Annotated in this window: 91 protein-coding genes and 1 pseudogene (1 of these 92 running past the window's edge); 55 read left to right on the top strand and 37 right to left on the bottom strand. The window is 62.9% G+C overall.

The window, feature by feature from the left end:
* Nucleotides 1-263: 263 nt before the first annotated feature.
* Nucleotides 264-806 carry a sigma-70 family RNA polymerase sigma factor gene (locus GQ59_RS11235; protein WP_037081202.1) on the top strand — a complete coding sequence of 181 codons (543 nt, stop codon included), beginning with the start codon at nt 264-266 and terminating at the stop codon, nt 804-806.
* Nucleotides 803-1,519 carry an anti-sigma factor gene (locus GQ59_RS11240; RefSeq protein ID WP_037081204.1) on the top strand — a complete coding sequence of 239 codons (717 nt, stop codon included), beginning with the start codon at nt 803-805 and terminating at the stop codon, nt 1,517-1,519. The genes GQ59_RS11235 and GQ59_RS11240 overlap by 4 nt, the downstream gene beginning before the upstream one ends.
* Before the next feature lie 16 nt (nt 1,520-1,535).
* Here the strand turns inward: GQ59_RS11240 and GQ59_RS11245 are convergent, their stop codons facing one another.
* From GQ59_RS11245 to GQ59_RS11315, 15 genes are all read right to left on the bottom strand, one after another.
* The gene (locus GQ59_RS11245; RefSeq protein ID WP_037081796.1) at nt 1,536-2,924 is read right to left on the bottom strand and encodes a M20 family metallopeptidase; all 1,389 of its coding nucleotides are present in this window, start codon (nt 2,922-2,924) and stop codon (nt 1,536-1,538) included.
* A gap of 18 nt (nt 2,925-2,942) precedes the next feature.
* Nucleotides 2,943-3,950 (bottom strand): ABC transporter ATP-binding protein, encoded by a 1,008-nt coding sequence (locus tag GQ59_RS11250; RefSeq protein WP_037081206.1) that lies wholly within the window; start codon nt 3,948-3,950, stop codon nt 2,943-2,945.
* Complete coding sequence (locus GQ59_RS11255) at nt 3,947-4,936, bottom strand: ABC transporter ATP-binding protein (RefSeq protein ID WP_037081208.1); 990 nt, start codon at nt 4,934-4,936, stop codon at nt 3,947-3,949. The genes GQ59_RS11250 and GQ59_RS11255 overlap by 4 nt, the downstream gene beginning before the upstream one ends.
* Complete coding sequence (locus GQ59_RS11260; RefSeq protein WP_051903910.1) at nt 4,933-5,877, bottom strand: ABC transporter permease; 945 nt, start codon at nt 5,875-5,877, stop codon at nt 4,933-4,935. Before GQ59_RS11260 ends, GQ59_RS11255 begins: the two co-directional genes overlap by 4 nt.
* Nucleotides 5,874-6,845: an ABC transporter permease gene (locus GQ59_RS11265; RefSeq protein ID WP_037081209.1), complete on the bottom strand. Its 972-nt coding sequence runs from the start codon at nt 6,843-6,845 to the stop codon at nt 5,874-5,876. The genes GQ59_RS11260 and GQ59_RS11265 overlap by 4 nt, the downstream gene beginning before the upstream one ends.
* Before the next feature lie 10 nt (nt 6,846-6,855).
* Nucleotides 6,856-8,010 carry an acetylornithine deacetylase gene (argE, locus tag GQ59_RS11270; RefSeq protein WP_051903911.1) on the bottom strand — a complete coding sequence of 385 codons (1,155 nt, stop codon included), beginning with the start codon at nt 8,008-8,010 and terminating at the stop codon, nt 6,856-6,858.
* Nucleotides 8,010-9,614, bottom strand: a complete 1,605-nt coding sequence (locus GQ59_RS11275) for an ABC transporter substrate-binding protein (RefSeq protein WP_037081211.1) — start codon at nt 9,612-9,614, stop codon at nt 8,010-8,012. Before GQ59_RS11275 ends, argE begins: the two co-directional genes overlap by 1 nt.
* Before the next feature lie 321 nt (nt 9,615-9,935).
* Nucleotides 9,936-11,897: a 3-hydroxyacyl-CoA dehydrogenase NAD-binding domain-containing protein gene (locus tag GQ59_RS11280; RefSeq protein WP_037081213.1), complete on the bottom strand. Its 1,962-nt coding sequence runs from the start codon at nt 11,895-11,897 to the stop codon at nt 9,936-9,938.
* Between the two features lie 7 nt (nt 11,898-11,904).
* A complete protein-coding gene (locus GQ59_RS11285; RefSeq protein WP_037081215.1) occupies nt 11,905-12,300 on the bottom strand; it encodes a RidA family protein in 396 nt (131 codons plus the stop codon).
* Nucleotides 12,278-12,709, bottom strand: a complete 432-nt coding sequence (locus GQ59_RS11290) for an acyl-CoA thioesterase (RefSeq protein WP_037081216.1) — start codon at nt 12,707-12,709, stop codon at nt 12,278-12,280. Before GQ59_RS11290 ends, GQ59_RS11285 begins: the two co-directional genes overlap by 23 nt.
* An 8-nt stretch (nt 12,710-12,717) precedes the next feature.
* Nucleotides 12,718-13,893, bottom strand: a complete 1,176-nt coding sequence (locus GQ59_RS11295; protein WP_037081217.1) for an acyl-CoA dehydrogenase family protein — start codon at nt 13,891-13,893, stop codon at nt 12,718-12,720.
* Nucleotides 13,893-14,735, bottom strand: coding sequence for an enoyl-CoA hydratase family protein (locus GQ59_RS11300; protein ID WP_037081219.1), 843 nt, complete (start codon nt 14,733-14,735; stop codon nt 13,893-13,895). Before GQ59_RS11300 ends, GQ59_RS11295 begins: the two co-directional genes overlap by 1 nt.
* A gap of 59 nt (nt 14,736-14,794) precedes the next feature.
* Complete coding sequence (locus tag GQ59_RS11305; RefSeq protein WP_037081221.1) at nt 14,795-15,241, bottom strand: cupin domain-containing protein; 447 nt, start codon at nt 15,239-15,241, stop codon at nt 14,795-14,797.
* 42 nt (nt 15,242-15,283) lie between these two features.
* A complete protein-coding gene (locus GQ59_RS11310; protein ID WP_037081223.1) occupies nt 15,284-16,096 on the bottom strand; it encodes an SDR family NAD(P)-dependent oxidoreductase in 813 nt (270 codons plus the stop codon).
* Nucleotides 16,097-16,106: 10 nt separating this feature from the next.
* Nucleotides 16,107-18,446 (bottom strand): bifunctional salicylyl-CoA 5-hydroxylase/oxidoreductase, encoded by a 2,340-nt coding sequence (locus tag GQ59_RS11315; protein WP_037081225.1) that lies wholly within the window; start codon nt 18,444-18,446, stop codon nt 16,107-16,109.
* A gap of 297 nt (nt 18,447-18,743) precedes the next feature.
* On the opposite strand from GQ59_RS11315, the gene GQ59_RS11320 reads away from it, so the two are divergent.
* From GQ59_RS11320 to GQ59_RS11335, 4 genes are all read left to right on the top strand, one after another.
* Nucleotides 18,744-20,900: a ferredoxin family protein gene (locus GQ59_RS11320; RefSeq protein ID WP_037081227.1), complete on the top strand. Its 2,157-nt coding sequence runs from the start codon at nt 18,744-18,746 to the stop codon at nt 20,898-20,900.
* A 3-nt stretch (nt 20,901-20,903) separates the two neighbouring features.
* Nucleotides 20,904-22,451 (top strand): indolepyruvate oxidoreductase subunit beta family protein, encoded by a 1,548-nt coding sequence (locus GQ59_RS11325; RefSeq protein WP_051903912.1) that lies wholly within the window; start codon nt 20,904-20,906, stop codon nt 22,449-22,451.
* A 473-nt stretch (nt 22,452-22,924) separates the two neighbouring features.
* Nucleotides 22,925-25,507, top strand: coding sequence for a bifunctional lysylphosphatidylglycerol flippase/synthetase MprF (gene mprF / locus GQ59_RS11330; protein ID WP_037081228.1), 2,583 nt, complete (start codon nt 22,925-22,927; stop codon nt 25,505-25,507).
* The gene (locus tag GQ59_RS11335) at nt 25,504-26,874 is read left to right on the top strand and encodes a virulence factor family protein (RefSeq protein ID WP_037081230.1); all 1,371 of its coding nucleotides are present in this window, start codon (nt 25,504-25,506) and stop codon (nt 26,872-26,874) included. Before mprF ends, GQ59_RS11335 begins: the two co-directional genes overlap by 4 nt.
* 5 nt (nt 26,875-26,879) lie before the next feature.
* On the opposite strand, the gene GQ59_RS11340 is transcribed toward GQ59_RS11335, so the two are convergent.
* From GQ59_RS11340 to GQ59_RS11360, 5 genes are all read right to left on the bottom strand, one after another.
* Nucleotides 26,880-27,389 carry a MarR family winged helix-turn-helix transcriptional regulator gene (locus tag GQ59_RS11340; protein ID WP_037081802.1) on the bottom strand — a complete coding sequence of 170 codons (510 nt, stop codon included), beginning with the start codon at nt 27,387-27,389 and terminating at the stop codon, nt 26,880-26,882.
* A 29-nt stretch (nt 27,390-27,418) separates the two neighbouring features.
* Nucleotides 27,419-29,008 carry a phytoene desaturase family protein gene (locus tag GQ59_RS11345; protein WP_037081232.1) on the bottom strand — a complete coding sequence of 530 codons (1,590 nt, stop codon included), beginning with the start codon at nt 29,006-29,008 and terminating at the stop codon, nt 27,419-27,421.
* Nucleotides 29,009-29,073: 65 nt separating this feature from the next.
* On the bottom strand, nt 29,074-29,856 hold the full coding sequence (locus GQ59_RS11350; RefSeq protein ID WP_037081234.1) for a cyclase family protein: 783 nt from the start codon (nt 29,854-29,856) through the stop codon (nt 29,074-29,076).
* A 467-nt stretch (nt 29,857-30,323) separates the two neighbouring features.
* Nucleotides 30,324-30,998 (bottom strand): amino acid ABC transporter permease, encoded by a 675-nt coding sequence (locus tag GQ59_RS11355; RefSeq protein WP_037081235.1) that lies wholly within the window; start codon nt 30,996-30,998, stop codon nt 30,324-30,326.
* Between the two features lie 76 nt (nt 30,999-31,074).
* Nucleotides 31,075-31,872, bottom strand: coding sequence for an ABC transporter substrate-binding protein (locus GQ59_RS11360; protein WP_037081803.1), 798 nt, complete (start codon nt 31,870-31,872; stop codon nt 31,075-31,077).
* A gap of 372 nt (nt 31,873-32,244) precedes the next feature.
* On the opposite strand from GQ59_RS11360, the gene GQ59_RS11365 reads away from it, so the two are divergent.
* A complete protein-coding gene (locus GQ59_RS11365) occupies nt 32,245-32,949 on the top strand; it encodes a hypothetical protein (protein ID WP_037081236.1) in 705 nt (234 codons plus the stop codon).
* A 16-nt stretch (nt 32,950-32,965) separates the two neighbouring features.
* Here the strand turns inward: GQ59_RS11365 and GQ59_RS11370 are convergent, their stop codons facing one another.
* The 5 genes from GQ59_RS11370 to GQ59_RS11390 all read right to left on the bottom strand — a co-directional run bounded on the left by GQ59_RS11370 (nt 32,966) and on the right by GQ59_RS11390 (nt 39,525).
* Nucleotides 32,966-34,141, bottom strand: coding sequence for an alpha-hydroxy acid oxidase (locus GQ59_RS11370; protein ID WP_084683139.1), 1,176 nt, complete (start codon nt 34,139-34,141; stop codon nt 32,966-32,968).
* Entirely contained in the window at nt 34,141-36,018 is a 1,878-nt protein-coding gene (locus GQ59_RS11375; protein ID WP_037081239.1) for a dipeptide ABC transporter ATP-binding protein, read from the bottom strand. Before GQ59_RS11375 ends, GQ59_RS11370 begins: the two co-directional genes overlap by 1 nt.
* 1 nt (nt 36,019) lies before the next feature.
* Nucleotides 36,020-36,895, bottom strand: coding sequence for an ABC transporter permease (locus GQ59_RS11380; RefSeq protein WP_037081241.1), 876 nt, complete (start codon nt 36,893-36,895; stop codon nt 36,020-36,022).
* Nucleotide 36,896: 1 nt separating this feature from the next.
* Nucleotides 36,897-37,913 carry an ABC transporter permease gene (locus GQ59_RS11385; protein ID WP_037081804.1) on the bottom strand — a complete coding sequence of 339 codons (1,017 nt, stop codon included), beginning with the start codon at nt 37,911-37,913 and terminating at the stop codon, nt 36,897-36,899.
* Between the two features lie 76 nt (nt 37,914-37,989).
* A complete protein-coding gene (locus GQ59_RS11390) occupies nt 37,990-39,525 on the bottom strand; it encodes an ABC transporter substrate-binding protein (protein WP_051903913.1) in 1,536 nt (511 codons plus the stop codon).
* A 401-nt stretch (nt 39,526-39,926) separates the two neighbouring features.
* On the opposite strand from GQ59_RS11390, the gene GQ59_RS11395 reads away from it, so the two are divergent.
* From GQ59_RS11395 to GQ59_RS11420, 6 genes are all read left to right on the top strand, one after another.
* Nucleotides 39,927-40,355 carry a hypothetical protein gene (locus GQ59_RS11395; protein WP_037081242.1) on the top strand — a complete coding sequence of 143 codons (429 nt, stop codon included), beginning with the start codon at nt 39,927-39,929 and terminating at the stop codon, nt 40,353-40,355.
* Between the two features lie 10 nt (nt 40,356-40,365).
* Nucleotides 40,366-41,979: an AMP-binding protein gene (locus tag GQ59_RS11400; RefSeq protein ID WP_037081244.1), complete on the top strand. Its 1,614-nt coding sequence runs from the start codon at nt 40,366-40,368 to the stop codon at nt 41,977-41,979.
* A 71-nt stretch (nt 41,980-42,050) separates the two neighbouring features.
* Entirely contained in the window at nt 42,051-42,476 is a 426-nt protein-coding gene (locus tag GQ59_RS11405; protein WP_037081245.1) for an organic hydroperoxide resistance protein, read from the top strand.
* Nucleotides 42,476-43,654: a thiolase family protein gene (locus tag GQ59_RS11410; protein WP_037081247.1), complete on the top strand. Its 1,179-nt coding sequence runs from the start codon at nt 42,476-42,478 to the stop codon at nt 43,652-43,654. The genes GQ59_RS11405 and GQ59_RS11410 overlap by 1 nt, the downstream gene beginning before the upstream one ends.
* Nucleotides 43,651-44,895 carry an SDR family NAD(P)-dependent oxidoreductase gene (locus GQ59_RS11415; protein WP_037081249.1) on the top strand — a complete coding sequence of 415 codons (1,245 nt, stop codon included), beginning with the start codon at nt 43,651-43,653 and terminating at the stop codon, nt 44,893-44,895. Before GQ59_RS11410 ends, GQ59_RS11415 begins: the two co-directional genes overlap by 4 nt.
* A complete protein-coding gene (locus GQ59_RS11420; RefSeq protein WP_037081251.1) occupies nt 44,892-45,683 on the top strand; it encodes a cyclase family protein in 792 nt (263 codons plus the stop codon). The genes GQ59_RS11415 and GQ59_RS11420 overlap by 4 nt, the downstream gene beginning before the upstream one ends.
* Here the strand turns inward: GQ59_RS11420 and GQ59_RS30540 are convergent.
* On the bottom strand, nt 45,662-46,204 hold the full coding sequence (locus GQ59_RS30540; RefSeq protein ID WP_051903914.1) for a winged helix DNA-binding protein: 543 nt from the start codon (nt 46,202-46,204) through the stop codon (nt 45,662-45,664). The two genes, GQ59_RS11420 and GQ59_RS30540, sit on opposite strands and share 22 nt — an antisense overlap.
* 101 nt (nt 46,205-46,305) lie before the next feature.
* Here GQ59_RS30540 and GQ59_RS11430 point away from each other — a divergent pair, with 101 nt between their 5' ends.
* Entirely contained in the window at nt 46,306-47,112 is an 807-nt protein-coding gene (locus tag GQ59_RS11430; RefSeq protein WP_051903915.1) for an aspartate/glutamate racemase family protein, read from the top strand.
* A gap of 6 nt (nt 47,113-47,118) precedes the next feature.
* Here the strand turns inward: GQ59_RS11430 and GQ59_RS11435 are convergent, their stop codons facing one another.
* Together GQ59_RS11435 and GQ59_RS11440 are read right to left on the bottom strand one after the other, a co-directional pair.
* Nucleotides 47,119-48,045 (bottom strand): NADP-dependent oxidoreductase, encoded by a 927-nt coding sequence (locus GQ59_RS11435; protein ID WP_037081253.1) that lies wholly within the window; start codon nt 48,043-48,045, stop codon nt 47,119-47,121.
* 29 nt (nt 48,046-48,074) lie between these two features.
* Entirely contained in the window at nt 48,075-48,830 is a 756-nt protein-coding gene (locus GQ59_RS11440) for an HpcH/HpaI aldolase family protein (protein WP_037081255.1), read from the bottom strand.
* Between the two features lie 194 nt (nt 48,831-49,024).
* Between GQ59_RS11440 and GQ59_RS30545 the strand changes: the two genes are divergently transcribed.
* From GQ59_RS30545 to GQ59_RS11455, 3 genes are read left to right on the top strand one after another with little or no spacing between them, the layout of a single operon-like run.
* A complete protein-coding gene (locus GQ59_RS30545) occupies nt 49,025-49,732 on the top strand; it encodes a GntR family transcriptional regulator (RefSeq protein ID WP_051903916.1) in 708 nt (235 codons plus the stop codon).
* Nucleotides 49,729-50,823 carry an LLM class flavin-dependent oxidoreductase gene (locus tag GQ59_RS11450; RefSeq protein WP_037081257.1) on the top strand — a complete coding sequence of 365 codons (1,095 nt, stop codon included), beginning with the start codon at nt 49,729-49,731 and terminating at the stop codon, nt 50,821-50,823. The genes GQ59_RS30545 and GQ59_RS11450 overlap by 4 nt, the downstream gene beginning before the upstream one ends.
* The gene (locus GQ59_RS11455; protein ID WP_051903917.1) at nt 50,820-51,329 is read left to right on the top strand and encodes a flavin reductase; all 510 of its coding nucleotides are present in this window, start codon (nt 50,820-50,822) and stop codon (nt 51,327-51,329) included. The genes GQ59_RS11450 and GQ59_RS11455 overlap by 4 nt, the downstream gene beginning before the upstream one ends.
* Before the next feature lie 43 nt (nt 51,330-51,372).
* Here the strand turns inward: GQ59_RS11455 and GQ59_RS11460 are convergent, their stop codons facing one another.
* Nucleotides 51,373-52,650, bottom strand: a complete 1,278-nt coding sequence (locus GQ59_RS11460) for a cysteine desulfurase-like protein (protein ID WP_037081259.1) — start codon at nt 52,648-52,650, stop codon at nt 51,373-51,375.
* A 222-nt stretch (nt 52,651-52,872) separates the two neighbouring features.
* Between GQ59_RS11460 and GQ59_RS11465 the strand changes: the two genes are divergently transcribed.
* On the top strand, nt 52,873-53,583 hold the full coding sequence (locus tag GQ59_RS11465) for a GntR family transcriptional regulator (RefSeq protein WP_244447951.1): 711 nt from the start codon (nt 52,873-52,875) through the stop codon (nt 53,581-53,583).
* A gap of 42 nt (nt 53,584-53,625) precedes the next feature.
* Here GQ59_RS11465 and GQ59_RS11470 read toward each other — a convergent pair whose 3' ends face one another.
* A complete protein-coding gene (locus GQ59_RS11470; RefSeq protein WP_037081263.1) occupies nt 53,626-54,444 on the bottom strand; it encodes a sugar phosphate isomerase/epimerase family protein in 819 nt (272 codons plus the stop codon).
* Between the two features lie 220 nt (nt 54,445-54,664).
* Between GQ59_RS11470 and GQ59_RS32345 the strand changes: the two genes are divergently transcribed.
* From GQ59_RS32345 to GQ59_RS11555, 18 genes are all read left to right on the top strand, one after another.
* Nucleotides 54,665-54,823, top strand: coding sequence for a hypothetical protein (locus GQ59_RS32345; RefSeq protein WP_156376351.1), 159 nt, complete (start codon nt 54,665-54,667; stop codon nt 54,821-54,823).
* A 23-nt stretch (nt 54,824-54,846) separates the two neighbouring features.
* On the top strand, nt 54,847-56,484 hold the full coding sequence (locus tag GQ59_RS11475) for an ABC transporter substrate-binding protein (protein ID WP_037081265.1): 1,638 nt from the start codon (nt 54,847-54,849) through the stop codon (nt 56,482-56,484).
* Between the two features lie 110 nt (nt 56,485-56,594).
* Complete coding sequence (locus tag GQ59_RS11480; protein ID WP_037081267.1) at nt 56,595-57,608, top strand: ABC transporter ATP-binding protein; 1,014 nt, start codon at nt 56,595-56,597, stop codon at nt 57,606-57,608.
* A complete protein-coding gene (locus GQ59_RS11485) occupies nt 57,605-58,588 on the top strand; it encodes an ABC transporter ATP-binding protein (RefSeq protein ID WP_037081270.1) in 984 nt (327 codons plus the stop codon). The genes GQ59_RS11480 and GQ59_RS11485 overlap by 4 nt, the downstream gene beginning before the upstream one ends.
* 10 nt (nt 58,589-58,598) lie before the next feature.
* Complete coding sequence (locus GQ59_RS11490; protein ID WP_037081271.1) at nt 58,599-59,525, top strand: ABC transporter permease; 927 nt, start codon at nt 58,599-58,601, stop codon at nt 59,523-59,525.
* Nucleotides 59,526-59,537: 12 nt separating this feature from the next.
* On the top strand, nt 59,538-60,419 hold the full coding sequence (locus GQ59_RS11495) for an ABC transporter permease (RefSeq protein ID WP_037081273.1): 882 nt from the start codon (nt 59,538-59,540) through the stop codon (nt 60,417-60,419).
* A 373-nt stretch (nt 60,420-60,792) separates the two neighbouring features.
* Complete coding sequence (locus tag GQ59_RS11500; protein WP_037081275.1) at nt 60,793-61,446, top strand: TerC family protein; 654 nt, start codon at nt 60,793-60,795, stop codon at nt 61,444-61,446.
* Between the two features lie 280 nt (nt 61,447-61,726).
* The gene (locus GQ59_RS11505; RefSeq protein WP_037081277.1) at nt 61,727-62,683 is read left to right on the top strand and encodes a VOC family protein; all 957 of its coding nucleotides are present in this window, start codon (nt 61,727-61,729) and stop codon (nt 62,681-62,683) included.
* Between the two features lie 15 nt (nt 62,684-62,698).
* Nucleotides 62,699-63,427 carry a PIG-L deacetylase family protein gene (locus GQ59_RS11510; RefSeq protein ID WP_037081278.1) on the top strand — a complete coding sequence of 243 codons (729 nt, stop codon included), beginning with the start codon at nt 62,699-62,701 and terminating at the stop codon, nt 63,425-63,427.
* A 16-nt stretch (nt 63,428-63,443) separates the two neighbouring features.
* Complete coding sequence (locus GQ59_RS11515; protein WP_037081279.1) at nt 63,444-64,115, top strand: 4-carboxy-4-hydroxy-2-oxoadipate aldolase/oxaloacetate decarboxylase; 672 nt, start codon at nt 63,444-63,446, stop codon at nt 64,113-64,115.
* A gap of 54 nt (nt 64,116-64,169) precedes the next feature.
* Entirely contained in the window at nt 64,170-65,225 is a 1,056-nt protein-coding gene (locus GQ59_RS11520; protein ID WP_084683126.1) for a 4-oxalomesaconate tautomerase, read from the top strand.
* A 15-nt stretch (nt 65,226-65,240) separates the two neighbouring features.
* Nucleotides 65,241-66,113, top strand: coding sequence for an NAD(P)-dependent oxidoreductase (locus GQ59_RS11525; protein ID WP_037081280.1), 873 nt, complete (start codon nt 65,241-65,243; stop codon nt 66,111-66,113).
* A gap of 179 nt (nt 66,114-66,292) precedes the next feature.
* Nucleotides 66,293-67,027 (top strand): GntR family transcriptional regulator, encoded by a 735-nt coding sequence (locus GQ59_RS11530; protein WP_432762579.1) that lies wholly within the window; start codon nt 66,293-66,295, stop codon nt 67,025-67,027.
* A 159-nt stretch (nt 67,028-67,186) separates the two neighbouring features.
* Complete coding sequence (gene ligM, locus GQ59_RS11535; RefSeq protein WP_037081282.1) at nt 67,187-68,599, top strand: vanillate/3-O-methylgallate O-demethylase; 1,413 nt, start codon at nt 67,187-67,189, stop codon at nt 68,597-68,599.
* A gap of 92 nt (nt 68,600-68,691) precedes the next feature.
* The gene (locus GQ59_RS11540) at nt 68,692-69,615 is read left to right on the top strand and encodes a methylenetetrahydrofolate reductase (RefSeq protein ID WP_037081283.1); all 924 of its coding nucleotides are present in this window, start codon (nt 68,692-68,694) and stop codon (nt 69,613-69,615) included.
* An 81-nt stretch (nt 69,616-69,696) separates the two neighbouring features.
* Entirely contained in the window at nt 69,697-70,947 is a 1,251-nt protein-coding gene (locus GQ59_RS11545) for a LysR substrate-binding domain-containing protein (protein ID WP_051903918.1), read from the top strand.
* 94 nt (nt 70,948-71,041) lie between these two features.
* Nucleotides 71,042-71,821, top strand: coding sequence for an IclR family transcriptional regulator (locus tag GQ59_RS11550; RefSeq protein ID WP_037081284.1), 780 nt, complete (start codon nt 71,042-71,044; stop codon nt 71,819-71,821).
* A gap of 174 nt (nt 71,822-71,995) precedes the next feature.
* Entirely contained in the window at nt 71,996-73,009 is a 1,014-nt protein-coding gene (locus tag GQ59_RS11555; RefSeq protein ID WP_037081285.1) for an amidohydrolase family protein, read from the top strand.
* Nucleotides 73,010-73,064: 55 nt separating this feature from the next.
* Here GQ59_RS11555 and GQ59_RS11560 read toward each other — a convergent pair whose 3' ends face one another.
* Nucleotides 73,065-73,868, bottom strand: a complete 804-nt coding sequence (locus tag GQ59_RS11560) for an MBL fold metallo-hydrolase (RefSeq protein ID WP_037081287.1) — start codon at nt 73,866-73,868, stop codon at nt 73,065-73,067.
* A 197-nt stretch (nt 73,869-74,065) separates the two neighbouring features.
* Here GQ59_RS11560 and GQ59_RS11565 point away from each other — a divergent pair, with 197 nt between their 5' ends.
* From GQ59_RS11565 to pbpC, 12 genes and pseudogenes are all read left to right on the top strand, one after another.
* Nucleotides 74,066-75,145, top strand: a complete 1,080-nt coding sequence (locus GQ59_RS11565; protein WP_037081289.1) for an acyltransferase family protein — start codon at nt 74,066-74,068, stop codon at nt 75,143-75,145.
* Nucleotides 75,146-75,205: 60 nt separating this feature from the next.
* Entirely contained in the window at nt 75,206-75,787 is a 582-nt protein-coding gene (locus tag GQ59_RS11570) for a DUF2239 family protein (protein WP_037081291.1), read from the top strand.
* A 162-nt stretch (nt 75,788-75,949) separates the two neighbouring features.
* Nucleotides 75,950-76,753 carry an SDR family NAD(P)-dependent oxidoreductase gene (locus tag GQ59_RS11575; protein WP_037081298.1) on the top strand — a complete coding sequence of 268 codons (804 nt, stop codon included), beginning with the start codon at nt 75,950-75,952 and terminating at the stop codon, nt 76,751-76,753.
* A gap of 324 nt (nt 76,754-77,077) precedes the next feature.
* Nucleotides 77,078-78,934, top strand: a complete 1,857-nt coding sequence (locus tag GQ59_RS11580) for a TRAP transporter large permease (protein ID WP_037081813.1) — start codon at nt 77,078-77,080, stop codon at nt 78,932-78,934.
* Nucleotides 78,935-78,980: 46 nt separating this feature from the next.
* Nucleotides 78,981-80,000: a TRAP transporter substrate-binding protein gene (locus GQ59_RS11585; RefSeq protein WP_037081300.1), complete on the top strand. Its 1,020-nt coding sequence runs from the start codon at nt 78,981-78,983 to the stop codon at nt 79,998-80,000.
* Nucleotides 80,001-80,035: 35 nt separating this feature from the next.
* Nucleotides 80,036-80,911, top strand: a complete 876-nt coding sequence (locus GQ59_RS11590; protein WP_051903919.1) for an IclR family transcriptional regulator — start codon at nt 80,036-80,038, stop codon at nt 80,909-80,911.
* Between the two features lie 16 nt (nt 80,912-80,927).
* Nucleotides 80,928-82,097, top strand: a complete 1,170-nt coding sequence (locus tag GQ59_RS11595) for an acetyl-CoA acetyltransferase (RefSeq protein WP_037081302.1) — start codon at nt 80,928-80,930, stop codon at nt 82,095-82,097.
* A pseudogene (locus tag GQ59_RS31050) lies at nt 82,094-83,722 on the top strand (acyl-CoA synthetase); the annotation flags it as partial. The gene GQ59_RS11595 and the pseudogene GQ59_RS31050, both read left to right, overlap by 4 nt.
* A 396-nt stretch (nt 83,723-84,118) precedes the next feature.
* Complete coding sequence (locus GQ59_RS33385; protein ID WP_341872388.1) at nt 84,119-84,598, top strand: PCC domain-containing protein; 480 nt, start codon at nt 84,119-84,121, stop codon at nt 84,596-84,598.
* A 2-nt stretch (nt 84,599-84,600) separates the two neighbouring features.
* Complete coding sequence (locus tag GQ59_RS11605) at nt 84,601-85,350, top strand: SDR family NAD(P)-dependent oxidoreductase (RefSeq protein ID WP_037081304.1); 750 nt, start codon at nt 84,601-84,603, stop codon at nt 85,348-85,350.
* 127 nt (nt 85,351-85,477) lie between these two features.
* Complete coding sequence (locus GQ59_RS11610; protein WP_037081306.1) at nt 85,478-90,925, top strand: alpha-2-macroglobulin family protein; 5,448 nt, start codon at nt 85,478-85,480, stop codon at nt 90,923-90,925.
* A gap of 16 nt (nt 90,926-90,941) precedes the next feature.
* Nucleotides 90,942-93,023, top strand: a complete 2,082-nt coding sequence (gene pbpC, locus GQ59_RS11615) for a penicillin-binding protein 1C (RefSeq protein WP_037081307.1) — start codon at nt 90,942-90,944, stop codon at nt 93,021-93,023.
* 969 nt (nt 93,024-93,992) lie between these two features.
* On the opposite strand, the gene GQ59_RS11620 is transcribed toward pbpC, so the two are convergent.
* The 5 genes from GQ59_RS11620 to GQ59_RS11640 form a co-directional block, all read right to left on the bottom strand.
* Entirely contained in the window at nt 93,993-94,847 is an 855-nt protein-coding gene (locus tag GQ59_RS11620) for a dipeptide ABC transporter ATP-binding protein (protein WP_432762580.1), read from the bottom strand.
* The gene (locus GQ59_RS11625; RefSeq protein WP_084683129.1) at nt 94,844-95,701 is read right to left on the bottom strand and encodes an ABC transporter ATP-binding protein; all 858 of its coding nucleotides are present in this window, start codon (nt 95,699-95,701) and stop codon (nt 94,844-94,846) included. Before GQ59_RS11625 ends, GQ59_RS11620 begins: the two co-directional genes overlap by 4 nt.
* Before the next feature lie 2 nt (nt 95,702-95,703).
* Nucleotides 95,704-96,621 (bottom strand): ABC transporter permease subunit, encoded by a 918-nt coding sequence (locus GQ59_RS11630; protein WP_037081308.1) that lies wholly within the window; start codon nt 96,619-96,621, stop codon nt 95,704-95,706.
* A gap of 26 nt (nt 96,622-96,647) precedes the next feature.
* Entirely contained in the window at nt 96,648-97,652 is a 1,005-nt protein-coding gene (locus GQ59_RS11635) for an ABC transporter permease subunit (protein WP_037081309.1), read from the bottom strand.
* Between the two features lie 156 nt (nt 97,653-97,808).
* Nucleotides 97,809-99,404 (bottom strand): ABC transporter substrate-binding protein, encoded by a 1,596-nt coding sequence (locus GQ59_RS11640; RefSeq protein ID WP_037081311.1) that lies wholly within the window; start codon nt 99,402-99,404, stop codon nt 97,809-97,811.
* A gap of 531 nt (nt 99,405-99,935) precedes the next feature.
* Between GQ59_RS11640 and GQ59_RS11645 the strand changes: the two genes are divergently transcribed.
* The 6 genes from GQ59_RS11645 to GQ59_RS32350 all read left to right on the top strand — a co-directional run bounded on the left by GQ59_RS11645 (nt 99,936) and on the right by GQ59_RS32350 (nt 106,664).
* Nucleotides 99,936-101,369, top strand: coding sequence for a M20 family metallopeptidase (locus GQ59_RS11645; protein ID WP_037081313.1), 1,434 nt, complete (start codon nt 99,936-99,938; stop codon nt 101,367-101,369).
* A 133-nt stretch (nt 101,370-101,502) separates the two neighbouring features.
* Nucleotides 101,503-102,858: an aspartate aminotransferase family protein gene (locus tag GQ59_RS11650; protein ID WP_037081315.1), complete on the top strand. Its 1,356-nt coding sequence runs from the start codon at nt 101,503-101,505 to the stop codon at nt 102,856-102,858.
* A gap of 75 nt (nt 102,859-102,933) precedes the next feature.
* A complete protein-coding gene (cls, locus tag GQ59_RS11655; RefSeq protein ID WP_037081317.1) occupies nt 102,934-104,394 on the top strand; it encodes a cardiolipin synthase in 1,461 nt (486 codons plus the stop codon).
* A 63-nt stretch (nt 104,395-104,457) separates the two neighbouring features.
* Nucleotides 104,458-105,288 (top strand): endonuclease/exonuclease/phosphatase family protein, encoded by an 831-nt coding sequence (locus GQ59_RS11660; protein WP_037081319.1) that lies wholly within the window; start codon nt 104,458-104,460, stop codon nt 105,286-105,288.
* Nucleotides 105,289-105,374: 86 nt separating this feature from the next.
* A complete protein-coding gene (locus GQ59_RS11665; RefSeq protein WP_037081321.1) occupies nt 105,375-106,349 on the top strand; it encodes a threonine ammonia-lyase in 975 nt (324 codons plus the stop codon).
* A 177-nt stretch (nt 106,350-106,526) separates the two neighbouring features.
* The gene (locus GQ59_RS32350; RefSeq protein WP_156376352.1) at nt 106,527-106,664 is read left to right on the top strand and encodes a hypothetical protein; all 138 of its coding nucleotides are present in this window, start codon (nt 106,527-106,529) and stop codon (nt 106,662-106,664) included.
* Nucleotides 106,665-106,763: 99 nt separating this feature from the next.
* On the opposite strand, the gene GQ59_RS11670 is transcribed toward GQ59_RS32350, so the two are convergent.
* Nucleotides 106,764-107,927 carry a M20 aminoacylase family protein gene (locus GQ59_RS11670; protein ID WP_037081323.1) on the bottom strand — a complete coding sequence of 388 codons (1,164 nt, stop codon included), beginning with the start codon at nt 107,925-107,927 and terminating at the stop codon, nt 106,764-106,766.
* Between the two features lie 434 nt (nt 107,928-108,361).
* On the opposite strand from GQ59_RS11670, the gene GQ59_RS11675 reads away from it, so the two are divergent.
* A protein-coding gene (locus tag GQ59_RS11675) for a glycoside hydrolase family 94 protein (protein WP_051903920.1) crosses the window boundary here: on the top strand, nt 108,362-115,343 show its 5' portion. It continues 1,523 nt past the right edge of the window; the window shows 6,982 of its 8,505 coding nt (coding positions 1-6,982); its start codon is at nt 108,362-108,364; its stop codon lies off the right edge, out of view.

The following is a 115,343-nucleotide window of genomic DNA, read 5'->3' on the forward strand; positions in this document are numbered from 1 at the left end:
AGGGGTGAAGGCGCTTGTGCCACGAGGGATTAGCGCTTTGCTGATCGCCTTGGCCTTCACCCTTTCCGAAAAGCAGGCAGGCTTTGCCGGTCCTTGACACCGCCCGATGCCCTGGCGAGCAGCGGTGATCCTGACGAGGCAAAGGCATCGCGGGATATCGGCTGCGGCAGATTAAAGATCCTGCTGCGGGTTTTGCGGCGAAGGTGCCTTGTTTTTCGAGGTCGGCGTTCTCTATAAGTGGTGGACGGCGAGGTTCTTTCCGAATGCAAAGCAATGAGATCGCGGCTCTGGTCAATCGCGTGGCGATGGGTGATCGCAAAGCGTTCGCGTCGCTGTATAATGCGACGAGCCCGAAACTATTTTCGATCTGCCTCCGTATCTTGAAAGACAGGGCCGACGCGGAAGAAGCGCTCCAGGAAATCTATGTCAGGGTCTGGCAGCGCTCCAGGACTTTTGCCGTGGATGCCGGTTCGCCCTCCGCCTGGTTGGCGGCGATCGCGCGCAATCATGCGATCGATATCCTCCGGGCCAGGAAGCCTGTCGCCGAAGACCTTGACGATGCATACGACCTTGCCGACGACGGCACGCTCGATCCCGAACAGCAGGCGGCCAATGCGGATGAAGGCCGTCGCATCGACAGGTGCATGCAAGAACTCGACTCCGTGCATGCGCGTGCGGTTCGACGTGCCTATGTGGAAGGTTTGAGTTATCTTGAACTGGCGGAAGAATTGAAGGTGCCGTTGAATACGGTGCGCACGTGGCTGCGCCGGAGCCTTCTGAAATTGAGAGAGTGCATGGAGCGATGACGTCGGGCGAACAAAGTCAGGGCAGGCGACCGCAGGACGAGATCCTGGCCGGCGAATATGTGCTCGGCGTCCTGTCGCTCGAGGCCCGCCGCGCCGTGGAGCAGCGGATCGCCAATGACCGCGCTTTTGCCCGGATCGTCGAGCGGTGGCAGGCGGACCTCGCCTCATTCAACGACGACTATGAGGACGTGGAGCCGAGCCGGGCGATTTTCGGCCGGATCGAAACGCGGCTCTTCGGCCCCGCCCGGGTTGCTCGGCCCTCATGGGGCCTGTGGAATTCCGCGCTCTTCTGGCGGCGGCTCTCATTCGCCACGACGGCGGTTGCTGTGGCTGCCGTTATCTATGCATCGGGCGTGATCCCAGGGCCGCAGGGATCCGCGCCGCTGGTGGCGGAACTCTCCTCGACCGATAGCCAGATCAACCTGCTCGCCTCCTACGATGCCGGAAACGGGCGTTTGCGGATCGTGCCGGTCGCGGCCGGCGGCCGCGAAGAGAAATCGCTGGAGCTCTGGCTGGTGCCTGGAAGCGGCAACCCGCGGTCTCTCGGCGTCTTTGAGCCGGATCAGGCAGGAGAGCTCGTGATACCTGCCGATATGCGTCGCAACATGACCGAGGGCGCGACGCTTGCCGTCAGCCTCGAACCGTTCGGCGGCTCGCCGACCGGTGTGGCGACCGGTCCTGTCGTGGCGAGCGGCGCCGTGCGCAGGCCCTGACGCCGAAAGCGGAAGGTCAGGCCGCGGTCTCGCCGATATCCCAATAGAGCCCCGCCATCATCGCGAGCCCTTCGCGGACGATCGAGATCGGCAAGTGTTCGTTCGGGGCGTGCTGCAGGCAGCCCGGATAGGAATGCGGGATCCAGATGGTCGGGAGGCCGAGCAGATCCGAGAAAATGTTGTTCGGCAGCGAGCCGCCGAGATTGGGCAGGATCGCTAGCGGAGTGCCGAGCGTCTTTTCGATCGAGGCCACGACGCGTCTGACCCATGGATGATCGGGATCGAGGCGGCTGGCGAGGAAGATCGCATCGGTCGGGTCCTTGACCACGACCCGGTCGTAACCGGCATCGATCAGCGCCTTGCGGACGGCCGGGACCACCGCATCCGGATCGACACCGACCGGGAAGCGGAGCTGCATGCGGGCGCGGGCCTTGGGCGGGATGGCGTAGAGCGGCTGGGCAAGGTTGCCGCATTCCATTTCCATCACCTCGAAGGAGCTCCAGGCAAAGACCTTTTCTTCCGGCGTCAGGCCCGGCTCGCCCCACCAGGGCTCGATCGGCGGATCGCCGGCGGCGGGCGTGATGTGGCAATCCTTCAGGGCGGTGCGGACATTTTCCGGGATCGAACCCGGCGTCATCTCGGGCACCTTGATCTGACCCGTGCGGCCGACCAGCGCGGTGATCGCGTGGCAGAGTTCGATGCCGGGATTGGAGAGAATGCCGCCCCAGTTGCCGGAATGCTGAAAACTTTCGCGGGCATTGATTTCCAGGTGGAAGGACATGCCGCCGCGGGCGCCGAGAAAGATGGTCGGCCGGTCGAGAGCGAGGCGAGGGCCGTCTGAGGCGATGAAAACATCTGCCTTCAGCTCGTCCCGATGGGCCGCGCACATTTCCTCCAAGCCCAGCGAGCCGGATTCCTCGCCCATCTCGATCAGGTATTTGAGGTTGAAGCCGAGCGAGCCCTTTGTCGCGAGCAGCGCCTCGACGGCGGCGAGGTTCACGGCGTGCTGGCCCTTGTTGTCAGCCGTGCCGCGGCCGTACCAGGCGCCATTCCTTTCGGTCATCTCGAAGGGCGAGAGGCCTGTCTCCCACTGGCCCTCTAAGCCGGCAACGACATCGCCATGGCCATATTGCAGGACGGTGGTGAAGCTCGGGTCTTCGATGCGTTCGGCAAGCAGAAACGGGCCGGGCGCCGTGTCGTTCTCGTAGATCTTCGTGGTGAAGCCGAGGCGCTCGAAAAAGGGCTGCATGTCTTCGGTGACATAGCGCCAGAGATCCGGCTTGTTGGCGGCGACGCGGCTGGCCGAAGGGATCGCCACGCGCTTGCGCAAGGCTTCCTCGAAGGAGCCGTCATCGAGATAACCGACGGCCTTGTCGATCGTTGCTTGGCGGGAGGCGGTCGTCATCGAGGCATCCTTGGACATTCAGGCGGTCTTGACCTGGGCGGCAGGCGGGAAGACCGATGCGTTGGAGAGGTCGAGATCGAAATGGCAGCGGAACATGCCGTCGGTCTCGGTTGCCTTCTGCGGCGGCACGGTGTTGCGGCAGATATCCTGCGCGAAGGGACAGCGTGTGTGGAAACGGCAGCCGGAGGGCGGGAAGGCCGGGTTCGGCAGCTCGCCGGCGATCGGATGCAGCGACCGATCGCTGGTATCCATGTCCGGTGCGGCGTCGATCAGCAGGCGCGTATAGGGATGGCGTGGCTTGCGGAACAGTTCTTCCGACGTCGCCTCTTCCACGAGTTCGCCGAGATACATGACGCCGATTCGGTCCGCCATGATGCGCACGACCGAAAGATTGTGGGTGATGAACAGGCTGGTGAGATGGAGGTTCTTCTGCAGGTCGCGCAGCAGATTGAGGATCTGCGCCTGCACCGACACGTCGAGTGCCGAGGTCGGTTCGTCGAGGATCAGGAATTCCGGCTCGCCGGCCAGCGCCCGGGCAATGCAGATGCGCTGCCGCTGGCCGCCTGAGAATTCCTGCGGATATTTCTCGGCGTCTGCGGCGGAAAGTCCGACCTGGACCAGCAATTCGTCGACACGGGCGCGGATGGCGGCGCGGCCGTTGCGCAGCTTATGCACCCGGATCGGCTCGGCGATGATGTCCTCGATCGTCCAGCGGCCGTTGAGCGAGGAATAGGGATCCTGGAAGATCATCTGCAGGCGCGGCTTGTTGCCTGATGCGTTCGGCGGGAAACTGATTTCGCCGGATGTCGGCGCCATCAGGCCGGAGACAAGGCGCGCCAGCGTGGACTTGCCGCAGCCGCTTTCGCCGACCAGGCCCATGGTCTCGCCGTAGCGGACGGTGAGGCTGACGTCGCTGACGGCCTTGGTGCCGCCGCTCTCGCTCTTCTTCAGACGCTCGAGAAGGCTCTGGTTGCGGCGATAGACCTTGCTGACATGGTTGAGGATGAGGAAATCGGAAGCGCTCATGCGGTCACCCTTTCCAGCGGATGGAAACAGGAAAAGGCGGAGCTTTTCTCGTGATACAGCGGCGGTATGGTCGCGCGGCAATCGCCTTGCGCGCGGAAACAGCGTGGATTGAAGGCGCAGCCGGGCGGAACCGCACCGAGCCCCGGCATGGCCCCGGGGATCTGGTCGAGCCGCATCTCGCCGGTGGCCGACGGCATCGGCGTCGCGCGGATCAGGCCGCGCGTATAGGGATGTTTCGGCGTGTTGAAGAGCTCGCCGACCGGGCTGATCTCGGCGACGCGGCCGGCATAAAGCACCGCGACGCGATCGGCCATCTTGGCGATGACGCCGAGGTCATGGGTGATCAGCATCATGCTGACATTGCTTTCACGGTGCAGGTCGCGCAGCAGTTCGAGGATATGGGCCTGCACGGAGACGTCGAGGGCCGTGGTCGGCTCGTCGGCGATGACCAGCACGGGGTCGGCGCAGAGCGCAAGAGCGATCACCACGCGCTGGCGCATGCCGCCGGAAAGCTGGTGCGGGAAACGCTTGAACTGGACATCCGGATTGGGCAGGCCGACGCGGTCGAGCCAGTCGAGCGCCCTCTTCCTCGTCTGGCTGCCGCCGAGCTTCAGATGCGCCTGGATGGTGTCGCAGAGCTGCTGGCCGATCGTGATCACCGGGTTGAGGCTGGTCATCGGGTCCTGGAAGACGAAACCGATCCGGCCGCCGCGCACGCTGCGCATCGCTTTCGGGGAAAGCTGGTCGAGCCGGGTGCCGGCAAGGGTGATGGTGCCGCCGGTGCGTTTCAGCGGGGGCACCAGGAGATCGATGATCGCAGCGCCGGTGATCGACTTGCCGGCGCCGGATTCGCCGACGATGCCGAGCACCTCGCCGGGATTGACGAAAAAGGACACCTTGTCGAGCGCGGTGACCAGCCGGCCGTCGCGGTTGATGGTGACGGTGAGATCGCGGACGTCGAGGAGCGGTGCGGTTGCATTGATCATGAGCGGCCCCGCAGGCGCGGATTGTAGACGTCGCGCAGGTGGTCGCCGAGGATATTTACCGAGACGACGAAGAGGACGAGGATCAGGCAGGGCCAGACCGAGATCCACCATTCGCCCGACTGCAGGAAATTGTTGCCGTTGCGGATCAGCGTGCCGAGCGACGGCGAGGTGACTGGAATGCCGATGCCGAGGAAGCTCAAGGTCGCCTCGGTGATGATGGCGATGCCGAGATTGATGGTGGCGATGACCAGAACCGGGGCCATGACGTTCGGCAGGATATGCAGGACGATGATCGCGAGATTGCTGCGACCGGTGATGCGGGCGGCCGAGACATAGTCCTGATCGCGCTCGATCATCACGGAAGAGCGGATGGTGCGGGCATACTGGACCCAGAAGGCGATGCCGATGGACATCACCACGATCGCGATCGCCGTGCCGACGCTGCGCTCGGTGCCGAGTGCTGCACGCGCCGCACCGTCGATGATCATCGCGAGCAGCAGGGCCGGGTAGGCAAGCTGCACGTCCGCGACGCGCATGATGAAGGCATCGACCCGGCCGCCGACGAAACCGGCGATCAGGCCAAGGCTGCCGCCGAGGACGAGGCCGATGGTGACCGACAGGAAGCCGACGATGATCGAGGTGCGCATGCCATAGGCCATGGCGGTGATCAGGTTGCGGCCCTGGTCGTCGGTGCCGAGCGGGAAATCCGGAGAGCCGTCCGCCATCCATGCCGGCGGAATGAAACTGTCCAGCACCGACATTCCGGAGAATTCGAACGGGTTCAGCGAGAACAGCGGCACGACGAAAGCGTAGATCAGCAGTGCGAAGATCACGATTGCGCAGAGCGTTGGGCCGGGTGCTTTGCGGATGGCGCGCAGAAGCTTGGTGCTTCTGCTGCGGCGAATGGGGCCGGCCGCGGGAGTGTTGACGACAGGCGTCATGATTGCCTCCTCAACACGCGGGCGTCGATCAGCGGATAAAGCAGTTCGACGATGAGATTGATGACCATGAAGACCAGGCCGACGAAGATCAGGTAGATGGCGATGACCGGAATGTCGGCACCCTGGATCGATTGCAGGAAGAGCGAGCCGAGGCCCGGCCAGGCGAAAACGTTTTCCGTCACCACCGAAAAGGCGATGATATTGCCGAGCTGGAGGCCGAGCATGGTGATGACCGGCAGCAGCGTGTTCTTGATGGCGTAGACATACCAGATGCGCGCTTCGGACAGACCGCGGGCGCGGGCAAAGCGGATGTGTTCGCTCTGGCCGACTTCCATCAGCTGGGTGCGCAGCATGCGGATAATGAAGGCGACCTGGAAGGTGGAAAGTGTCGCTGCCGGCAGGAAGATCGCCCGCCAGCCGGAGACGGTGAGAAGCCCGGTCTTCCAGAAGCCGAGATCGACCACCGTGCCGCGTCCGAACGAGGGGAGCAGGCCGAGCTGGACCGAAAACACCGCGATCAGCAGGATGCCGACGACGAAATTCGGGAGCGTGATGCCCGCGGTCGAGATCAGCATGATGAAGCGGCCGAACAGCGAGTTCGGGTTGACGCCGCAATAGATGCCGGCCGGCACGCCGACCACGATGGTGATCAGCAGGCTGACGAAGGCGAGCTCTACGGTGGCGGGCAGCCGTTCGGCGATCAGGTTGGCGACCGGATCCTGGGTGCGATAGGAAAAGCCGAAATCGCCCTGCAGCATGTTGCCGATGAAATGCAGGAAGCGCGTCCAGAGCGGCTGATCGAGGCCAAGCTTGGCGATCAGTTCCAGCCGCTCGTTGACGGTCGCGTCGGCGGAGAGGAGGGCCGCCAGCGGGTCGCCGATATTGGCGACCAGCAGGAAGGCGATGAAGCTGATCACCAGCAGGACGATAATCGTCTGCACGATCCGTGACGCGGCATAATTCAGCACGACAAATTCCTTAGCAGCAGCTATCCCCGAGCCGATCGAGGAAGATGGCGCATTTCTCGAGCTCGGAAATCGCAACCGATTCGTCCGGCTGATGGGCGTCGGCGATATCGCCCGGACCGATGACGACCGAGGGGACGCCAGCGATCTGGAAAATGCCCGCTTCCGTGCCATAGGAAACATAGCGGGGTTCGGTGCGGCCGAGAAGCGCCAACAGTTCCGCATCGAGCGTCGGATCGCTATTGGGTTTGAGGCCCGGGATGCTGGCCTGGACGTCGAAGACGATGCCGCAGGACGGATCGATCGCCTTCATGGCCGGCTCGAGCTTTTCGGCGGCAAAACGCTTCATGCGGTCCAGCACGTCATAGGTATTCTGGCCCGGAATAAGGCGCATCTCCCAGAAGAACTCGCAGTTTTCGGAGACGATATTGCCGTGCAGGCCGCCCCTGATGACGGTGACCTGGGTTGTCGAATAGGGCGGGTCGAGTCCTTCGAACCGCGGGCCATTGCGCATGTCCTCGCGGATGCGGTTGATCTCGGCGATCATGTCGCCGGCGACCATGACGGCGTTGACATAGCGGTCCGGCTGCGAGGAGTGTCCCGGCTTGCCCTTGATGCGGCACCAGCCGATCAGGCCGCCCTTGTGGGCCGCGATCATGTCCATGCTGGTCGCTTCGCCGATGACGGCAAGACGCGGCTTCAGGTCGCTCTGGCCGACCCATTCGGCCATCGAGCCGACGCCGGTGCAGCCGACTTCCTCGTCATAGGAAAAGGCGAGGTGGACAGGCTTCTTGAGGTTCTTGGCGGCAATGCCGGGCACGGTCGCCAGACAGCAGGCGAGGAAGCCCTTCATGTCGGTGGCGCCGCGGCCGATCAGGCGGCCGTTCTCTTCCCTCAGCGTCCAGGGATCGCCGGTCCAGGCCTGGCCTTCGGTCGGCACCACGTCCGTGTGGCCGCTGAAGATGATGCCACCGGGCGCTTCCGGGCCGATCGTGATCAGCACGTTTGCCTTGTCGCCTTCGGGGTTTGCAAAGCGCCGGACACGCCCCCCGAAGGGGGCGGTCTGGGCTTCGACATATTCGATCAGATCGAGATTGGAAACGGCGCTGACCGTGGGATAAGACACGAGGTGGCCAAGCTGCCTCGTTATATCGGATGCAATCGTCATTATTTCACCGTGAAATAACGCAGCGGATAGGCAAGGTCGGCCGGCTGGACGACGGTGACATTGTCCTTCACGCCCCAGAGAATGTTCAACTGGTGGAGCGGAATGAAGGCGACATCCGCTTTCATGAGTTTGAAGGCCTGGGTGATATAGCCGGTGCGCTTGGCCTGGTCGGTCTCCTTGCCGATCAGGTCGATCAACTTGTCGACTTCCGGATTGGAATAGCCGCCGATGTTGAAGGCGCCGAGGCCGCTCTTGGGATCGCGGGTGGCTGCGATCGAGGTCAGGAAGATGTGCGCGTCATAGGTGGCCGGCGAATAACCGAGCATCGCCATGCTGGTATTGTATTCCGGTGGATTGACCTGGGTCGCCCATTTGGCGGTCGGCTGGGCGCGCGGATCGACCTTGATATTGATGCGGGCAAGCGAGGCGGCGACCGCAAGGCAGGTCGCCTCGTCGTTCATGAAACGGTCGCTGGTGCAGTCCAGCGTGACGGAGAAACCGTTTTCATAGCCGGCTTCCTTCATCAGCGCCTTGGCCTTGTCGACGTCCGGCTTGACAGGTGCGCCGAGGGCGGCGTCGAAGCCGTTGACTTCCTTGCCGATCGGCAGGCCGACCGGGACCGAGAAATTGCGCATGATGCGCTTCTGGATCGCGCCGGTGTCGATCGCCAGTTCCATCGCCTGGCGGACCTTCAACTCCTTGAAGGGGTTCTTGGTCTTTTCGCTGCCGAAGATCAGGCTGTCGCGGGCGACGTCGGGCTGGATGTAGATGGTGCGAAGGTCGGGACCCGCCTGCATGTGCAGCTTCGGATCGTTCTCGATGCGCTCGGCATCCTGAGGCGGCACGCCGTCGATCATGTCGACTTCGCCGGAGATGAGTGCGGATACGCGCGTGGACGGATTGGGGATCACGAAGAACGTCGCATTGTCGATATTGCCGGTCTTCTTGTCCCACCAGCCGGCGTTCGGTGCAAAGACCGTCTTCACGCCCGGATCCCGCTCCTTGATGACGTAGGGGCCGGTGCCCATGGCATTGCGGTTCGCGAAGGTTTCGGTCGCGTTGTTGGCGGCGCCCGGCTGCACGGTGTTGTTCGCTTCGGCCCATTCCTTGTCCATGATGTACCAGTTGGTGATCTGGTTCGGCAGGATCGGGTTGATGGCGCGGGTCTTGATGCGGATCTTGTGGTCGTCGACCTTCTCGATGGAGGCGATCGAATTGAGGTTCGCCTTGATGCCGCCGGCCTGGCCGCGGGTCAGCGAGAAGACCACGTCATCGGCCGTAAAGGCGTTCCCGTTCGAAAATTTCACGTCCTTGCGGAGGTTGAATTCCCAGGTCGTGCCGTCGATCTGTTTCCAGTCGGTCGCAAGTGCCCCCTCGATCTTCTGCTCTGCGTTACGGCGCACAAGCGGCTCGTAGACATTGGCAAGAACGGCGAAGATCAGCGTATTCGAAACCGCATGTGGATCGAGCGTATAGGCATCGAGCGGGCCGGCGAACTTGAAATCCGCTGCCTGGGCCATGCTGCCAAGCGGAGCGGCAATCGCGGCTGCGGCGATCGTGCCCAGCAGCGTCTTACGTTTGAATGCGGAAAACGAGAAAGACATCATGATCTCCTAAGCGCGACACGAGACAGTCGGAATACGGGACAACGATGCAGCAGATATTTTATAGTTAAAATATCTCGACGGAGCGAGCTCTGGAAGTGTGAGCATGCAGCGTTCCCTGTCGTTGTTGTCGGTGCCTACTTGCGAGGCTTGAGCAAACAATAGGCGATTTAAGGAAACATGCAAGCATGTTTGATCAAATGAGCGTAACTCTTTTGGGTGGACAAATCACGGGCATGCGGACGAGTTTCCGCACCCTATCGCGGATCAAGATATTACAGATATTTCAGGCGGTTAGCTATCAAACGCTACTTGGCGTGCTCAAGCTCTGGCAAACATCGGGCCGCCCCTATGGGCCGGGAAGCCGTAGCCGTTGATCATCACCAGGTCGATATCGCTGGCTCGCGCGGCGATCCCTTCCGTCAGCAATGCCTCGCCTTCCAGAGCCATTGCGGCAAGCATCCTGTCGACAATCTCTCTCTTCGAGAATGCGCGTGGAGTGATGCCCTTTCTGGCTCGCGCGGCTTCTATGATTGCGGTGACCTCCGGGTCGATGGTGCGCTTGCCCTCCGGATAAGCGTACCAGCCGCGACCGGTTTTCTGGCCCAGGCGACCCGCCTCGCAGAGCGTATCGGCAATCTCGACATAACGCATGGAGGGATCGCGGGTGGCTGCCTGCCGCTTGCGGCGGGCCCAGGCGATTTCGAGGCCGGCCATGTCGTAGACGGCGAACAAGCCCATAGGGAAACCGTAGTCTTCCAGCGCAGCGTCGATCTCGTGCGGCAGGGCCCCGTCTTCCAGCAGGAACTCGGCTTCGCGGCGATAGGCAGAAAAGATGCGGTTGCCGATGAAGCCTTCGGTGACGCCGGTGACGACCGGCAGTTTGCGCAGCTTCTTGGCCACCGCCAGCCCCGTCGCCAGCACAGCCGGCGCGGTCCTGGCGCAACGCACGACTTCCAGGAGGCGCATCACATGGGCGGGCGAGAAGAAGTGCAGGCCGAGCACCCGTTCCGGATGGGCGGTTGCAGTGGCGATCTCGTCCGGGTTCAGGTAGCTGGTATTGGTCGCCAGCACGGCATCCGGGCGGATGACCTTGTCGAGACGCTGGAAGAGATCGGTCTTGACGGCGAGATCGTCGAACACGGCTTCGACGACGAGATCGCAAGGCGCGAGATCGACATCTTCCGCGGTCACGGAAAGCCGCGCCTTCTGGGCTTCGAAGCCGGTTTGGTCGAGGCGACCCGAGGCGACGTTGCGTTCCAGCAGGCCGATGATGCGCTCGCGGCCCTTTTCGGCAGCTTCGACAGTCTGGTCGAGGCCGATCACCGAATAACCGGCACCAAGGGCGGCAACGGCGATGCCGCTGCCCATGAGGCCAAGGCCGCAGATGCCGATCGTCCTGACCGGGCGAGGTTCGATCCCTTCCAAGCCTTCGACCTTGGAAGATTCCCGTTCGGCGAAAAAGACATGGCGAAGGGCAGCAGCCTCGCGGCTGTCGCGGAGCGCGAGGAATGTGGCACGTTCGTCCGACAGGCCTTCGGCCAGCGGGCGATTGGACGAGGTGACAAGCCTGACCGCTTCCGCGGGCGCCTTCTGGCCGCGCGCCTTCGCGAGGATCTTGACTGAAGCCTTTTCGATCTCGGCCGGATCGGCTGTGGCGACGTTCAGTTCGCCCGTTCGGCGGAGGGGCTTGCCGGCGAGCGCCAATGCCGCGGATATTGCGGCCTCGACGAGATCGCCCCCGGTTACCTCGTCGATAATCTTGAGCTTCAGGGATTCCTCGGTCTTCACCGAGCGTCCGGAGGTGATCAGGTCGAGTGCCGCCGGGATGCCGACCAGGCGCGGCAGGCGTTGCGTGCCGCCGGCGCCGGGTACAATGCCGAGTTTGACTTCGGGCAAGCCGACCTGTGCTGCCGGAGAAGCCACGCGATGGTGGCAGGCAAGTGCTACTTCGAGACCGCCGCCGAGTGCCGCGCCATTGAGTGCCGCAACGACCGGCTTTGACAGGCCTTCGATCTTGTCGATGACCGCCGGCAGGGTCGGTTCCATGGCGGGCTTGCCGAATTCCTTGATGTCGGCGCCGCCGATGAACGTCTTTCCCGCGCCGGTGACGACGACACCGGTCACATCGTCGGCCGTTTCGGCGTGGGTGAGCGCCTTTTCCAGCCCGCTGCGGACATCGACGGACGTGGCGTTGACCGGCGGATTGTCGATCGTGACGACCAGAACTCCGTTGCGGGTCGCGGCTGAAACCGTGGCGGAAAATTCGGTCGTCTTGCTCATGACTGCCTCAGGCCGGAATGACGGCGGTGGCCTGGATCTCGATCTTGGCGCGGTCTTCCACCAGCGCCACGACCTGCATGGCGGCCATGGCCGGGAAATGCTTGCCGATGATCTCGCGATAGACCTGACCGATGCCCTTGAGGTTGCCGAGATATTCGGCCTTGTCGGTAAAATACCAGGTCATGGTGGTGATGTGCTGCGGGCCGGCGCCGGCCTCGGCCAGCACGGCGACGACGTTCTGCAGCGTCTGCTTGACCTGGCCGACGAAATCGTCGGTTTCGAACTGGCATTGGCCGTTCCAGCCGATCTGCCCGCCGACGAAGATCTGGCGGCCGTTGGCGGCGACGCCGTTGGCGTAACCGATCGGTTTTGCCCAGCCTTCAGGCTGCAGGATGGTGTGCATTGTTCTTCTCCAAATGCTGTGTCAGCGCTAAGCGCATATCGTCGGGCCAGGGTAAGGCCTTGTGGGTTTCGTTCGATGTGGCGACCAGCCGCTGCCTGGCGGTCCAGAGCAGCCGGTCGTCCGCCCGCACCTCGTATTCGAGATCGGCGGAACTGTTGCCGATCCGCATAACCTTGATGGTGAAATCCATCATGTCGCCATGGTAGCCCGGGCTCTTGAACGCGACGTCCAGCGTCACGGTCGGCACGCCGATCTTGCGGCGACTGATCATGTCCGGCCAGGGCGAGCCGATCGCGCCGAAAAATTCCTCGCAGACGCCGACCATGATGCTCAGATATGACGGGAAATAGGCGATGCCGGAGGGATCGCAATCTCCAAAGTTCAGTCGGCGGGACGTCGTGTAAGCCATGGTCGTCTTCAGGCCTTCAACAGTTCGCGGGCGATGATGAGCTTCTGGACCTCGGTCGCGCCCTCATAGATGCGCAGCGCCCGGATCTCCCGGTAGAGGCTCTCGGTGATCTCGCCGCTCTTCACGCCGCGGCCGCCAAAGATCTGCACCGCCCGGTCGATGACGCTTTGGGCGTTCTCCGTCGCGACCATCTTGGCCATCGCGGCCTCCTTGGTGGTCGGCAGGCCCTGCACGTCGCGACGCCACGCGGCCCGGTAGGTGAGAAGCGCGCCGGCGTCGATCTGGGCTGCCATGTCGCCGAAGGCGGCTTGTGTCAGCTGCAGGTCGGACAGGTGATTGCCGAACATCGGCCGCGCCTTGGCATAGGCGAGCGCCTCATCCAGCGCCCGCTTGGCGAAACCGAGAGCCGCTGCTGCGACGGAGGCTCGGAAAATGTCCAGAGTCCGCATGGCGATCTTGAAGCCTTCACCCGGCGCGCCGAGCAGGCGCGAAGCCGGGATGCGGCAATTCTCGAAGCGGATCGTTGCCAGCGGATGCGGGGCTATCACATCGATGCGCTCGGCGATCGAGAAGCCGGGATCGTCGGCGAACACCACGAAGGCGGAGATGCCGCGCGTGCCGGGCGCTTCGCCGGTGCGGACGAAAACGGTGTAGACATCGGCGATGCCGCCGTTGGAGATCCAGGTCTTTTCGCCGTCGAGAACGTAATGGTCGCCGTCCTTCAGGGCCGCGCAGGCCATGGCGGCGACATCCGAGCCGGCTTCCTTCTCCGACAGCGCAAAGGCGGAGATCCATTCGCCCGACTGTGCTTTCGGCAGAACCGTATGGCGAAGCTCTTCAGAACCGGACAGGCCGATGGCGCCGGTGCCGAGGCCCTGCATGGCGAAGGCGAAGTCGGCAAGGCCGTCATGCCAGGCGAGTGTTTCCCGGGTCAGGCAGGCGGCGCGGCTGTCGATCGGCTGGCTGCCGCCGGCACCGGTCGCGGCATCCAGAAGGCCGGCCTGTCCGAGCGTCTTGACGATCGCCCGGCAGGCATTGTCGGTATCGGAATGGTCGATATGGCTCAGCGCGCCGGATGCCGCGAAGGCATCCAGTTTCTCGGCGAGCGCCTTGTGGCTCTTGTCGAAGAACGGCCAGTCGAGGAAATCGCGCGCCGGTCCTTTGAGCGTCGTGGGGTTGGCCATCAGTCGCCCTCGAACACCGGCTTGCGCTTTTCGGCGAAAGCCTCGAAGGCGCGGCGGAAATCCTTGGTCGCCATGCAGATCGCCTGGGCCTGGGCTTCCGATTCGATCATCTCCTCGATGCCCATCGCCCATTCCTGGTTCAGCATGGTCTTGGTCATCGTGTGTGCGAACCACGGACCGTCCGCCAGCGAATGGGCAAGCTTGACGGCCTCCGCCTCGACCGCGTCCTGCGGGTGAAGGGCGTTGAAAAAGCCCCATGCCCGGCCTTCATCGGCGCTCATCGAACGGCCGGTGAAGAGCAGTTCCGCGGCGCGGCCTTGGCCGATGATGCGGGGCAGGATTCCGCAGGCGCCCATGTCTGCTCCGGCAAGGCCGACGCGGGTGAAGAGGAAGGCGGTCTTGGTTTCGGGTGTCGCCAGCCGCATGTCTGAAGCCATGGCGAGGATCGCGCCTGCCCCCATGCAGATGCCGTCGACGGCAGCCACGATCGGCTGCGGGCATTTCTTCATGGCCTTGACGAGATCGCCGGTCATGCGGGTGAAGGCGAGCAGGTCCGGCATCGCCATATGGGTCAGCGGCTCGATGATTTCGAAGACGTCGCCGCCGGACGAGAAATTGCCGCCGGCACCGGTCAGCACGATCGAGCGGATGTCGGAGGCGTAGACGAGATCGCGAAAAAGATCGCGCAGTTCCGCATAGCTTTCGAAGGTCAGCGGGTTCTTGCGCTCCGGACGATTGAGGCGGACCGTCCCGACGCGGCCGTTTTCGCTCACTTCCCAGAGGAAATGTTTCGGCTGGTAGTCGCGAAAACTGTGCTTCATGTCCTTCATCACGTCACTCATGTTCGTCTCCTCTCCTTTTCATCGACCGGTCCCTTTCAGGCGGCATGACCCCTCCCGGGTCAGTCGTTGGCGGAGGGCGGCAGGAAATCCACCTCGTGCGCGGCGGAAACCTTCACGATCTCCTCCACGTCGGTCATTTCGTGCAGCTCTTCGAAAAGCTGCTGGAGCTTGCGGGCCGGCGAGACCCAGAAGAGTGCCCGGCACGGCTTCTCAGACTTGTTGAAGTATCCGTGAGGAATGCCGCGCGGCATGCGCACCAGATCTCCGGCCTTTGCCTTGACCCATTGGCCGTCGAGCTTCAGATCGAGTTCACCCTCCTGCACGAGGATGAATTCGTCCTGGGTCGGGTGGACATGCACGGGCACGAACTGACCCGGCAGACTGTTGGTTTCAAAGGCGAAGGTGTCGTCGCAGACCGCCTTTGGGAAATAGACCTGGCCGAGGATATTCCAGCTGGTGCCGTTATATCCGCTACCATTCTCGGTTATGCCCTTTTCCAGTTCCATCGTGATCTCCCGGTTTCGTTCCCTGGTTCATGTCGAGGCCGACTAGCCTGCCATGACTTCTCCCCCGGCAACCGCGATCGCCTGTCCGTTGATCGCCGCCGCACCGGGCGATGCCAGCCACAGAACCGTGTTCGCGACTTCCTCCGGCTTCACCAGCCGCCCCTGGGGGTTGTTCCTGGTAAATTCCTGTCGCGCCTGTTCTTCCGTCCGTCCCGTCTTGGCGACGATCGTCTCGATGGAGCGGGCGATCAGCGGCGTGTCCGTGAAGCCGGGGCAGACGGCGTTGACGGTGATGCCGGTCCTGGCAAGTTCCAGCGCCAGGGAACGGGTGAGGCCGACGACGCCATGTTTGGCGGCCACGTAGGCAGAGACGTAGGCATAACCGGTGAGCCCCGCGGTCGAGGCGATATTGATGATGCGGGCGCCTGCGCCAAAAGCCCTGAGGTCCGGCAGCAGGGCCTGGGTCACGAGGAATACGCCGGTGAGATCGACCGACATCACGCGGTTCCACATCTCCAGCGAGGTCTTTTCGAAGGGGGCGCTCGGGCCTTCCCCGGCATTGTTGACGAGGATATCGACAGGACCGAACACGGCTCGTGCCGCCTTCAGGCCGGCGCCGATGGCGATCTCGTCGGTGACGTCGAAACCGGCCGCGACGCAGACCTTGTCCCTGCCAAGCGCGGCGGCAAGCTCCTCCAGAGGCTCGGCCCGCCGGCCGGCCAGGGTCACCCGCGCGCCGGCTTCCACCAGTGCCGTCGCGATCGCCGCGCCGATGCCTGAGCCCGCGCCGGTGACGAGGGCGTGACGGCTGGCAAGACGGGCACTGGCAAGATTGGCAGAGGGCGCTTCGGTCATGACGCGATCCTTATTTCGCTGCCGGGCCGACAGCCGGAGGGGCGGCGGCCGCAGCCCGCGCGAGGTTGGTCTCGTACTGCGCCTTGCCGGAATAATACTGTTTTGGCCAGGGAATGTTCGTCAAGCCGATCTTTGCCGCCTCATGCAGAACCCAGGCCGGATCGGCAAGATGCGGGCGGGCGACGGCGCAGAGATCGGCGCGGCCGGCGGCGATGATCGAGTTCGCATGATCGGCCTCCGAAATCGCGCCGACGGCGATGGTCGGAATGCCGATCTCGTTGCGGATCTTGTCGGAGAAGGGCGTCTGGAAGAGGCGGCCATAGACCGGCTTTTCTTCCTTCCACACCTGGCCGGACGAGCAGTCGATCAGGTCGGCACCGGCATCCTTGAACATCCGCGCGTAGATCGCCGCGTCTTCCGGCGTGTTGCCGCCTTCGAACCAGTCATGGCAGGAGAGACGCACGGAGATCGGCTTGTTTTGCGGCCAGACCTCGCGGACCGCCTTGAAGACCTCCAGCGGGTAACGCGCGCGGTTTTCGTGGCTGCCGCCGTATTCGTCGGTGCGGATATTGGTGAGCGGCGAAAGGAAGCTCGACAGAAGATAACCGTGGGCGCAATGCAGCTCCAACCAATCGGCGCCGGCTTCGGCCGCGAACTTTGCGGAGCGCACATGGTCGGCGATGACACGATCCATGTCGGCGCGATCCATAGGCTTCGGAACCTGGCTGGTCTTGAGGTAGGGCAGAGCAGAGGCCGAGATCAGATCCCAGCCGCCTTCTTCGACCGGCTGGTCGATGCCTTCCCAGGCGACCTTGGTCGAGCCCTTGCGGCCCGCATGGCCGAGCTGGATGCCGACCTTGGCGCCTGAATTGTCATGTACGAAGGTGACGAAGCGTTTCCAGGCGGCCGCCTGTTCCTCGTTCCAGAGGCCGAGGCAGCCGGGAGTGATGCGGGCGTCGGGCGAGACGCAGGTCATTTCCGCGAACACGAGGCCGGCGCCTCCGAGCGCGCGAGAGCCGAGGTGGACCAGATGGAAATCGTCCAGCAGCCCGTCCTTGGCGGAGTACATGGCCATCGGCGACATGACGATACGGTTCGGCAGATGGGTTTCGCGCAGCGAATAGGGTGTGAACATCGGCGGCAGGGTGCGGCTGTTGCCGGTCACCTCGATGCCGTTTTTCCTGGCGAACCAGCGCTCATAACCTTCCAGCCACTTGGGATCCCGCAGCCGCAGGTTTTCGTGGCTGATGCGCTGCGAGCGGGTCAGCATCGAATACATGAACTGTTCCGGCTCAAGCGTATCGGCATAACGCTGGCCGACCACCTCGAACCATTCCATGGCGTTGCGGGCGGCATTCTGGATGCGGGCGACGTCGACGCGGCGGATTTCCTCGTAGGTTTCGAGGACTTCCGGGATCTTGTCCTTGGAATGGCCGAGCTTGTTGAACTGGTTGCTGAGCTCGATCGCGTCATCGATGGCGAGCTTGGTGCCGGAACCGATCGCAAAATGGGCGGTATGGGCGGCATCACCCATCAGCACGACATGCGAGTTGCCGTTGAAATGGCTCCACTTGCCGCAGATCAGGCGGTTGAAGTTGAGCCAGGCGCTGCCGCGCAGATGCCGGGCATTGGTCATCAGTTCCGAGCCCTCGAGGACTTCCGAGAACAGGTTCTGGCAGAAATCGATCGAGCCCTGCTGGTCCATCTGGCCAAGGCCGTGCTTTTCGTAAGCCTCTTCCGTCGTTTCGACGATGAAGGTCGAGGTCTTGTCGTCGAACTTGTAGATATGCGCCTGGAACCAGCCGTGATCCGTCTTGCGGAAGTCGAAGGTGAAGGCGTCGAACAGCTTATTGGTGCCGAGCCAGATATAACGGTTCGGGCGCACGACGAGATCCGGTTCGAAGACCTCCGGATAACGGTTACGGATCTTCGAGTTGAAGCCGTCCGACGCAATGATCAGGTCCGCGTCCGGATAATCGATATCGCCACTGGAATCGGTTTCAAAAACAAGCTCGACGCCAAGCGCCTCGCAGCGGCGCTGCAGGATGTTCAAGAGCTTCTTGCGGCCGATGCCGACAAAGCCGTGGCCGGAGGTTCGCTGGCGCGTGCCCTTGAACAGCAGCTCGATGTCGTCCCAGTGATTGAAGGCGTCCTCGATTTCGGCCGCACTTTCCGGGTCCCACGCCTTCATCGACACCATGGTGGCATCGGAGAAGACCACGCCCCAGCCGAACGTGTCGTAAGGCTTGTTGCGTTCGACGACGGAAATGGAATGCTCGGGATGCAGCTTCTTCATCAGGAGCGCGAAATAGAGGCCGGCCGGGCCGCCACCGATACAGACGATGCGCATATCCAAGTCCTCCTAACGTTCAATCGCTCATTATTTTAAGTTTAAACTATATGGCGTTTGATCGACCCGTCAAGCGGATTTGCGGCAACGCCGGCAGTTTTCATCCGGGATCGACCAAATAATATGCATTAGCATATATATTGATGCACGTTGCTTGCTCCTCGGTCCCGCTCGATGTCCAGCTGAAGCGCCGCTTACTGTTCCGCCGGCATTTGTGAATTGACAAATGGCGGGTACCGAAAATATGCTTTTGCAAATGATTACCGATTGAAGCCGACAAGGCGAAGGGGAACTGCCATGGCCGAGCGATCTTTTGCGCGCGAAGTTGAGGATCTCAAGCTTGGAGAAGGCGAGATTTTTCGTGGGGAAGGCATTCTCGCCATTACCAAGGCGCTGCTGCAATCCGGCGTTTCCTATGTCGGCGGTTACCAGGGCTCACCGATCTCGCATCTGATGGACGTACTGGCCGATGCCAAGGACATCATGGAGGATCTCGGGGTTCATTTCGAGACCTCGGCCTCCGAAGCGGCAGCGGCGGCGATGCTGTCTGCCTCGGTGATGTATCCGGTACGCGGTGCCGTGACATGGAAATCCACGGCCGGCACCAATGTCGCGTCGGACGCGCTCTCCAACCTGTCCTCCGGCGGCGTCAATGGCGGCGCGCTGATCATCCTCGGCGAGGATTTCGGCGAAGGTTCTTCGATCATGCAGGAACGCAGCCATGCGTTCGCGATGAAGTCGCAGATGTGGCTTCTCGACCCGCGTCCCAACCTGTCGGCGATGGTTCAGGCCGTGGAGGATGGCTTCCAGCTTTCGGAAGCCTCCAACACCCCTGTCATGCTGGAAGTGCGCATCCGCGCCTGTCACGTGCACGGCCAGTTCGTCGCCAAGGATAACCAGCGGCCAAAGTTCACGCTCCGCGAGGCGCTCGAAAACCCGGTCCGTGACGTCAACCGCATCGTCCTGCCGCCGGCGAATTTCGGGCAGGAGAAGGACAAGCTGGAGCGCCGCTGGCCGGCTGCCGTCAACTTCATCAAGGAGAAGAAGCTCAACGAGTTCTTCGGCCCCGAAGAAGGCGAGATCGGCATCATCACGCTCGGCGGTCTCTATAATGGCGTCATGCGCGGCCTGCAGCAGCTCGGCCTGGCGGATGTCTACGGCAATTCGTCGGTGCCGATCTACGTGATGAACGTCGCCTATCCGACGATCGACGACGAGGTGGTCGATTTCTGTCTCGGCAAGAAAGCCGTGATCATGGTGGAAGAGGGCGCGCCGGAATATGTCGAGCAGACGCTCCATACGCTGATGCGTCGCCGCGATATCCAGACGCGACTGCACGGCAAGGACATCCTGCCGCTCGGCGGCGAATATACCGCGCCCGTGATGATGAAGGGGCTGAAGACCTTCATCGAGATGTACGACCGCCTGCTGCTGGGCAACCAGCCGCCGGTGCCGGATCCGAGCGATGTGCTCAACGATCCAAAAGTGAAGGCTCTGGCCGAAGTCGTGCCGGCGCGTCCGGCCGGTTTCTGTACCGGCTGTCCGGAGCGGCCGATCTTTGCGGCCATGAAACTGGTCGAAAAGGAACTCGGCGAACACCATGTCTCGGCCGATATCGGCTGCCACCTGTTCTCGATCCTGCCGCCCTTCAACATCGGCGGCACGACGATGGGCTACGGTCTTGGTCCCGCTTCTGCTTCCGCCTTCAACGTCGAGGCGGACAAGCGCTCGATCGCCGTCATGGGCGACGGCGGTTTCTGGCACAACGGCCTTGCGACCTCGGTCGGCAATGCGGTGTTCAACAAGCAGGACGGCGTCATCCTCGTCGTCGACAATTTCTATTCTGCGGCGACCGGCGGGCAGGACATCCTGTCGTCACGGGCGATCAACCCGAACCGCAAGACCAACAACTCGATCGTCAACGCGGTGAAGGGTATCGGCGCCACCTGGGTGCGCCAGATCGACCGCACCTACGACGTCGCCAAGATGCGCGATACGCTGAAGGAAGCGCTGACGAGCAAGGAAAAAGGCCCGAAGATCATCGTCGCCTCTTCAGAATGCATGCTGAACAAGCAGCGCCGCGTGAAGCCGCAGTTCAACCAGGCGGTCAAGGACGGCAAGCGCATGGTGAAGGAGCGTTTCGGGGTGGACGAGGACGTCTGCACCGGCGATCACGCCTGCATCCGGCTTTCCGGTTGCCCGTCGCTGTCGGTCAAGCACACGGACGATCCCTTGAAGGACGATCCGGTTGCGGCGATCGACAATAGCTGCGTCGGCTGCGGCAATTGCGGCGAGGTCTCGGAAGCCGCCGTTCTATGTCCTTCGTTCTATCGCGCCGATGTGATCATGAATCCGACCAGCTGGGACAAGTTCCTCTCGAAATTCCGCGCTTCGGTGATCGGCTGGCTGCAGGCCCGCCGTGCCGCCGGCCGCGTCGTTTTCGCGGAGGCTTGATCGATGAACGAGACCGTGAACCTCAAGACGCTCTATGCTTCCGACAAGCCGCTGACGCTGGCGATCATGGCCATGGGCGGCCAGGGAGGCGGCGTTCTGGCCGACTGGATCGTCGGCCTTGCCGAAGAGCAGGGCTGGATGGCGCAGTCAACCTCGGTGCCGGGCGTTGCCCAGCGCACCGGGGCTACGATCTATTATATCGAGATGCTGCCGGCCCGCGACGGCGTGTCGCCGATCTTCTCGCTGATGCCGACGCCGGGCGATGTGGATGTCGTGCTTGCCGCCGAGTTGATGGAAGCAGGCCGCTCCGTGCTGCGCGGCCTGGTGACGCCGGACAAGACCACGCTGATCGCCTCGACGCACCGTTCCTTCGCGGTCGGCGAAAAGGAAAAGCCGGGCGACGGTATCGGCGATCCGACCGTGGTGATCGGCGCAACCGATTTCGCCGCCAGGCGCATCATCGCCTTCGACATGGATACGCTGGCGACCAAAAACGGCAGCGTGATTTCCGCCTCGATGTTCGGCGCTCTTGCGGCGGCCGATGTGCTGCCTTTCCCGAAGGAAGCTTTCGAGGCGACCATTCGCGGCGGCGGCAAGGGTGTCGAGCCGAGCCTGCGTGCCTTCAATGCCGCCTATGAGCGTACCAAGGCTAAGCCGCGGGACGAAGTCACCGCCTCGGCGCCGAAGCGTTTCGACGTCATGCCGGAAACCGCCGGCCATCCCGACCTCGATCGGCTGGTGCATCGTATGCGCGCCGAATTCCCCGAGGTCGCCTGGCCGCTGCTGTTTGCTGGCGTTAAGAAACTCACGGACTTCCAGGATCCGGCCTATGCCGGCGAATATCTCGATCGGGTCGGCAAACTTCATGTGCTCGACCGCGCCAATGGGGGCGAGGATCGCGACTATGCCTTCACCGTCCAGTCCGCGAAATACGTCGCCATCGCCATGGCTTACGACGACGTGATCCGCGTCGCGGATCTCAAGACTCGCGGCACCCGGTTCGACCGCGTCGCCAAGGAAGTCGGCGTGAAGCACGATCAGATCCTCTACATGACCGAATACATGCATCCGCGCATGGAAGAGGTGGTTGGGACCATGCCTAAGCGGCTCGGTCTCTGGGTCGAAAACCGACCGAAGGTTTTCGCCTGGCTCGACCGCCGCATCAACAAGGGCCGCCGGGTGCAGACCGGCACGCTGTTCTGGTTCCTGACGCTCTACACACTGGCCGCCTTGCGCCGCATCCGCCGCGGCACGCTGCGTCACGCACGCGAAACCGAGCATCGCGAAGCCTGGCTCGGCGTGGCGACCTCGCTGCTCCCGCGGAATTATGATCTCGCAGTGGAAGTGATCAACAATCGCCGGCTGGTGAAGGGTTATTCCGATACCCATGCACGCGGGCTCTCGAAGTTCGACCGGGTGATGTCGGCGCTGACGAGCCTCACAGATCGGGAAGACGGCGCGGCCTGGATGAAACGCCTGCGTCAGGCGGCACTCCTGGACGAAAACGGAATTGCGCTGGACGGGGCGCTGAAGACCGTGTCCACGCTTTGAACAGGCTTGGAATGGACATCGGCCGAGCGCGGTCTCGCGGCGGCGCGTCATCTGGCTCCGGACAGCGGTCGTCTGCGCCTGTGTCTACCCTCTGCTTGCGGACGCAAGCGCCGTATTGAGGAGTGCGGCAGCGCAAATCTTGTCAAACATGTCCCCGATCCCCACGCAGCAACATCGCCGCCAGCGTCGACATCCCCACCCCTGCCGGATGACCCCTGGATGCCTTGGATCCTTAATCTGCGTTAAGAACTCTCGTTTTTCAATCGAAAGTTATATATTTGCTTTCAAAATGCACCCACCGGGTGCATTGCTCTGGATCTGTCCCGTTTGTCGGGATCCCTTGGGCGCACGAGTGCGCTCGAGGCGGCTGTGGGTTTTAAGCATACAGACACATTATAGCCGCGATCCCGTTGCTTTTGCTGCGTATCTGACCAAACTCTAGATGCGTAATTTTTCCAGCACCGGCAGCCCACATGGAATCCACGGTTCGTCAGCCAAGTCGCTTTCGAGACATCCTTGAGACGTACCGTCCCTACCTCATCGCCTTGGCGGCGCTGGCGGTTTTCGCCTTCACCACATTTGCCATCTACAACCTCACCAACGAGGTCAGCTACGACGACGTCATCGAGGCGCTCGGCAATACGCGTTGGTCTTCGATCGGGCTTGCGGTTTTCTTCACGGCACTGAGTTTCGCGGCACTGGTCGGATACGACATCAACGCGATCACCTATATCGGCAGGACGCTGCCTTTCGTGCCTGTCGCGATAACAGCCTTCAGCGCCTATGCGGTCGGCAACACGGCCGGTTTCGGAGCCCTCAGCGGCGGGGCGATCCGGTTCCGTGCTTATTCGCGCCTGGGGCTTTCGCCCGACGACATCGGCCGCGTCATCGCATTTGTAACCCTCGCCTTCGGGATCGGGCTTCTGGCGGTCACGGCGCTCGCATCGCTGGTCACGGCACCGAGGATAGGAGCAATCCTCGACATCGACGGCGCCTGGGTTCGCGCCGGCGCAATCGCGATCATCCTCGTGCTCATCGCTCTTCTGGTCCTCGGGCGAGACGGACGGACGGTATCCGTCGGACGATTGAGCATCCGCCTGCCGGATAGCCGTACGTCCTCGCAGCAATTCCTTATCACGGCGCTTGATGTCGCCGCCTCCGCCTCGGTCCTCTACGTGCTTCTGCCGCAGACGGAAATCGGCTGGCCGTCCTTCCTGGCGATCTATGCGACCGCCGTCGGCCTGGGTGTCCTTAGCCATGTGCCGGCCGGTCTCGGCGTCTTCGAGACGGTGATCGTCGCGGCGCTCGGCAATACGGTCAGCCTCGATGAAGTGCTCGGCAGCCTCGTCCTGTACCGCGTCATCTATCATGTCCTGCCGCTGCTCATCGCGACACTGGTGGTGATCGGCGTCGAAATTCGCCAACTTGCCCATCACCCAATCGCATCGACGCTTCGGAAGCTTGAGTTCCGACTGGCGCCGCCGCTCCTGGCCACCTTTTCCATGATCGCCGGCGCAATGCTGATCTTCTCGAGCGTGACGCCGACGCCGGATTCCGACATCAATTTTCTTGGCAACTACCTGCCGCTGCCGGTGTTCGAGGGCGCGCATTTCCTTTCCAGCATCCTCGGCCTCCTGCTCTTCGTCGCGGCGCGCGGCATCGGCCAACGGCTGGACGGGGCGTGGTGGACCGCCATGGTCTGCACCTCTTTGGCGCTGGTTTTGGCCTTCATGCGCGCGCTCGCGCTTTTCGAGGCGACGTTCCTGATCATCCTGCTGGTCAGCCTGTTCCTCAGCGCCAAGCAGTTCAAGCGCCGGGCGTCGCTGTTCGGTCAGGTGCTGACGCCGAGCTGGATCGCCGCCATGTTCATCGTCGTGGCCGCGGCGATCACGGTGCTGCTCTTCGTCTATCGCGAAGTGGACTACAGCCGCGAACTCTGGTGGCAGTTCGAGTTTTCCGAGGAAGCGCCGCGCGGACTGCGCGCGGTCCTTGGCCTTGCGATTTTTGCGGCGACGATCTCGGTGTTCAGCCTGTTGCGGCCGGCGGCCCGACGTTCGGCACTATCCACGGCGGACGATCTCGAGCGGGCGATCCAGCTCGTCATGGCCCAGGACAATGCCGACGCCAACCTCGTCCGGATGGGCGACAAGCGGCTGATGTTCTCCGAGAGCGGCAATGCCTTCATCATGTACGGCATCCAGGGCCGCTCCTGGATCGCGCTTTTCGATCCGGTCGGGCCGCAGGAGGAGACAGCGGATCTCGTCTGGCGTTTCGTCGAGGAAGCCCGTGCTCGAGGCGGCCGCGCCGTGCTCTATCAGATTTCGCCCAGCCTCCTTTCGCATTGCGCCGATGCAGGGCTTCGGGCCTTCAAGCTTGGCGAACTGGCGATCGTCGACCTGTCCAGCTTCGACCTCAAGGGCGGCCGGCTGGCCGGGCTTCGCCAGGCCGTCAACAAAGGTGCGCGCGAGGGGCTGGAGTTTTCGGTCATCGCGCAGCCGGATGTGATGACACATATCGAAGAACTCCGGCGCGTTTCGGATGCCTGGCTCGAAGATCACAACACGCGCGAGAAAACCTTTTCGCTCGGCGCCTTCCGGGATGACTATGTCAGTGCCCAGCCGGTCGCGGTCCTCAAGAAAGAGGGCCGCATCGTCGCCTTCGCGACGCTGTCGCTTACCGACACGAAACACGAAGGCACCGTCGATCTGATGCGCTTCGTGCCGGATGCGCCGAAAGGGTCCATGGATTTCCTGTTCGTGAAGATTATGGAATATCTCCGCGATGCCGGTTATGGACATTTCAATCTCGGCATGGCGCCGCTCTCCGGCATGTCCACACGCGAGGCGGCACTCGCCTGGGACAGGATCGGCAGCGTTGTGTTCGAGCACGGTGAACGGTTCTACAATTTCAAAGGGTTGAAGGCTTTCAAGTCGAAGTTTCATCCCGCCTGGGAGCCCCGTTATCTGGCTGTGGCAGGGGGCGTCAGCCCCGCCATCGTGATGATGGACGCAACGCTCCTGATCGGCGGCGGCTTGAGGGGAGTGGTTGGTAAATGATGTATCTGCGTTTTCTTGTTATCGTGTGTGCGGCGCTGCTGTCCGGTGTCCCGATGGCGGCTGCCCAGGATCAGCAGGATTATCATACGGGCCTTATCCCGCAGCCGCGAATCCTCGTGCCGAACAATGGCGGCGAACTCGAAGGCATCGTCTTCCTGATTTCAGGCGGGCAGGGCTGGGGGGCTCGGGAGGACACGGAGGCGCAGAAGCTGCTCGCTGCCGGTTCAGCCGTGGTCGGCATCGATTTCCCCTCCTATATCAAGTCGCTCGGCGCCGATGACGGCGAATGCATCTATATGGTTTCCGATATCGAGGACGTCTCCCAGCAGGTGCAGCGACGGATCGGCAATCCGCAATACCGCCACCCGATCGTCGCCGGCATCGGGGAAGGCGGCGCGTTGGCGCTGGCTATGATCTCCCAGAGCCCGAACGCGACGATCGAGGAGGCGATTGCCGTCGATCCGCTGGCCGGCATCCCGCTCGCCAAGGAGCTCTGCACGCCGGCATCCAAGCAGAAGGTCGGCGATCGCACGGTCTATGGCTTTGACGACGGCGCGGTACCGGCGGCGGTGACGATCGTTTCCACGCCTTCGGCCGATGCGGCCGGCAAGGCCCATGGACAGCGCCTGAAACAGGATCATCCGGAGGTCGAGCTGATCAATTCCGGTGAGGCGCCGGATGTGGCGCTGTCACAAGTGCTTGCAACCCGTATCGCGGCTGCCGGCCGGACCAACCAGCCGCTCGACCTGCCGCTCAACGTGCTCCAAGCCAAGCCGGCGATGAACACGATGGCGGTGATCTTCTCCGGCGATGGCGGGTGGCGCGACCTCGACAGCGAAGTGGGAGGTTATCTGCAATCCCAGGGCATCCCGACGATAGGACTGGATTCGCTGCGGTATTTCTGGTCCGAACGCAGCCCCCAAGCGACGGCGGACGACCTGGCGAAGATCATCGAATATTATCGCCGGCAATGGGGCGTCCAGAACGTGCTGCTGGTCGGTTATTCGTTCGGCGCCGATGTGCTGCCGGCCACCTACAACCTCCTGCCGGTCGAGGACCGGGCTCGCGTCAAGCAGATCACGCTGCTCGGCCTGTCCCATGAAGTGGACTACGAGATTTCCGTGACCGGCTGGCTTGGCGTCGCAGGCGACGGCAAGGGCGGCGATCCGATGACCGATATAGTCAAGATCGATCCGAAGCTCATTCAATGCGTCTACGGCACCGATGAGGACGACGACCCCTGCCCGACCCTGAAGGACAAGGGTGTCGAAGTCGTGCCGATCGAGGGTGGGCATCATTTCGACGAGAACTACCAGGCGCTGGGCAAGCGCATCCGCGACAGCCTTCAGACACGGCTGACGAAATAGACCGATCAGATCTCGTGCTTGCGGATGTTGAGGAGGATCTTGTGTAGCGTGCCCGTGAAGGCGCGGTATTCCTCCTCGTCGATGCCGTCGAACATCTGCAGCAGTGAATCGTACATGGTCGGCCAGAAGCGCCCAAAGGCGGCGCGGCCTTCCTCTGTGATCGTCACATCGCGAATGCGCATGTCCTCGGCGCGCGGCGTGCGGCGGATGTAACCCTGGTCCTCGAGGGAATCGAGGGTGCGGCTCATGGTCGACTGTTCGATGACCGCGAACACGGAAAGCTCGTTGATGGTGAGCGAAGCAGAGACGCTAAGGACCGCGAGTGTGCGCATCTTGGCGGTCGACAGGTCGTATTCGCGCAGCTCCTCCGCCATGTTGGAGTTCCAGCGCGAGATGATGCGGTTCATCAGGTAGGGTGCGAAGTGATTGAGGCCGATCTCGCCCATGGTCGGGCGATTTTCCTGATCACCCCCCTGATGCCAGCGCAGCACCACGCCTGAAAACCGTTCTGCCATGAAATCCATGTCTCCTAAGCCGCCTCGCTTCAACGCAGCGACGATGCGAGCAGAAAGCCCGAGCCGCCGGCAAGCCCCGGTCCTGGATGGGTCGAGGCGCCGATATGATAAAGGCCCGGCACGTGGGTGCGGTGGTTAACAGACGACTTGAAGGGCCGCCAGAGGAAAAACTGGTCGAGCCCGCAGAAGCCGCCATAGGGATCGCCGCCGACGAGGTTCATGTTCATCGCCTCCAGATCGGCCGGCGAATAGGCCCGGCGGGCGAGCTTGATTTCGGCGAGGTTTTCGATGTGGCGGGAAAGCAGAGCCTCGACGCGGTCGGCATAAAGCTCGCGCAGTTCGTCGGTCCAGCGGCCGTCGGCAGGTGTGGCGATCTCACCCGCCGCATCGCCCTTGATGAAACGCGGCGCTTCGGGAAGCTGCAGCCAGAGTATCGACTTGCCGTCCGGCGCGCGCGAAGGATCGAAGCTGGCCGGCTGGCCGACGCAGACGGTCGGCTCTGCGGGCAGCAGGCCGCGTTCGCATTCGTTGGTGGCGCGCGATACGCCGTCCAGGCCGGGCGTCAGGTGCAGGAGCGCCACCTTGGCGAGATCCGGATCGCCTTTCCAGCGCGGCGGTGCGGAGAGGGCGTAGTGGATCTGCATATTGCCCTTGCCGTAGCGATAGCGGGCGACGCTTTCCCGGATTTCAGCCGGTGCCGGCTGCGGCCAGTCCTTCAGCAGCCGGTCATAGATCTGGTTCGGCGTCGTGGAGCAGGCGACGCCGGCTGTAGCGTTGATCGTCTCGCCGTTTGCAAGCTGCACGCCGGCGGCCTTGTTATCCGGGCCGGGAAGGATACGTTCGACATCCGCCCCGGTACGGATCGCACCGCCCTGATCCGTGATCAGCCGTTCGAAAGCAGCGACGAGGTTGGCTGCGCCACCCTTGACGATCGGGCAACCGGCGAGTTCGATCGCAAAACCGATGACCTTCAGCATTTCGGCCGAATAGGCGCTTTCCGGCGCCAGGCCGCAATGCAGGACCCAGGGCGTCCATAGGGCGTGAGTGGCCTCCGACTTGTAGGTGGTTTCGAGATAACCGCGCGCCGGCGTCAGCGCGTCGCCGAACCAGGCGGCAAGCTGGCGCAGGCCCTTGCCCCATCCCTGTCTGGCAACCGTCTTCAATGTGGTGCCGGACCAGAGCGCGCCGCCCAGCAGAGAAAACAGGAAGGCGGCATCGGCGCCGAGCGCATTCATTTCCTTGTCGAAAGTCTTGCCGTCGCCGGCCGCGAGCGCCTCGAAAGTTGCGATATTTCGCTGGCGATCCTTGGAGAATACGACGGAAGAACCGTCCGGCCGCACCACCCCGGTCGGCAGGTCCGTATGGGCGAATTCCAGGCCTCGGGCTTCGAGATCCTTGCCGAGCGCACCGTAGGCAGGCGAAGTGAGGAACAGCACCATGGTGGTGGCCATCACGTCATGGAGAAAGCCCGGCTCGGTGATCTCTTCCGTGCGCAGGCAGCCGCCGATGCGGTCGCTGCGCTCCAGGATGAGGACCTTCCTGCCCTTCTTGCCGAGCATGGCGGCGGCGACAAGCGCGTTGATGCCGCTGCCGACGATGATGAAGTCGAAATCCGCCATGCCGCCCGTCTTCCTGCTGGATACGGAAAGGGCCGGAACCTTCCGGGTCCGGCCCTTGGATCGGATCAGGCGATCAGAGCCAGCGCACGGACCGGCGAGCCGGTGCCCTTGACGAGCTTCAGCGGTGCGGCGATCAGTACTGCGCCCTTCGGCGGCAGCTGGTCGAGGTTCGACAGCGATGCAAGGCCGTATTTGCCGGCGCCGTGCATGAGGTTATGGGCAGGGAAGGGCGGGTTCATGCCGCCGGCCGAGCCGGCATCGGTGCCGATGGTTTCCTGGCCCCAGCCGATAATGCCTTTCGAAATCAGGTATTGGATCGCTTCGGCGGTCGGGCCGGGAGAATGCGGGCCGTTCTCGTCTGCGTTCAGGAAGGTTTCGGTCGAGCCGTTGCGCTTGTACCAGTCGGAGCGCATCAGCACCCAGCTGCCGGCCTCGATCGCGCCATGCTCGGCTTCCCATTCCTTGATGCTGTCGACGGTCAACAGGTAGTCCGGGTTTTCTGCGGCTTCCTTGGAGCGGTCGATAACGTTGACCGGCGCCACGAAATTCTGCGGCGGGATGGTGTCGGTCGTGTTGTTCGGCTTGTCCTTGCCGGTGATCCAATGACAGGGCGCGTCGAAATGGGTGCCGGTGTGTTCGCCGAGCTCCAGCCAGTTCCAGGCCCAGAACGGACCGTCCTCGTTATATTCGGAGATCGTGTGGACGGCGACTTTCGGCGTGTTCTTGCCGAACTGCGGCGGCAGGTAAAGAACGGGGGTATCCGGCCCGAGCGGCGCCGTCAGGTCGACGACCTTGACCGAGCCGGAGAGAAGGGCGGAAGCGAGACTGGTGAGCGTTGTGGAAGACATGGTGCCGGGTTCCCCTTGAATGGCCGGTTTCGTTAAGCCGTGCAGCAGCCGGTTTTCCTCTCCGGATGCCGCTGAACGATAAGGGAGCCTATTGCAGAAAATATGAGGATGCAAGCAATTGGGAGAGGCGGTGCCGAGCAAATTTTCGTGGCGCATCGCCGTCAAAAACCTGCGAATTTCCATCTGAAGCAGCCTGTTTCAGACTCGATTGAGGGCACGTGCGAATGGCAGTTCGCGTGCCGGCAAGTTGCCTGTCCTAGCGGCTCCTTTCAGAAAATATATGCATATGGATGAATAGTGGGACGGCGTGAGGGTGCCTTCTGACGCGGCGTTGACAGAGGCTTGCAAGCAGCATCCGTCGGCGGGCGATCCAGCCTGCTGCTGCGCTCCGGTCGGTGATCGGCACGATCAAGACCTCCGCCTGCAACCACCTCTCCGGGGCCGCCTTCGAAAAAGCCCTGCCAGCGTCAGCGCTTCTTTTCCTTGTTGAACCTCTGTTCGAGCAGATTGACTAGCCGCACCATCGGCCAAAGGAAAGCGATGTAGATCAGCGCAGCCCCGATCAGCGGTGTCGGATTGGCATAGAGCGCCTGCGCATCCGTCGCCTCCTTGAGAAGTTCCGGCAGCGCGACCGTGGAGGCGAGCGACGTATCCTTGAACATCGAAACGCAGTTGTTGGTCATCGGCGGAATGACGATGCGGATCGCCTGCGGCAGCACGACCTTGCGCAGGGTGACGAAAAAAGGCAGGCCAAGGGCCGCCGCCGCCTCGAACTGGCCGCGCGGAATGCCCTCGATGCCGGAACGGAAGATTTCAGCCGAATAGGCGGCCATGACGATCGAGAAGGCAAGGCCCGCGGACGTCCAGGAGGACAGGCGGATGCCGACGAACGGCAGCGCGTAGTAGATGAGGATCAGCACCACCAGCATCGGCGCCGCGCGAAAGATGTCAATGTAGAAAACCGTCAGATAACGAACCGGCTTCGGTCCGTAGAGGCGCAGGAGCGCTATCGCCAGGCCGATCGGAATGCCGATGCCGATGCCCGCCACGCCGAGCAGGAAGGTGTTGATCAGTCCGCGCAGCAGCGCCGGAAACGCGTCGCCGAGAACCCCGAGGTTGAAGAATGTATCGAGGAGGGTCATTTCCTGGTGCCTCTAAGCTCACGAAAAAGCCGGCCGTTGCCGGCCGGCATGATTAGGTGTGTTATCGGTAGCCGGCTCAGGGCTTCGGCAGAGGCTGTTCGACGGCTGAGGCCGAACCGGCGGCCGGATCCGAACCGAACCACTTCTTGTGGATCGCGGCCAGCGTGCCGTCCTTCTTCATGGCGGTGATCGCGTCGTTCGCCTTGGCGAGCAGCGGATGGTCCTTGGTCATCATCAGGCCGTACTGTTCGCCGGTCTTGATGCGCACTTTGACGGCGAGATCCTTCATCTTGAGGAAGGCGTATTCCATCCCCGGAACGTCGCTGACGGCCACATCGGCACGGCCGGCGGAGAGATCCATCAGCAGGTCCTGCTGGGCATTGTAGCTCTTGATGTCCGTGATGCCGTATTTCTCCTTGTTGTCCTTGGCCCACTTGTCGCCGGTGGAACCGGCCAGCACGCCGACGATCTTGCCCTTCAGGTCCTCAACCTTGGACACGGCCGCTTCCTTGCGGGTGGCAATGCCCATGTCGGCGTCATAATAGGGCTGCGTGAAGGACTGGCTGCCGAGGCGCTCCTTGGTGATAGTGATCGAGGAGATTGCCACATCGATGCGCTTCGACGCGGTGGCGGCAAAAAGCGCCTGGAAACCGAGGTCGGAAATCTCAACCGTCATGCCGAGGCGTTTGGCCACTTCATTGACGATATCGACCTCGAAACCTTCGAATGTGCCCGTTGCCGTCTTGTATTCGAAAGGCGGGTTGCTCGGATAGGAACCGACGGAAAGTGCTGCGGCGGAGGCAAAGCCGGCGCCCGCGACGGACAAGGCAGCAGCGCCCGCAAGGCCGAAAAAGGCGCGGCGGAAAAGGCTCAAGGTCATGATTGCGTTCCCTCTGTTTCGGTGACCGGCGGGCTTCTTTCCTGCCGGATCGGATGCGAAATTGTTGTTGATGGCCGGCAGGTGGAATGACGTGACGCAAGCCCCCTCCCAAGAGCTATCCGGCGGCGTCCCTATCCTCTTCAACGCGCGTGGGAGCGGATCGTGATCGAAAATCCAGCAAGATTCAAGCGGAAAGATTGAAGCTTAAATCATGTCCGGGCGGTTCTTTCTGGACAGGCAAACAGGCTTGAAAATAGTTTAAGTCTAAACTTGTTTTTCGCCGCCGGCGGTTCGATAGTGGGCTCCCGCCGGGGAACAGAGGCCGCCCGCAATCGTTGCGGTCCCATAGAAGCAGGAAGCCGAGCCATGCGTTTTGCCTATTTCGCCTTTTTCGAGAATGTCGATGGAAGCCAGCTCGCCGTGAGCAAGGCGGACGTCGAGACGGTCGCTGAAATCATCAAGCTGACGCCGGGGCTGACCACCGCCAATCTCTATACGCCCGAAGTCACCAAGGACATGTATAACAAGGATGAGCAGTCGCCGATCTTCGGCATGCAGCTCTATTTCAACGACCTGACCGACCTGGAAGACGCGATGGCGCCGGCCGGCCACCTGCACCAGCTTGCGGCCTCAGGCGTGCTGTCCAGCATCCGCGGTGCGAAGGGCACGCAGCAGGCCATGTATGCGCGGCATTTCCCGGTGGCGGACGCCAAGCTCGATATCGCTAAGAACGGCAATCCCTGCTCCTACGTGGTGCACTATACCGGCCCGGCCGAAGACCTGAACGTCTGGATGCACCATTATGTCCGCCATCATCCGCCGGTGATGCGTACCTTCCCCGGCATCCGCAAGATCGAGGTCCTGTCGCGGATCGACTGGTGCGGTTTTCTTCCCTGGGAGCGGGTCAACCACATGCAGCGCAACCGCGTGATGTTCGACAGCCCGGCGGCACTGCAGGCAGCGCTGCAATCGCCGGCGCGCATCGCGATGCGCGAGGACTTCAAGACATTCCCGCCCTTCGAAGGCGGTAATTCCCACTTCCCGATGGAAACGCGGATCATCGTCCCCTGATGGACGATGAGGCCGTTCAGAGCTTGATATGGTCGCGGTCGAGATCCGCGACCGAGCGGGAGCCGAGAAGCGCCATCGTGCGGCGGATTTCTTCTTCGAGAATGGTGATGGCGCGGGCCGCACCCGCCTCGCCGCCGGCCGCAAGTCCATAGAGCGTGGCGCGGCCGGTCATGACTGCATCGGCGCCGAGCGCCAGGGCCTTGACGATATCCGTGCCGCGGCGGAAGCCGCTGTCGGCGAGAATGGTGATCCTGCCCTTCAGCTTGCCGGCGATCTTCGGCAGGATGGTAATCGGCGACGGTGCGCCGTCGAGCTGGCGTCCGCCGTGATTGCTGATGACGATGCCGTCAGCTCCCGCATCGACGGCCAGTTCCGCATCGCGCAATGTCATGACGCCCTTGACGATCAGCGGACGCTTCCAGATTTTCCGCAGGTGGCGGATGTGGCTCCAGTGAAGGTCCGGCTCCACCTGCTCGCGCGACCAGATGGCCGTGCGGGCGAAAGTCTGCTGATCTGCGGGCAGGAAATCGAGCAGGTTGCCGAAGGGCGGGATGCCGCGGGCCATGACCGATAGCGCCCAGCGCGGATGGCAGAGAATATCAAGCTTGTGGCGGAAGGTCGGGTCCATGCCGGAGCGGTAGTTGCGGCGATCCCATTCGCGGTTGCCGAATGTCGCCGCGTCGGTGGTCACCATCAGCGCCCGGCAGCCCGCTCTCTCGGCGCGGCCGACCAGTTCGTCCATGAAGGTTTGGGAGCGAAAGACGTAGAGCTGCATCCAGTGGGAGAGGTTCGGGATGCCGGAAAGCTCCTCGATCCGCATGTTGGAGACGGTGCTCTGGGTGAAGGTGACGCCCGCCTTGGCGGCGGCTTCAGCCAGCAGCCGATCTCCCTGATACTGGAAGAGTCCGTTGAAACCTGTCGGTGCGATGATGAGGGGCAGCCGCATCTTCCGGCCGAAGATCGTCGTCGAGAGATCGGGTACGCCGACGCCGGTCAGCGTCGAGGGACGGAACTCGATTTCCGAAAAGACTTCGCGGTTGCGGTGGAGCGTCCATTCGTCTTCTGCACCGCCTTCGAGATATTCCAGTACGAAGGCGGGGAGGCGGCTGCGTGCCATGGCCTGGAGGTCGGCGATCGTGACGGCGCGGCCGACATCCCTGCCGCTATAGTATCTCCGTCCGGCGATCGCCATCATTCGACCTGATAGCCGGCTTCCGCCAATACCGGCGACCATTCCGCATTGACGTCATCCGGCGGCACGGCGGCGAGCAGGCTGCGGGTATAGGCGTGCTTCGGGTCGGCAAACACGGTTTCGGTCCTGCCGCTTTCCACCACCTCGCCGCGATACATGACCATTACCCGGTCGCAGAGATAACGGACGACGGAAAGGTCGTGGCTGATGAACAGCATCGAGAAGCCGTGCTCGTCGCGAAGCTTCAGCAGAAGGTCCAGAAGCTGCGCCTGAACCGAGACGTCGAGGCCGGAGACGATCTCGTCGGCGACGAGGATGCGGGGTAGGGTGCAGAGCGCGCGGGCGATGTTGACGCGCTGCTTCTGGCCGCCCGAAAGCTGCGAGGGAAAGCGCATCGCCGCATCCGGCGGCAGGCCGATTTCCTTCAAGAGTTCAGCGGCGCGGTCCATGCGTTCGCGGGTGCTGTTGTGCAGCCCGCTTGCCTCGTTTGCCTGGGTGACGATGCTGCCGATCCGCCGCCGCGGGTTGAGCGCCGATTGCGGATCCTGGAAGACCATCTGGATGTATTCGCGGCGATAGGCCCTGTCGGCATTGCCGTTGGCGGTGATGTCGCGGCCGGCCAGCGTGATCCTGCCATCGGTCGGCGTATCAAGGCCGACAACGAGGCGGGCGAGCGAGCTCTTGCCGCTGCCGCTTTCGCCGACGATGCCGACGAACTCACCTTCGCCGAGCGAAAAATCGACGCTGTTGACGGCCTTGAAGCTGCTGCGCTTGGCGAACGGGCTCCAGGCGGTGGTATAGGCCTTCGTGAGCTTCTCGCCGTTGAGATGGATTCTGGCCGATGCGATCTCGCGGCCGGGAGCCAACGGCGGCGGCACGATGTCCGGCGTCTTTTCGGTGCGGATGCAGGCGGCGATATGGTTCGGGCCGATATCGGCCAGAGGCGGTTCGGCCCGGGTGCAGGCCTCGATCGCGTTCGGACAGCGCGAGGCGAAACGGCAGCCCTTCAACTCCTTTAGCACCCGCAGGCCCGGCATGCGCTCGGGCAGGATGAAGAGGCCGCGGCGCGGGCCGGTGATGGTCGGATTGGCGAGCTGCAGGCAACGCGTATAGGGGTGCGCCGGGGACGAAAAAAGCTGCTTTGCCGGGCCGCGCTCGGCCGGCCGGCCGGCATAAAGCACCATGATCTCGTCGCTGATCTGCGAAGCGAGGCGCAGGTCGTGGGTGATGAAGATCACCGCCGTGCCGTCGCGCTTCTGCATTTCGGCGATCAGCTTGACGATGCGGGCCTGGATCGTCACGTCGAGCGCGGTGGTCGGTTCATCGGCGATCAAGAGGCGCGGGCGGCTGGCAAAGGCCATGGCGATCAGGATGCGCTGGCACATGCCGCCGGAAAGCTGGTGCGGATATTTTTCGAGCAGCGCCGCGCCATGCGGCAGGTGTACGGATTCGAACTCCTTCAGCGCCCGCTCCCGCCAGTTTTCACCCGAGGCAAGGCCGATCCGCAGAAGGTGTTCCTTGATCTGCTGGCCGACCGTCAAGACCGGGTTTAGACCGGAAAGCGGCTCCTGCGGGATGAAGGCGATATCGCGGCCGAGCAGGTTGCGGCGGCGTTCCGGCAGCATGCTCACCAGGTCCTCGCCATCGAAGGCGAGCGTGCCCTTGGTGACCGCAAACCCCTTCGGCAGATATTGCGAGATGGTGCGGCCGATCATCGACTTGCCGGCGCCGGATTCGCCGACCAGGCCCAGGATCTTGCCGGGTTCCAGCGAGAAGTTGAGGTCGGTAAGCACCGGAAAGCTTTCCTTGGCTCCTACCGATTCGACGCAGAGGTTCTGCGCGGAAAGAATGGGATTCTTGGTTGGGAGAATGGCCATGTCAGGTGCGCTCCGTCTGGGTCAGGCGCGTGTCGAGGGTGCGGCGCAGGCCGTCGCCCAGGATATTGAAGCCGAAGACCGCGAAGAAGATCGCGAAGATCGGTGCGATCAGGTTGAACGGCGCCTCGTAGATGTTCTGGCGCGCATCGGCGATCATCTGCCCCCAGGCCGCCGTTTCCGAGCCGACGCTCATGCCAACGAAGGAGAGGATCGCCTCGACGATGATGGCGACGCCCATTTCGAGGCTCATCAGCGTGATGAGCAGCGGCAGCGTGCCGGGCAGGATTTCGCGGGTGATGGTGCGCCAGTGCGAGAAGCCGATGAGCTGTGCGGCGGAGACGTAGTCTCGCCGGCGCAGGACGATGACTTCGCTTCGCAGCACGCGACAGAAGCGGGTCCAGTCGACCAGGATGATGGCGAGCACGACGTTGCGCAGCCCGGTGCCGAGGCCGACCATCAGGATCAGGGACAGAATGACTGGCGGAAAGGAGAGCCAGATCTCGACGATGCGGCCGATCATCCAATCGACCCAGCCGCCGAAATACCCGGCGACGTGGGCGAAAAAGGCGCCGACGATCATCGCGCCGATCGAGGCGGTAAACGCCACGGTGAGCGCCACGCGGGCGCCGAAGATCAGGCGGGAGAGGACGCAGCGGCCGAGGCTGTCGGTCCCGAGCGGAAACATCGCATCGCCGCCATCGGCCCAGACCGGCGGGGTCAGGATCGACAGCAGGTTCTGTTCGTTGGGATCGTTGGGGGCCAGATAGGGCGCGAAGATTGCGCAGACGACCAGAATGAAGATGATCACCAGGCCTGTCTGGACGCGGCCGGATTTCAGCCAGAGCGGAAGCGGTCGCCCTTTAGCGTGCTGTTGCATGTCAGCGCACCCTCAGTTTCGGGTTGAGGATCAGGTAGAGACTGTCGACCACGATGCTGATCACCAGAACGGCGACGCAGTAGGTGAGCCCCGCACCCTGGATGATCGGCAGGTCCGCGTTGCGGATCGCATCGACCATCAGGTTGCCCATGCCCGGGTAGGAATAGATGATCTCGACCAGCAGAGTGCCCCCGAACAGGAAGCCGAACTGCACGCCCATCAGGCTCAGCGTCGGCAGGATGGCGTTCTTCAGGCCGTGGCGGATCAGGATGCGCTTTTCGGAAAGCCCGCGCAGGCGCGCCTGCTGGATGTAGTCGTCCTGATAGGCATCGAGCAGGCTCGAGCGCAGCACGCGCATGAGAGAGGGGGACAGGGCGATGCCGAGTGCGAGGCACGGCAGGATCATGTGTTGGAGCGCATTGAGCAAGGTCGGGATATTGCCGGTGATCAGGCTGTCGAACAGGAGAAAACCAGTGACAAGTGGGCGCTCGAAGCCGGGGCTGAGACGGCCGGTGAAGGGCAGGACCTCGAAAAAGACGCCGAATATGAGGAGCAGGAACAGGCTCCAGAGAAATTCCGGAAGCGAGAGCAGCAGGATGGACACGAAATCCATCACCGCTTCGGCGCGGGTGCCGCGCACGTAGAACAGGAAGAGCCCGCCTGCGAGGCCGAAGACGGTTGCGACCATCATGGCAATGACGGCGAGCTCGATAGTGGCGGGCAGTGTCGAGCCGATCAGGCTCGTCACGTCCTGGCGGAAATGGATTGAGCGGCCGATATCACCATGGAAGAGCTTGTTCAGCCAGATGCCGTACTGCTGGTAGAGCGGCAGATTGAGCCCCATTTCCGTGCGCATCGCCTCGACTTCCTGGACCGTCGCATTGGGCGGCAGGGACATGGCGGCCGGATCGACCGGCAGGATGCGCAGGATGCAGAAGAGAAGCGCGGAAACAAGCAGCAGGATCGGTATCGCGGTGAGGACACGCTTTACCAAGAGTTTGGCAATGGTCGCAAACATGCGCATGCCCCGTATGACGATGTGAAGGAATGGGTCCGGGCGTGCCCGGACCCCAGGATGGCGCGGTCAGCCGGTATCAGGACCAGGACATGGTGCTGCCCAGGACCCAGGCATTGCCGTACTTGACGTAGTTCAGGCTTTTCTTGCGCACCAGCGTCTGGACGCTCTGCAGGATCGGGATGTTGGCGCCGGTCTCGACGGCTTCCTGCGCGACTGCCTTATAACCGGCGATGCGCTTCTCGTAGACCGGTTCGACAAAGAGTTTCAGGATCTTGTCGCCGATCTCCGGACCCTTCCAGGCGCCGAACGGCATTTTCGGGTTCATCAGATAACCGGAGAAGATTTCCGGGTCGCCGGTGGCGTTGTCGAAGCTGTAGAGCGTGGCTTCCGGCAACTGGCCGCCGCGGTTCAGTTCGAAATACTTGGAATATTCGATCTGCTGCAGCTCGACCTTCAGGCCGACCTTCTGCCACATCTGGACAAGCGCGCGGGCGATATCGAAATCGCTCGGGAACTGGCCATTGGTTGCGGCGAGCGTGAAGGTCGCCGGCTTGTCGGCCGTGTAACCGGCATCGGCCAGAAGCTTCTTCGACCGCTCCGGGTCGTAGGAGAACTTGTAGTCGGGCAGGTAGCCAGGCGTGCCGGGCGTGGCCGGAATCGAGAGCGGCACTGCCGCGCCGCCGTAGAAGGCCTTAGAGAGCGCTGCCTTGTCGATCGCGTGATGGGCTGCAAGGCGGACGGCCATATCCGTGAACCCCTTGTCATTGCGCATCTGCAAAAGGATCAGGCGGGTAAAGGGGTTGATCTCGGCCGTCAGGCCTTCCGTCTTGCCGAGCCGCTCGGCTTCACGGACCGGAATGTTGACGGTCAAGTCCACCTGGCCGGACTGGATCGCGGCCGTACGGGCCGACGGATCCTTGATGATGTCGATGGTGACGCGCTTGATCTTGGGCTTGGTGCCGAAATAGGCGTCGTTGCGCTCCAGCACGATGCGGGAATTCATCTGGTAGTCGACGAGCTTGTATGGGCCGGTGCCGACCGGCTTCTTGGCGAATTCCTCCGGGCCGACGGATTCGATATATTTCTTCGGCACCAGATAGCTGCCGAGGAAAGCCAGCCACTGCGGGGCGGTCGGGGTCGGGGCGGAGAACTTCATGACGCCGGATGTCGGCGACAGGATTTCGATGTCGGTCAGCGTCCGCCAGGAATTGGCGATGTCGAGCTTCAGGCCGGATTTGATGCGGTCGACGAAGGTATATTTGAAGTCCTCCATCGTCATCGGATCGCCGTTGTGGAACTTCACGTCGCTGCGAATCTCGAACGGCATCGAAAGGCCGTCCGGCTTCAGTTCCCATTTGGTGATGAGGTTGCCGATGAGCTTCAGGTCCGGCGACTGATCGAGCGGCTGGTCGAAGACCATCTTGAAGAGCGGCTGCGCATCCGGGACGAAGCGCAGGTTCGGGTCCCAGGACGGCACGTCGGACGGCCAGCCTATGGTGACGCTGTCGGCGCCCTGCGCGAAGGCAAAGCTGGCCTGCGAGAGCACGGAGCCGCTGACCGCGGCAAGGCCGAGCATCTGCAGGAGATTTCTGCGGTCGATTTCAAAAGTCATGACGATCCCTCTGGTTTGCCCGTCGATCGCGACCGACGGACCTGCGGCGGTTGGTGAAACGCAAGCCTGCAATCCTGCCAGGGGCTTCTCTTGATTTTCGATGCCGCTTTTTGCGGTCGTCCCCTTAACAATTGAGGGATCGTAGAACGACGTATAAATTACTTCAAGCCTAAAATTTCCGATCGCCAGAAATTGAGAATCCCATCGACTTCTGCGTGTAAAAGGCCGGAATCGTCGGGTTTTTGTCAGCCTGCAGGTTGAGAACGTGATGAGCAACGGTCACCAAAGCGGCCACCGCAGGCCGGCGGCATAAAAACCCGTTGACGTTCTTTCCAATTATTTTATGCTTAAAATGTCTTTTAGAAAAATGACGCCTCGATGCGACTGAAAGAGGGACGCTGATGATCGATCCGCATTGTCATTCCAGCAGCATCATGGTGGAGCGCCCGGCGGCGGTCGCCTTCGAGCTGATGTCGGACGGACTGAAACAGGGCCGGTGGGCCTGGGGCAGCCTCAATCGCACCGAGGTGGAGCCCGGCCTCTTCTGCGGCACCTCGACCTTTACGGGAAAGCAGACATTCGTGCGGCTCAATGTCGACCGTGCGCGTTTCCAGGTGGACTACGAAGTCGGTGCGGCCAAGGACGCCATGCAGTTCCGCAACATGTCTCGCGTCATCCCCGGCGAACTGTTGCGCATGGGGCCGGACAAATGCGTGGTGACGCTGCTGACCTGGCGGTTGGAGACGCAGACGGATGCGGAATGGATCCAGTTCGGCACGATCCACGAGGCCGAGATGTTCCTGATCAAGGGCATCCTGGAACGGGCATAAGGACAGAGACATGCATTCTCCCTACCTCCTATTCGAGAACCAGGCGCTGAAGAACCCGGACGCGCCGATGCTGATCGCGCCGGCCAGTGCCAAGCTTCCTTATGCCCCCGAAGGCTTTCGCTACAGCTACGGCGAGGTTTTCACGCGCGTCAGTCTTCTGAAGCAGACGTTCGCGGCGGCAGGATATGGGATCGGAACCCGCGTGGCCCTCCTCCTCGAAAACCGTCCGGAATTCTTCGACTTCTGGCTGGCGCTGAACGCGATCGGCGTTTCGATCGTGCCGATCAATCCCGATCTGCGCCGCGACGAACTGCTCTTCCAGCTCGACATGGCGGAGGCTCCGTTGATGGTCGTCATCCGCGAGCGGCTGGATGATCTGCGGGATATCGCGCCCGGCAGGGTGACGGTGATCGCGGCCGGCGACGACATTCCGCCTTCGCCGGAAATGCGCGAGGCGCGACCAGGCTGCCCGGATGCCGAATGCGCTCTGCTCTTTACCTCCGGCAGCACCGGCAAGCCGAAGGGCTGCATCCTTTCGAACATCTATTTCATCGGCATCGCCGAATGGTACACGACGCAGGGCGGTATCGCCGAGATGGGCGAGGGAGCCGAAGTGGCGCTGACGCCGCTGCCGATGTTCCACATGAACGCGCTCGGCTGCACGGCGGTCGGCATGATCATGAAGGGCGGCGCGATCGTGCCCCTCGACCGGTTCCATTCGAGCAGCTGGTGGGCTTCGATCGCCGATTCCGGCGCGACGATCATTCATTGCCTGGGCGTCATTCCCGCGATCCTGCTGCAGCTCCCGACCGTCGAAGCAGAGCGGGCACACAGGGTGAAATTCGCGCTGGGGCCGGGCGTCGATGCCCGCCACAAGATCGAATTCGAGAAGCGCTACGGCATCCCGATCGTCGAGGCGTGGGCAATGACCGAAACCGGCGGCAGCGCCGTGACAACCACCGCGGCGGACGAGTATACGCCAGGCCTGCGCTGCATTGGCCGGCCGCGTGCCGGCATGGATTTTCGGATTGTCGATGATGCGGGGAACGACGCCGAAATCGGCAAGCCGGGCGAACTGCTGGTGCGTGCCAAAGGCGCAAACCCGCGCGAGGGTTTCTTCAGCGGCTATCTCAAGGACGAAAAGGCGACCGAGGAGGCGTGGGAAGGCGGCTGGTTCCATACTGGCGACGTCGTTTATGCCGACGAAAAGGGGCTTCTCTATTTCTTCGACCGCAAGAAGAGCATCGTGCGGCGCAGCGGTGAGAACATCGCCGTGCTGGAAGTGGAGGCAGCACTTGCCAAGGATCCGGCGGTCAAGGCATCGGCGGTAACGCCCGTGCCGGACGATCTGCGCGGCGAGGAGGTTTTTGCCTTCATCGTCGAAAGCGAACCCGCCGGCGCGGGCGAGCCGGCTGAAAAGGCGAAGCGGATCATCGAGGCCGCCGGGGCCCATATCGCCTATCACAAATTGCCCGGCTACGTGGTCTTCATAGAAAGGCTGCCGGTGAGTTCGACCCAGAAGCTGCAGCGCGGCGAGATCAAGGCGATGGCGGCGAAGGCGGTCGAGGACGGTTCGGCGATCGATCTCAGGAAGCTGAAGGCATCGATCCGCAAGGCGGGATGAACTCCCTTACGGTTCTTCATCGCTTCTGATATACTATAAATCACAGCTTAAATCACGATATGGAGGCACGCATGACCCCGGAAAAGATCCTCTATGAAACGTCCGTGACCGCGCATGGCGGTCGGGAAGGAAAAGCGCAGAGCACGGATGGCAGCTTTGCCGTCAATCTCTCTGTTCCGAAAGGCCTCGGCGGCCCGGGGGGCGAGGGGACCAATCCGGAACAGCTTTTCGCAGCCGGTTATGCGGCCTGTTTCCTCGGCGCGGTGAAGCTGGTGGCACGTACCAGCAAGATTGCGCTGCCGGATGACGTTTCGATCACCGCCAAGGTCGGTATCGGCCCGGTGCCGGTCGGCTACGCACTGGCGGTCGAGCTCGTGGCTTCCTTGCCCGGCATCGAGCGTGCAATCGCGGAAGAGATCGTCGCCGGTGCGCATGAGCGCTGCCCTTATTCCAATGCGACGCGCGGCAATGTCGACGTCAAGCTGACGGTGGCCTGATGGTTTTGTCCCGCGCGCGGCAATCTTATGACGGCGTGGTTCTGGCGGTGCCGGTGACGGTACCCTACCAGCGCTATTCCATCGAGACCGCGCATTGGTGGATGGGCAAGGCGCTGAGGGCGCTGGCGCAAGGCGCTGGCATCAGCCACCGGGATTTCGATGGCTTTTCGGTCGCGAGCTTCACGATGGGGCCGGATGTCGCGGTCGGTCTGACCCAGCATTTCGGGCTCTCCCCGCGCCATATCGACCACGTGCCGATGGGTGGTGCTGCGGGTATCGTCTCGCTCCGCCGGGCGGCACGGGCGGTGCAGGCGGGTGATGCGGATATCGTTGCCTGCGTTGCGGCCGACACCAACCGGGTCGATAGTTTCCGCAATCTGCTGGCTGGCTTTTCCCGGTTTTCGCAGGATGCCGTCTATCCCTATGGTGCCGGCGGCGCCAATGGCAGTTTTGCCCTGATCGCCCGGCATTACATGGATCACTATGGCGCGACGCGCGAGGATTTCGGCAAGCTCTGCGTCGCTCAGCGCGACAACGCGCTGCGCAATCCCGATGCGCTGATGAAGAAGCCGTTGACGCTCGAGCAATATATGTCGGCGCGGGCGATTGCCGAGCCGTTCCATCTGTTCGATTGCGTCATGCCCTGCGCCGGTGCGGAAGCCTTTCTGGTGATGCGTGAGGAGACCGCCGTTTCGCTTGGGCTTCCCTTCGTCCGGCTGCTGTCGGCCATCGAGCGGCACAATGCGTTTGCCGAGGATCCGGTGCAGGTGCGCGGCGGCTGGGTGGTCGATCGCGACGAACTTTACGGCATGGCCGGTTTCGCGCCCGACGATATGGATTTTGTCCAGACCTATGACGATTACGCGGTGATCTCGATGATGCAGTTCGAGGACCTGGGTTTTTGCGCCAAGGGCGAGGGGCCGGATTTCGTGCGCCAGCACACGTTCACGATCGACGGGTCCTTTCCGCACAACACGTCCGGCGGCCAGCTTTCTGTCGGCCAGGCGGGAGCCGCGGGCGGGCATCTTGGGCTTACCGAAGCGATGCGCCAGCTTTTGTGGACGGCAAAGGGTAGGCAGGTCGAGGATGCGAAACTCGGGCTGGTTTCAGGTTTCGGCATGATCAACTACGACCGTGGGCTCGCTTCTGCGGCCGCCATTCTCTCGAGGGCATCATGACCGGACCCTTTCTCAAGCCGAAGCGAAAGAACCCGCTCGCCCGCACCACTCAACCGTTGCTGCCTCCCTCGGCCCGCAGCCGCAAGGCGCACGGGCTGACTCTTGCTGCCGCGACCGGTCGCTTCATGCTGCAATGCTGCGGCGAATGCGGGCGCTACACCTATCCGGCGCGCGAGGCCTGCCCGAACTGCCTTTCGTCCGACCTGACGTTCAAGGGCGCGCCGACCGGCGGTTCGCTGCTGTCGGAAACGCGGATCGAGGTTACCAGCGATCCTTATTTCCGCGAGCACATGCCCTGGCGCACCGGCCTGGTTCAACTCGATTGCGGGCCGATTGTCATTGCGCATCTGCATGGCGGTTGCGGCGGACCCGGTAGCCGGCTCAAGCTGTCCCTGCAGCTGGACCGTGCCGGACAGGCCGCGTTCTTTGCCAAGCCCATTTCGGAGACGCCGCACATGGAAGACGATCCTCAATGGCGTGAGATGACCGCCGATCCGAGACACCGGCGGGTTTTGATCACCGACGGGCGCAGCCCGCTTGCTTTGCCGCTGGCGCAGGCTCTCAGGAAAGCGGAAGCGGCCAGGATTTTCGTCGGTGTGACGGACCGCTGGAAACCGTTTGAGCAGCAGGCGTTGCTGGAGGCGATCGAGGGCGTCGAATTTGTCGATCTGGATCTGACGAGCGAGCGTTCCGTGCAGGAGCTGGCGATGGATATCGGCGCCAAGGTCGAGATCCTGATCAATACGGCCGATCATGTGCGGCCGGCGCATCTCTTTGATGCCGGCGCGACCAATACGGCGCGCGAGGTGATGGATCATACAGTGATGGGACTGATGCGTCTTGCCCAGGCATTTGGGCCGGTGATGCGTTCGCGGGGCGCCGATGGCGCGGCCGGCACCGTTGCCTGGGTCAACGTGCTTTCGGTTCACGGGCTCAGCAATGTGCCGCAATTCGGCGTCCATTCCGCCGCGCATGCCGCCTGCCTGTCGCTGTCGCAGTGGCTGCGCACCGAGCTCAGGCCGGGCGGTATCCGGGTCGTCAACGCATTCACCGGGCCGCTCGATACGGAGTGGTTCCAGACGGTGCCGCCGCCCAAAGTGGCGCCAAAGGCCCTGGCCGACGCTGTTCTTGACGGATTGAAGCGCGGACTTGAAGACATCTATGTCGGCGATGTCGCCAAGGATATCGAGGCGCGGCTGTTCGACAATCCGAAAGCCGTCGAGCGGGAGGCTGGCCAATGAGCGGCGATATTCTTGGTGCCTTTGCGGGGGCATTGGCGAGCGGTGCGGTCCGCGTCGTCGACCTCACCCACACGCTGTCGCCGGATTTCCCGGTCATCGTCATGCCGCCGGAACTGGGGCAATCCGCGCCGTTCCGCATGGAGAGAATTTCCCGCTACGATGGCGGCGGGCCCGCCTGGTATTGGAACAATCTCTCCTTCGGCGAGCACACCGGCACGCATTTCGATGCGCCGATCCATTGGTATACCGGCCGCGACCTGCCGCTCAATTCCGTCGATACCCTGCCGCCGGCCGACATGATTGCGCCGGCCTGCGTGATCGACTGTTCAGTCGATGCCGCCCAGGACGCGGATTTCCTGCTGACCGTTTCGGATGTCATGACGTGGGAAGAGCAGCACGGTCGCATCCCGGCGCGCTCATGGGTCTTGCTCAGAACCGACTGGTCGAAGAAGTCAGGCGTCGCCTATGCCAACCTGCAAGCAGACGGCGCCCATACGCCCGGGCCGGATGCGGAAGTGATGCGCTGGCTGGTGGCGGAGCGGGACATTATCGGCTTCGGCACCGAGACGATCGGCACGGACGCCGGCCAGGCCGGGCATTTTTCGCCGCCCTATCCGGCGCACCATTACCTTCATGGCGCCGGCCGTTACGGGCTGCAATGCCTCACCAATCTCGACCAGTTGCCGCCGACCGGCGCGGTGATCGTCGCGGCGCCGCTCAAGATCCAGAACGGTTCGGGCAGCCCCTTGCGCGTTCTGGCGCTCGTTCAGGAGCGCTCCACCAGATGAGATCCGCTCGCCACGCGCCGGGCGGCGGTGTCGTAGAAGCTCGTGAGCAGCTCCAGCATTTCGGTCGCCTCGCCGAGCCCCTGTTCCGCGTGATCCATCTTCTGGATCAGCGATACGAGAAGCTGCCGCCGCAGTGCCCGATAATCCTGGGTGAGCTTGGTGCCCTTGCGGGTCGGCGTGTAGAGCGTGTCCTTGCGCGACCGGCCCTTGACCCGTTCGATGAGCTGCAGCGTCTGCAGCTTCTTGATGGCGTACTGAATGTTGGCGGTGTCGTCGCGGCCGAGCAGCCGGGAAATCTCGCCGAGCCCTTTCGGCTTGTTGCGATAACGGATCGTGTGCAGGATGGCGGTGTCGAGGCCGCTCAGGCCCGCGCCGGCAAGCTCGCTTGAACTTTCGGACTGCCACCGCAGGAAGGCGGCGGAAATTCGCCAGAGCGACCATTCGAACTCGGTCAGCGCCGCTTCCGACATCTCGACGGTGGTGTCGCTTAGCGGGTTTTCGGGCGTGGTCGACACAGTCATGCGGTTCCTCCGGGGGCGGGTTCTGCAACGGGAGTAAAGCCTTAAATTGATGTTTTGACGAGTGCGAATTCGCAACCGCAAGTGAACGAAACGAGGGGAACATGCGCATCTTCTGGCAGAGCTTCATCGATGCCACTTCGAGTGCCGCCTATATGACGCGGCTCTCGGACTATCTGAACGGCATTGCCGAACCGGGCACGACAGTGGACGTCTTCGGGATCAGTCCGCCGGACCGGCATTTCGGGCGACTGGCGGAGTTCCGTTGCGCGGCGATCGCGATCGACAACGGGCTGGAAGCGGCGAGCCGCGGATATGACGCCGTCGTCATAGGCCATTTCCAGGATCCCGGCCTCTATGAGCTCAAGTCGGCGCTGACCATTCCGGTGATCGGCGCCGGCGAGGTCTGCATGCATTATGCAGCCCGGCTCGGCCGGCGCATGGCGCTGGTCACCCTCGATGACGTCTTTCAGACCTGGCATTACGAGCAGGCCGATCTCTATGGCCTCGGTGGCCGGGTGAAGCACGTCGTCGGCATGAATTGCGAGCCTTCGGATTTCAGCGCGGCCTTTGCGGGCGACGACGATGCGCGGCGGCGGATGCTTGAGAACTTCACCGCCTGCGCCGAGCCGCTGGTGCGCGATGGCGCCGATGTCGTGGTACCGGCGGGTGTATTGCCGGGCCTTCTGGTCGGCGGCGAATACGGGTTCAAGGTCCTGCACGCGCCGGTCGTTAATACGGCGGCGGTGGCGCTGAAGAGCGCCGAGATGGACGTGCGGCTGCAGAAGATCAACGGGATCGAGGTGAGCCGCGGGCCGTTCTGCGCGCTCGCCAACGAGCACGCGATCGAGGATTTCCGGACTTTTGTCGCCAAGGGCCGTCAGGCGCCGCTGTTTCCGGGCGGCACCTGAAGAACGTCACATCGTCAGTATCAGGCGTCCGCGCGAAATGGCGCCTTTTTCCATCAGGCGATGGGCTTCGGCCGCTTCCGACAGCGGCATGGTGCGGGCGACCTGGGGCTTGAGCAGGCCGGCGCCGGCGAGATCCATCATCGATTGAAGGGCCTGCTTGTCGTCGGTGATCATTGCGCGGGTGACCTTGACGCCGAATTCCTCGCCGCGATCCCTGATCGGATCGGCGACCAGCCAGACCATATGGCCGCCCTTCTTGAGCACCTTGTAGGACTTGTCGTGGACTTCGCCGCCCATCAGCTCGAAGACGATATCCTGATCGAGCAAGAGTTCGGAAAAGTCTTCCTCGTCATAGGCGATGACGCGGTCGGCGCCGAGGCCGAGCACGTAGTCGCGATTGGTCGAGCGGCAGGTAGCGGTAACGTGGGCGCCGAGATGGTGGCAGAGCTGGACCAGCAATCCGCCGACTGCGCCTGAACCGGAATGGACGAGAACCCTGTCGCCGGATTTGACTTCGGCAGTCCGCACCGCGATCCAGGTGCTCAAGCTGGCATTGGTCAGCGCCACCGCATCGACGGTCGAGAGGTTGTCCGGAATTTTGACAGCATGCTTTTCATCGACTGCGATCATTTCCGCATAGCCGCCTTGTGCGAAGGCGCCGGCCATGACCGCGGTCCGGTCGCCTACCTCGAACTCGGTGACGCCGTCGCCGACGGAAATCACCGTGCCGCCACCGTCGCGGCCGGGCACGCTCGGCATCGGCAGGGTGAAGTGACTTTGCAGGTGTCCGGCGCGGAGTTTCCAGTCGAAAGGCGTGACGCTGGCAGCCTCGAGCTTCACCAGGATCTGGCCCGGTCCGGCGACCGGATCGGGCAGATCGACATAGTGCATCACATCGGCCGGGCCGTGCTCGCTGTACTGGATGGCTTTCACGTCGTCACTCCCTGGAAAATTGATGCAGCCTAGGCGGAGCGCGCGGCGGCGACGTCGGCAGCGATGCCGGCGCCGAGGAACCTCGTATCGCTTGAGAGCAGATAGAAGCTTATGCCGGCTTCCGACCATTTTCCGACGTCATCGGGGGAGGGGCGGAAGATGCCGACGGCCTTGCCCGCTTTGCGTGCAGCCTTGGTGATCGTCAGAATGGCCGCATCCAGCTTCTCGGCTCCATCCGGCCCCATCGCGCCGATCGAGACTGAGAGGTCGCCGGGGCCGATGAAGACCACGTCGATGCCCTCGACGGCGGCGATTTCCTCGACATTGGCGAGCCCTTCGGCGGTCTCGACCTGAATTGCGAGGACGAGGCTTTCATTCGCCGATTTCAGATAGTCGGGAATACGGTAGCCGTAGCCTGCGGCACGTCCCGGGCCGACGCCGCGTTCGCCGATCGGCGGATAACGGGTCGCCAGAACGGCGGCCTTGGCCTGGGCGGCGTTCGAGACCCGCGGCACCAGCACGCCGGCAGCTCCGGCGTCGAGCACGCCGGCTATCGATTCCGGGGCGTGGCCCGGAACGCGCACCATGGCGGGCACGCGATGGACATCGGCGGCGCGGACGAGATTTTCGATCAGCTCACGGCCGATCTGAGCATGTTCGGCGTCGATGCAGATGAAGTCGAGGCCCGCCGCAGCCGTCACCTCGATTGCGACCGGATGTGGGATCGCCGCGAATGTGCCGATGACGCGCTCATGACCGATACATTTTCTGCGGAAGTCGCTCATCGGATGCCCTATGAAATTTGCCGGAACGGCTTTGAAACCTGCGCCAAATTAAAGTTTAAGCCTAAAATTCCTGGAGCTGCAAGCGAATTAAACAGTATACTGAAAATTACATAAAATAGGTTACCTGCCTGGATTGTAGGAAAATTCGCTTGATATAAGGCAAAATCAGTATACGATTTCAGCAGGAGATTTCGATGTTGAAGCCGAACGACAATCTGGTGGATGCGATTTATGCCGACTTGCGGCTGAAGCTGCAGCGCAGCGCCGTTTCGCCGACCGATCGCCTGGTGGATACCGAGATCGCCAATGCCCACGGCATTTCCCGCATGCCGGCCCGCGAGGCGCTGCTGCGGTTGGTGTCGGAAGGTTATCTCGTCGGCACGACGCGGGGCTTTGCAGTCCGGGAATTGTCCCTTGAGGACATTTCCGGGCTTTTCGAGGTGCGCCGCCAGCTCGAGCCCCGCGCTGCGGCCTGTGCGGCCCGCGACATGACGCCCGAGATCGAGGCGGAGATCACGGCCGCAATGAACCGGGTGGAGCTGGCGCTGAGCGAAAGCGATATTCCTGCCCTGCTGGCGGCCAATGTCGATTTTCGCAATGCCTGGCTGAAGGCGGTCAACAATCCGCATATGGCGGCGACGATTTCCCGCTTCATCGATTATTTCCAGTCCGTGCGGCTCGGCACGTTCGCCGATCCGGGTGCCGCCTATCAGTATATCGACGGTCTTTCCCGCATTCATGCAGCCTTCCTCGCGCACGATCCGCTGATGGTTCAGGACCGCATGACGCTTTTCATGTTTGCGGCGGAAGAAGCCTATCTCTCCGTCCGACGGCGCCAGTTGCAGGAGGCGCAGACCGCGCGTCCCGTCCGCAGAAGAATACAAAAGAGAGGAACAGCATGATCAAGCCGCATCCGCTGAAAGGCCCCAGCAAACTGAAACTCGGCGTCTTTTCGCCGAATGCGGACGGGGGGCTTGCGATTACCGACGTGCCGGAACGTTGGCAGGCGCGCTGGGAGGACAATCTCAACGCCGTTCAGATCGCCGATCGCGGCGGGCTCGACTTCTTCCTGCCGATCGCCCGCTGGAAGGGGTTCGGCGGCAAGAACCGGGTGCGCGAATGGTCGTTCGAGACGTTCACCTGGGCCGCCGGCCTTGCTTCCGTCACCGAGCGCATCGGGCTGTTCATGACCGTGCATGTGCCGCTCGTGCATCCGCTATACGCGGCGAAGGCATTGGCGACGGTAGATCATATCAGCAGCGGCCGGGCGGGTCTTAACATCGTCTGCGGTTGGAACCCGAAGGAATTCGGCATGTTCGGCGTGCCGCTGGTCGAAAAGGGCTACGACCAGGCCGACGAATGGCTGGAGATCATGGAGCGGGCCTATACGTCGGACGCGCCATTCGACTTTGACGGCACCTATTACAAGCTGAAGGATGTCGTCAGCCGGCCAGCCAGCCTGCAGTCGCCGCGGCCGGTGACCATGAATGCCGCCTTCGGCGGGCCGGGGCGGGATTTCGCGGCCAAGAACTGCGAATATCTGTTCACCACCTTCACCGAGATTTCCGAGGCCGGAAAGCATGTCGAAGACATCAGGAGCCGGGCGGACAAGCTCGGTCGCGATGTCGGCGCCTATACGGTCTGCCACGTCGTCTGCCGCGAAACGCAACAGGAGGCGGAAGATTATTACGAGCGTTATGCGGTGACGATGGCCGATCACGCGGCGGTCGATGCGCATATGGCCGGCAAGAAGGAGTTCACCCAATCGCATGACAAAAGCGCCTACGATCTCTATCGCAAGCGGTTTGCGGGCGGCGCGGGCGGTTATCCGCTGGTCGGCACACCGGAAAAGATAGTCGAAGACATGATTGCGATCTCCGAACAGGGATATTCCGGTATTGCCATGTCCTTCGTAAACTACACCTATGAGCTGCCTTTCTTCTGTGATCGCGTCATGCCTTTGTTGAGGAAGGCGGGGCTAAGGGTCGAATGACGGTAGATATTTTGAACGACGAAGTGGAAGCGACACGGCTCGTCTTCCGGGAAGGCATGGCGCGTCTGGCGGCGGCGGTGAACATCGTCACCACCGACGGCCCCGGCGGGCTTGCGGGCTTTACCGCTTCGGCCGTCTGCAGCGTGACGGACCGGCCGCCGACGCTTCTCGTCTGCCTCAACCGGTCGAGCTCTGTCGCCGGAATGTTCGAGAGAAACCGGGTGCTGTGCGTCAATACGCTCGCCTCCAACCATGAAGCGATGTCAAAACTCTTTGGCGGAGCGACACCGCAGGGCGACCGGTTCGCGGTGGGTGACTGGGTGCTCGGCGCGACGGGCTCGCCGCGGCTGACCGACGCGATCGTCTCGTTCGATTGCGAAGTGGAAAATGCGGTCGCGAGCGGCACGCATCACGTGCTGTTCTGCCGGGTCGTCGGGGTCGCCCATGGACCGGCGGATGAAGAAGCGCTCGTTTATTTCCGGCGCCGCTACCATCACCTCAAATGAGATGAAGATCTCCGCGGGAACGAGTCCCGCGGAGATCTTTGCATTACCTGGCCTTAGCGATGATCTCGCCGAGCACCGTGTCAAAGCGGTCGATCTCTTCCACCTTGTTGTAGTGGACCATGGAGACCCGCATGCAGCCGGTTTCCATGGTGAGCCCGAGGCGCTTCATCAGGCGCGGCGCAAACATATGACCGTCGCGGCTGCCGATGCTGTTCTTGCCGAGTTCGGCGGAGAGGTATTGCGGCGTCAGGCCCGGAACGTTGAAGCAGATCGTTGGAACGCGCTTTTCCACCTGGTTTTCATCGGAAACGCCGTAGATCGTGGCGCCGTGCTTCTTCAGCACCGACAGCATCTTCTTCGACAGCGTCTGCTCGTAGGCACGGATGGCGCCCATGGCGGCGGCAAGCGCATCGCGGCGGGAATGTTCGCCGTCGGGCAGGAACCTGCGTCCGAGGTCCTCGAGGTAAAGCACGGCGGCGTTCATGCCCGCGACGTTTTCATAGGTGAAGGTGCCGACCTCGATCTTGTAGGGCGGAACGTCCGGAATGAAGTCTTCCTTGAAGGTGGGGAGTTTGACCAGCGCATCATAGCGGCCCCAGAGGAATCCCATATGCGGGGAAAAGTTCTTGTAGCCGGAGCAGACGAGATAATCGCAATCCCAGGCCTGAACGTCGATCAGCGCGTGCGGGCCGTAATGCACGCAGTCGAGGAAGACCTCGGCGCCGGCCGCGTGCGCCAGTTTGCCGACGGTCGCCACATCGACGACCGTGCCGATCGAATGGGCGGTGACCGTGCAGGCGACGAGGCGGGTCTTGTCGTTCAGGAGCGGTTTTAAATCGTCGGTATGCAGCATGCCGTCTTCGCGCATCTTCCACCAGACGATCTTGGCGCCGTCGGCTTCCAGCGCCATCCAGGTGGCGATGTCGGCGTCATGGTCCATGTCGGTGACGATGATCTCGTTGCGCTCCTGCAGCATCTTGGCAATGCCGAGGCTGACGAGGCGGATGAAGGATGTGGCGTTGAGGCCGAAGGAGATCTCTTCCGGGCGGTAGGCATTGACCAGCAGGCCTACCGAGATACGGGCTTCGGTGATCGTGCGATCGACGCCCTGGCTGTGCAGATAAGGAGCCATGCGCTGCACGTTGCAATCGACGAGATGGGCTGCGACGGCATCGACGACGGCCTGGGGCACCTGGGCGCCGCCGGCATTTTCGAAGAAGATGAAGTCCTTGTATTTCTGGAGGGCCGGAAATTTCAGCCTGAGTTCATCGACCGGAAAGGCCTTGGCGAGGTTGTCGCCTGCCGTAACATGCGTGTTCATGGATTCTCCCTGGGTGTCGACCGATGAAGAGGGTTACAGGTGACAATAAGCCTCCCCAATTTATGTTTGCTCGAAGCCTAATGAGCATTTGATCAAACTTTCAAATGTTCTATTGTGTCATCGGCATTTGATCAAGGGGAAACGCGTCGCGAACAGGAGATGGCCGGACGCCGGGAGACTTGAAGAGCGCGGCCCGTTATGCGAGGCCTGGTTGTGATAGGAATGGATCAGAGGACAAGGATGGCGGATAGCGGGCTTTTGAAGGTCACGTCGCGCGTGACTGTTCAGGATACGGTCTACGAACAGTTGCGCCGGGCGTTGATGTGGGGTTCCTTCGCTCCGGCGCAGGCGATCACCATTTCGTCGCTGGCAACCGAGTTCGGCACCAGCCACATGCCGGTGCGTGAGGCGTTGAGACGGCTCGCGGCGGAGAACGGGCTGGAGATCGGCCATAACGGATCGGCACGGGTGCCGGCGGTTTCCCGCGAGCGGCTCGACGATCTCTGCCAGGCGCGCATCGCGCTCGAGGGTCTGGCGACGGAACTCGCCGCAGCGCATATGACCGACGAGGACATCGACCGTTCGGAAGCGCTCGCCCGCGAGCATGACGAGACCGGCAAGGCTGGTGACGTCTATGGCATGCTGCGCAAGAACCAGGAATTCCATTTCGGCATCTACGAGGCATCGCGCTCCGAAGTGCTGCCACAGCACATCGAAATGCTCTGGCTGCGGTTCGGCCCCTACATGCGGATGCTGACCAATTACGTGGAAAAGGAATTCGACAAGGGCGTCGTGTACCCGTTCTCGTCCTATCATTTCCGGATCGTCGCGGCGCTTCGAGAGCGCAACGGCGCGCTCGCACGGGATATGATGGTGGGGGATATCCTCGCCACCCAGTCGCACCTGCGGGACATGTCGCCGGAACTGCGGTGACCCCGGCGCAGTGCGCCGGGGCGTGAGCGTCTAAAGTCTGGCTTACTGGCCGAGGCCGAGCGATGCGAGATACTCGACCGAAGCCGGAATCTTCGACTTGTCCTTGATCTCGACGATCAGGCGCGGATTGCTGGTGAGATCGGCAAGTGCCTGGAAGACCGACGGCCAGAGGATATTGCCTTCGCCGAGCGCCCAGTGACGGTCAGCGTAACCGTCGGCATCCTGCAGATGGACGTGCTGCAGGCGGTTGCCGGCAGCCTTCACATAATAATCGACCGGCGGAGCGCCGGTGGAGCCGTGCGCGTAATGCGCGTGGCCGGTGTCGATCGAGACTGCGACGGCCGGCGAGTTGAAGCTGTCGGCGAGCGCCACGCGGATATGCTGGTCGATATCCTCGATATTTTCCAGGACGATGACGGCGCCGATATCCTCGGCCTGCCTGACGGCATCGCGCATCGTCAGGTGTACATGCTCGACGACGCGCTCGCCCTCGCCCTTGTTGTTGTCGAGGTTGTTGTAGGACCAGGTCGTGTAGGGGCTGTGGGCGACCATCTGGGTTGCGCCGATCGCTGCACAGACGTCGAGGCCCTGCTTCAGGCGCTTGGCGACGACGGCGCGGATATCCGGATCCTGGGAAGCGATGGTGAAGCCCCAGAACGGGCCGTGGATGCCGAGTCGGCCTTCAAAACCGTCGAGCAGCTTCCTGGCGCGCTCGGCCAGCGGCGCCCAGTCGCCGTTCAGAACGTCACCGGTGGTAAAATCCTGAAGTTCGAGATCGCGCTGTTTTTCGAAAAGCCAATCACGGTGAATTTCGAGCTCGCCAAGCGTCATGGCGGCGCCGATCACGGGAAGGGAGGACATGGAAAACTCCATTAAAACAAAAGGAAATGTGGGGAGGGGATGCGCCGGAAGAAAATCAACGCAGAGGGCGTCATCTCAGAATTTTGTGTCGGCAATATTACATTTGTAACGCGGGATGATGAAATTTGCATCCGTGTTCAATTTCATCGAATCGCCAAGTTAGCGTCACGGAACTGATACACGGGCTGGCCAAATAGCCCCTGCAAATCAGGGGGTATTCGTGAGCGGCAATAATACGCTTCTTATCGACGTGAATCAGGGCGAGCGGCTTTCACGGCCGCAGCCCGAGCGGATGGCGTGCCGTTGGCGGGCCAAGCTCAGCGAACCCCTCAGCCGTCACCGCTCAAGCTCGCAGGGGCTGATCGAGCTCGTCCATTAACCCGAAGCCAAAGGACTATTTCCATGGTCAACTTCACCCGCCGCAGCACGCTCGGCCTTGCCGGGGCCGCTGCCGGTTCGCTGATCCTGCCGCGCTTCTCGATCGCCCAGAGCGACAAGCGTCCGTCGATCACCATCGCCGTCCAGAAGATCACCAACAACAATTCGCTGGATGTCTGGCACGAACAGTCGAATGTCGGCGAGCGCGTTTTCTTCCCCAACCTCTGGGAAGGTCTCATCTTGCGCAACTGGATGGGCAACCAGGGTCCGCTTCCGGGTCTCGCAACCGAGTGGAAGCGCATCGACGACAAAACGCTGGAACTGAAGCTGCGCCAGGGCGTCAAGTTCCACAACGGCGACGAGCTGACGGCCGACGACGTCGTGTTCTCGTTCTCCAGGGAACGTGTGTTCGGCAATACCGAGCCGGCCGGCGGCAAGACGATCTTCGAATCCGAGCACAAGCCGACCACCGTCAAGGAACTGCCGGCTTCCGTTCCCGGCGTTGGCCGCCGTCTGTGGCCGGCTCTTGCCGGCGTCGAGGCCGTCGACAAGTACACCGTCCGTTTCCACAACGCGACGCCGGACGTCACGATGGAAGGTCGCCTCTATTCCGGCGGCAGCCAGATCACCAACCGTCGCGCCTGGGACGAAGCCAAGTCCTTTACCGAGTGGTCCCGCAAGCCGATCACGACCGGCGCCTACATGGTTGCCGAATACAAGCCGGATGTCTCGTTGACGCTCGTCGCCTTCGATCAATACTGGGGTGGCCGTCCGCCGCTCGCCCAGATCCGCTTCGTCGAAGTTCCGGAAGTCGCCTCGCGCGTCAACGGCCTGCTCTCCGGCGAATACGACTTCGCCTGCGACCTGCCGCCCGACCAGATCGCCACGGTCAAGGCTGCCAAGGGCTTTGAAGTCCAGAGCTCGACCATCTGGAACCACCGCGTTTCGGTCTTCAACACTCAGAACCAGATCCTTGCCAACCCGCTGATGCGCCGGGCGATGACGCACTCGATCGACCGCAAGGCGATCGTCGATGCGCTCTGGGCCGGCCAGACGGTCACCCCGGCCGGTCTGCAGTTCGAATCCTTCCGGACTTCGGACATGTTCATCGAAGGCTGGGCCGCTCCGGAATTCAATCCGCAGCTCGCCAAGGACCTCATCAAGCAGGCCGGCTACAAGGGTGATCCGATCCCGTATCGCCTGCTCAACAACTACTACACGAACCAGACGGCCAACGGCCAGATCATGGTCGAGATGTGGAAGCAGGTCGGCATCAACGTGCAGATCGAGATGAAGGAAAACTGGGGCCAGATCCACGATCCGGCAGGCGTCAAGGGCGTCCGTGACTGGTCGGCCTCCAACACGATCAACGACCCGATCACCCCGCTTGTCGTGCAGTTCGGCCCGAACGGCGAAGTCCAGCAGAAGAAGGACTGGACGAACGCTGAAATGAACAAGCTTGCGCAGGTCATGGAAACCTCCACCGACCGCGCGCTGCGCAAGAAGGCGATCGCCCGCATGCTGGAAATCGCCGAGCGCGAAGACCCCGTCTATCAGGTCCTGCACCAGAACGCCGTGTTCACGGGCATGAAGTCGTCGCTCAAGTGGAAGGCCGCTCCGGCCTTCGCGATGGACTTCCGCTCCTCCAACTGGGCGATCTGACCGGATCGTTCTCCCCTGCTCCGGCGACCATGCGGCCGCCGGAGCATTTGTTTTCAAGAACGGCAATGTCTTCGGTCCGGAAACGGCGGCAGGCAGGAGTATGGCGGGATATGGATAGAGCATCGTCCAATCTGGTGGAGTTGCGTGGCCTGAAGGTCGCCTTCGACGGCGTCCAGGTTCTGCACGGTATCGATCTCGATGTAGGCCGGGGCGAAGCGCTCGGTCTCGTCGGAGAATCGGGGTGCGGAAAGTCGGTGACGTGGCTCGCGGCGCTGGGACTGCTTCCCGGCAAGGCGAGCGTTACCGGTTCCGTGCGGCTCGAGGGGCAGGAACTCGCCGGCGGCCCGCGCGAGGTCTACGAACAGGTGCGGGGCGGCCGGATCGCGATGATCTTCCAGGACCCGTCGAGCTCGCTCAATCCGGTGCTGAGGATCGGCGCTCAGATCGTCGAGGCGCTGTCGCTGCATCGCGGCCTGAGAGGCGACCCGGCCCGGAGAGAGGCGCTGCGGCTATTGGACATGGTCGGCATTCCCGATGCCCGCCGCCGTTTCGATCTTTATCCGCACGAATTTTCGGGCGGCCAGTGTCAGCGGCTGATGATCGCCATGGCGCTTGCCGGCGAGCCGGACCTGCTGATCGCCGACGAGCCGACCACGGCGCTCGACGCGACGATCCAGGCGCAGATCCTCGACCTGCTGATCCAGCTGCGGGCCGAGACCGGCATGGCGACGGTGTTCATCAGCCACGATCTCGGCGCCGTTTCCCAGGTCTGCGAACGGGTCTGCGTCATGTATGCCGGCCGGATCGTCGAGGAGGGCAGCGTCGCGCAGCTCTTTTCCGAGCCGCGCCATCCCTATACGCGCGGCCTATTCGACGCGATCCCCCGGATCGACGGCCCCCGCCAGCGGCTTATCCCGATCCCGGGCACGGTTCCGAACCCGAGACATCTCCCCGAAGGCTGTTCCTTCCAGCCGCGCTGTTTTCGCGCGGTCGAAGCCTGTCGTGTCGAGCGCCCTGCGCTTGTCACATCGGCCGATGGCCGGCAGCTCGCCTGCTTCCGGCCGGTGCCGGCAAACGAGCCTGCCGAGCCCAGAAACAGAGTGACCGAGGATATGCTGCTTTGACCGCGCTCATCGAAGCGGACAATCTCGTTCGCGTCTACAAGATCCGCCGCGGGGTGTTTGCACAGCCGCATCCCGTGCGTGCCGTGGACGGGATTTCCTTGGCGCTGAAGCCCGGCGAAACGCTCGGCGTCGTCGGCGAATCCGGCTCGGGCAAGTCGACTCTCGGGCGGATGCTGCTCGGCATAGACGCCGCACAGGGCGGCGAGGTTCGGTTCGAAGGCAAGCCGATGCCGCACCTGAAGACGCCGGAATGGCGCGCGCTGCGCGCGAAGATGCAGTTCGTCTACCAGGATCCGCTGGCGGCGCTCGACCGGCGCGTGACGATCGCCAGGCAGATCGGCGAGCCGCTGGAAATCCACAAGCTCATTCCGAAAGAATACCAGCAGGCCCGGATTGCCGAACTGATGACGGCCGTCGGCCTGCGTCCGGATCAGGCCGGGCGTTACCCCCACGAACTCTCGGGTGGCCAGAGGCAGCGCGCCGTGATTGCCCGTGCGCTCGCCGCACGCCCGAAGCTTCTGGTCTGCGACGAGCCGGTTTCCGCGCTCGATGTCTCCATCCAGGCGCAGGTCGTCAACATGCTGCGGGACCTGCAGGAGCAGAACGGCATCGCCATGGTGTTCATCAGCCATGACCTCAAGGTGGTGCGCAACATCGCCGACCGGGTGGCGGTGATGTATCTCGGCCGGATCGTCGAAGAGGCCTCTTCCGACGTGATCTTCCAGTCGCCGCAGCATCCCTATACCAAGGCGCTGGTTTCCAGCGTGCCGGTGCCGGGCAAGATCCTCGAAGGGCGCGTCATTCTTCAGGGCGAGCCGCCGAACCCGGCCAATCGTCCGTCCGGCTGCGCTTTCCACCCCCGTTGCGCGCTGGCGCAGGACGTCTGCCGCGCAGTCGTGCCGCAGCTTCGCCCGATTGGCAATGGCCGCACGGCTGCCTGTCATGTGGTGGCTGGCGAAGCCGCCGCGATTGCGGCCTGAGGAGTTCCTGATGATCCGCTTCATAGCCGTCCGAATCCTCAGGGCAATGATCACCATCTTTGCCGTCGTCACCTTCGCCTTCGTGGTGCTGCGCATGTCGGGCGACCCGGCGCAGGTCATGCTCGGCCCGGACGTGCCGCAGGAGGCCGTCGATGCGTTCCGTCGCTCCTGGGGGCTCGACCAGCCGCTCTGGATTCAATATCTCGCCTATATCAAATCGATCTTCAGCGGCGATTTCGGCGTATCGATGCGCGACAAGGCGTCGGCGCTCGATCTGGTTCTGCAGCGCGTGCCTGCGACGCTGCAGCTCACCCTGCCGGCGCTGCTCCTGAAGCTGGCATTGGGCATCCCGGCCGGCGTCTATGCGGCGCTGCATCGCCAGAGTTTTGCCGATCGCGGCGTGATTTTGCTCGCGGTCCTCGGCTTCACGATCCCGTCCTTCGTCATGGGTCTCCTGCTGGTGCTGATCTTTGCGGTCACCCTCGGCGTGCTGCCGTCCGGCGGGCAGGACACCTGGGTGCACGGCATCCTGCCGACGGTGACCATGAGCATCGGCGGCATCGGCATCCTCGCCCGCTTTTCGCGCAGCGCAATGATCGAGGTGATGGGCCAGCCCTATATCCGCACCGCCTCCGCCAAGGGCCTGAAATGGCATGACGTCGTCTGGAACCATGCGCTGCCGAACGCGGCCGTGCCGATCGTCACGATCGTCGGCTTCATGGTCGGCTCGCTGATCGCCGGTGCCGTGGTGGTCGAGTCGATCTTCTCCTGGCCGGGCATCGGCCGCCTGCTGATCGTATCGGTCAGCAACCGCGACCTTGCCGTCGTCCAATGCATCCTGCTGAACATCGCAGCCACCATGGTGGTTTCGAACCTCGTCGTCGATCTGCTCTACGGCTGGCTCGACCCCCGCCTTCGCTCCAACGCGGCGCATTGAGGACAAAGAGATATGGCTACGATCAATCTGTCGGAAACCTCTCGGACACCCGGCTGGTACGCGACCTTCATCACGCGTCTGCGCCGCAACGTGCCGTTCACCGTCGGTCTCGGCATTCTCTGGCTGGCGGCCGTGGTGGTGGTTGCGATCTTCGCCGACCAGATCCGCCCCTACGACATCACCGCCATGGACCTGTCGAGCCGCCTTTCCCGCCCGGGCGTTCTGAAGCATCTGCTCGGCACCGATGAACTCGGCCGCGACGTGCTTTCGCGCCTCCTCCAGTCGGTCCGGGTGTCGCTGATCATCGCCTTCGGCGCCACGATCCTTTCGGCGGTATTCGGCACGGCGCTCGGTTTCGCGGCTGCGCAGTTCCGGGGTGCGGTCGAACATCTCGTGCTGGTGCTCGCCGATTTCCAGGCGGCGCTGCCGTTCCTGATCATGTCGCTCGCCGTGCTCGCCTTCTTCGGCTCCTCGATGGTGCTGCTGGTCTGCCTCATGGGTTTCTACGGCTGGGAGCGTTATGCCCGCATTGCCCGCGGCCTGGCGATCTCGGCGAGCTCGCAAGGGTATGCGGCCTCCGTCGTGCAGCTAGGCGCGACGCCGGCACGGGTCTATTTCCATCATATCCTGCCGAACGTCGCCTCGATGCTGATCGTTTCGATGACGCTGACGTTTCCGGAAATCATCCTGATGGAAAGCGGCCTGTCGTTCCTCGGTCTCGGCGTCCAGCCGCCGGAGACGAGCCTTGGCAACATGGTCGGTTTCGGCCGCGAATACCTGACCCGGGCGCCTTGGATCATGCTCGCTCCGTCGGTCGTGATCATGCTGACCACCCTGTCGATCAGCATTGTCGGCGACTGGCTGCGCGACAAGCTCGACCCCACGCTTTCGTAATCTCGGTGTGGTCCGCTGCAAGCCAGGGGGCCACGTTCATCGATGCGGCTCTTGGCGCTGTGGACAGATTACAACAGATCGTCAACGATCCCAGGCGAAAACGGCCCAAAACCAGCTGTTTCATAAACTCGCCACTTGAGTTTCTGCGATCATGCCGCTAAATCTCACGCCACCAGGACCGGGCCCCTCTGACAGTTCATGCTTGAGCTGTGATGTCGGACTGGATTAGTCCAACTTGGGTGCCTGGTGTTCGTGGAAATCACGTGACGACAACGGTGGTGACCTACGACAGGCGGAAATGCAGGTCGTGAGCGTCTCAAGGTCGTCTCGGTCCACTCGCGGGCACTCCCGCCTTTGAGAGATTGGGTGCCAAATGATGGAATTCTTTACGCCGGAGGCATTGTCCGCCCTCCTGCAGGTTATCATGATCGACCTCGTGCTGGCCGGCGACAATGCGATCGTCATCGGCCTTGCCGCTGCCGGCCTGCCGAAGGAACAGCGGTCCAAAGCCATTCTGGTCGGTATCATCGCAGCGACCGTGCTGCGTATCGGTTTCGCGCTTGCCACCACCCAGCTCCTGCAGATCGTCGGCCTGCTGCTGGCTGGCGGTGTCCTGCTTCTCTGGGTCTGCTGGAAGATGTGGCGCGAATTGCGCACGCCCCATCAGCATGAGGACGAAGCCAACGAAGCGCTGCAGAATGCAGACCTCAATGCCGACGGTACGGTCGCGGGTGGTGCGCCGCGCAAGACTTTCTCCCAGGCCGCCTGGCAGATCGTCATTGCCGACGTCTCCATGTCGCTCGACAACGTACTCGCCGTTGCGGGTGCTGCTCATGAACATCCAGAAGTCCTGATCTTCGGCCTGGTCCTCTCGATCGCGCTGATGGGCATTGCTGCAAGCTTCATCGCCCGCCTGCTCAACAGGCATCGCTGGATTGCCTATGTCGGTCTTGCCGTCATCCTTTACGTGTCGCTCGAGATGATCTGGCGCGGCTATCACGAAATTGCGCCCTATATCGCCGGGTAATGTCTTCCGGCGCGGCGGTCCTACCGCCGCGCCGTTTTCTTTGGGCCTTTAGCGTCCCGTCTTCGCTCGCCATTCGCCGAGCAGCTTTTCCTGATCTCAACCAAAACTTATGCCGCGTCAGCAGAACCTATTCGTCAGGCTGCCGATCTGCTTTTATGTCTTCATGCCAAGCTGCGGCGCCCATGCGCCGGCCGTGTTGGAGTGGAGGACGCGGGCTCGATTTTTGGAGGAGAATGCGCCTGTCCGCCGGGCGCGATAGATCGACCATCTAGGAAAAGCCATGACCGAACCCTGTTATGATGTCGCCCATCTCGGCCACGTCGAGCTCTATTCAGACCGTTTCGACGAGTCGCTCGACTTTTTCACCCGTGTCTACGGGCTGACCGAAAGCGGCCGCGAAGGCGACAGCGTCTATCTGCGCGCCTTTGACGACTACGAGTTCCACACGCTGAAGCTCACCAGGCATCACACGACCGGTGTCGGTCATATCGCCTATCGCACGTCGTCCGCGGAAGCGCTGGAGCGTCGCGTCAAGGTGATCGAGGAAAAGGGCTGGGGCGTCGGCTGGACAGACGGGGACCTCGGCCACGGCCGGGCCTATCAGTTCAAGAGCCCCGATGGCCATCTGTTCGAGCTCTATTGGGACACCAGGGAATATGTGGCGCCGCCGGAAGAAAAGCCGGCGCTGAAGAACATCGCCCAGCGTTACCATGGCCGCGGCGCATGCCCGCGCCGCCTCGACCACGTCAATCTGCTCGCTGCCGATGTCAGCCTGATCCGCGAGTTCATGACCACGGCTCTGGGCAGCCGGGTTACCGAGATGATCCAGCTCGACAACGGCCGTCTCGGCGGCTGCTGGTTCACCATCAACAACAAGACCTATGACCTTGCCTGCTCCGAGGACCATACCGGTTCGCATGGCCGTTTCCACCACGTCACCTATGCCTGCGACCAGCGCGAGGACATCCTGCGCGCCGCCGACATCTTCCTGGAAAACGGCGTCCACATCGAATCCGGTCCGCACAAGCACGCGATCCAGGGCACGTTCTTCCTTTATGTCTGGGAGCCCGCCGGCAACCGCGTCGAGCTCGCCAATGCAGGCGCCCGCCTGATCCTGCGGCCGGACTGGAAGCCGGTGGTCTGGACCGAAGCGGACCGCAAGAAGGGCCAGGCCTGGGGCATGAAGACGATCGAAACCTTCCACACGCACGGCACGCCGCCGGTGGCACACAAGTAAGTCAAGAGGCATCCCATGGCAAAGACAGCATTGGTCATCAGCGCGCATTCGGCGGATTTCGTCTGGCGTTGCGGCGGCGCGATCGCGCTTCACGAGGAGAAGGGCTATGACGTCACCGTCGTCTGCCTGTCCTATGGCGAGCGCGGCGAAAGCGCCAAGCTCTGGAAGAACCCGGGCATGACGCTCGAAAAGGTGAAGACCGAGCGCCGCAGGGAAGCGGAAAACGCGGCAAAGGCACTCGATGTCACCGACATCCAGTTCTTCGACCTCGGCGACTATCCTCTGGTCGTCGATCAGGACGCCAAGTTCAAGCTGGTCGACGTGATCCGCAAGGTTCAGCCGGAATTCATGCTCTCCCACTCCAAGTGGGACCCCTACAATACCGACCACATGTATGCGACGCAGGTGGCAATCGAAGCCCGCATGATCGCCCAGGCCTGGGGCCACAATCCCGGCGAAAAGATCCTTGGCGCGCCGCAACTCTATCTGTTCGAGCCGCACCAGACCGAACAGATGGAATGGAAGCCGGACGTCTTCCTCGACATCTCGCCCGTCTGGGAAAAGAAGTGGGCGGCCATTCAGTGCATGGAAGGCCAGGAACACCTCTGGGACTTCTACAAGAACGTCGCCGAGAACCGTGGGAACCATTTCATGCGCAATTCCGGCGGCCAGGCCAGCGGACGCAAGTCCACCCATGCGGAAGGCTTCCAGTCGGTCTTCCCGCGCACTCTCGATGAACTTTGATGGGGGATGAGCTCTGATGTCGGTCGTCGTCCAGAATATCGAGCGCGCGGATCAGTCGGTCATCGACCGGCTGGCAGCCTGCGGCGTCGCAACCGTCCATGAAGCGCAGGGCCGCAAGGGCCTGCTCGCCAGCTACATGCGGCCGATCTATCCAGGCGCGCGCCTTGCTGCCAGCGCCGTCACCATTTCCGCCCCTCCGGGCGACAATTGGATGCTGCATGTGGCGATCGAGCAGCTGAAGGCCGGCGACATCCTGCTGCTCGCCCCGACCAGCCCCTGCGAAGACGGCTATTTCGGCGATCTGCTTGCCACCTCCGCCCAGGCGCGCGGCTGCAAGGGCCTGATCATCGATGCGGGCGTGCGCGACGTGGTCGATCTCACCGAGATGAAGTTTCCGGTCTGGTCGAAGGCGGTCTATGCGCAGGGTACCGTCAAGGAGACCCTCGGTTCCGTCAACATTCCGGTCGTCTGCGCCGGCGCCTATGTTCGCCCCGGCGACGTGATCGTTGCCGACGACGACGGTGTCTGCGTGGTTGCTCGCGAGGAAGCCGAAGCGGTTGCCAAGAAGGCGGAAGCCCGGGTTGCCGCCGAAGAGGGCAAGCGCAAGCGGCTCGCCGCCGGTGAACTCGGCCTCGATATCTACGACATGCGCGGCAAGCTCGCCGAAAAAGGCCTGAAGTATATCTAAAGCGGTGGAGGCCGCTTTCCCTTCTCCCCGCTGGGGAGAAGAAGGGAGATCGAGATGAATGAAACTGAAATCGGCATCCGCTGCATGTGGATGCGTGGCGGCACGTCCAAAGGCGGATATTTTCTAGCCGACGACCTGCCGGCCGACCGCGACAATTTTCTGCTGCGGGTGATGGGTTCGCCCGACCCCCGCCAGATCGACGGCATGGGCGGCGCCCATCCGCTCACCTCCAAGGTGGCGGTGGTCCGGAAGTCCGAGCGGGAAGGGGTCGATGTCGACTATCTCTTCCTGCAGGTCTTCGTCGATCAGCCGATCGTCACCGACGCGCAGAACTGCGGCAATATCCTTGCCGGCATCGGGCCTTTCGCGATCGAGCGCGGGCTGGTGCCGGTCAAGGGCGAAAAGACCGAAGTCTCGATCTTCATGGAAAACACCGGGCAGATCGCCATCGCGACGATCGAAACGCCCGGTGGCCAGGCGACCTACAAGGGCGAGGCCCGGATCGACGGCGTGCCGGGAACCTCCGCGCCGGTGCCGATCGTGTTTGCGGATACGGCCGGTTCCTCCTGCGGCGTGCTGCTGCCGACCGGAAACGCGGTCGATGTGATCGACGGCATCGCCTGCACGCTGATCGACAACGGCATGCCCTGCGTCGTCATGCGCGGCGACGTGCTTGGCATTACCGGCACCGCGAGCCCCAAGGATCTCGAAGCGAACCAGGAACTGCGCGCCAAGCTGGAGGCGATTCGGCTGAAGGCCGGGCCGATGATGAATCTCGGCGACGTCACCAAGAAATCCGTGCCGAAGATGACCATGGTCTCTGCACCGACGGCGGGTGGGGCGATCTCGACCCGCACCTTCATCCCGCATACGTGCCATGATGCGATCGGCGTGCTCGGCGCGGTCAGCGTTGCGACCGCCTGCCTTCTGCCGGAAGGTCCGGCTTCCGAACTGGCCGTCATCCCGGAAGGTGACGAGAAGCTGTTGTCGATCGAGCATCCGACCGGCGAGATGAGCGTCATCGCCACCATGAAGGATGGCGAAGTCCATCGTGCGGCGGTGTTGCGCACGGCGCGCAAGCTTTTCGACGGCGTTGTTTTCGGCGACTGAAAGTAGGACACGGGCATGAGGATCGCATTTCTGGGTTTTGGCGAAGCTGCACGTGCCTTCCATGACAGCCTGGCGCCCAAGCTTAAGAACGGCGAATTCCGTGCCTATGATCTGCTGCTCGGCGATGCCGAAAAGGCGGGGGAAATGCAGACGGCGATGACAAGCCGTGGCGTCAGGCCGGAAGCGTCGCCTGCGGGTCTTGCCGATGCCGAGTGGATCTTCAGCGCGGTCACGGCCGACCAGAGCCTGATTGCCGCGCAGTCGATCGTGTCGCATCTCGGCCAGGGCGCACTGCTGATCGACATCAATTCGGTCTCCCCCGGCCGCAAGCGCGAGACTGCCGCGCTGATCAACGAGACGGGCGCCGACTATCTCGACATGGCCGTCATGGCCCCGGTCCATCCGAAGGGCCATGCGACGCCGGTTCTGATTGCCGGCAAGAGCGCCGCCGAGCTTCTGGAGCGTTTTCAAAGCCTGGGCTTCAGCGCGGAAGTTGCTGGTGAGGCGGTCGGTTCAGCGACGGCCATCAAGATGGTACGGTCCGTTTTCGTCAAAGGCCTGGAAGCGATTACCGTCGAGGCGCTGCTCGCGGCAGAGGCCTCGGGCTGCTTCGAGGAAATTTTAACCTCGCTCTCCCAGAGCTTTCCGGGTCTCGATTGGTCGAAATTCCCGGATTACCAGTTCGAGCGCACGACCCGGCACGGCCGTCGCCGGGCCGCCGAGATGCGCGAAAGCGGTGTCACGCTCGATGCGCTGGGGCTGAACGGCGGTCTTGCCCGCGAGATTGCCACCATCCAGGACGAGATGGCGGCAAGCGGCGTGAAGCCGACCGACGATCTCAGGGACACAGTTGCCCGGGTTCTTTCGGCGCGGCGTCAAGGCAAATAAGCTCGCCTCTTCAGCGCGTTGCCGTGTATACGCGGCATGTTTTTTCCGCTCGAACCCGCACCGTCATCCACAGCCCAAATCCCTGTATACATGAGGCTTGGCCAATCCATCAGATATGGCTAAGATTTGTGATCGACAGGCGGAGGTTGCGCCGGCTTGTCTCAGGCAAAGGTGCGGATTTGGAAGAGACCTCGAGAACGACCCACACGATGCGTGCGCTGATGGAGCTGCGCAAGAAAATCCTCAGCGGTGACTATCCCGGCGGCACCCGGCTCTTCGAAGTCTCGCTGGCCGAGACGCTGCAGATTTCCCGGACGCCGGTCCGCGAGGTGATGTCCCGTCTGGCGGAAGAGGGGTTGCTCGACCGGCTGGCGAATGGCGGTTTCGTGGTCCGCAGCTTCACCTATGCGGATGCCGTCGATGCGATCGAGTTGCGCGGCGTGCTGGAAGGGACCGCGGCGCGGCTTGCCGCCGAACGCGGCGTCTCCCAGGCCGGATTGGATCAGCTTCGGGAAATCCAGGCCCGGCTCGACGATTGTTTCGGCGAAGCCGCGGACGATGTGGATCTGGAAGCCTATTCCGAAGCGAATGCCAAGTTTCATACCGTGCTGGTCGAACTTTCCGGCAGCACGGTGATCCAGCGGGAGGTCGAGCGCGCGACACGGCTGCCGTTCGCGTCGCCGTCGGCTTTCCTGTCAGGCCGGGCCCATGTGGCGGCCTTCCGTCAGTCGCTGCATATCGCGCAGGAGCAGCATCGCACTTTGGTGTCGGCGATCGCCGGGCGCGAGGGCGCGCGGGCGGAATTCATTGCCCGCGAACATGCCCGCATCGCCCGCAAGAACCTCGAATACGCCGTGTTCGAGGATCCGGAACTGATGCTGACCGTGCCCGGCCTGGTGCTCCTCAACTCTTGAGACACGTCTGCCTTCCGCAGTTTTGATGCGCGGAGGCCTTCGGTTTACTATCCGGAGGCGTTCGTCAGCCTGCCGAATATTTCCCCTTGAATTTGTCTTCCGATGCCGTCATGTATACATGACATCGCAAGCCACAGACAAACCATAGGGAGGAATTCCGTGACTCAGGCCAATCTCACTCAAGTTTTGAAGGATGCGGGCAACACTGTCGAGCATCTGCGCAACTCCAAGACCGGCATCTATGTATACCCGGTCGTGGCTCCGGAATTCTCCAACTGGCGTTCGGAACAGGCAGCATGGCGTGAAGGCGCGGTTCTCTTCGACCAGTCGCATCACATGGACGAACTGGTCGTCGAAGGCCCGGACGCTGCCAAGTTCCTGGAAAGCCTGTCGATCAACAGCTTTGCCAATTTCGGCGTCGACCGCGCCAAGCACTATGTTCCGGTCACGCCTGCCGGCCATGTCATCGGCGACATGATCATCTTCCGCGAAACGGAAGAAAAGTTCGTCCTCGTCGGCCGTGCGCCGACCGCCAACTGGCTGCTCTATAACGCCTCGCTCGGCAAGCATAACGTCAAGCTGACCCACGATCCGCGTTCGCCTTCGCGTCCGGACGGCAAGCTCGTCACCCGCATCCACTACCGTTTCCAGATCCAGGGTCCGGATGCGCCGAAGGTCTTCGAAAAGATGAACGGCGGCCCGATCCCGGAAATCAAGTTCTTCCACGTCGACTGGATCAATGTCGGCGGCCGCAAGGTCCAGGCCCTGCGTCATGGCATGGCCGGCGCTCCGGGTCTCGAAATCTGGGGTCCCTATGCGGAGAAGGACGAAGTCCGTGCCGCCATCATCAAGGCCGCTGAAGAAGCAGGCGTCGATCTGCGCCCGGTCGGCAGCCGCGCCTACGCCACCAACACCCTGGAATCCGGCTGGATCCCGTCGCCGCTTCCGGCGATCTACACTGGCGACGAACTGCAGGCCTATCGCGATTGGCTTTCCGCCCAGAGTTACGAAGCTTCGGGCTCGATCGGCGGCAGCTACGTTTCCGACAATATCGAAGACTACTACCTGAACCCCTACGAGCTGGGTTACGGCGTCTACGTCAAGTTCGACCACGACTTCGTCGGCCGCGCCGCCGTCGAAAAGCAGAAGGCAACCCCGCAGCGCCGCAAGGTTACCTTCGAGTGGAATTCCGACGACGTGGTCAAGGTCATCGCTTCGGCCTTCCAGCCGGGCGAGCAGGCCGCCAAGTGGATCGACTTCCCGCTCTCCAACTACGCTTCGTCGAGCTTCGACAAGGTGTTGAAGGACGGCAAGGTTGTCGGCCTGTCGATGTTCAACGGCTATAGCTACAACGAGCGGTCCATGCTGTCGCTCGGCGTCGTCGATGCCGACATCAAGGAAAACGACATCCTGACGCTCATCTGGGGCGAGCCGGATGGCGGCACTTCCAAGACCTCCGTCGAGCAGGGCCACAAGCAGGCCGAGATCCGCGTTCGTGTCGCGGCCGTGCCCTACGCTCAGGAAGCGCGTGAAAATTACGCCGAAAGCTGGCGCACAAAGAAGGCCCTCTAATCGATGGGCGTGCGAGAACGGGTTGTTCTCGCACGCCGCTCCGTCCGTCTGACCGGACATTTTTCATTGGCTAAACGGGGGGAGGATCAACAATGGCACTTTTGAATCTTTTCAGGGGTAAGCAGGAAGAGAAGTCCGTGGAGCCGGCCAGCTTCAGGGACCTTATCGACGGCTATTCCATCGAAGTCATGCCGCGCACGGCGGCCAAGATCGAAGATTTCAAGGCCCTGCTGCCGAAGGGTACGCGGGTCTATATCGCCCATATCGACGGGACTCCTATCGAGGACATGGTGCACACCGCAAGGCGCCTGCACGAAGACGGCTTCCCGGTCATGCCGCATTTCCCCTCCCGCATCATTGCAAGCCATGCGATCCTGGAGGACTGGATCAAGCGCTACAGAAACGAGGCGGGCGTGGACCAGGCGCTGCTGCTCGGCGGCGGCGTCTCGACGCCGGCCGGCGATTTCGACAGTTCCATCCAGCTGATCGAGACCGGCCTGTTCGACCGCTACGGCTTCAAGCGGCTGCATGTCGCCGGCCACCCGGAAGGCAACAAGGACATCGACAAGGATGGCGGTTACAGGATCGTCGACGAGGCGTTGAAGTTCAAGCAGGCCTATTCCGAGCGCACCGATGCGGACATGGCGATCGCCACGCAGTTCGCCTTCGATGCCAAGCCGGTCATCGCCTGGGCCGAGCGTATCGCTGCAGCCGGGGTCAAGTTGCCGATCCATCTCGGGATTGCCGGGCCGACCAAGCTGCAGACACTCATCAAGTTCGCCATCGCCTGCGGCGTCGGCCCCTCGCTCGGCGTGCTGCAGAAGCGCGCGATGGACCTCAGCAAGCTCCTGGTTCCCTACGAGCCGACGGAAGTGCTGACCGAGATCGCCGACTACAAGGCTTCCCATCCGGAAAGCCTGATCCAGCAGATCCATGTCTTCCCGCTCGGCGGCATCCGTGCCAGCGCGGAATGGATGAACGAACAGCTGACCGGCGAGCGCAACGTCGCACCGTGAATTAACCGAGGCGGGGCAAGTGCCGGACTTGCACCGTTTCGACCCGCTGCCGGGAGGAGAAAGGCAGGGGAGGACAGGCACGTGGACTACCCCAATCTGCGCCATATCCGTCTTTTCTGCGCCTGCCTGCGCACCGGCTCGCTGACGCGGGCGGCCGATATCGTCGGCGTGACCCAGCCGGCGGCCTCGCAGGCGATTTCGCGCCTCGAAGACCGCTTCGGAACGCGGCTTCTCGAGCGCGGGCCGGGGCATGCGATGGCGACGCCGGCAGGCCGGGTCGTCCAGGCCCGGTCGCTCAGGGCGCTCGATCTTATCCGGACCGGCTGCCAGAAGCTCCAGGCGGATTCGGGTTCGCGCGGCTCCGGTGCCGATGCAAGGCTGACCATCTCCCACCTGCGCGCCCTGCAGGCCTTTGCCCAGACCGGAGGGTTTCCGGGTGCCGCGCGTATCCTCGAGCAATCGGGTGCCGCGGTTCAGCGCACGGCCCGCAACGCGGAGGCAATCCTCGGCACAAGCCTTTTTGAGGCCGATGGCCGCGCGACGCGGTTCACCGGCGCCGGTCGCGCCGTTGCCCGCTGGGCCGGCCTTTCGCTGAAGGAGCTCGGCAACGCCACCGAGGAAGTGCAGGAGCTGCGCGGCAAGTTCGACGGCCTGGTATCGATCGGCGCGCTGCCTATGGCGCGCACCACCATCGTGCCCGATGCCATTGCCTCGCTGGCCCTCACCCATCCGCTGGCGCGGTTCGAGATTCTCGAAGGCAGCTACGAGCAGCTCCTCAGCGATCTGGAAATGGGACATATCGATTTTCTGATCGGCGCGCTGCGCAGCCGCCTGACGCCGACACTGAGCGAAGAACCGCTTTTCGATTTTCGGCTGGCGGTTATCGCGGGTGCCGGTCATCCGCTTTCGGGCAAGACGGATGTCTCGCTTGCCGAACTTGCCTCCTATCCATGGGTGGTGGCGCGCAAGGGGACGCCCAACCGCAGCACGTTCGATGCCCTGGCGGCGAAGTTTCCCGATGGACCGCCGATGCAGGGGACCGTCGAGACGGGCTCGCTGACGGCTCTGCGGGGTATCCTGATGCAGACGGATCGGCTGGCGCTGCTCTCCCGCCATCAGCTCCGGCACGAGTTGAAGGCCGGGTTCCTCGCGCTTCTGAACTACGAAGTGCCCGGAAAGCCGCTGTCGATCGGCATCACCACCCGCCGCAACTGGCAGCCGACGGCTCTCCAGGCGGAATATCTGGCGGCGATCCGGCGCGTGGTCGCGACGGAGGAGGCAGTCAGCGCGCCTGGCGGCAGCCGCCTGCCTTCGCTGAAGGCCGCCGAGTAGCACCACTTGCCATTGCAGTTTTCGCAGTTATCGTTATTGCCGCGTATGTCCGGCCGGTCGATGTCGCGCGCCGTCAGGAAAGAGCGGGAGCATCTTGAGAAAAAAGGCCGTCAACAGTCTCGAACGCCTTCAGGCGGTCCTTGAGGTTTTCACCGAGGACCGTCTGGAATGGACCCCGGAAGAGCTGATGGAGGAGCTGGGCTATAGCCGGCCGACGCTCTATCGCTATCTGAAGATCCTGAAGGACAGCGGGTTCCTCACCTCCATGCCGAATACCGGCTTCACGCTGGGGCCGAGGGTGGTGGAGATGGATTACCTGTTGCGGAAATCCGACAATCTCATCCTTTCCGGCGCCCCCTATCTCCAGAAACTCACGGGGCGATACGAGTGCACGGCCCTTCTGGTGCGCTGGTACGGCGAAAAGATTCTCTGCGTCGATTCGATCAGTTCCAGCCGCGAGGCGATCAGCAGCTATCCGCGCGGGCGACCGATGCCGCTCAGCCGCGGCGCGATCGGCCGCTCCATCGTCGCCTTCCTGCCGCGCCGCAATCTGGTGCCGCTGATCAATCGCACGCTCGACGACTGGCAGGCGGCAGGCGCCGGCGATACCGTCGACGCAGTCCTCGACGGGCTGAAGTCGGTGCGCAAGAAGGGTTATGCTGTGGCCCATGGCGAGGTGACACCCGGTGTCGTCGGTTTCGCGGCGCCGATCTTCGATGCAGGCCAGAGCCCCATCGCCAGCTTTTCCGTAACGATCGCTCAAGAGCACGCCCCTGGCCCCGCTTTAGAGGATATCGGGCGGGAAGTCCTGCTTGCAGCCGGTGAGATCACCGCCGCGCTGGCCTCCCATCGACACAGGGTTTCTGGACGATAATCTCATAATACAAGAAAATGTGTTGACTTTCGGCGACTGCCTTCGCATTTTGCCGCGACGGAGCACGGCCGAAATCTCGGCATCGCTCGGCTCGCGGATTTTTTAAACGCCTCGGGGCACTGGACTTCCCTCAAGTTCGCGGTGCCGTCGCAGGACAGACAGGAGGAGCATTCCATGAAGAAGATCGACGCTTTCAACCATATCTGGCCGAAGCCCTTTTTCGACAAGCTGATCGGCTATATCGGCACGATGACCGACGTCACCATGCGCAGCGGCGCGGTGCCGATGATGACGGACCTCGACCGCCGTTTCCAGGTGATGGACATGTTCGGCGGCGACTATCAGCAGGTCCTGTCGCTTGCTTCCCCCCCGCTCGAAAAGCTGGCCGGGCCTGAGCGCGCCTATGACCTCGGTCGGATCGGCAACGATTCGCAGGCGGAACTCTGCGAAAAATATCCGGAACGCTTCCCGGCCTTCATCGCCACCGTGCCGATGGAAAACCAGGAATGGATGATGGCGGAAACCAAGCGGGTCGTCGAAGATCTCGGCGCCTGTGCGGTCCAGATCTTCACCAACTACAGCGGCAAGCCGCTCGACCTGCCGCAATTCGAGCCCTTCTTCGAATATATGGCGAAGTCCGGCAAGCCGGTCTTCCTGCATCCATCGCGGGGCGCCAACTTCCCGGACTACCTGACCGAAGACCGTTCGGAATACGAGATCTTCTGGACCTTCGGCTGGCCGTATGAAACTTCGGCGGCAATGGCGCGCCTGGTCTTCTCGCGCATCTTCGACAAATACAAGGGTCTCAAGGTCGTCACCCATCATGCCGGCGGCATGGTGCCCTTCTTCGAAGGCCGCGTCGGTGCCGGCTGGGATCAGATGGGCAAGCGCACGTCCGACCGCGACCTCTCGACCGTGCTGAAGGCTCTCGAGCGCCCGCATCTCGAATATTTCAAGGAGTTTTATGCCGATACGGCGAGCTTCGGTTCGACTAAGGCAATCGAGCACGCCATCGAATTCTTCGGCGAAGACCGGGTGCTGTTCGCGTCCGACGCGCCGTTCGATCCGGAAGGCGGTCCGATGTACATCCGCGAGACCATCAAGGTTCTCGACAACATGGAGATCTCCGACGCCACCCGCCAGAAGATCTACGAGGGCAATGCCAAGAAGCTTCTCGGCCTGAAATAAGCGGATCCGGTTCTCGGGATTATGGGACGCGCGGGCAGCAACGCCCGCGCGTTCTTCATTTGGCGAGCCGGTCGATGTAACGCCTGGCGGAGCGGGCGACGATCGCCTGCCCATCCTGACGGATATTCTGGTGCGAAAAGGCGCCGTAGATCCGCTCGAAAGGCCAAAGTGCCAGCCGCTCCGCGACATCGGCAACTTCGGCGGCGCTGAGCGGCAGCATGTTGGGATAGCTCCACATGAAGGAGACATGGTCGGCGCCGGGCGTGACCTGGACGATATCGCCGGCCAGCAATACGCCCTTGCCGTCTTCGCCCGTCCAGTGCAGCACGGTACCGCCCGCAAAGTGTCCGCCGCCATGGACCAGTGTGACGGAGGATGAAAGCACGAGTGCGTCCTCGTCCCACAGCCGGATATGGTCGGAGGGGCGGCAGATCCATTCCTTGTCGGCCGCATGCAGATAGATCGGCGCATCGAAGGCCGCGGCCCAGTCCTGCATGGTCGTGTAGTAATGCGGATGGGATATAGCGATGGCGCTGAGGCCGCCCATTGCCTGGATGATCGCCTTGGTCGCGTCGTCGAGGAGCGCGATGCAGTCCCACAGGATGTTTCCCGCCGGCGTACGCAGCAGCAGGGCCCTCTGATTGATGGCGAAGGTGGGGACGGTCTGGATCGCCAACAGCTCCGGTTCGAGCTGCGCCCAGGAATTGCGGTGCGTCCGCGCGAGTTTTTCCGTCGTCGTCCAGGCTTGGCCGGAAGGCGGTATATATTGGCGCTCGTCTCTGCAGATGGGGCACGCTTCCGGCACTGCCTCGGCTTCCCCAAAGGAGGTGCCGCAGGCACCGCAGAGAAAAATCGACATCGAAAACCTCCCTCGGGACTGTCCATGGGTCCCGTCATGAATTTGATAGGAAACGATATTCGTCAAGGAAAGGGAAGTCCTTGCGTCCTCTGAGGCTGGCCGGCTCGAACCGCTCGTATTCTCGGGGAAGGATTCACCTTTTCCAAAGGCAGGTGCGATAGGGTCCTGCCTCAAGCTATTTCACCCCAGAGGATCGGATGACGGCCCCGAAGACGCCAAGGCTGCTGAACCTGGATATCCTGCGCCTCGTCTCGGCGTTGATGGTGCTGACATTCCACTATGGGTTCCGCATGCGGATTTCCGGCGAGGGCGGCGGCATCGGCTTTCCGGAACTTGCGCCCTTTGCCATGTGGTTCGATACGGGCCTGCTGATCTTCTTCGCCATTTCCGGCTATGTCATCACCATGTCGGCCGAAGGCCGTTCGGCCTATGATTTTGCCGCCGGGCGTTTTGCGCGGCTCTGGCCGACCTTCATCGTCTGCGCGACGATTACCGTCGCGGTGCTCGCCGTCTGGCCTGTGCCGACCCTCGATCCGCCGACGGTGAAGCAATGGCTGGCGCATGTGGTGATCATCTCGCGCGGCCTCGGCCAGCCCTTCCTCGACGGCGCCTACTGGACGATCGCCTACGAGATCATCTTCTACTTCTGGGTTTTCCTGCTGATCTTAACCGGCCTTTTCGAACGCGGCTGGCGTGTCGTCGTGCTGGCGTGGCTGGCGATTTCCGTCGTCAACGAGGCCTTCATCAGCAGTGGTGCGATCCAGAAACTGCTGATCACCGAATATTCCGGCTATTTCGCCTTCGGCCTGGCGCTTTACAAGGTGAGGCAGCATGCGTCCCTTTCGAGCCTCTGCGTGCTTGCAGCCGCCGTCGGCTGGGCAATCGCCACACCCTTCCTGACCGAACCGGATTTCGTCGCAACATACGGGCTGAGCCGCAGCGCCGTCGGGCTCGCGCTCATCGGGCCGCTGGCGCTTGCAGCGGTCGCGGTCTGCGCTACGGCGCCGTCGCTGCGCATTTCTCCGGCACTGGCGATCGGGCTCGGCGGTCTTACCTATCCGCTCTACCTGCTGCACCAGAATATCGGCTACGCGGTGTTTGCCCGTTTCGGCACGGAGCAGAACCGCTGGCTCGTCGCCCTCGTGCTGGTTGCTGCCCTGCTCTTCGCCGCCTGGGTGATCGCAAGGACTGTCGAACCGGCGGCGCGGCGGGCTATCATCCGCGCTGCTGGTCATCTTCGCGAGGGTTTGGGGCGCCTCAGACAGCGCACCGCCTGATCCCGGATTGACGGGTTTATTTTACCCGGATAAATCTGCCTCTCCAGACAGAGGAAGCAGATGGCGGATTTTCATTGGACAGCTTTTCGGGGTGAAAACCGCATTGCGGGCGGATCACCGGCCGAGGTCATCACTGCGATCAAGGCCGGTGGCCATGAAGGCGTTCTGGTCTTCGACGATGCGACGGGAAAGCCGGTCGATCTCGATCTGCGCGGCACACCCGAAGACTGTCTCGGCCGCCTTCCCACGGATGCTGTGGGGCCTGTTGCGCCGGTGGAACGGCGGCCGGGGCGACCGAAGCTTGGCGTGGTGCCGCGCGAGGTGACATTGCTGCCGCGGCATTGGGAGTGGCTCGCCCGGCAACCCGGCGGCGCCTCGGTGGCTCTGCGCAAGCTCGTCGATGCGGCGCGTGCAGCCAGCAGTTCGGGAGATGACAGGCGCCGGGCTCAGGAGGCCGCCGACCGTTTCATGCGGGCGCTCGGCGGGGATCGGCCGGGATATGAGGACGCGGCACGGGCGCTTTATGCCGGGCAGGAGGATCGCTTCAAGGAGCTGACGGAGAGCTGGCCGAAGGATGTCCGCGACCATGCCCGATATCTCGCCCGAGCCGCATTCGATGCGGGCCCAGCAGTGGAGAAATAACTCCTTTTATTGCACATCGCCAAAAAAGCCGCGGATATCGGGCAATTCGGAGCAGTCAGGTACTTTTTGAACATGTTCTGTCCGCGATTGAACATGGACCGGATGAACACCGCACCGTAAGTTGTTTCGAGTCGCCGGGGAGGGTGGCTCGGAGGAGCAGTTATGGATCGCATGAAGAACAAGGTCGTTCTCGTTTTCGGCGCCGGTTCGGTCGGCCCGGGTTTCGGGAACGGCAAGGCCGCTGCAGTCGCCTATGCCCGCGAGGGCGGCAGCGTCGTCTGCGTCGACGTCAATCTCGACGCGGCGAAAAACACGCTCGACGTCATCGAAGCCGAGGGCGGCACGGGCCTGGCGCTCGCCGCCGACGTCACCAAGTCCATTGATATTGCTGCCGTTGTCGAAACGACCATGGAGCGCTTCGGCCGCATCGACGTGCTGCACAACAATGTCGGCATCAACCTGCCGGGCGGCGCGGCGGAGGCGACCGAAGAAAGCTGGCGCAAGGTGATGGACGTCAACCTCACCAGCGCGTTCCTGACCTGCAAGGCCGTTCTGCCGATCATGGAGAAGCAGGGCAGCGGTGCGATCATCAATATTTCCTCGCTCGCCTCCATCCGATGGACCGGCTATCCCTACGTTTCATATTATGCATCGAAGGCGGCGCTGAACCACTTCACGCGCGCGATTGCGATCGAATATGCGGCCAAGGGCATCCGAGCCAATGCCATCCTGCCGGGGGTGATGGACACTCCGCACATCCAGAAACAGATCAGTGGGTACTATGGCTCTCCCGATGAGATGAAGGCCAAAAGAGACGCGCTTTCGCCGATGAAACGCCAGGGAGACGGCTGGGACATTGCCTGGGCCTCGGTTTTCCTCGCTTCCGACGAGGCAAAATACATTACCGGCGTCGAGCTTCCGATCGATGGCGGGCTGCATGTGACGGTTTCCGGCAGCTTGAATTGAGACAATTGCGGGTGTGCCGAGGTTGGGTCCATGATGTGGATCTGTTTTGAAGTTTTCTGCTCTGGCGACAAATTTAGGCTTGCCTAATCTGTCGGTCTTCAGCAAACTCCGGCAACTTGAAGAAGAATAAGATCCAGATCATGGACCACTGCGGATGGCTGGGAGGAGCCGGACGCCGGGAGGAAGCGGTCGCGCCGGAGAGGGGCGTGGTCCGCCCGGATTTGCGGCCTGGCTCGCGATTATCCGGAGTGCTTCTTCCGTCTGTCCGTTTCGCAGCACAGAGGAGGATGATGTGTGACGGCAGCCCATAATACGATCGAGCCCATGGACGAGGCTTCGCTGCTCGCCGGGCTTGAAGGCGTAGCGCCGCAGCAGAGCGGTTCCGTCTGGATGCGGCCGGTAGAGGCGGTTGCCGCGGCACTTCTCGTCGGCATCATCGCGCTTCTATTGGCCGGGGTCATTTCCCGTTATGTCTTTTCGCTGCCGGTCGTCTGGATAGACGAGGTGGCGTCGATCTCCTTCCTCTGGCTCGCCATGCTCGGTTCTGCCATGGCCGTCGATCGCAGCGAACATCTGCGGCTGACGCTTTTCGTCGGCATGCTGCCGGAGAAGCTGCACGGCTTGGCCAATACGCTCGCCCTGCTGCTGATGGCGCTCTTCCTCGGCGTCATGCTGCGTCCGGCCTACGAATATGCGATCGAGGAGTCCTACATCACCTCGGCGGCGCTCAACATTCCGATGAGCTTTCGCGCCGCGGCCCTGCCGGTCGGCGTCGGGCTGATGTTGATCCTCGCGGTCGTCAACGCGCTGAAGGGATCGACCTTCCGGCAAGTGGCGATGTCCGTGATGGTTATCGCCGCCGTGACGGCACTCCTCTGGCTCGCCGGGCCCAGCCTCAAGCAGATCGGCAACTGGAACATCCCGATCTTCCTCGTCGGTTTCGTCGCGCTGTTCCTGGTTCTCGGTGTGCCGATCGCTTTCTGCTTCGGCCTCGGGACGCTGGCATTCCTGACCTTCACCACCTCCGTGCCCGTCTTCGTGATGATCGGCCGCATGGACGAAGGCATGTCGAGCATCATCCTGCTCTCGGTGCCGATCTTCGTTCTGCTTGGCTGCGTGCTCGATGCAACCGGCATGGGCCGGGCGATCGTCGAGGTTCTGGCCTCGCTGCTCGGCCATGTCCGCGCCGGCATGTCCTATGTCCTGCTCGGCTCGATGTTCCTGGTGTCCGGCATTTCGGGCTCCAAGGTCTCCGACATGGCGACGGTCGCGCCGGCGCTGTTTCCGGAAATGAAACGCCGCGGCCACAAGCCGCCGGAGATGATCGCGCTGCTGGCGACCGGCGCGGCGATGGCGGAAACCGTGCCGCCTTCGATCGTGCTGATCGTGCTCGGATCCGCGGCCGGCGTTTCGATTGCCGGGCTGTTTACGTCGGGTTTCGCGATCGCCATGGTTCTGCTGCTGGTGCTTGCGATCCTGGCGCGCTGGAAGGCGCGGCACGAATCCATGGCCGGCGTGCGCCGTGCGCCGCTTTCGGTGATCAAGAAGGCGTTTCTGGTCGCCGCCCCCGCACTGTTATTGCCCTTCCTGATCCGCACCGCCGTCGGCGAGGGGATCGCCACTGCAACGGAAGTTTCGACCATCGCCGTTCTCTACGCGATGATCATCGGCGCGACGCTTTATGGCGGCATCAGCCTGAAGAAGCTCTATTCCATGCTCGTCGAGACGGCGGCACTCTCCGGCGCGATCCTGATGATCCTGGGGGCCGCGTCCGCCATGGCCTGGGCACTGACCCAGACCGGGTTCGCGGCGCAGCTCGTCGAGGCCGTGCAGGGCCTTCCGGGTGGGTGGATGACCTTCATGGGCGTCACCATCCTGATCTTCATGGTGCTCGGCTGCGTGCTGGAAGGCCTGCCGGCGATCGTGCTGATGGCGCCGATCATGTTTCCGGTCGCCCGCTCGCTCGGGATCAACGATATCCACTATTCGATGGTGGTGGTCACGGCGATGAATATCGGCCTGATGACGCCGCCGATCGGCATCGGTTTCTACATCGCCTGCAAGATCGGCAATGTCTCGCCGGATGAAGCGATGAAGGCCATCTGGCCCTATATCGGCGCGCTGATGATCGGCCTCCTGGTGATCGCAGCCGTGCCCTATTTCTCGACCGCCTTTCTCTAAGGGCTGTGAGGCAAAAAAACTTGGAACGAAATCGGAGGAGGATTTCATGAACGTCAACCGCAGAACGCTTCTTTTGGGCGCGGCCACGACCGGCATCGCCACGACCTTTTCAATCCGCACGCGGCCGGCCAACGCCGCCGAGTTCACCTACAAGTTCGCCAACAACCAGGCGCTGACGCATCCGATGAACGTCCGCGCCAAGGAAGCCGTCGCCAAGATCCAGGAGGAGAGTGGCGGCCGCATGGCCATCAACATCTTCCCGTCGAGCCAGCTCGGTGCCGATACCGACATGCTGAACCAGGTGCGTTCGGGCGGCGTCGAAATGTTCAGCCTGTCGCCGATCATCCTGTCGACGCTGGTGCCGAATGCCTCGCTCAACGGCGTCGGCTTCGCCTTCCCGAGTTATGACAAGGTATGGCCGGCCATGGACGGCGAACTCGGCAAATATGTCCGCGGCGAGATCGAGAAGAAGGGGCTGCTGACGTTCGACAAGATCTGGGACAACGGTTTCCGGCAGATCACCTCGTCCAAGGGGCCGATCACTACGCCGAAGGACCTTGAAGGCTTCAAGATCCGCGTGCCGGTGAGCCCACTCTGGACCTCGATGTTCACCGCCTTCGGTTCGGCACCAGCCAGCATCAATTTTGCCGAAACTTATACCGCGCTGCAGACCGGCATTGTCGACGGGCAGGAAAACCCGCTCGCCATCCTGACCACGGCCAAGCTGTTCGAAGTGCAGAAATACGTCTCGATGACCAACCACATGTGGGACGGTTTCTGGATTCTGCTCAACCGCCGCTCCTGGCAGGCGCTGCCGGCAGATCTGCAGGGGATCGTTTCCAAACATTTCAACGCCGCCGCCGAACTTCAGCGCAAGGACGTGATGGGCCTCAACGCCACCGTCCAGGCCGAGCTCGAGGCCAAGGGCATGAAGTTCAACAAGCCGGACGGCGCCCTTTTCCAGGAAAAGCTGCGTGCTGCCAATTTCTACAAGGACTGGAAGTCGAAATATGGCGACGAGGCCTGGGCGATCCTCGAAAAGGCTATCGGCAAGTCATTGAGCTGATCGGCGGCGGGCATTCACCGGATGGGAAACGGCATATGCAACAGGTGATCGAGATCCCGTCGGGTCTTCGCGAAGGCGCCGTTTCCGGCTCGCAGGCGGTGGAGCGGGCGCTGCAGCTTCTCTCCATCGTCGGTCGAGGGGCGGAAAAAGGAGTGGCGCTCGCCGATGTGGTCGCCGATAGCGGCCTCAACAAACCCACCGCCCGGCGGCTTTTGATGGCGCTGATGCGGTCCCGCCTCGTCGAACAGGACGAGCTGACCCGCCGATATTATCTCGGCGGGGAGCTTTATGTGCTGGGCATGCTGGCCTCGCGCCGGCATGGCCTCCTGGAAATGGCGGGCGAGAGCCTGAAGCGGCTTTCCGCCAAATCCGCCGATACGAGTTTCGTGTCGATGCGGCGGGACGACTATGCCGTCTGCCTGCATCGTGAGGAGGGCACGCATCCGGTGCGCACCCATGCGCTGCTCACCGGCGACCAGAACCCGCTCGGCGTCGGCGCCGGCTCGCTCGCCATGCTGGCGGCATTGCCGGATGCGGACGTGGAGGCCATCCTCGGCCGCATTGAGGGCGTCATTGCCGCCCAGTATCCCGGCTATTCGACGGAGATCATCCGCGAGGATGTCGCCCGCACACGGGAGCTGGGCTATGCGCTCAATCCCGGGCGGGTGATTGCCAATTCCTGGGGGATCGGCATGGCGATCCTGCTGCCGGACGGGCGGCTCGCCGGGGCTCTGTCGATCGCCGCGATCGACAGCCGCATGGGCGATGCGCGCCAGAAGGAGCTTGCGGCCCAGCTGGCCCATGAGGTCGAGCGGGTGCAGGGCAAGCTGAAATCGCTGTTCAGTTCGGAAAATCCGGCACCTCGAAAGGCGCCGCAGACGGCCCGGTCGAGAACACCGGAACGTGTTTGAAACAAAGGAGAAGGTCATGGCAGGAGCAGAGATCGTCGGTTGGGCGCACTCGAAATTCGGCAAGTCCGAAGCGGGCTCGACGCGGGAATTGATGGCCGAGGTGATCAATCCGGCCCTCGAACACGCCGGCATCACCGCCAGGGATGTCGACGGCATTTTCGTCGGCGTGTTCAACAACGGGTTTTCCAAGCAGGATTTCCAAGGCGCGCTGGTGGCGATGGCGGCCGACGGGTTCGATCATGTGCCGGCCGTGCGGATGGAGAATGCCTGCGCTACGGGCTCCGCGGCCCTTTATTCGGCGCTCGATTTCATCGCCGCCGGGCGCGGCAAGATCGCGCTCGTCGTCGGTGCCGAGAAGATGACCGCGCTGCCCACCAAGGAGACGGGTGATATCCTGCTGTCGGCCTCCTATCGCGAGGAGGAGGCGGATGTGGAGGGCGGTTTCGCCGGTCTCTTCGGCCGTATCGCCAGCCATTATTTCCAGCGTTATGGCGACCGTTCGGAAGAGCTCGCCATGATCGCGGCGAAGAACCACGCCAACGGCATGAAGAACCCCTATGCCCATATGCAGAAGGATTTCGGCTTCGATTTCTGCAACACGGTCTCGGACAAGAACCCCTATGTGGCGGCGCCGCTGAGGCGCACCGATTGCTCGCTGGTTTCCGATGGCGCGGCCGCAATCGTGATCGCCTCGCCGGAAGTCGCGGCCGGCATGAAGCGCGCCGTCGCGTTCAGGGCGCACAACCATGTCAACGATATCCTCGCCTTGTCGCGGCGCGATCCGATCGCCTTTGAAGGTGCGCGCAGGGCCTGGCAGAAATCGCTGGCGGAGGCGGGCGTTTCGCTCGACGATCTGAGCTTTGTCGAAACCCACGACTGCTTCACCATCGCCGAACTCATCGAATACGAGGCGATGGGGCTCGCCGAACCCGGCAAGGGCTATCGCGTCATCCGCGAAGGCATTACCCGCAAGGATGGCCGTCTGCCGGTCAATCCGTCGGGCGGGCTGAAATCCAAGGGTCATCCGATCGGCGCGACCGGCGTCTCCATGCATGTCATGGCGGCCATGCAGCTCTGCGGTGAGGCGGGCGAGATGCAGCTGCCGAAGGCGACGATGGCCGGCGTCTTCAACATGGGCGGTGCTGCCGTTGCCAATTACGTGTCGATCCTGGAGCGGACGAAATGAATGCGACGACCTCGGTTGGCGTCGGCGGTCGGGCCGAGCCGAAGGGTGGCCTCAGCCCCCGTTCGACGCGGGTGATGAACCTTGCCCGTTTCGTGACGCAGGCGATGCGTCGCGAACCGCAGGGCGTCGCGCTGGTCTGGGCCGAAAAGACGTGGACCTGGGAAGAGTTCGAGACGCGCATCGACGCCATGGCTGCGGCGCTGCAGCAGCGTTTCGGGGTGGGGAAGGGTGACCGCATCCTGGTCCAGTCGCAGAACTGCAACCAGATGTTCGAGAGCATGTTCGCCTGTTTCCGGATCGGCGCCGTCTGGGTGCCGACCAATTTCCGGCAGACGCCGGAAGAGGTCGCCTATCTCGCCAAGGCTAGCGGGGCGACCGGCCTGATCTGCAACGCCTCGTTCCCGGATCATGCGCGGGTGGTGCGGGAGAACAATCCGGCGATCGGTTTCGTCATTACCATCGGCGAAGCGGATTTCGGGCCGTCCTATGATGTCGTTGTCCAGGAGTTTCGCGGCAGGAAGCCGGTCGAGGCGTGGGTAGAGCGCGACGATCCCTGCTGGTTCTTCTTCACGTCGGGCACGACGGGCCGGCCGAAGGCGGCGGTGCTGACCCACGGTCAGATGGCCTTCGTGATCAACAACCATCTCTGCGACCTGATGCCCGGCGTGACGTCGGCCGATGCGGCTCTGGTCGTCGCGCCGCTCTCGCATGGCGCGGGTGTCCACCAGCTGACCCAGGTGGCGCATGGGGTGAAGACCATCCTGCTGCCGACCGAAAAGTTCGATATCGACGCCGCCTGGGCGCTGATCGAAAAGTGGCGCGTCTCGACCATGTTCACGGTGCCGACCATCCTGAAGCTGCTGGTCGAGCATCCGGCTGCCGAGAAATACGACCATTCCTCGCTGCGCTACGTGATCTATGCCGGCGCGCCGATGTATCGCGAGGACCAGAAGCGGGCGCTGAAGAGCCTCGGTCCGGTGATCGTGCAATATTTCGGGCTCGGCGAAGTGACCGGCGCGATCACGGTCCTGCCGCCGGCCTTGCATTCCGCCGAGGACGGCGAGGCGGCCAGGATCGGTACCTGCGGCATGGAACGCACCGGCATGCAGGTGTCGATCCAGAACGATGCGGGCGAGGAGGTCGAGCCTTACGAGACTGGCGAGATCTGCTGCATCGGCCCGGCGGTCTTCGCGGGCTACTACGACAATCCGGAGGCCAACGCCAAGGCGTTCCGCAACGGCTGGTTCCGCACCGGTGACCTCGGCCACATGGATGCGGAGGGTTTTCTCTACATCACCGGCCGCGCCTCCGACATGTATATTTCCGGCGGCTCGAACGTCTATCCGCGCGAGATCGAGGAGAAACTTCTCACCCATCCGGCAGTCAGCGAAGTCGCGGTGCTCGGCGTGCCGGATCCGCTCTGGGGCGAAGTGGGCATCGCCGTCTGCGTCGCCAAGCCCGGTTCGGCGGTGACCGAGAAGGACCTGTTTGCCTTCATCGACGGCAGGATGTCCCGCTACAAGATGCCGAAGCGCTTCATCTTCTGGGACGCCCTGCCGAAATCCGCCTATGGCAAGATCACCAAGAGGATGATCCGCGAAGAACTGCAGGCGCGGGGCGAGCTCGACGATAAGCCGGCTAATGATCTTCCGGCGTTGCGTCAGCTCAAGCATCCAGGCCCTGTCGCGCCGATCAGGCGTGAGGCGGTGCGGACCGCGTTGAAGCCGGTCGAGGGCGTCCTGCGACCCGGCAAAGTCTTCATGGCCGAGGTGGCGCGCATCTTCGCGGAGGCAGGCTGCAAGGGCGGTTTCCTCAATATCGAGGGCGGCGCCTGCGATCCGTTTCGTTATGTCCTGCCGGCCTTTTCGCCGGACGAGGACCATGCCGCCTGGTACAGCGCCACTTTCGCGCCGGAAGCGGGGGGCAGGTTCCAGACCGCGACCGCAATGGTCGGCGAACGGGACGGCGCTCCGTTCCTGCATTGCCACGGCATCTGGGACACGGGCGAAGGAGCTCTGCGCATGGGGCATGTGCTGCCCTTCGACAGCATCGTCAGCCGGCCGATCGCAGTCAGAGGTTATGGCAGCGCCACCGCGACCTTCTCGTCGATCCCCGATCCGCAAACGAATTTCACGCTGTTTTCCGCCAGGGGCGAGACCGGCGAGGGTAACGGCATCCTGCTGCGGGTGCGCCCGAACGAGGATGTCGGGATAGCAATCGAAGGCGTCTGCCAGGCGCACGGCATCGAGAGTGCCCGCATCTACGGCATCGGCAGCATCAACGAGCCCGTGTTCGAGGACGGACGTCGCGTGGTTTGCCTCGCGACCGAGATCGCCATCGAGAACGGCGTGCTTGAAAACACGCCGGACGGGCTCCGGGCCTCGATCGATGCTGCGGTCGTCGATACGGACGGCGTGATCTATCATGGCCGGCTGGCGCGCGGCGACAATCCGGCCGGCGTCACCTTCGAACTGGTCATCATCGAAAACCGGGAGAGCTGAACATGCGAAGCGTCGTCGTCACGGGTGCGGGATCGGGTATCGGCCTTTCGACGACGGAGCTTCTGATCGAAGCCGGCTGGCATGTGCTGGCCGCCGACCGCGATGCCCAAGCGCTCGAACGGCTGATGGAACGGCTCGGCAATCGCGCAGGTCTCCTCACCACCGTTCTCCTCGATATCACCGACGAGAGGGCGATCGCGGATCTTGCCGAGCGATGCCAGGCGCTCGACAGCCCGCTGCAGGCACTGGTCAACAGCGCCGGCATCGGTTCGAACGTTCGGTTCGCCGAGACCACGACCGATCAGCTTCGGCGGATGTATGAGGTGAATGTCATCGGCGCGTTTGCGCTGTCGCAGGCATTGGCGCCGATCATGCGGGAAAACGGCGGCGGCTCGATCGTCCACATCGCCTCGGTCTCCGGCATCAAGGGCAATCTCGGCCGTTCCGCCTATGGCGCGTCGAAGGGCGCGCTGGTGACGCTCACCAAGATCATGGCCGTCGAACTCGCAGACGACCTGATCCGCGTCAACGCCATCGCGCCTGGGCCGATCGAGACGCCCATGGTCAAGGAAAACCATACGGCGGTGACGCGCGAGGAGTGGAGCCGCACCGTGCCGATGCGTCGCTACGGCCGGCCGGAGGAGATCGCCACGGCCATCGCCTTCCTCGTCGACGAGCGGCAATCCTCCTATGTGACCGGCCAGATCCTCGCCGTAGACGGCGGATTTACCGCTGCCGGGCTGATGGCCTGATCCGTTCCGGCACGCCATTCGTGTTGTGACAATCTCTTCATAAAAAGAGGTTGCGAGGCTCGTTGACAACTCGCGGGATAGATTAGAAAACTGCCAACTTCCGACGGCAGCCACGGGGGGACTTTCAATGTCTAGGCGCGCGTTTTTCGGCTTTCTCGCTCTCATCGTTTCCGCATTCGCCTTCGTCTCGCCGCTCGCTGCGGCCGACCGGCGGATCGAAAGCACTCCGAACAGCGATTATCTCGGGTTCGATCTTCGAACCGTGAAGAATGTCAGCCAGCCCCAGTGCGAGGCCGCCTGCATCGGCGACAATGCCTGCAAGGCTTTCACCTATAACGAGAAGGCCAAGTGGTGCTTTCTCAAGTCGGATTACAGCCAGCTCAATCCGTTCCCAGGTGCCACGGCCGGCAAGATCGTCGCAACGGCGGTGGAGCCCGATATCGGCGCGCCGCCGAAACTCTCCTTCCTCTCGGAAGAGGTTCTCCAGCAGGCGCGCGATCAGAAGGACGGCCTGACGCTCGGCGACAATCAGAAGGGTTACGGCGTCGAAAACCTCAAGACGATCGCCCAGGGACAGCTGCTGGCCGGCAATGTCGATACGGCGATCTACAATTTCAAAGGCGCGCTCTCGATCATCCCCGATGACGGTGCCCTCTGGATCGAGCTTGCCCGCGCTGCCGGCACCGCGAAGAACAACGGCACCGCCGATGGCGAAGGCACGCTTGCCGCGGTCAATGGCTACCAGCTTTCGCGCACGACCCAGTCCCGCGCGGATGCGCTGGCGGTTCTTGCCGCGGCGCTTGCCAAGCAGCAGAATTATCGCGCCGCGCTCAATGCCTACAAGGCGAGCCTTGCGCTGGTGAATGCCCGCACCGTGCAGGCTGCCTATAACGACCTGCGCGAGCGCCAGGGTTTCCGCATGACCGGCAACACGGTCGATGCCGACAGCGCCAACCCGCGCGTCTGCGTGCAGTTCTCCGAACCGCTGGTGAAGATCGGCGTCGATTACGCGCCCTTTGTCGTGCTCAACGGCCAGGCGCCGAAGGCGATGGAAGCCAAGGACAACCAGATCTGCGTCGAAGGCCTCACCCATGGGCAGCGCTACAAGCTGTCGCTGCGCCGTGGCCTGCCGTCTTCCGTGGACGAGCCGCTTGTTGCACAGGTCGATATCGACATCTACGTCAAGGACCGTTCGGCGAGCGTGCGTTTCACCGGCGACAGTTTCGTACTGCCGTCGACTGCGCGCCGCGGCATCCCGATCGTCTCGGTCAATACCGAAAAGGCCAATCTGAAGCTCTACCGCGTCGGTGACCGCAGCATCGCCCCGCTGCTCGCCAATTCTCAGTTCCTAACCCAGATGGACGGTTATAATGCCACCCAGATCGAGGAGCAGAGCGGGGAACTGGTCTGGCAGGGCACTATCGATATCGCCCAGGATCTCAACAAGGACGTGGTGACCAGCTTCCCGGTCGACGAGGCCCTGCCGACCCGCAAGCCCGGCGTCTACATGCTGACGGCGGCTGCCGCCAACGCCACGAGCCAGGAATGGGATACCAAGGCGACCCAATGGTTCGTGGTGTCCGATATCGGCCTCACTACCTATGCCGGCACGGACGGCCTCAACGTCTTTGCCCGCTCGCTCGGCAGCGCCAAGCCGATGGCCGGCGTCGACCTGCAGCTTCTCGCCAAGAACAACGAAATCCTCGGCACGGCGAAGACCGATGCGGATGGCCGCGCGGTGTTCACCGCCGGCCTGATGCGCGGCACGGCGGCCATGGTGCCGGCCGTGCTGGCCGCCCAGAACAACGGCCAGGACTATGTCTTCCTCGACATGGCACGTGCCGGCTTCGACCTGTCCGACCGCGGCGTCACGGGACGTCCGGCGCCGGGCGCGATCGACATCCTGCCTTGGACCGAACGCGGCATCTACCGGCCCGGCGAGACCGTGCATGCCTCGGCGCTTGCCCGCAATATCGATGCGACGGCGATCGAGAACCTGCCGCTCACCTTCGTTTTCCTGCGCCCCGACGGTGTCGAGGATCGGCGCATGGTCAATAACGGTTCGCTCGGCGGTTACACGCTCGACCTGCCGCTGCTGGCCACCTCGATGCGCGGCACCTGGACGATGCAGATCTTCACCGATCCCAAGGGTTCGGCAATCGGCGAGAAGACCTTCCTCGTCGATGACTTCGTTCCGGATCGCATCGAATTCGACATGACCAGCGATGCCAAGGAAATCGCGGTCGGGGAGCCGGTGCCGGTCAATATCGACGGCCGTTATCTTTATGGAGCGCCGGCTGCCGGCCTCAATCTCGAAGGCGAGATCGCGCTGAAGACGACGCGCGAAAATCCGGCCTTCCCGGGTTACCAGTTCGGCCTCGTCGATGAAGAGGCGAGCGAAGCGGTGCGCATTCCGCTGGAAGAGCTCGAACCGCTCGACGACGACGGCAAGGCGACTTTCGACGCGACTGTTGCCGAAGCGCCTTCGACGACGCAGCTGGTGAATGCCGATATCGTCGTGCGCATGCAGGAAGCGGGCGGCCGCGCCATCGAGCGTTCGATCACCCTGCCGGTCAAGGCGGAAGGCGCGCGGATCGGCATCAAGCCGGAATTCTCCGGCGACCTCGGCGAGAATTCGGTCGGCAATTTCACCGTGATCATGGTGGATGCCGCCGGCAAGAAACAGGCTATCCAGAACCTGCCCTGGAAGCTGATCAAGATCGACCGCGATTACCAATGGTATCGCGAAGGTTCTTCCTGGCGATATGAGCCGGTGACCCGCACCAGCCAGGCTGCCAACGGCACGGTGAATGTCACCGCCGATGGCGGCAAGGTTTCCGTTCCGGTCAAGTGGGGCCGCTACCGGCTCGAGGTCGAAACCGCCGATATCGGCGGACCCACTTCCAGCGTCGAATTCGATGCCGGCTGGTTCGTGACCTCGACCTCGACCGAGACCCCGGATGCGCTGGAAATCGCACTCGACAAGCAGAGCTACAAGGTTGGTGAGACGGCCAGGCTCAAGGTCTCGTCGCGTTACGCCGGCGAGCTGATGATCACCTCGGGTTCCGAGAGCCTGATTGCGGTCAAGACCGCGAGCATCGGCGCTGATGGCGGTGAGGTGGAAATCCCCGTCACTGCCGCCTGGGGCGCCGGTTCCTATGTGACGGCGACGCTTTATCGTCCCGGCCAGGCGCAGGAAAGCCGCATGCCGATGCGCGCCATCGGCGTCACCTGGCTGAAGGTCGATCCCGAAAGCCGCGATCTGCAGGTGTCGATCACCGCACCGGAAAAGACGCTGCCGCGCCAGCCGCTGAACATTTCGCTGCAGGTCGCCGGAGCGGGCGCCAATGAGGACGCCTATGTGACGGTTGCCGCGGTGGATGTCGGTATCCTCAATCTGACGCGTTACCAGCCGCCGGCGCCGGACGACTGGTATTTCGGCCAGCGCCGCCTCGGTCTCGAAATCCGCGACCTCTATGGCCGTCTGATCGACGGTTCGCTCGGTGCCACCGGGCGGCTGCGCACCGGTGGCGACGGCGGCAGCACGGCGCTGCAGAGCAGTCCGCCCAAGGAAAAGCTGATCGCCTTCTTCTCCGGCCCCGTAAAGCTCGATGCGCAGGGCAAGGCGAACGTCTCCTTCGACATTCCGCAGTTCAACGGCACGGCGCGGGTCATGGCGGTCGCCTGGTCGAAGACCGGTGTGGGCCATGGCGTCAAGGACGTGGTGATCCGCGATCCGGTGGTGATCACCGCCAGCCTGCCGCGCTTCCTCGCCCCCGGCGACCAGACCAATCTCAGGCTCGATATCGCCAATACCGATGCACCGGCTGGCGACTACCAGCTTGCCATCACCACCAACAGACCGGTCGCGGTCGATCAGAAGGGGACCGGTAAGATCACGCTGGCCGCCGGCGGCAAGTCGGATGTCACGCTTGCGCTGCGCGGTGTCGAACCGGGTGACGGGTCGATTTCGGTCCGCCTTTCGAATGCGTCGGGCATGTCGCTGGACCAGGTGCTCGATATTCCGGTGCGGCCGGCCGCCATGCCGATCACCCAGCAGCGGCTTGTCCAGCTGAAGCCGGGCGCCAGCGTCACGGTCGATGCCAACCTGCTCGCCGACAGCATCCTGCCGGGCGCGTCGATCAGCGTGAATGTCAGCCGCTCGACCGCCTTCGACATCCCGGCACTGCTGATGAGCCTCAGTCGTTATCCCTATGGCTGCGCCGAGCAGACGACCAGTCGCGCCCTGCCGCTTCTCTATCTCAGCCAGATGGCGGTGCAGAACGGCCTTGCGGACGATACGGAAGTCAAGAAGCGGGTGCAGGATGCGATCTATCGCGTGCTGTCCTACCAGTCCTCGGCCGGCAGCTTCGGTCTCTGGGGTCCGGGCGGCGGCGATCTGTGGCTCGATTCCTACGTGAGCGACTTCCTCAGCCGCGCCCGCGAACAGGGTTACAACGTGCCGGAACAGGCACTCGTCCAGGCCCTCGACAGCCTGCAGAACTCGCTCGGCTTCACCAACAACGTCAAGGACCAGGGCAACGAGATCGCCTATGCGCTCTATGTGCTCGCCCGCAACCGCAAGGCCGCGATCAGCGACCTGCGCTATTACGCCGATACTATGCTGAACGATTTCCCGACGCCGCTCGCCAAGGCGCATATCGCCGCGGCTCTGGCGCTCTACGGCGATGCTCAGCGGTCGCGCAATATCTTCGCGGCCTCGCTGCAGATGTCGGAAGCAGCGCAGATCCAGAGGGTCAGCCTGTCGCGTTCGGATTACGGCTCGTCCCTGCGCGACGGCGCCGCGGTTCTGGCGCTTGCCGCCGAAAGCCGGCCGGTGCCGCCGATCGTTCCGGCACTCGCCACGATCGTCGCCAAGGAATGGGGGCAGAAGAAATATACCAGCACCCAGGAACAGACCTGGATGCTGCTTGCCGCCCGCGCGCTGCAGAACGGTGACGACGGTCTGCGCCTGCAGGTCAACGGCGCCGATCATCGCGGCACGCTGATGTCGCAGATGACGGGCGATGCGCTGATCGGCCATCCGCTGACCGTCAAGAACAACAGCGCCGATCCGCTGTCGGCTTCGATCACCACGGTCGCGGCACCTGCCCGGCCGCTGCCGGCCGGCGGCGACGGTTTCCAGATCAGCCGAACCTACTATTCGATGGACGGCGAGGAGGCGAATGTCACAGAAGCGCAGCAGAACCAGCGTTACGTCGCGGTGATCACGATCACTGAGAGCAACAGCTGGCCGTCGCGTATCGTCGTCACCGACCTTCTGCCGGCCGGATTCGAGATCGACAATCCGAGCATCGTCAACAGCGCGAGCCTCACCAACTTCGACTGGATCGAGGAGGTGCAGGCAGCCCATACCGAGTTCCGCAACGACCGTTTCGTCGCGGCTTTCGACCGGAGCGCCGGCGACAACCGCGAGATCACGCTTGCCTATGTGGTCCGCGCCGTGACGCCCGGCGTCTACGATCATCCGGCTGCCCAGGTCGAGGACATGTATCGTCCGCAGTTCTCGGCTCGTACCGCAACCGGCAAGATGGAGGTGCTGGCCGCCCAGTAAGCGGCAGCTCGTTCCGATGAAGCTCAGGGGGAAACTTTCGATCGGTCTGGCTGTCGGCCTCGTCACTGCGGCGGGGCTGATCGTCGGCCTCGACGCCGCCGATAGGGCCTATCCGCCGCCGCTCGAAAAGGCGCGAGTGGTTTCCGCCGAAGTGCTGGATGCGGATGGCGAACTCCTGCGCGCCTTTGCGACGCCCGAAGGCCGCTGGCGGCTTCGCACGACGATCGAAAATGTCGATCCGCGGTTCCTCAAAATGCTGGTCGCCTATGAGGACCAGCGCTTTTATGAGCATGCCGGCGTCGACCCGTGGGCGCTTGGTCGTGCCGTCGTGCAACTCGTCACCAACGGCCACGTCGTCTCGGGCGCCTCGACGCTGTCGATGCAGGTGGCGCGTCTGATCGAGCCCCGCGAGAGCCGCTCTCTGACGGCAAAACTCCGCCAGGTCGTCCGAGCCATCCAGATCGAGCGGCGCCTGTCCAAGACGGAAATCCTCGAACTCTACCTGACGCATGCGCCCTATGGCGGCAATCTCGAGGGCGTGCGGGCTGCAAGCCTTGCCTATTTCGGCAAGGAGCCGCGGCGGCTGACGGTGGCGGAAGCGGCCCTTCTCGTCGCCCTGCCGCAATCGCCGGAAGGCCGGCGGCCGGACCGGCATTTCAAGATAGCCAAGGCGGCTCGGGAGCGGGTGCTGATGCGATCGGCCGTCGCCGCCGTCACCGGTGACGGCGAGGCGGAGCGGGCGGCGGGCGATGGCATTCCCACGCGCCGGCTGCAATTGCCGGCCTATGCGGCGCATCTCGCCGAAGCGGCGATCCGCAAGCAGCCGAAGATCGAGCAGCATAGGACGACCTTGAAACGCAGCATCCAGCAGGGGCTGGAGCATGTCGCAAGGGAAGCTTCGGTGAAGCTCAGCCCCAAGGTTTCGGTTGCCATGGTGATGGCGGACATCACCACCGGTGCGATCGTCGGCGAGGTCGGCTCTGCCGATTATTTCGATGCGAGCCGGTCGGGCTGGGTGGACATGACGCGGGTCAATCGTTCGCCGGGCTCGACGCTGAAGCCGTTCATCTACGGGCTCGCCTTCGAGCAGGGGCTGGTGTCCCAGGAAACGATCATCGAAGACCGGCCGGCGGATTTCTTCGGTTACCGGCCGAAGAATTTCGACATGACCTATCAGGGCGATGTCAGCGTCAGGCAGGCGCTGCAACTGTCGCTCAACGTGCCCGCGGTGCGGCTCCTGGATGCGGTCGGCCCCTCGCGGCTGATGATCCGCTTCCGCCGGGCGGATGTACGACCTGTCCTGCCAGCCAATGAGGCGCCGGGTCTGGCGATCGGCCTCGGCGGCGTCGGCATCACGCTCAAGGATCTGGTGCAGGCCTATGCGGCGCTCGCCAATCGCGGCAATCCGATGCGGATCGGCAACGGTATCGAGGACCAGCCGGGCATGATCGACGGCGAGCCGCTGCTGGAGCCGCAGGCGGTGTGGAACGTCTCAGACATTCTCTCGGACGTGCTCCCGCCGCAGGGCAGCCGAAGGCTCGGCATCGCCTACAAGACCGGCACGAGCTACGGCTATCGCGATGCCTGGTCGGTCGGCTTCGACGGGCGTCATGTGCTGGGCGTCTGGGTTGGGCGGCCGGACAATGGCGCGGTGCCGGGCATTGCGGGCTATCAGACGGCGGCGCCGATCCTGTTCGAGGCCTTTTCGAAATCCGGCGTGCCGATCACGCCTTTGCCATCGGCGCCATCGGGCGCGGTCCGCATCGCCCAGCCGGAGCTGCCGATCAGCCAGCGGCGGTTCTCGATGACGGCGAGCGGGCTCATTTCCGCCTCGACGCGGGAGCCGGCGCCGCAGATCGTCTATCCGCCGGAAGGCGCCCGCGTCGATCTCGGGGCGCAATCTGGAGACATCTCGCCGCTGGTCCTCAAGCTGCAGGGGGGCCGCGCACCGTTCCGCTGGCTGGCCAACGGCAAACCGCTCAGCGAACTGTCCCGTCGCCGGACGAGTGAATGGACGCCGGATGGCGCCGGTTATTCGACGCTGACCGTGATCGACGCCGCCGGCCGCGCCGCCAGCGTTCGGGTTTTCGTGGAGTGAGAGCGGGATTCGGTGAAGCAGGCGGGATGATCCAGTGTGTCCGGATCCGGAATCAAACCCGTTGATTTCCGGCCTTCGGCCAACACTTTGGAGCCCCGCGCAGTCTCCTGCCGTGGTTTTTCAAAGATCGGAGAGCCCACACGAATGCGGAACCTCAATAGATTTAGTTAGGTGGCTCCGCATTCGCGTGGCCTTCGGCGTCTTGTCAGGGCTTCCGGCCCCTACAGGTGATCACCTCGCCTCGCTGCATGGCTTCGTTCACGATCTCCTTTCGGGAGATCCTGCCACTTGAACGGCTCAACCGAACCCGGCCCGGTGGCCAGGGGGAGGCTTGATAGGAAGGCTCGCCTTTCGACGAGCACTCCATGGCTTTCACCTCCCTGACCTTTCCTGCACGTTACAGGTCCAATCAGGGCGCCGGCTCCCGCCTGCCCGCGAACGTCTCGCGAAACACTCCGGCGACGGAAGCGGGGCAATTGTAGGCGGAAAGCTGGAGGGCGTGGATGATGACTTGGGTAAGTCATTGGAGATGCTGGGCGGAGGCGATGATTTGTCCACGGGCAAACACCGGAAGACGACATTGGAAGACGTGCCCCGCCATACCCCCTCTGTCCTGCCGGACGTTCGGTACTGCGATCGATCGCTCCGGCTTCGCTGGATCGGGCCTCATCCCCTAGAGCGAGGCAATCAGATAGGGGATACGAGGCGGCGCGTGGAAGGGGTTGGGGAGGGACTTCATTCCGCCTCAAGACCCCTCCCGCCTGCCGACCACCCTCCCCACAAGGGGGAGGGTTAAGAAATGCCGCGCCGTCATACATCCTCACATGTGATTGCCCTGCCCCTTGAGGGGGAGATGCCCAGCAGGGCAGAGGGGGGTATGACGGGGCACGGCCTCTTTCAAATCGCCTGACGACCGCACCCGAAAATCGGCTTTTCGGAAAGCCTGATGCGGTCGCTTCGAAGGAGGTTTTAGGCCGCCGCTGCGGCCTTTTTCTTCGCGATGCGGGCGCGGATGGACTCGATGTCGGCCTTTGGCGTCGCCTTGAAAAGCGTGCGGGTATAGTCGTGCTTCGGGTCAGAGAAGACTTCTTCTCGGGTGCCGTATTCCACCGCTTCGCCGAAATACATCACCATCACCTCGTCGGCGATGTAGCGCACCACCGACAGGTCGTGGCTGATGAAGACGTAGGTGAGGTTGAATTCGTCCTGCAGGTCGGCGAGCAGGTTCAGCACCTGGGCCTGGACCGAGAGGTCGAGCGCCGAAACCGGTTCGTCGAGCACGAGAAGTTTCGGGTTCATCATCAGCGCGCGGGCAATCGCAATGCGCTGGCGCTGGCCGCCCGAGAACATGTGCGGATAGCGGTTGTAGTGTTCCGGGCCGAGGCCGACCTTCGTCAGCATTTCGCTGGCGCGGTCGCGGCGTTCGGCAGCCGACATGTCCGTGTTGATGGCCAAGGGTTCGCCGAGCACGTCGCCGATCTTCTGGCGGGGGTTGAGCGAACCATAGGGGTTCTGGAAGACGATCTGCACCTTCTGGCGCATGTCCTGGGTCAGGTGGCCGGGGCGGGTGTCGACCTTCTTGTTGTCGATCAGCAGGTCGCCGCCGGTCGGTTCGTCGATGAAGGTCAGCATGCGGGCAAGGGTGGACTTGCCGCAGCCGCTCTCGCCGACGATCGCCAGCGTCTTGCCGCGTTCCAGCTTGAAGGAGACGCCCTTCACCGCATGGATGATCTTCTTCGGCTTGAAGAGGCCGCCCGGCAGTTCGTAATCGCGCTTGATGTTGCGCACTTCGAGCATGGTGTTGTCGGTCATGGTCTCGCTCATGCGCTTACCCCAGGTGCGGGTTCCGGATTGCCGTCGAAGAAGGCGGAAACGGTGGTCAGGCGGTCGCCGGTGGCGTTTTCGGGCAGCGCCGCCAGCAACGCCTTGGTGTAGTTGCTCTTCGGGCTTTCGAAGAGGGAAAGCACGTCGGCTTCCTCCATCTTGCGGCCCTTGTATTGCACGACGACGCGGTCGGCGGTCTCGGCGACGACGCCCATGTCATGGGTGATCATGATCAGGCCCATGCCGTTCTTGGCCTGCAGCGCCATGATCAGGTCGAGGATCTGCTTCTGGATCGTCACGTCGAGCGCGGTGGTGGGCTCGTCGGCGATCAAGAGCTTCGGATTGCAGGCGATCGCAATGGCGATCATCACGCGCTGGCACTGGCCGCCGGACATCTGGTGCGGAAAGTGGTTCAGGCGCTCTTCCGGGTTGGGCAGGCCGACCTGGCTGAACAGCTCGATGGCGCGGGCGCGGCGGGCTTTTGCGTCGAGGCCGAGATGGATGCTCAGCACTTCCTCGATCTGGAAACCGACCGTGAAGCACGGGTTGAGGCTGGCGACCGGCTCCTGGAAGATCATCGCGATATCCTTGCCGATCAGCTTGCGGCGCTCGGCCGGGCTGATGTTCTGGATGTCGCGGCCTTCGAAGAGCATGCGGTCGGCGGTGATCTTGGCGGTCCAGGGGAGAAGTCCCATGACGGCGAGCATGGCGACGGACTTGCCGGAGCCGGATTCGCCGACGATGGCCAGAACCTCGGCCTTTTCGACCGAGATGGAGACGCCGTCGACGGCACGGAACCAGCCGGTCGCGGTTTCGAATTCGACGGTGAGATTGTCGATTTGCAAGAGCGCCATGATCAGGACCTCTTCAGTTTCGGGTCGAGCGCATCGCGCAGGCCGTCGCCCATCAGGTTGATGGCGAGAACGGTGACGAGAATGGCAACGCCGGGGAAGGTGACGACCCACCAGGCGCGCAGGATGAATTCACGCGCTTCGGCAAGCATCGTGCCCCATTCCGGTGCCGGCGGCTGAGCGCCCATGCCGAGGAAGCCGAGGGCGGCTGCATCGAGGATGGCGTTCGAGAAGGAGAGCGTCGCCTGGACGATCAGTGGTGCGGTGCAGTTCGGCAGGATGGTGCGGAACATCAGGCGGATGGGACCGGCGCCGGCAAGCCGCGCCGCGGTCACGTAGTCGCGGCTCTTCTCGGCCATCACGGCGGCGCGGGTGAGGCGCACGAAATGCGGCTGCAGGGTGAGCGCGATGGCGATCATGCCGTTGGTGAGGCTTGGGCCCAGGATCGCGACGAGCACGAGGGCGAGCAGCAGCGACGGGAAGGCGAGGATGATATCCATCAGGCGCATGATGACCGTATCGATCCAGCCGCGGTAATAACCGGCGATCAGGCCGACGATGATGCCGCCGGTGAGCGACAGCGTCGTCACGAAGACGCCGATGAACAGCGAATACTGCGCGCCATAGATCAGGCGGGACAGGATATCGCGGCCGACAGGATCGGTGCCGAGCAGATAGGACGGGTTGCCGCCCTCAGCCCAGGCCGGCGGAAGCAGGGCGAAATCGCGATACTGCTCGAACGGCGAATGCGGGGCGATGAACGACGCGAAGATCGCCACGATGACGAGGGCGACGAAAATAATGAGACCCAAAACGGCGCCGCGATTTTCGGAAAAGTAGAACCAGAACTCGCGGAGCATCTGACGGCGCATCGCGGCGCTGGAAACCGGTTCGGCGATCTTGGGAACAGTGGTATCGGCCATGGGATTTTCTCCTTCTTGGTGCCGGATCAGTGTCGGATTCTGGGATTGATCAGGCCGTAGAGCAGATCAACGATGAGATTAACGATCATGATGATGGCCGCGATCAGGAGCAGGCCGCCCTGGATGACGGCGTAGTCGCGGCGGAAGACGCTGTCGACCATCCACTTGCCGATGCCCGGCCAGGAGAAGATCGTCTCGGTGAGGATCGCGCCGGCCAGCATGACGCCGATCTGCAGGCCGATCGTGGTGATAACCGGGATCATGGCGTTGCGCAGCGCATGGATGCCGACGACGCGGAAGGGCGAGAGGCCCTTGGCGCGGGCGGTGCGGACGTAGTCTTCCGAAAGCACTTCCAGCATGGCGGACCGCGTCTGGCGGGCGATGACCGCGAGCGGAATGGTGGCAAGCACGATCGACGGCAGGGCAAGATGGCTGATCGCCGAGGCGAAGGCACCCTTCTGTCCCGACAGCAGCGAGTCGATCAGCATGAAACCGGTGACCGGCGGGAAAAAGAACATCAGCGAGATGCGGCCGGAAACCGGGAACCATTGCAGGGTGCCGGAGAAGAGGATGATCAGCAGCAGGCCCCACCAGAAGATCGGCATCGAATAACCGACAAGCGCGATGCCCATCAGCCCCTGGTCGAAGATCGAGCCGCGCTTGATTGCGGCGATCACGCCGGCCGGAATGCCGAGTGCGATGGCGATGAGGATGGCGCAGAGGGAAAGCTCGACGGTCGCCGGAAACAGCGCCCAGAACTGGTCGAGGATCGGCTTCTTGGACACGATCGACGACCCGAAATCGCCCGTCAGCACGCCGCCGAGATAATCGAAATACTGGACGACCAGCGGCCGATCCATGCCGAGCTCGGCACTGATCTGGGCATGTCGCTCCGGCGACATGACGCGTTCGCCCGAAAGAAGCGCAACCGGATCACCCGGCAGAAGTCGGATAAATGAAAACGCAATGATCGAGACCCCGATGAAGGTCGGGATCAACACGGCTATACGCCGTAACAGGAAGCCAAACATTCGAAACCTTCGTGGTTTTTGGTTCGTGGCCGATTCACGGTTTTGTCAAGCCACGAAGACGGCAATCGTGGCGTCTTCGCCAAATTTTGGCGTCTCATAAGAAAATGCCGCGGGAAACGCAACGCGTCCCGCGGCAAAATCGTCGTTTATCGGCAATTACTGAGCGATATCGACTGCTTCGAAGGTGAAGTCGCCGAGCGGGCTCTGGGTAAAGCCGGTCACGCCCTTGCGCATCGGGACGACGGCGAGGGAGTGGTCGATGGTTGCCCAGGGAGCGTCCTTCTTGAAGATCGCCTGCGCCTGCTCGTAGAGCTTGGTGCGCTCGGCTTGGTCGGAAACGACCTTGGCCTTCTTCACCAGTTCGTCGAACTCCTTGTTGCACCACTGAGCGCGGTTGTTGCCGCCGACGGCGTCGCAGCCGAGCAGCGTATCAAGGAAGTTGTCCGGATCGCCGTTGTCGCCGGTCCAGCCCATGATGGCGGCGCCATCGCGGTTCTTGTCCTTCGAACGCTGCAGGTATTCAGCCCATTCGAACGAGACGATCTCGACCTTGACGCCGATCTTGGCGAAATCGTCCTGGATGATTTCGGCCGCGCGGCGGGCGTTCAGCATGTAGGGACGCGACACCGGCATCGCCCAGACCTTCATGGAGAGGTCCTTGACGCCTGCATCGGCGAGCATCTTCTTGGCAGCGTCGAGGTCGTAGGTGTCGTCCTGGGTGGCCTTGCTGTAGGACCACATGGTCGGCGGGATCGGGTTGACGGCCGGTGTCGCCATGCCCTGGAAGACGGCATCGACGATCGCCTTCTTGTTGATCGCCTTGTTCAGCGCCTTGCGGACTTCGACCTTGTCGAACGGAGCCTTGGTCGTGTTGTAGGCGAGGTAGGCGACGTTCAGGCCTTCCTGCTCCAGAACCTGGAGGTTCGGATCAGCCTTCATGGCCTTCACATCGGCTGCGTTCGGATAGGGCATCAGGTGGCATTCGCCGGCCTTGAGCTTCTGGTAACGAACGGCGGCGTCGGTGGTGATCGCGAACACGAGGTCGTCGATCTTCGGAGCCGGGCCCCAGAAATCGGCGTTCTTCTTGTAGCGGATGACGGCGTCCTGCTGGTAGCCGACGAAGGTGAACGGACCGGTGCCGACCGGCATCTGGTTCAGCTGTTCCTTCTTGCCGGCCTTGTCGAGGCTGTCGGCATATTCCTTCGACATGATCGAGGCGAACGGCATGGCGAGGTTGGCGAGGAAGGGTGCTTCCGGACGGTTGAGCGTGACCTTGACGGTCAGGTCATCGACCTTCTCGATCGACTTGATCAGCTTCGGAAAGCCCATGCCATCGGCATATTCCCAGGTCGCGCCGGAAATGTACTTGTTCCAGGCGTTCTTCTCGTCGATCTGGCGGCCGATCGAGAAGACGACGTCGTCGGCGTTCAGGTTGCGGGTCGGCTTGAAGAAGTCGGTCGTCTGGAACTTGACGTTCGGGCGCAGCTTGAAGGTGTAGACGGTGCCGTCAGCGGAAATCTCCCAGCTCTGGGCCAGCGCTGCTTCCGGCTGGGTCGTGCCCGGCTTGAACTCGAGCAGGCGGTTGTAGATCGGATGCGCCGAAGCGTCGAAGGTCGTGCCGGCGGTATAGATGCCGGGATCGAAGCCTTCCGGAGAACCTTCCGAGCAATATACGAAGGTCTTGGCGCTGGCGGCGCTTGCGAAGAATGTTGCCGACAGCAGCGCTGCGGCAAGGGCGAGTTTGTATTTCATATGGATCTCCCAATGACCTGTGGCCGGCTTATGTGCCGTGCCCGGTTGATGTCTTCAGTTGGAATGGTGCGCCTTGGCGCCCAACGACTGGTATTCCCCGTGTTCACCTCCTGGCCGGCGATATTTCGCTGCGGCCGGCCTTCAAAATGCGTTTCTCCTGGCGGGTCCGCGCCAGCCTTCGGCCGCGCATTTCCCTATTGTTCCTTGATTCCGATCAACAGCCTCCCGCCGTATCGGATTTCACGCCCGCTTCGTTTTTTAGAAATTTTTCCACAAAATCGGCAAAATCCCGGTGTGTTTTTATTGTTTTCGGCTCGTACCGTAGATTTGCCTGCGGGCCGTGGGGCGCGAGCATAGCGATTATCATCCCGTTGTCGAGATGCGAACATTCGCGCTCTGGTCACATTCTCATCCCTTCCGCCCGATCTCTCTGCAGGTCCCATTTCCGCTGCAATGCCGCATTGCCATCGGCTCAGAATGGGGTACGGTCCGGACCTTCCAGACATCATAGACGTATCGAGGCAAGGTTTCATGACGACAGGCAATTCCAATCTCCCCCTCGTTTGGGATTTCATCGACCGCAAGAAAGAGGTCTTCACGGAACTCGCGGACCGCGTTTGGGAGACGCCGGAAACCTGCTACATGGAGACGCTTTCCGCTTCCGCGCATCGCGAGATGCTGGAGGCGCAGGGTTTCGAGATCACCGAAAACGTCGCCGGCATTCCGACCGCGCTGATCGGCGAGGCGGGCGAGGGCGGTCCGGTGATCGCCTTCCTCGGCGAATACGACGCGCTGGCAGGTCTCAGCCAGAAGGCCGGCGTCACCCGGCATGACCCGACGACCCCAGGCGCGAACGGCCATGGCTGCGGCCACAATCTTCTCGGCTCCGCGTCGCTGCTGGCCGCGACCGCCCTGAAAGATTGGCTCGAACAGACCGGCACGCCCGGCCGCGTGCGCTATTACGGCTGCCCCGCGGAGGAAGGCGGCGCCGCCAAGGCGTTCATGGTGCGGGCCGGTGCCTTCGAGGACGTCGATATCGCCATCAGCTGGCATCCGAGCAATTTCGCCGGCGTGCAGCGGGAGACCTCGCTTGCCAACTGCCGGATCGACTTCACCTTCACGGGCCGCGCCGCGCATGCGTCGGCCGTGCCCGAACTCGGCCGCAGCGCGCTCGATGCCGTCGAACTGATGAGCGTCGGTGTCAATTATATGCGCGAGCACATGCCGTCCGAGAGCCGCATCCACTATGCCGTCCTAGACAGCGGCGGCATCTCGCCGAACGTCGTGCAGGCGCATGCCAAGGTGCGCTATGTCGTCCGCTCCGCGGATCTGCCTGGCCTCTTCACGCTGATCGAACGGGTCAAGAAGGTCGCCGAAGGTGCCGCGCTGATGACCGAGACCAAGGTCGAGAGCACGATCCTGGCCGGCGTTTCCAACCTCGTCGTCAACACGCCGCTGATGGATGTCATGCAGGACGTCTGGGACAGCATGGGTCCGCCGCCGTTCGACGGCGCGGATATCGAGTTTGCTGAACAGATCCGTGCCACGCTCACGCCGGAAGACATTGCGGCAAGCTGGAGCCAGGAGCGCCTGGACCAGCGGGATGTCCCGCTTGCCGACTTCATTCTGCCGCCGCACACCGAAAACCGCCAGATGGGCGGTTCGACGGATGTGGGCGATGTCAGCTGGGTCGTGCCGACCGTGCAGGCCTATGGCGCGACGCTTGCCATAGGCACCCAGCTCCATACCTGGCAGGTGGTGGCGCAGGGCAAGAGCCCGCTCGCCCACAAGGGCATGGTCTCGGTCGCCAAGGTGATGGCCGCGACCGGGCTTGCCGCCATGACAAGCGATCAGCTTCGCGAGGCGGCCTGGGCCGATCTCAGGAAGCGGCGCAAGGGACAGGACTACAAGAGCCCTATCCCGGCCGGCGCCGAACCTCCGGTCGCGGCAATGACGCTGAAATGACCAAATAAACTGATCGACGCGTCAACTATTTTGAACGGTCGGCCTCTCTGAAAACGGCGATTTGGGCTGTCCAACATCGCCGTTTCCGCCTATGGAATTCATAGACCGTTGCGTGTCTCACAGGAGGTCCGTCGTGACTATTCAGCCCAATTCCATCGAAGCCCGGGACAAGGCTTACCAGCTCCACTCCTACACCAATGCCCGCGCGCTGGAGCGTGACGGATCGCTGGTGATAGACCGCGGCGAGGGCATCTATGTCTACGACGTGAACGGCAACAAATATATCGAGGGCATGGCTGGTCTCTGGAGCGTCGGTGTCGGTTTCGGCGAAAGCCGGCTGGTCGAAGCGGCCGCAAGGCAGATGGCGAAGCTCCCGTATTACCATACCTTTACCCTCCGCAGTCACGGTCCCTCGATCGATCTCGCGGAAAAGCTGATCCAGATGGCCCCGGTGCCGATGTCGAAGGCCTATTTCACCAATTCCGGTTCCGAAGCCAACGACACGGCCATGAAGATGGTCTGGTATCGTTCGAACGCGCTCGGCAAGCCGGAAAAGAAGAAGATCGTCTCGCGCATCAAGGGCTATCACGGCGTGACGATCGCCAGCGCCAGCCTCACCGGCCTGCCGAACAACCACCGCTCCTTCGACCTGCCGCTCGCCGGCGTCTTCCACACGACCTGCCCGCATTACCGCGCCTTCAAACAGGAAAACGAGACGGAATCGGCCTTCGTCGAGCGTTGTGCCAAGGATCTCGAAGACCTGATCCTCAAGGAAGGCCCGGAAACGGTTGCCGCCTTTATCGGCGAGCCGGTCATGGGCGCGGGCGGCGTCATCGTGCCGCCGGCCGGTTATTGGGATGCGATCCAGAAGGTGCTCAGGAAATACGACATCCTGCTGATTGCCGACGAGGTGATCTGCGGCTTCGGACGCACCGGCGAAATGTTCGGCACCACGACCTATTCGCTGCAGCCGGACATCATGACGCTGTCGAAGCAGATTTCGTCGTCCTACCAGCCGATCTCGGCGCTGCTGATCAACGAGAACGTCTACGGGCCGCTGGCCGATGAATCGGCCAAGATCGGCACGTTCGGCCATGGCGTGACCGCGGCCGGCCACCCGGTCGCCGCCGCGGTCGCGCTGGAAAACCTGGCGATCATCGAAGAGCGCGACCTCGTCGGCAATGTCCGGGCGCTGGCGCCGAAGTTCCAGAGCCGGCTGAAGGCGCTGGAAAGCCATCCGCTGGCGATCGAAGCGCGCGGCGTCGGCCTGATCGGCGCCCTTGAGCTGAAGCCGCGCGACGGTTTCGCGGCCGGCCAGCTCGGTCCCAAGCTGCTGGCGATCATGCTCGAAAAAGGCCTGATCTCACGGGCGATCGGCGACTCGCTGGCGCTCTGCCCGCCGATGATCATCACCGAAAAACAGGTCGACACGATCTTCGACACGTTCGAAGCCTCGCTCGAAGTCTTTGGGAAGCAGCTCGCTGCCTGATACCTCCTGGAGCCGCGCTAACCTATTGGCGCGGCTCCGATTGCGATTGCGCGAAGCGCGCCTATATTGCTCGCTATGCTGGATCTCATCGAACCCTATTGGCCGCATATCCTCTTCGTTTTGTCGGTCCTGATGGGGGCTGCCGCTGCTGTCCACGCGGCGATGACCAAGGAAGAGGTCCGCTCGGCGATCGGCTGGGTCGGCGTCATCGTTCTGTCTCCGATCATCGGCGCGCTGCTTTATCTTGTCGCCGGGATAAACCGCATCCGCCGGTCGGTCATCAGCGACCGGCGCGCCCTGCTGCAGGGGGAAATCCGCGCGCATGTGGTTTCCTACGATGCGACCAACGACCTGGTGATCGAGGAATTCGGGCACCGCTTCCGGGCGATGAAGACGCTCGGCGACCGGGTGACGCGCCACCGGCTGACCACCGGCAATACGATCGTCGCGCTCGATACCGGCGACGAAGCCTATGGCGCGATGCTGAAGGCGATCGGCGAAGCGCAGCGCAGCCTCATCCTCGAAACCTATATCTTCGACCGGGACCGGATCGGTAGCCGGTTCGCGGATGCGCTGATTGCCGCCGTCAAGCGCGGCGTCGAAGTGCGCGTGCTGATCGACGCGGTGGGCGCCCGGTATTCGGTGCCGAGCGTGCTCGGCATGCTGAGAGACGGCGGGGTCACCGTCGATGTCTTCAACGGCAACGTCATCATGGGCCTGAGGCTGCCTTATGCGAACCTGCGCACCCACCGGAAGATCCTGGTTATCGATGGCCTGGTGGCATTTACCGGCGGCATGAACATCCGCGAAGGTTTCTCGAGTGAAATCAGCGGTGACACATGCTCGTTCGACACGCATTTCAAGGTAACCGGGCCGGTCGTCGCCGACCTGTTTGCAATTGCCGCCGCCGACTGGCGATATGCGGCCGATGAGGCCCTGGACGGCGAGGCCTGGGCGCTGCAGCCGCCGGAGACGGAGGCCGGTTCGCCGGTCGTCATGCGCGCTGTCTCCTCCGGGCCGGACCGTAGTGTCGAGACGAACCACAAGATGCTGATGGGCGCGTTTTCCGTAGCGCGCTCCTCGATCCGCATCGTATCGCCCTATTTCCTGCCGGACCGCGAACTGATCACCGCGCTCGTCACGGCTGCCCGGCGCGGGGTGGAGGTCGATATCGTCGTGCCGACCGCCAACAATCTCGTTCTGGTCGATCGGGCGATGACCGCGCAGTTCGACCAGATGCTGAAGAACTACTGCCGGATCTGGCGGGCATCCGGCCCGTTCAACCATTCCAAGCTTCTGGTGATTGACGGGCGCTGGGCCTATGTCGGTTCCTCGAACCTCGATCCGCGATCGCTCCGGCTGAATTTCGAGGTCGATCTCGAAGTTCTGGATTGCCCTTTCGCGGAAGCCTTGGAACGAAGGATAGATCTCGCTATTTCTTCCGCAACCGAAGTGACGCTCGACGGGTTGATTGCAAGGCCCTTCCTCGTGCGGCTCATCGAGCGCGTGCTTTGGCTGGGCTCTCCCTATCTTTAGTTGCTGGATAGATGGGCTGCTTGCCCTATAAATTTCATTGATCGGCGAATAGTCAAAAGAACCATGCGGGAAAAACGTCCCAATCTTCCAAAAAGCATTCTGGCTTCCATCCGGGCTCGAAGGAACCGCGGCGCCGGAACGCATGAGGGGCGCGAACGCGGGCACGGCATGCTGATCGCCTCCTATAACGTGCACAAATGCGTGGGTATCGACGGCAGGTTCGATCCCGCCCGCACCAGCCACGTGATCCGCGAGATCGGCGCCGATGTAATCGCGCTGCAGGAAGCGGATTCCCGGTTCGGCGAGCGGCGTGGCCTGCTCGACCTTGCGTGGATGGAGCGGGAGACGGGGCTTTTTCCGGTGCCTGTTTCCGGCGTCGCCAAGGCCCATGGCTGGCATGGAAACGTGATCCTCTTTCGCGAGGGCCTGGTGCGCGACGTTCATCAGGTCAAGCTGCCGGGGCTCGAGCCGCGCGGTGCCTTGATCACCGAACTGGAACTCAAGGACGGCAGCGCGTTTCGGATCATCGCGGCCCATCTGGGCCTGCTCAACCGTTCGCGTCAGCAGCAGGCCCGCATGATCCTCGACATACTGCGTTCGCGCGACGAGCAGCCGACCGTCCTCATGGGCGATCTCAACGAATGGCGGCTTGGCGACCGTTCCTCCCTGAATACGCTGGCGACCGTCTTCGGCCTGCCGGCCGCGGTGCCGAGTTTCCCATCGCGCCTGCCTGTGCTGGCGCTCGACCGCATCATGGCGAACCGGCCCGGGCTGATCGATGCCGTCGAAACCCATGACAGCCCGCTTGCGCGGCTCGCTTCCGACCACCTGCCGATCAAGGCGCTGGTGAAACTGGGATCCCTGCCGTTGTCTCAAGGAGCGGAAGCCGGCTGAGCCGATCTTTTTCCGGTCTTTACCGAAACGGAAACCGCCGATAGGTTTGCGGCCTCACCGCCTCGCCCCCTAACGGAATTTCCCGCATGACCGATATCGCCATGATCGAAGCCGCCCGCGCCCGTCTCGATGGCCACGTGCGCCGCACCCCGCTGCTATCCTCGCCATTCCTCGATGACATCGCCGGGCGGCGCATCTTCGTGAAGCCGGAATGCCTGCAGCATACCGGCTCGTTCAAGTTTCGCGGCGCCTGGTCGGCAATCTCGGCGCTGTCGCCGGATGTTCGCGCCAAGGGCGTGATCGCCTTCTCGTCGGGCAATCATGCCCAGGGTGTGGCGCTGGCGGCGAGGATGCACGGCATTCCGAGCGTGATCATCATGCCGACCGACGCACCGCGCATCAAAATCGAGAATACCCGCGCCTATGGCGCAGACGTCGTGCTTTACGACCGCCTCAACGAGGACCGCGATGCCATCGGCGCGCGGCTGTCGCAGGAGCGCGGCCTGACGCTGATCAAGCCGTTCGACGAACCGCTGGTGATCGCCGGCCAGGGCACGACCGGGCTCGAAATCGCGGAACAGGCCAGGGAAGAGGGCATCGAGAAGGCCGATGTGCTGGTGCCGACGGGCGGCGGCGGTTTCATTTCCGGCGTCGCGCTGGCATTGAACGCCAAGGCGCCCGGTTTCGTCGTCCACCCCTGCGAGCCGCAGGGCTTTGACGATGTCACGCGTTCGCTGGCCTCCGGACAGATCGAGCGCAATGCGACCCAGGGCGGTTCGCTCTGCGATGCGATCGTCACGCCGCAACCCGGCAATATCACCTTCCCGATCATGTCGCGGCTTTGCGGCGCGGGTCTCGTGGTGACAGACGACGAAGCGTTGCACGCGGTGGCGCTTGCCTTCAGCCGGCTGAAGATCGTCGTCGAACCCGGTGGGGCGGTGGCATTGGCGGCCGCGCTTTTCCATGGCGAGACGCTGGGCGAGACCGTGATTGCGGTCTGCTCGGGCGGCAATATCGACCCGGATATCTTCCGTCTGGCGCTGGATCGTTTTGGAGCTTGAGGCCCCCTCAAGGCCCGCAGGCATAATAAACCGTTAACTGCCCGGAAGCGGCATTAAGAAAAAAGGATTTTCTACGGAACCGGCAGGTGCTTGGAACATTATCTCTATCGGCTTGGTAGAGATAAGATAGCATAGGTCAACGCTCGAAAAGGGCGAACCATAACCCGGGAGACATCCATGCGTCATATCGAGCATCCGACACGGTCTTTCCCAGCTCGCGGTTTTGCGGGCAAATGGCAATGGGCGGCGAATACGGCCCTGGTGACGGCAGCCTTCATCTTCGTCGGCGCCGTGACACTCGGCCTTTTCCCCTGAGGCCTTCGGGCTTCGCCTTTTCAAATTCGGGCTTGGTCCTCCCAAGACCTAAAGCACCTCCCGCGTCTTGCCGCCCGGGAGGTGTTTTCGTTTAAAGGCCTATCTCGGCGGAAGATAGGCTTCGGCAAGCTCCACCCAGAAGCTCGTTCCGATCGGCAGCGCGTCGTCGTTGAAGTCGAAGCGGGGGTGGTGCAGCGGCGGGTCGTTGTCGGTGCGCCTGGTGCCGAGCAGGAAATAGGTTCCCGGCCGCTCGGCCAGCATATAGGCGAAATCCTCGGCGCCCATCGACGGGCGGGGCAGATCGACGACCTTATCCTCGCCGACGACACGACGGGCGAGATCGCGGACGAAATCCGTTTCCGCCTTGTGGTTGATAGTCGCCTCGTAACCGCGCTTGTAGTCGAGCGTGACGCTCATGCCGTAACTGGCGGCCTGGCCTTCGGCGACCAACCGGATGCGCCTTTCCAGCTCGTTGCGGACGTCCGGGTCGAAGGAGCGGATGGTGAGCAGCATTTCCGCCCGCTCCGGAATGACGTTGCTCGCCATGCCGGCATGGAAGGCGCCGACGGTGATGACCATCTGGTCGAGCGGGTGGATGTTGCGCGAGGCGATCGTCTGCAGCGCCATGATGATACTCGCGCCGCAGACGATCGGGTCCGATGTGTCCTGGGGCTCGGCGCCATGGCCGCCGCGACCGTTGACCGTGATGCGGCATTCGTCGACCGCCGCCATCATCGGGCCTTCCTTGACGCCGATCTGGCCGAAGGGCAGGCTGGGATCGTTGTGCAGGCCGAAGACGGCATCGCATGGGAAGCGCTCGAACAGGCCATCCTCGATCATCAGTCTGGCGCCGCCGAAATTCTCCTCCGCCGGCTGGAAGATCAGGTGGATCGTGCCGTCGAAATTCTTCCTCTCGGCAAGGATCCTGGCGGCACCCAGAAGCATGGCGGTGTGGCCGTCGTGGCCGCAGGCATGCATCAGCCCCTTGTTCCTGCTGGCATATTCGGCGCCGGTTTCCTCCTCGATCGGCAGCGCGTCCATATCGGCGCGGATGCCGATCGACCGGCCGCTGCTGCCGTTCCTGAGGGTAGCGACAACGCCCGTCTTGCCGAGGCCGCGGGTGACTTCATATCCGAGATCGGCAAGCTGCCTGGCGACGAAATCGGATGTGTTGAACTCCGACAGGCCGAGTTCGGGATATTGATGAAGGTAACGGCGGGTGGCCACCACGTCGGCCATGTCATTGGAAAACTGGATCGTCATTGCTCAAAACACCGAAAGTTCGATTGGATTGGTTGCGGGGCACGACGAGATCGCCCTTGCGTCATGAGATGAATAGCAGCGCGGCCCTTGGAAGGTAACCCTCGGTATTAAAATTTCACCTGGTCCGGCTGGCGCAGGACGTTCAGGGGCGGCTGTTGCGCAAGCGCGGAATTCCTCGAATTATCAATGGCCTGCTTCCGTTCAGGTTCCATTCAGGCTAGGCTCGATAGAGCCGGAACTTGTGTCAAGCCGCAGGAAGTGAGCAATAGATTCCAGTCAGTCATTTGCAATATCCGGACTGCTCTCTATTTCCCATCCTCGCGGGTTTGCATCCGGCCGGTCACCATAATCCAAATGATGACTGGCGCTTCCGATGCAGGCCGAGTAAGGCGAGGCCGACAAACCCTTAGAGTTTTCAGCAGAAGCCCGTATCCATGTCATTTCACACTCCGCCGTCAGCTTCCTCGCGCGAAACCGAAGCCAAGCAGATCGATCACAACGATTCGATCCGCTCGACCTATTTCAACATCGATGCATTGCGGGAATGCGGCGAGAAACTCGGCATGGAGGGCACGCCCAGCTTGCCGGGCCTGATGGAGTTCGAGTTCTTCAAGCGGCATCATGAAAACGAGAAGGAAATCCTGCGGGTCTATCGGGCGACCGCGACCGACGTCGATGCCGGCGCGTCGATCACGCCCGCCGCCGAATGGCTGCTCGACAATTATTACATCGTCGAAGAGGCGATCCAGGAAGTCCGCCGCGACTTCCCGAAAAAGTTCTTCCGCCAGTTGCCCACGATGACGGTCGGCGGCCAGGAACTGCCGCGTGTGCTGGTGCTCGCCTGGCTCTATGTCGCCCATACGCACAGCAGTGTTTCCCGCGAGGCGCTGGCCTCCATGGTCCAGGGCTTCCAGGTCAAGGAACCGCTCGAGATCGGCGAACTCTGGGCGCTGCCCTCGTTCATCCGCTTCGTGCTGATCGAGAACCTGCGCCGCATCGCCACCCGCGTCGATCGCTCGCGCAACATGCGCCGCCGCGCCAACGAGACGGCCGACGAGGTCATCCGCCTCAATAACGAGGAGGCGAGTGCCGATGTCCTGAAGGGCATCGAGAACCTGACGAACGACAATACGTTCACGGCGCAGTTCCTCTATCGCCTTCGCAACGCCTCGCAGACCTCGGGTTTTGCCGTCGCCTGGCTGGAACAGCGTCTCGAACAGGCGGGCACCGACGTCGAAGAGGTGATGCTCGCCGAGCAAAACCGCCTTTCGTCCGGCAACGTGACGATGGGCAACATCATCAAGAGCCTGCGCGAGATCGACGATACGGAGTGGAGCGTCTGGTTCGAAGACGTCTCGCAGATCGACAAGATCTTCCGCGAGCGCACCGATTATCAGGCGCTCGATTTCGGCTCGCGCAACGCCTATCGCAACCGTATCGAACAGATTGCCCGCCGCTCCCGCAAGAGCGAGGCCGAGGTCGCGGAAGCCGCCATCCAGCTCGCCGAAAAGGCGTCGGCGGAAGAAAATGCCGATCCGCGCGAGACCAATGTCGGCGCCTTCGTCGTCGGCCGCCGCCGCCGCGAGCTGGAAGCGGCAGTCGGTTACAATCTGCTGTTCGTCCAGCGGGTTGTCCGTCTCGTCCGCCGCCTCAACTGGTTTGCGATCGCAGGCCCGGTCATCCTCATTACCGTACTCGCGATGGCGATTGCCGGCTGGTTCCTGGTGCAGGCGGATATTCCGCTGCCGGTCGTCTTCTTCTTCCTGCTGATGTTCGCGCTGCCGGCTTCCGAAGGCGCGACCGGCCTGTTCAATACGCTGGTGACCTACGTGGTGAGGCCAGCCCGGCTGGTCGGCTACGAATTCAAGGAAGGCATTCCGGAAGCGGCAAGAACGCTGGTCGCCGTACCCTGCCTGATCACCGACCGGGATACCGTGGACGAGCTCGTCCGAAACCTCGAGGTCCACTATCTCGCCAACCCGCATGGCGAGATCTATTTCTCGCTGCTCAGCGACTGGCGCGACAGCAAGTTCGAGGAGACCGATACCGACCTCGAAATCCTCGATTATGCGAAGCGCGAGATTGCGGCGCTCAACGCCAAGTATGGAGAAGACGGCAAGGCGCGCTTCTATCTGCTGCATCGCCGCCGTCTGTTCAATCCGAACGAAGGCGCATGGATGGGCTGGGAGCGCAAGCGCGGCAAGCTGCATGAGCTCAACATGCTGCTGCGCGGCGATCGCGACACCAGCTACCTTCCGGGTGCCAATATCGTTCCGCCGAACGTCCAGTACGTGATGACGCTCGATGCCGATACGCGCCTGATGCGCGATGCGGTGACCAAGCTCGTCGGCAAGATGCACCACCCGATCAACCAGCCGGTGCTCGATCCGAAAACCAACCGCGTCGTCCACGGCTATGGTCTGATGCAGCCGCGCGTGACGCCGTCGCTGACGACCGGCAAGGAAGCATCGGTCTTCCAGCGCGTCTTCTCCGTCGGCCGCGGTCTCGACCCTTACGTCTTCACCGTCTCCGACGTCTATCAGGACCTGACCGGCGAAGGCAGCTTCACCGGCAAGGGCCTCTATCACGTCGATGCGTTCGAGGCTTCGCTCAAGGGCCGGATCGACGAGAATTCGGTCCTCTCGCATGACCTTCTCGAAGGTTCGTTCGCACGCTGCGCTCTCGTTACCGACGTGGAACTGGTCGAAGACTTCCCGGTCCGATACGAGGTCGAAGTTTCGCGCCAGCATCGCTGGGCCCGCGGCGACTGGCAGCTCCTGCCGTACATCCTCGATCCCAAGCGGGGCGTGACCGCGCTCGGCCGCTGGAAGATGATCGACAACCTGCGCCGGTCTCTGACCCCGATCGCCTGGTTCTTCGCTTCCGTGCTTGGCTGGTACTTCATGGATCCGCTCGGCGCTCTCGTCTGGCAGATCCTGCTGATCTTCTCGCTGTTCGTCGCCCCGACCCTCAGCCTGGTCACCGGCCTGCTGCCGGGCTCCACCGACATCGTCCCGGGCGCGCATTTCTATTCCGTCTGGTCGGACATGCGTTCCGCCAATGCGCAGGTCGCGCTCCGCGTCGTCTTCATCGCGGATTCCGCCTGCATCATGACCGATGCGATCGCCCGGTCTCTCTACCGCCTGTTCTTCAGCCGCAAGCTGATGCTGGAATGGCGCACCGCCGCCTCGATCCAGTCGAGCGCTCAAGGGAGTCCGCAGGATTACTACAAGACGATGTGGCATGCGCCGGCGATCGCCGTGCTCAGCATCATCCTGGCCGCCATGCCCGGCGACAACGCGTTCCTGGTCGGCATCCCGTTCGCCGTGCTGTGGATATTCTCGCCGCTCGTCGCCTGGTATGTCAGCCAGTCGGCCGAGACCGAAGACCGGCTGTTCGTGCCGGAGCCCGTGTCGGTCGAATTGCGCAAGATCGCCCGCCGCACATGGCGGTATTTCGAGACCTTCGTGACCGCGGAGCAGAATTACCTGCCGCCGGACAATTTCCAGGAGAAGCCGAACCCGGTTATCGCCAAGCGCACGTCGCCGACCAATATCGGCGTCTATCTGCTGTCGACGATCTCGGCGCGGCATTTCGGCTGGATCAGCTTCACCGACACGGTCGAGCGCATCGAGCAGACGATCTCGGCGGTTGAAAGAGCCGACAAGTTCCGCGGCCACATGTACAACTGGTATCATACGGATACCCTGCAGCCGCTAATGCCTCGCTACGTCTCGTCGGTTGACAGCGGCAATTTCGCCGGCCATCTGATCGCCATATCGTCGGCTTTGCGCATCTGGGCCGAGGCTCCTTCCGCGCACCTTCAGGGCAATCTCGACGGCATCGGCGACGTTTCCGGCATTCTGGCCGAGACGCTGAAAGCTCTGCCGGACGACCGCAAGACTGTGCGCCCGCTGCGTCGCCGCCTCGAAGAACGTATCGTCGGCTTCGGCAACGCGCTTGCCGCGGTGAAGCGCGAGCATGAATTCGCATCGATCCGGATCATCAACCTCGCCGTGCTTGCCCGCGACATCCAGAAGCTCGCGGTCAACCTCGACCAGGAAGTCCGTTCGGCGCAGAGCGACGAAGTTACCCGCTGGTCCGCGTCTCTCGTCGCCGCCTGCGAGGCGCATATCGCCGATAGCGTCTTCGACAATGCCAATATCGAATCGCTGCGGGAGCGGCTCGGCGTGTTGCGAGACCGAACCCGTCGCCTCGCCTTCGCGATGGATTTCAGCTTCCTGTTCCGCAAGGAGCGCCGCCTTCTGTCGATCGGCTATCGTGTCGAGACCAACGAGATCGACGAAGCCTGCTATGACCTGCTGGCATCCGAAGCGCGTCTGACCAGCCTGTTCGGGATTGCCAAGGGCGACCTGCCGACCGAGCACTGGTACAAGCTCGGCCGCCAGGTGGTGCCGATCGGTGCGCGAGGCGCACTGGTTTCCTGGTCCGGCTCGATGTTCGAATACCTCATGCCGCCGCTCGTCATGCAGGAGCGCCAGGGGGGCATCCTCAACCAGACCAACAATCTGATCGTGAAGGAACAGATGAACCATGGCCGCCGCCTCGGCACGCCATGGGGCATCTCGGAAGCGGCGTTCAACGCTCTCGACCATCAGATGTATTATCAATATTCGAACTTCGGGGTGCCGACGCTCGGCCTCAAGCGCGGTCTCGGGCAAAACGCCGTCATCGCTCCCTATGCGTCGATCCTGGCCAGCCAGTACGACCCGATCGCCGCCTCTGAAAACCTCACCGAACTGCGCTCGCTCGGAGCGCTCGGGGTGTTCGGCTTCTACGATGCGGTGGACTTCACGCCCACCCGCGTACCGGAAGGCAAGCGCTACGCGGTGGTGTTCAACTATTATGCCCATCACCACGGCATGTCGATCGCCGCGATCGCCAACGTCGTGATGAACGGCCTGCTGCGCGAGCTCTTCCATTCCGACCCGACCATCGAGGCTGCCGAACTGCTGCTGCAGGAAAAGGCGCCGCGCGACATTCCGGTGATGAGCGCCAAGCACGAGGAAACCCCCGGCAAGGGCCAGGGCGAGCTGTTGCGTTCGGAAATCCGCACCATCACCAACCCGGCCACCAAGGACCGCGAGCTGGTGCTGCTCTCCAACGGTCACTATTCGGTCATGCTCACCGCGACCGGCTCGGGATATTCCCGCTGGAACGGACTATCTGTCGCTCGCTGGAAGCCCGACCCGACCGAAGATCGCTGGGGCCAGTTCCTGTTCCTGCGCGACACCACGACCGGCGAATGGTGGTCTGCCACCGCCGAGCCGCGTCGCATCGAAGGCGAAAAGACCAGGGCGATCTTCTCCGACGAACGGGCGGAATTCCACAAGACGATCGGCGACCTCACGAGCACGGTCGAATGCATCGTCGCCAGCGAGCACGATGCCGAAGGCCGCCGCCTGACGCTGCTCAACATGGGTACCGAGGATCGCTTCATCGAAGTGACGTCCTATATGGAACCCGTGCTGACCACCGAGGACGACGACAACGCCCACCCGGTTTTCCAGCGGATGTTCGTCCGCACCGAAATCGGCCGCCGCGGCGACGTCATCCGCGCCTGGCGCAACAAGCGCGCGCCGAACGAGCCGGACATGGTGATCGCCCATCTGGCGGCCGACAATGCCGGTTCGGCTCGCCCGACCGAATTCGAGACCGACCGCCGCAAGTTCCTCGGCCGCGGCCGCACGCTCTCGGAAGCTGCAGCCTTCGATCCCGGCGCGACGCTGTCGGGCACCGACGGCTTCACGCTCGATCCGATCCTGTCGCTGCGCCGCGTCGTGCGCGTGCCGGCCGGCAAGAAGGTGAGCGTCATCTTCTGGACGATCGCCGCACCGAGGCGCGAAGAGCTCGACCAGGCGATCGAGCGTTATCGTCATCCGGATGCCTTCCAGACCGAGCTCACGCAGGCCTGGACCCGCACGCAGGTGCAGATGCGCCATCTCGGCGTCTCCTCGCAGGATGCCGCGGCGTTCCAACACCTGGCGCGCTATCTCATCTATCCGGACATGCAGCTGCGCGCCGACCAGGCGACCATTCACGCGGGCATGCAGCAGCAGTCGGCGCTCTGGCCCTCGTCTGTTTCGGGAGACTTCCCGATCTTCACGCTGCGCATCAACGACGACAACGACATGCCGGTCGCCAAGGAAGCGATGAGCGCCCAGGAATATCTGCGCTCGCGCGGCGTCATCACCGATCTCGTGATCTTCAACGAGCGGGCGGCCTCCTACGCGCAGGAAATGCAGCAGGCGCTCGAACATCTCTCCGAGAGTGCCCGCCGCCTCAGCCAGCAGGAAGGCCAGCGCCAGCATGTCTTCTCGCTGCGCCGCGACATCATGGACGACGAGGGTTCGGAAGGCCTGATCGCCGCATCCCGCGTGGTTCTGCACGCCCGCAACGGCAAGATCAGCGATCAGCTCAACCGCACGGCAACGATCTTCGCGCCGCCGAAGGACCAGCAGATCGAGGTCGACCGTCGTCCGCTGCTGAACGGCGAGATCTTCCAGCCTCCGGCTCCGATCGAGGCACCGGCGGATCTCGACTTCTGGAACGGTTTCGGCGGTTTCACCAAGGACGGCAGCGAATATGTGGTGCGCCTGCACGGCGGCCAGTCGACGCCGCAGCCGTGGATCAACATCATCTCCAACGACAAGTTCGGCTTCCACATTTCGGCGGAAGGTTCGGGCTTCACCTGGGCCAAGAACTCCCGCGACTATCAGCTGACGCCCTGGACCAACGACATGGTCATCAACCGTCCCGGCGAGGCATTCTACGTCGCCGACCGGGATAGCGGCGCGGTCATGACGCCGTTCGCGGTCCTGTCGCGCAAGCCGGAGGTCAAGTTCGAGACCCGGCACGGCCTGGGTTACTCGGTCTTCTCGAGCGAAGAAGAAGGCCTGAAGATCAGGCTGACCCAGACGGTCGACCGGACGCGGGCGGCAAAGCTCTCGTCCATCCTCCTCCATAACGGCGGTTCGGAGACCCGCAGGCTGCGCGTCTACGGTTATGTGGAATGGTTGCTCGGCGCCAATCCGGCCCGGTCCATCCCCTTCATCCTCTCCAGTCGCGACGAGGAAACCGGCACGCTCTTCGCCACCAACTCCTACAGCATCGACTACCGCCGCTTTGCCTTCATGGGCATGAAGGAGACGCCGGTCGGCTTCACGGCGAGCCGCCGCGAATTCATCGGCCGTTTCGGTTCGGTCCAGATGCCGGCGGCGGTGATGTCCGCTTCTGCGCTCGGCAGTGCTCTCGATCTCGACGGCGACCCCTGCGCGGCGCTCGCCTACGACATCGAGCTCGCGCCGGGCGAAGAGAAGACGGTGACCTTCTATCTCGGCGATGCCGATACGAAGGAAGAGGCTCAGGCGCTCGTCGCCCAGCTGCGCGGCGAGG

It is taken from the genome of Neorhizobium vignae (assembly GCF_000732195.1).
Lineage (GTDB): Bacteria > Pseudomonadota > Alphaproteobacteria > Rhizobiales > Rhizobiaceae > Neorhizobium > Neorhizobium vignae.

Bases quoted from the DNA above. Each gene is read 5' to 3' on its own strand.
- GQ59_RS11605 (WP_037081304.1), top strand. From the start codon at position 84,601: ATGCGAAGCGTCGTCGTCACGGGTGCGGGATCGGGTATCGGCCTTTCG.
- argE (WP_051903911.1), bottom strand. From the start codon at position 8,010: ATGACGATTGCATCCGATATAACGAGGCAGCTTGGCCACCTCGTGTCT.
- GQ59_RS11510 (WP_037081278.1), top strand. From the start codon at position 62,699: ATGGCAAAGACAGCATTGGTCATCAGCGCGCATTCGGCGGATTTCGTC.
- GQ59_RS11375 (WP_037081239.1), bottom strand. From the start codon at position 36,018: ATGGCCATTCTCCCAACCAAGAATCCCATTCTTTCCGCGCAGAACCTC.
- GQ59_RS11315 (WP_037081225.1), bottom strand. From the start codon at position 18,446: ATGCGCATCGTCTGTATCGGTGGCGGCCCGGCCGGCCTCTATTTCGCG.
- GQ59_RS11515 (WP_037081279.1), top strand. From the start codon at position 63,444: ATGTCGGTCGTCGTCCAGAATATCGAGCGCGCGGATCAGTCGGTCATC.
- GQ59_RS11505 (WP_037081277.1), top strand. From the start codon at position 61,727: ATGACCGAACCCTGTTATGATGTCGCCCATCTCGGCCACGTCGAGCTC.
- GQ59_RS11500 (WP_037081275.1), top strand. From the start codon at position 60,793: ATGATGGAATTCTTTACGCCGGAGGCATTGTCCGCCCTCCTGCAGGTT.
- GQ59_RS11365 (WP_037081236.1), top strand. From the start codon at position 32,245: ATGCGTTTTGCCTATTTCGCCTTTTTCGAGAATGTCGATGGAAGCCAG.
- GQ59_RS11540 (WP_037081283.1), top strand. From the start codon at position 68,692: ATGGCACTTTTGAATCTTTTCAGGGGTAAGCAGGAAGAGAAGTCCGTG.
- GQ59_RS11595 (WP_037081302.1), top strand. From the start codon at position 80,928: ATGGCAGGAGCAGAGATCGTCGGTTGGGCGCACTCGAAATTCGGCAAG.
- GQ59_RS11635 (WP_037081309.1), bottom strand. From the start codon at position 97,652: ATGTTTGGCTTCCTGTTACGGCGTATAGCCGTGTTGATCCCGACCTTC.
- GQ59_RS11480 (WP_037081267.1), top strand. From the start codon at position 56,595: ATGGATAGAGCATCGTCCAATCTGGTGGAGTTGCGTGGCCTGAAGGTC.
- GQ59_RS30540 (WP_051903914.1), bottom strand. From the start codon at position 46,204: ATGACTGTGTCGACCACGCCCGAAAACCCGCTAAGCGACACCACCGTC.
- GQ59_RS11470 (WP_037081263.1), bottom strand. From the start codon at position 54,444: ATGTCCTCCCTTCCCGTGATCGGCGCCGCCATGACGCTTGGCGAGCTC.
- GQ59_RS11290 (WP_037081216.1), bottom strand. From the start codon at position 12,709: ATGGCTTACACGACGTCCCGCCGACTGAACTTTGGAGATTGCGATCCC.
- GQ59_RS11390 (WP_051903913.1), bottom strand. From the start codon at position 39,525: ATGACTTTTGAAATCGACCGCAGAAATCTCCTGCAGATGCTCGGCCTT.
- GQ59_RS11555 (WP_037081285.1), top strand. From the start codon at position 71,996: ATGAAGAAGATCGACGCTTTCAACCATATCTGGCCGAAGCCCTTTTTC.
- GQ59_RS11275 (WP_037081211.1), bottom strand. From the start codon at position 9,614: ATGTCTTTCTCGTTTTCCGCATTCAAACGTAAGACGCTGCTGGGCACG.
- GQ59_RS11335 (WP_037081230.1), top strand. From the start codon at position 25,504: ATGATGTATCTGCGTTTTCTTGTTATCGTGTGTGCGGCGCTGCTGTCC.
- GQ59_RS11240 (WP_037081204.1), top strand. From the start codon at position 803: ATGACGTCGGGCGAACAAAGTCAGGGCAGGCGACCGCAGGACGAGATC.
- GQ59_RS11570 (WP_037081291.1), top strand. From the start codon at position 75,206: ATGGCGGATTTTCATTGGACAGCTTTTCGGGGTGAAAACCGCATTGCG.
- GQ59_RS11400 (WP_037081244.1), top strand. From the start codon at position 40,366: ATGCATTCTCCCTACCTCCTATTCGAGAACCAGGCGCTGAAGAACCCG.
- GQ59_RS11450 (WP_037081257.1), top strand. From the start codon at position 49,729: ATGATCAAGCCGCATCCGCTGAAAGGCCCCAGCAAACTGAAACTCGGC.
- GQ59_RS11285 (WP_037081215.1), bottom strand. From the start codon at position 12,300: ATGCACACCATCCTGCAGCCTGAAGGCTGGGCAAAACCGATCGGTTAC.
- GQ59_RS11260 (WP_051903910.1), bottom strand. From the start codon at position 5,877: ATGACGCCTGTCGTCAACACTCCCGCGGCCGGCCCCATTCGCCGCAGC.
- GQ59_RS11465 (WP_244447951.1), top strand. From the start codon at position 52,873: ATGGATCAGAGGACAAGGATGGCGGATAGCGGGCTTTTGAAGGTCACG.
- GQ59_RS11320 (WP_037081227.1), top strand. From the start codon at position 18,744: ATGGCCGAGCGATCTTTTGCGCGCGAAGTTGAGGATCTCAAGCTTGGA.
- GQ59_RS11630 (WP_037081308.1), bottom strand. From the start codon at position 96,621: ATGGCCGATACCACTGTTCCCAAGATCGCCGAACCGGTTTCCAGCGCC.
- GQ59_RS11430 (WP_051903915.1), top strand. From the start codon at position 46,306: ATGCGCATCTTCTGGCAGAGCTTCATCGATGCCACTTCGAGTGCCGCC.
- GQ59_RS11455 (WP_051903917.1), top strand. From the start codon at position 50,820: ATGACGGTAGATATTTTGAACGACGAAGTGGAAGCGACACGGCTCGTC.
- GQ59_RS11645 (WP_037081313.1), top strand. From the start codon at position 99,936: ATGACGACAGGCAATTCCAATCTCCCCCTCGTTTGGGATTTCATCGAC.
- GQ59_RS11305 (WP_037081221.1), bottom strand. From the start codon at position 15,241: ATGGAACTGGAAAAGGGCATAACCGAGAATGGTAGCGGATATAACGGC.
- GQ59_RS11245 (WP_037081796.1), bottom strand. From the start codon at position 2,924: ATGACGACCGCCTCCCGCCAAGCAACGATCGACAAGGCCGTCGGTTAT.
- GQ59_RS11460 (WP_037081259.1), bottom strand. From the start codon at position 52,650: ATGAACACGCATGTTACGGCAGGCGACAACCTCGCCAAGGCCTTTCCG.
- GQ59_RS11300 (WP_037081219.1), bottom strand. From the start codon at position 14,735: ATGAGTGACGTGATGAAGGACATGAAGCACAGTTTTCGCGACTACCAG.
- GQ59_RS11235 (WP_037081202.1), top strand. From the start codon at position 264: ATGCAAAGCAATGAGATCGCGGCTCTGGTCAATCGCGTGGCGATGGGT.
- GQ59_RS11340 (WP_037081802.1), bottom strand. From the start codon at position 27,389: ATGGCAGAACGGTTTTCAGGCGTGGTGCTGCGCTGGCATCAGGGGGGT.
- GQ59_RS11590 (WP_051903919.1), top strand. From the start codon at position 80,036: ATGCAACAGGTGATCGAGATCCCGTCGGGTCTTCGCGAAGGCGCCGTT.
- GQ59_RS11665 (WP_037081321.1), top strand. From the start codon at position 105,375: ATGACCGATATCGCCATGATCGAAGCCGCCCGCGCCCGTCTCGATGGC.
- GQ59_RS11410 (WP_037081247.1), top strand. From the start codon at position 42,476: ATGGTTTTGTCCCGCGCGCGGCAATCTTATGACGGCGTGGTTCTGGCG.
- cls (WP_037081317.1), top strand. From the start codon at position 102,934: ATGCTGGATCTCATCGAACCCTATTGGCCGCATATCCTCTTCGTTTTG.
- mprF (WP_037081228.1), top strand. From the start codon at position 22,925: ATGGAATCCACGGTTCGTCAGCCAAGTCGCTTTCGAGACATCCTTGAG.
- GQ59_RS11475 (WP_037081265.1), top strand. From the start codon at position 54,847: ATGGTCAACTTCACCCGCCGCAGCACGCTCGGCCTTGCCGGGGCCGCT.
- GQ59_RS11280 (WP_037081213.1), bottom strand. From the start codon at position 11,897: ATGAGCAAGACGACCGAATTTTCCGCCACGGTTTCAGCCGCGACCCGC.
- GQ59_RS11395 (WP_037081242.1), top strand. From the start codon at position 39,927: ATGATCGATCCGCATTGTCATTCCAGCAGCATCATGGTGGAGCGCCCG.
- GQ59_RS11625 (WP_084683129.1), bottom strand. From the start codon at position 95,701: ATGGCGCTCTTGCAAATCGACAATCTCACCGTCGAATTCGAAACCGCG.
- GQ59_RS11640 (WP_037081311.1), bottom strand. From the start codon at position 99,404: ATGAAATACAAACTCGCCCTTGCCGCAGCGCTGCTGTCGGCAACATTC.
- GQ59_RS33385 (WP_341872388.1), top strand. From the start codon at position 84,119: ATGGGGCATGTGCTGCCCTTCGACAGCATCGTCAGCCGGCCGATCGCA.
- GQ59_RS11380 (WP_037081241.1), bottom strand. From the start codon at position 36,895: ATGCAACAGCACGCTAAAGGGCGACCGCTTCCGCTCTGGCTGAAATCC.
- GQ59_RS30545 (WP_051903916.1), top strand. From the start codon at position 49,025: ATGTTGAAGCCGAACGACAATCTGGTGGATGCGATTTATGCCGACTTG.
- GQ59_RS11350 (WP_037081234.1), bottom strand. From the start codon at position 29,856: ATGTCTTCCACAACGCTCACCAGTCTCGCTTCCGCCCTTCTCTCCGGC.
- GQ59_RS11670 (WP_037081323.1), bottom strand. From the start codon at position 107,927: ATGACGATCCAGTTTTCCAATGACATGGCCGACGTGGTGGCCACCCGC.
- GQ59_RS11250 (WP_037081206.1), bottom strand. From the start codon at position 3,950: ATGAGCGCTTCCGATTTCCTCATCCTCAACCATGTCAGCAAGGTCTAT.
- GQ59_RS11560 (WP_037081287.1), bottom strand. From the start codon at position 73,868: ATGTCGATTTTTCTCTGCGGTGCCTGCGGCACCTCCTTTGGGGAAGCC.
- GQ59_RS11405 (WP_037081245.1), top strand. From the start codon at position 42,051: ATGACCCCGGAAAAGATCCTCTATGAAACGTCCGTGACCGCGCATGGC.
- GQ59_RS11255 (WP_037081208.1), bottom strand. From the start codon at position 4,936: ATGATCAATGCAACCGCACCGCTCCTCGACGTCCGCGATCTCACCGTC.
- GQ59_RS11310 (WP_037081223.1), bottom strand. From the start codon at position 16,096: ATGACCGAAGCGCCCTCTGCCAATCTTGCCAGTGCCCGTCTTGCCAGC.
- GQ59_RS11415 (WP_037081249.1), top strand. From the start codon at position 43,651: ATGACCGGACCCTTTCTCAAGCCGAAGCGAAAGAACCCGCTCGCCCGC.
- GQ59_RS11620 (WP_432762580.1), bottom strand. From the start codon at position 94,847: ATGAGCGAGACCATGACCGACAACACCATGCTCGAAGTGCGCAACATC.
- GQ59_RS11610 (WP_037081306.1), top strand. From the start codon at position 85,478: ATGTCTAGGCGCGCGTTTTTCGGCTTTCTCGCTCTCATCGTTTCCGCA.
- GQ59_RS11295 (WP_037081217.1), bottom strand. From the start codon at position 13,893: ATGGCCAACCCCACGACGCTCAAAGGACCGGCGCGCGATTTCCTCGAC.
- GQ59_RS32350 (WP_156376352.1), top strand. From the start codon at position 106,527: ATGCGTCATATCGAGCATCCGACACGGTCTTTCCCAGCTCGCGGTTTT.
- GQ59_RS11575 (WP_037081298.1), top strand. From the start codon at position 75,950: ATGGATCGCATGAAGAACAAGGTCGTTCTCGTTTTCGGCGCCGGTTCG.
- GQ59_RS11325 (WP_051903912.1), top strand. From the start codon at position 20,904: ATGAACGAGACCGTGAACCTCAAGACGCTCTATGCTTCCGACAAGCCG.
- GQ59_RS11370 (WP_084683139.1), bottom strand. From the start codon at position 34,141: ATGGCGATCGCCGGACGGAGATACTATAGCGGCAGGGATGTCGGCCGC.
- GQ59_RS11565 (WP_037081289.1), top strand. From the start codon at position 74,066: ATGACGGCCCCGAAGACGCCAAGGCTGCTGAACCTGGATATCCTGCGC.
- GQ59_RS11520 (WP_084683126.1), top strand. From the start codon at position 64,170: ATGAATGAAACTGAAATCGGCATCCGCTGCATGTGGATGCGTGGCGGC.
- GQ59_RS11585 (WP_037081300.1), top strand. From the start codon at position 78,981: ATGAACGTCAACCGCAGAACGCTTCTTTTGGGCGCGGCCACGACCGGC.
- GQ59_RS11580 (WP_037081813.1), top strand. From the start codon at position 77,078: ATGGACGAGGCTTCGCTGCTCGCCGGGCTTGAAGGCGTAGCGCCGCAG.
- GQ59_RS11440 (WP_037081255.1), bottom strand. From the start codon at position 48,830: ATGAGCGACTTCCGCAGAAAATGTATCGGTCATGAGCGCGTCATCGGC.
- GQ59_RS11385 (WP_037081804.1), bottom strand. From the start codon at position 37,913: ATGTTTGCGACCATTGCCAAACTCTTGGTAAAGCGTGTCCTCACCGCG.
- GQ59_RS11490 (WP_037081271.1), top strand. From the start codon at position 58,599: ATGATCCGCTTCATAGCCGTCCGAATCCTCAGGGCAATGATCACCATC.
- GQ59_RS11525 (WP_037081280.1), top strand. From the start codon at position 65,241: ATGAGGATCGCATTTCTGGGTTTTGGCGAAGCTGCACGTGCCTTCCAT.
- GQ59_RS11355 (WP_037081235.1), bottom strand. From the start codon at position 30,998: ATGACCCTCCTCGATACATTCTTCAACCTCGGGGTTCTCGGCGACGCG.
- GQ59_RS11660 (WP_037081319.1), top strand. From the start codon at position 104,458: ATGCGGGAAAAACGTCCCAATCTTCCAAAAAGCATTCTGGCTTCCATC.
- GQ59_RS11420 (WP_037081251.1), top strand. From the start codon at position 44,892: ATGAGCGGCGATATTCTTGGTGCCTTTGCGGGGGCATTGGCGAGCGGT.
- GQ59_RS11345 (WP_037081232.1), bottom strand. From the start codon at position 29,008: ATGGCGGATTTCGACTTCATCATCGTCGGCAGCGGCATCAACGCGCTT.
- GQ59_RS11495 (WP_037081273.1), top strand. From the start codon at position 59,538: ATGGCTACGATCAATCTGTCGGAAACCTCTCGGACACCCGGCTGGTAC.
- pbpC (WP_037081307.1), top strand. From the start codon at position 90,942: ATGAAGCTCAGGGGGAAACTTTCGATCGGTCTGGCTGTCGGCCTCGTC.